Below are 110,362 nucleotides of genomic sequence, written 5' to 3'. Positions count from 1 at the left end.
GATCGGCGAACACCTGTTGTGACATCTTCCGTCGGCTGCGCCAATGTGCCACTCGTCTACCGATCGGCTGCATCTCAGTCGTCACGGCGCCACCTCCGATCCGGCAGTGCACGGGTCGTTTCCTCAGCCGGCACACGGTCTGCCTCGGCCTGCGAGAGCAGTCGTCGCTTGGCCGCCTCCCTCTCGGTTGCCTGGATCTGCTCGCCCCGGCTCGCCTCCGGTAGGTCCTTACGCCGAGGCATCGTCGCCTCCAAGGCTGCTTCCCAATGGACGTTCCATGACTTGCTCCTCAGGCGTTGAGCGAGATGGCCCGTTAGTGGTTCGGGAAGCAGGATGCATCTCTACGTCACGACGACTTCACCACAGGTGATGGACGAGTAGGGACGTCCTTGCTAAGTTCTGTCGTCCCGTAGTCGTCCCGCTCAGCTCTCCAACCAGGGATTCCGATGCCGAACGACCGCCTTCGTAGTGGGCTTCTCAAGAAGGGCTTGACGCCGGCCTTGCTTGCCGGGCAACTGGGCGTCGACCCGAAGACCGTGGAGCGGTGGATCACGCAGGGCAGGAATCCGTACCCGCGCCATCGACACACCATCGCCTCGTTGCTGGACGAGAGCGAGTCCTACCTGTGGCCAGATGCCCTGCCGACGCAGCGCGCGGTGCAGGTCAGCCAGTCCGAGGTGGTTCACATCTATCCGCGCCGTGGAGCCGTCCCGACCGACCTATGGCAACAGCTCCTGGAGAAGGCCACACGGCAGATCGGCGTCCTGGTCTACGGCGGGCTGTTCCTGCCCGAGTTCAACCACCGATGGGTGCCGACGCTCCGCGAGAAGGCGCTCGCGGGCGCCCAGGTGGAGTTGCTGTTCGGTGACCCGGAGGGCAAGCACATCGCCGAACGGGGAGACGACGAGGGCATCGGCGCTGCCATGTCGAGCAAGATCCTGAACGCGCTTGCCTTCTACAGGGAGCTACGAGATCTGGATGCCGTCGGGATCTACTACCACGACACGATCCTCTACAACTCCATCTACCGCTTCGATGACGAGATGCTGGTCAACACCCACCTCTACGGCACACCGGCCGCCTACGCCCCGGTGTTGCATCTCCGGCGCATCGGCGGAGCGGAACTGTTCGACAACTACGTCGCCAGCTTCAAGCAGGCACTCGGGAAGAAGCGGGCCGTCTGGCCTGAGCACTGAGTTGCCGCCGATGAGAGGCTAGGACCATGGCCCGGACCGAGCACTTCAACGACCCGAACGCCCCGAAGCCGAACAGCATCGTTGTCGCGGTCACCGTCTTCGTGCAGGACGAGCTGGGCCGGGTACTCCTCATCCAGCGGACCGACAACGGTCTCTGGGCGCTGCCCGGCGGCGCCCAGGAGTTCGGGGAGTACATCGCCGAGACGGCTGTCCGTGAGACGCGGGAGGAGGCCGGTGTAGAGGTCGAGGTGACCAGCGTGGTCGGGATCTACACCAATCCGAACCATGTGGTCGAGTACAGCGACGGCGAGGTGCGACAGCAGTTCTCGATCTGCTTCCGTGGTCGCTACGTCAGCGGTCAGCCGACGCCGAGCGACGAGTCCTCGGAGGTCCGTTGGGTCGCACGCGACGACCTGGACGATCTCGCCATCCACCCGTCGATGCGGCTTCGGATCGACCACGGCTTCGAAAACCGGCAGCAGCCGTACATCGGCTAGGCTGTCAGCCGTTCTTCCGTTCGACGGACAGCTTCAAGCAGCGGCGCTTCCGCTTTCATCCAGAAGCGCGTCACCACGTCATCCGGGCCGTATCGCTCGCGGATCTCCGCCAACCGTTCATCTACGGTCAGGTCTTGACCGTCAGGCCCGGTAGTCATGTCGGCGAACCAGAGAGCGTCGGACGTCGGTGACTGTTCAAGGGGAAACTCCGCCATGAGAGCAGGCTTCAGCCCTCGTTCCTCAGCTTCGTAAGAGGCGCATGAGTGATGGGCGACCAGGCTTGCCAGACGTGGTTGGAAACCCTGCCGGAGCAACCACCTAGCACCATCCAGAGCGTGGAAGCCGGTGTCAACGATGTTCGGGGCGTAGCCGATGTCATGAAGCCAGGAAGCAGCCACAAGAATCTCGGCATCACCGGGAACTAATCGGGTAAGGCTGTCAGCCTTCGCTGCAACGCCTTGGACGTGACGCCAGCGTCTAGGCAGGGCAACTGCCAGTTCTTCTTGAGCAGCGACGGCAGCCCTCTTGCTTAGCTGATCCACCGATCCATCGTAGGCTCAAGGAGGGGCGAAAGCACGCAACTGCTGTCAACTAGGCAACAAACCCGTGACGTGAGTTCAGCGGCTGTCGACATCGGCAGAAAGCTGACGCCATGATTCGCGTCGATTCGCCCTATAGGCAACTAAGGAAGTGGTTTGTTTGAGATAGCCTTTCGACTCGCGCGAGTTGCGTCGACTGCCGGACGAATATCAACCCACCACCGCTCGCAGCTAATACTCATGCCAGCAATCCTCTCGTATCTGAAAGACGTAAGAACTACTTCGGGGCCGGTAGCGATCCGCGCCGAGAGCTGGCAAGGCGTTGATCAATCGCCTGACGTGCTGTCCAGAATTCGACACTGGCCCCGTTACGGTCAGGAGCGACCTTCACGTTCGGCGTTCGGGTCAGTACTCTTCGCGTCCATGGCGTCTCGCGACAAGTCGAAGCTGTGGCGGTTCTGAGGCTACGGCGTGTTGGCCGTGCTTCTCCTGTCCCTCGGCAGCAACGCGTTCGGCCCAGGCATCTACGCGGCTCTCGTCGGCCTGTTGCTCTTCTTCGTCCTCTTCCAAGCCCCGGTCTACTGCGGGGCGATCAACCGGAAGCGAGGCGGCGTCGTTGAATTCTGCCGCAACAACTGGGCAGGGCTCATCCTGGGCTGCCACCTTCGACAGCACAAGTGGCAGAAGTTCGGGCGCGAGTGGTGGTCGCTGGGGTGGCGGGAGAAGAGCAGGGGCATATGGACGGGAGCCCAAGCGAAGCTGGCGACTCTGAGTTTCATCATCGGCACGGTGACCGGCGTTATCGGCGTCTTCAAGTAGGCCACCTTCGGCGTGCGGAGAAGTGCATCAGCGAGGTACGGCAGCCGACGACGCCCCTGCGGTGCCGCTGCAACCATCGCTATGTGTCGGGGTGAGCACCGTTATGGGGGAGCCGAAGGTGGTTGTTCCGGGACCGTGCCCGATTCCGACCAGGACCCGGTTGCCGAGCGGAGCGGCCAGGCGCACCACCACCTCGCGCTCCTCGGCGTAGGCCAGCCGAAGGCCGTTCCCGTCGCGGGCGACCTCCACCGGGTCGACGAGCACCGCCGCGTCCGTCTCGTACACCTCGGCGTCGGGGTAGTCGGCATACGGCGCGGACGTTCCGATGAACCGGAACGTCAGAGTGCGCCCATCGTGCGCGAGCACGGCCTCCTCGTGATGAGCGGCTCCTACCCCGGGTGGCCGCCACGTCATGCGACGTTCGAAGTCCGGGTCGATGCCGATGAACGGCCATCGGCGGTCGTCGGGGTACATCATCCACGCCGGGAGTTCGCGAGTGCCTCGGTCGGTGGCGAACGGTCCGTTCGCCCGGATGATGTTCGCCAACGGTCTCTGCGCCCCGGTCTGCACGTCGCGGCAGTAGTCGATGGCGGCCGGCGCGATCTCCGGCGGCAACTCGGACTCCGGAACGCCGTGGGCGTCGAACAACGTCCGCCACTGCGTGTCCGCCATCAGTCGGTTGAGCGCCCTGGCGCCCATCGCTGTCAGCACGATCGGGCGCGGCTCGCGGCGAACGGGGAAACCGTCCCACATCGCCAGCGCCTGCCGCACATGCTCCACATCGGTCGGCACACCGTCAGCCTAGCCCGCCTCTCTCTAGCTTGATCCACTCCAGTTCGCCGAAGTGGCGGTATCCGCACGCCGGGATACCGCCACTTGGGTGAGGTGGTGTCGATCGAGCGGCGGTCAGAGCGGGTACGTGCGCGCCACCGCCAGCATCTCCGAGCTGTGCGAGCCGACCACTCCCACACCTGCCGGCCGCGCCCGGAACCCGGGCACCCCGGACAGCCCGTCGCTGGCGTCCATCGCCCGCACCGAAACGGCACCGCCCCGGGGCACGAGCGTCAGCGTCACCTCGACGCCCTCCGGCGGCGGGGCGTGGAACACGACCCCGAATCCCCACCTGCCGGCGCGCCGCACGACGGGCACGTCCCGCCCGGCAACCGAGGCCGACCGCACGGTGGCGGTGGTGGTGTCGACGTGCAGCGTGAGCAGGCGTACCTGCCGCTGCGGCACCACCCGCACCCGCAGCACGCGCTGGTCGCCGTTGCGGGTGTCGGAGAGCGTCTCCACCTTCGGGGCGGGCAGCGGCGCGGCGGTGGCCGGTCCGCCGCGCAACTCGGTGGCGCCCAGCCCGGGGAAGTCGTCGGCGACCGAGACCGTGCCGTCGACGTAGCCGTCCGTCCAGGGCTGCGGCTTCTCCTCGCGACTGAGCCAGGCCGCCTTCCCGGTGCCCGCGTCCAGCGCGTACATCAGATGGGTCGGCACGGGATGCGCGGCGTCGAAACGGTCCACTGCGAGGCCGACCCCGGCGAGCACCAGCGCCGCCAGCGCGGCGGCCGCCGCGGGCAGCGCGCCGAGCCGGCGTGCGCGCAGCGCGAGCAGGCCGCGCTGGCCGCCGGCCCGGGGGTGCAGCAGGTCCACCACCGGGAGTACGGCGAGGCCGAGCAGCACCGCGACGAGCGCGGCTACCGCGCCCATGTCCATGCCGAGCGCCGGGAACAGCAGCACCACCGGAGGCAGCAGGATCACGACTGCCACCGCGGCGGAGAGCGTCACCGCTACGACCGGCCACGGTCCGTCGCGCCGGGTGGCGAGTGCCGCGAAACCGGCGAGCGCGCCGGCCAGCGCCGGCACTGCCGTCAGGTACGCCCCGCCGGGCACCGCCACGGCGAGCAGCACACCGAAGACTGCCAGCCAGGCCAGCCCGCCGAACGCCAGCGCGGCCGGACCGACCCGGCGGCGCAGCAGCGCGTACCAGCAGAACAGCACCGCGGCGGAGAGCGCCACGACGGCGAGCCGGTACCAGACCGGACGGTACGGGTCGAGCAGCTCGGCGTACCCGGGACGGATCGTGGTGATCGCGGCCCAGAGCAGCCACGCGCCCAGCGGGGCCACGACGACGGGCACCAGGGTCAGGCCGAAGCCGGCGGCGAGCGTGCCGGCGGTGGCCCGGCCCCGGCGGCGCAGGAGCCAGCCGAGCGCGCCGATGGCGAGCAGCGCGGCGGCGGCGAGCGGCAGCGTCAGCCAGCCGGGGTAGCGGGCCAGGCCGCCGAGCACCGGGAAGTAGGTGTCGTCGTGGCCGGCGCGCAGGTCGCCCAGGTCGGTACGGCCGAACTCGCGGGCCATGCCGAGCGCGTTGTCGCCGTGCATCTGGAGGCTGCCCCGGTCCATCCGGGCCGGCACGTCCAACGGGGTGTGGTAGATCGCGCCGCCGTCGATGTAGGCGGAGTTGAGCCCGACGAACCCGCGGTCGAGGAACGCGGTGAAGTCGGTGTCGTTCGGCAGCGCCCGGTAGATCTCCACAGCGAACGACGTGCCCACCGGGTGCGGCGCGGCCTTGCCGAACACCTCGACCAGCTTCGCGTTGTTCCGGGACGTCTCGAACATGATCACCGGGCCGGTGGAGCCGCGCGCCTCCAGGTTGAGCACCACCCCGCCGTCACGGGCGAGCGGGTGGTCCGCGGCGAACCCGGCGGCCCCGCACAGGCACGCCTCCTCCGCGTCGGTGAGCACGAAGACGATGTCGTTGCGGGGGCGCGGCCCGGTGGTCAGCGCCCGGGCCACCTCCAGGATCGCGGCGGTGCCGGCCGCGTCGTCGTTGCCGCCCGGCCCGGTCTGCACCGAGTCGTAGTGCGAGACCAGGAACACCTTCCCGGTCGGGTCGGTGCCGGGCAGCCGGGCCACCACGTTGCGGACCCGGGCCAGCGTCGCCCCGCCCGCCGCGCCACTGAGCTGCCCGGCCTCGGGCGCCACCGCGTCCTGCACCTCGGTCTCCAGGCCCAGCCCGCGCAGCACCCGCACCAGGTGCTCGCGTACCCGGTCGTTCGCGGCACTGCCGGCCACGTGCGGCTCGGCCGCGATCACCTCGACGTTCCGGTACGCCCGGCCGGCGCTGAACTCCCCGGCCGGCGCGTCGGCCGGGCGCGGCGCCGGGGTGGCGAGGCCGGCCAGGACGCCCGCCCCGACGGCGAGCAGCGCGACGAGCGCGGCGACGGCGCTGACCAGCCGGCGGCGGGGCTTGGCGAACACGCGGTCGGCGGGGCGGGTGGGGGGTGCGCCCACTGGGACTCCTCGGGCCGGATCTACGGGGTGGGCATCATCCTGCACCCCCGGGCGGCCCCGGCGGCACTCCCCCGTCGGTGCGCTGCCGGTACGACAACAGTTGCCGCGTAACATCGTCTGTCGACCGTGCCGCTGTGAAGGTGGTCGGTTCACACGCTCCGCCGCACCGGTGACGGTCGCGTTGTGTGCGACTGTTGTCTGAGTCAGGATCAGCAGGGCATTCGGAAGGAGCCCGACATCACCAGCGAACTCCCGCGACTCGCGGCGGTGACCCGACCGCTCCGGGGTTCCGGCGCGTCGGGCGCCGTCTTCGTGCCGTCGGCCGGGGCGGGGCTGCACGGCGGCGTACCGCCGGGCGAGCGGCTGCGGGTGCTGCTGGTGGAGGACGACGAGGGCGACGCCTTCCTGGTCGGTGAGCTGCTCGCCGAGACCAACTCGATGATCGACCTGCTGGTCGCCACCAGCCTCAGCGAGGCCCGGCAGCGGGTGATGGGCGTCGACTGCGTCCTGCTCGACCTGGGCCTGCCCGACGCGCAGGGCCTGGACGGGCTGCGCCGCGTGCTGGACATGGCCAGCGGCGCCGCGGTCTGCGTGCTGACCGGCCGCTCGGACGAGCACCTGGGCATCGTCGCGGTCGCCGAGGGGGCGCAGGACTACCTGGTCAAGGGCCAGGTCGACGGTGTCCTGCTGACCCGGGCGCTGCGGTACGCCGTCGAGCGCAAGCGGGCCGACGAGAACGCCCGCCGGCTGCGCGAGGTCGAGCTGCGCCAGGCCGAGTCCGCCCGCCTGGAGCGCGGCCTGCTGCCGCAGCCGCTGATGACCACCGACGAGGTGTCGGTGCACACGTTCTACCGGCCCGGCCGGCACGCCGCGCTGATCGGTGGCGACTTCTACGACGTGGTGCAGACCCAGCCGGACCGGATCGACCTGATCGTCGGCGACGTCTGCGGGCACGGCGTGGACGAGGCCGCGCTCGGCGTCGAACTGCGCGTCGCCTGGCGGGCCCTGGTGCTGGCCGGGGTGCCGGACGACGAGGTGCTGCCTGCGCTGGAGCAGGTGCTGATGAGCGAGCGCCGCCTCCAGGAGATCTTCGCGACTGTGGCCACCACCCGGCTCGACCTGGCGTCGGCGCGGGCCACCGTACGCCTCGCCGGTCATCCGCCGCCGCTGCTGCTCAGTGGCGGCAAGGTCGGGCCGGTGCCGGCCAGGGGCGGGCTGCTGCTGGGCGTACGCCCGCGCCGCCCGGTCGCCTTCGACCTGGAGTTCGACACCGACGACTGGTCCCTGCTGATGTACACCGACGGCCTGATCGAGGGCCGGGTGGACGGCGGTGACGAACGGCTCGACGTGCCGGGCCTGACCGGTCTGCTCGCCGAGCCGGCGAACCGGGCGGTGCCGCTGGCCGAGCTGCCCGCCTGGCTGGTCGGGCGGGCCGAGCAGATCAACGGCGGCCCGCTGGCCGACGACGTGGCGATGTTGCTGGTGACGCGCGGTAGCGGTCGGTGATTCTGTGGTAGTGGGCAACGGGGAGGAACCGGTGAAGGCGTACCAGCAGGGGTGGACCCTGCGGCGGCGGGTGGCTGCGCTCCTCGGCGTGGTGCTGGTGCTGCTGCTCGGGCTGGCCGCCGCGGAGGCGGCGGTCGCGGCGAAGAACCGGCAGAACATCGACGCGGTGCTGCTCAAGTCCGGTCCGCTGCGGGTCCAGGCGCAGGAGCTGATGGGCGCGCTGCTCGACCAGGAGACCGCGGTGCGCGGGTACGCGGTGAACGGCGACCGCAGCGACCTGGAGCCCTATCAGGAGGGCGTGAAGCGGGAGCGGAGCCTGGCCGCCTCGATCCGCGACCTCTCGGCCGACTACCCGGACGTGCGCCGGTCGCTGGAGGTGGTGGAGCAGCAGGCCGCGCAGTGGCGGGCCCAGGTGGCCGAGCCGGTGATCACCACCGTCGAACGCGACGGCCCGGCGGCCGGCCAGGCGCTGATCACGGACGCGACGCGGCAGCAGTTCGACGGCATCCGGGCGTCGGTGAACACGCTCCAGGGCGAGATCCTCATCGTCCGGGAGGAGACCGCCGAGCGGGTCAACTCGACGAGCAACGTGCTGGTCGTCCTGCTGATCATCGCCGGGCTGGTGGTGACGGTGGCCGGCGTGGTCATGCTGATCTCGCTGGACCGGATCCTGATCCGCCCGCTGGCGGCGCTGGTCAGCCAGGTGCGCGAGGTGGCCGACGGCGACTACCGGCACCACATCGAGGGCTCCGGCCCGCCGGAGTTCCGGCGGCTCGCCGAGGACATCGACCAGATGCGGATGAAGATCGCCCAGGAGCTGGACGAGGTACGCCAGGCCCGGGAACGGATCGAGTGGGTCAACAGCCAGCTGCAGAAGCAGGCCGAGGAGCTGACCCGGTCCAACCGTGACCTGGAGCAGTTCGCGTACGTCGCGTCGCACGACCTCCAGGAGCCGCTGCGCAAGGTGGCCAGCTTCTGCCAGCTCCTCCAGCGGCGCTACGCCGGGCAGCTCGACGAGCGGGCCGACCAGTACATCGCGTTCGCGGTGGACGGCGCGCAACGTATGCAGCGGCTGATCAACGACCTGCTGGCGTTCTCCCGGATCGGCCGGTTGACCACCGGCTTCACCGAGGTCGACCTGAACAAGGTGATGGGCGACGTGGCGGGGCAGACCGAGGCGGCGCTGCAGTACGCCGACGCGGAGCTGACCTGGGGCGAGATGCCGACCATCCGCGGCGAGGAGCCGCTGCTGACCAACCTGCTGGTCAACCTGGTCAGCAACTCGGTGAAGTTCCGCCGCCCGGACGTGCCGCCGAAGGTGCACGTGTCGTCGCGGCTGGTCGACGGCGAATGGGAGATCAGCTGCCGGGACAACGGCATCGGTATCGAACCGGAGTTCGCCGACAAGATCTTCGTGATCTTCCAGCGGCTGCACTCGAAGGACGCGTACCCGGGCACCGGCATCGGGCTGGCCATCGTCAAGAAGATCGTGGAGTATCACGGCGGCCGGGTCTGGGTGGACACCGACGCCGACGAGGGCACCACCATCCGGTTCACGCTGCCCGCGCTGGAGGCCGACATCGAGGCTGCCAAGGCGGCGGACGGGGACGCCGCGGACGGTGCGGAGCCGGCCGCCGAGCGCGCCGAGGGTGACCCGGCGGACGTCGGGCGGCAGCCGGACGGCGCGGCACGCGAAGAGCCGCCCGCGGAGGCGGACCGACACGGTACAAACGGTGGCATGAAGGAGACGGTGGGATGACCGCGCCCGCGGACGGCAAGAGCCCGATCGAGGTCCTGCTCGTCGAGGACGACCCCGGCGACGTGCTGATGACCCAGGAGGCGTTCGAGGAGCACAAGCTCCGCAACCGCCTCACCGTCGTCTCCGACGGCGCCGAGGCGCTCGCCTACCTGCGCCGCGAGGGCCAGTACGCGGACGCGGTGACGCCCGACCTGGTCCTGCTCGACCTGAACCTGCCCCGGCGCGACGGCCGGGAGGTGCTCAAGGAGATCAAGAAGGACCCGCAGCTCTGCCGGATCCCGGTCGTGGTGCTCACCACCTCGCAGGCCGACGAGGACATCCTGCGCAGCTACCAGCTGCACGCCAACGCCTACGTGACCAAGCCGGTGGACTTCGAGCGCTTCATCTCGGTGGTCCGCCAGATCGACGAGTTCTTCGTCAGCGTGGTGAAGCTGCCGCCGCGTGGCTGACCCGCTGCTGGACGACGTCGGCGCGCTGCTGAAGGAGGCGGCGGCCAAGGTCGTCGTACCGTTGTTCCGCCGGCTCGACGAGGCCGACATCTCCGAGAAGGCACCGGGCGAGGTGGTCACGGTCGCCGACCGCGAGGCCGAGGCGCTGATCTCCGAAGGGCTGCGGCGGCTGCGTCCCGGCTCGGTGGTGGTCGGCGAGGAGGCCGTCGCCGAGGACCCGGACCTGCTGCGGCACCTGCGCGGCAGCGGCGACGTGTGGCTCGTCGACCCGGTCGACGGCACCTCCAACTTCGCCGCCGGCCGCCGGCCGTTCGCGCTGATGGCGGCGCTGCTCACCGACGGCGTACCGGTGGCCTCCTGGGTGTACGACCCGCTCGACGGCACGATGGCGGCGTGCCGGCTCGGCGCCGGCACCGAGCTGGACGGGGCGTCGCTGGGCGCGCCGCAGGCCGAGCCGCGGGTGGGCGCGCTGCGCGGCACCGCGGCGACGAAGTTCCTGCCGCCGGACTTCCGCCGCCGGGTGGAGGAGGGTGGCCGCCGCATCGGTGAGCTGCTGCCCGGCCAGCACTGCGCCGGCCGGGAATACCTGGACGTGCTCACCGGCGCGCAGCAGTTCGTGCTGTTCTGGCGCACCCTGCCGTGGGACCACACACCCGGCGCGTTGCTGGTGCGCGAGGCCGGTGGCGTGGCCCGCCGGTTCGACGGCGCCGACTACCATCCGGCCGACGACGGCCGGGGACTGCTGGTGGCGTCGAGCCCGGAGATCTGGGACGAGGTGAGCGCCGCCCTGCTGGGCGGTTGAGCGGCGCTGCGCGACGGGCACGGCACGCTGCGTCGACGTCGGACGCCGTACGCCGTCGCCGGCCTGGCGCGTCGCGCGTGGTCCGGTATCGTGACCGGCGGTCTCCGCCAGCAGGCCGCCGTCCGGCGCCGGCGGAGACGCCGCTCGGTGTACGGGGGCCGGCGGTCGACGGAAGGACCAACACGTGCCCAGGACCAGCCCTACCGGCCGGCGCGTCCGGCGGTCGCTGCTCGCCGCGCTCGCCGCGGTGGCCGTGCTGCTCGGCTCCGGCGTGGCCGCCGGCCCGGCCGCCGCCGTACCCAGCCCGAACGCCCCGAACGAGGGCGGCAGCAAGCAGTTGCGGGCGGCGTTGGAGGCGGCGGCGAAGGGCCACATCGAGGCCCAGAACAAGCTGGAGAACTCCAAGCGCCGGCAGAAGGCGCTCGCCGCCCAGCTCACCGGCATCGAGGGACGCCTCGTCGGGCTCAGCGCGCAGGCCGGTGAGGTCGCCGCGCAGTCGTACCGGATGGGCCGGCTGACCGCGACCTCGATGCTGCTGGCCAGCGCCGACCCGAACGACTTCCTCAAGCGCGCGGCCGAGCTGGACGTGATGGCCCAGCGGGACAGCAAGCGGCTGCGGGAGCTGGCCGACGCGAAGGCGCAGGCGGCCGAGGCGAAGCTCGCCATCGACGCCGAGGTGCGCGAACAGGCCAAGCAGGTCGCGGTGCAGGCCCGCAAGAAGAAGGACGCCGAGGTGGCGCTGGCGAAGGTCAGCTCCGGCGCCGGCTCCGGCTTCAACGGCACCTCCTCGTCGGCGAAGCCCGCGCCGCGCAGCTCGGACGGCTCGTGGCCGTCGGAGTCCTGCTCGGTGGACGACCCGACGCCCGCGTCCGGCTGCATCACCCCGCGTACGCTGCACATGCTCCAGCAGGCCAAGTCGGCCGGTTACAAGCGCTACGCCTCGTGTCACCGCAGCGGTGGCGGCGGCGAGCACCCCAAGGGCCGGGCCTGCGACTTCTCCGCCGCCAGCGGCGGGTTCGAGGACAAGACCGCCACCGGCGGCGACAAGGCGTACGGCGACAGCCTCGCCGCCTGGGCGAAGAACAACGCCAACCGGCTCGGCATCATGTACGTCATCTGGTATCGGCAGATCTGGATGCCGAACACCGGCTGGCGCGCGTACAGCGGCGGCGGCAGCCCGGCGGCGGACCACACAAACCATGTTCACATCTCGATGTATTGACCCGGCCCGCCGCGGGCGCTGCGTAGCATCGCCACGGTGAGCAGCACATCGTCCGACGTCATCGCGGGACCGGCGGCCGACGCCCCGGTCCCGCCCCGGGCCCTGCCCAACGGGCTCGCCGCGTTCCTCGTCTTCCTCTCCAGCGGGGCCGTGCTGGTGCTGGAGACCGTGTCGTTGCGCCTGGTCGGCCCGTACGTCGGGGTGACCCTCCAGGTGACCAGCTCGGTGATCGGCATGGCGCTGGCCGCCATCGCGTACGGGGCGTGGTTCGGTGGGTGGCTCGCCGACCGGCGTGACCCGCGCACCCTGCTCGCCCCGGCGCTGGTGCTGGCCGGCATCGCCACCGCCGTCACGCTGCCGATCGTCAGGTACGCCGGTGAGGCGCTGCGCGGCGGCGCGGCGAGCGCGGTGCTCCTGCTGACCGCGCTGACCGTGCTGCTGCCCGCCGCGCTGCTGGCCGGGATCACCCCGCTCGTGGTGAAGCTCCAGCTCGCCGACCTGCGCCGGACCGGGCAGGTGGTGGGCAAGCTGTCCGGCATCGGCACGCTCGGCGGCATCACCGCCACGCTCGGCACCGGCTTCGTGCTGGTGGCGGCGCTGTCCAGCACCGTCATCGTGCTGGGACTGGCCGCCGTGCTCGGCGTGACCGGGCTGGCGCTCGGCTTCTGGCTGCGACGGCAGGCCGGACCGAGCGGGCTGTCCGCGCCGGGCCGGGTCAAGGCCGCGCTGGCGCTGCTCGGGCTCGCCGCCGCCGGGCTCACCGCCGCGGCGCCGAACCCGTGCGACGTGGAGACCGCGTACCACTGCGCCCGCGTCGAGGTGGACCCGTCCTGGCCGCAGGGGCGCACGCTCTTCCTCAACTCGGCCGAGCACTCGTACGTCGACCTGGACGAACCGAACCACCTCAAGTACGCGTACACGCAGTGGATCGGCCTGGTCGCGGACGTGGCGCGGCCGGCGAAGCAGCCGATGGACGCGCTGCACCTGGGCGGCGGCGGCTTCACGGTGCCGCACTACCTGGCCGCGACCAGGCCCGGCACCGACAACCTGGTGTTCGAACTCGACGGCGGCCTGGTCGAGCTGGACCGGCGGGAGCTGGGCCTGCGTACCGGCCCGCAGATGCGCGCCGAGGTGGGTGACGCGCGGGTGCTGCTGCGCGGCGAGCCGGCCGACAGCCGCGACTTCATCGTCGGCGACGCGTTCGGCCACCTGGTGGTGCCGTGGCACCTGGCGACCCGGGAGATGGCCGCCGACATCCGCCGGGTGCTGCGCCCGGACGGGGTCTACGTGCAGAACGTCATCGACTACCCGCCGGGCCGGTTCATCCGGGCCGAGCTGGCCACCGTGAAGGCCGAGTTCGCGCACGTCGCGCTGATCGCCCCGCCCGGCGCGATCGACGGGAGGCAGGGCGCCAACTTCGTGATCGTCGCCTCGGCCGCGCCGCTGCCGCTCGCCCCGATCCCGCCCGGCCTCAAGCTGCTGCCGGAACCGGCCGAGCTGATGGACGAGGCGGCGGTGACCGCATGGGTGGGCGACGCGATGGTGCTCACCGACGACTACGCGCCGGTGGACCAACTGCTCGCGACCGCCTGAACGGGTGACTTTCCGGACCGATTCCGACCGCTGAGGTGTACCGGGGTCGACTTCGGGCAACAGGACCGACCATGGGTGGACCGGTCAGGAACGGCGTGCAACTGCTCGGCGAGCGATACCGGCTGGTCGAGCAGTTGGGTGCGGGCGGCATGTCGGTCGTCTGGCGCGGCTACGACGAGGTGCTGGGCCGGCAGGTGGCGGTCAAGGTGCTGGCCTCGCGGCTGGCCAGCGACAAGGCGTTCCGGCACCGGATCCGGGTGGAGGCGCAGGCCGCCGCGCGGCTCTGCCACCCCAACATCACCAACGTGTACGACTACGGCGAGTCCGTGCAGGTCGGCCTGACCGTGCCGTACGTGGTCATGGAGCTGGTCGACGGCGGTCCGCTCAGCGGGCGGCTCGGCCGCGACGGGCAGCTTCCCTGGCGGGAGGCCATGACGATCGGCGCGGAGGTCGCCTCGGCGCTGGCCGCCGCGCACGCCCGCGGCGTGGTGCACCGGGACGTCACACCGGGCAACGTGATGCTGACCCCGACCGGGGTGAAGGTCGTCGACTTCGGCATCTCGGCGCTGGTGGGGGAGAGCGACAAGGGGCCGGACGGCGCGCTGCTCGGCACGCCCGCGTACCTGGCCCCGGAGCGGCTGGACAACGGCCACGTCTCGCCCGCCACCGACGTGTACGCGGTCGGGCTGCTGCTCTACCGGATGCTGACCGGCCGCCTGCCGTGGCAGGCCAGCACCACCACCGAGATGCTGCGCGCCCACATGTACCGCGACCCGGACCCGATGCCCGCGGTCCCGGGGCTGCCCGAGCCGGTCGCCTCGCTCGTGCAGCGGTGCCTGGCCAAGCGCCCCGAGGACCGCCCGGCCACAGCCGAGGTGGCCCGTACGCTCGCCGAGGCAGCGGGTATCGCGGCGATCGTGCCGGTGTCACCGGCGTTCGGCCGGATGGACCCGGCGCTCGCCGAGAACGCCGGCACCACGATCCTGCCGTGGTCGGCGGAGACCGACGCGCTGCCGTTCTCGGCGGTGCGTACCCGCACCAGGCGTGCGGTGGCGCGGCGGCGCAAGGTGGAGGCCGGTGTGGCCGCCGTCGGCCTGATCGCGGTGACCGCCACGATGTGGGGGCTGACGTCGCGGAGCCCGGCCAGCGGCGGGGTCGAGCCGACCGAGGCGAAGATGGGGCTGGCTAAGCCGACGCCCTGCGCTGTCGACTACTCGTTGCGCCGGGACACCGGCAAGGACTTCTCCGCCGAGCTGACACTGACCAACACCGGCACCCACGAGCTACGCGGCTGGACCATGAGCTTCACGTTCCCCGGCAAGCAGGCGATCACCACGGCCCAGCCTCCGGCAAGCCAGGTGGGGCGGACCGTGTCGGTCACCGCCCCGGCGGCGACCCCGGCGCTGGCGCCGGGCGCGTCGACGAAGCTCACGCTGGCCGGACGCTACACCGGGAGCAACACGCTGCCGGTGGAGTTCACGGTCGGGGGTCGCACGTGCGGGGTGCAGGTGTCGGGGATCGCCGGCTCGGTGCCGGTCACCGTCGCGCCGGCCACCAAGGCACCCGCCAAGCCGCCCGCCAAGACCACCACGAAGCCGGCCACGAAGCCGGCCACCAAGGCCACCAAGGGTGGTCCGACAAAGGCGAAGCCGGCGCCCAAGGCCAAGCCGCCGAAGCCCGCCAAGGGCAAGGCCGGGAAGAGTGACGATGACGATGACGACGAGCGCGAGGACGACGACTGAGCGGCGGTGGTGCCTGCTCAACCCAGCGCGGAGAAGCGCTGCACCTGGGAGATGCCGCCCTCCACGATGAGCACGCTGTCCTGCGTCAGCACCGTGTCCGGCCCGGCGTAGCGGAACGGCTCGCCCGGCTGCTTCGCGCCCACCACCATCACGCCGTACCGGTCCTGCGGGGCCACGTCGCGTAGCGACCGCCCGACCAGTGGCGCGGGCACCCGGATCTTGGCGATGGCGAAGTCGTCGTCGAACTCGATGAAGTCGAGCATCCGGCTGACGATCAGATGCGCCACCCGCTCGCCGGTCTCCGCCTCCGGGAAGACGACGTGGTGCGCGCCCACCGAGTGCAGGATCTTCGCGTGCTTCTCCGAGGTGGCCCGCGCCCAGATCTGCGCGATGCCCAGCTCGGCCAGCGCCAGCACGGTGAGCACGCTCGCCTCCAGCGACGCGCCGATGGCGACCACGACCCGCTGGAAGTCCGCCAGCCCGAGCTGGCGCAACACCGCCTCCTCGGTGCTGTCCGCCTGCACCGCCCGGTCCAGGTCCGCCGACCAGTGCTGGACCCGGCCGGGATCGCGGTCGATCGCCAGCACCTCGTAACCGAGCCGGGACAGCGACTCGGCCAGGCGCGCGCCGAACCGGCCCAGGCCGATCACCGCGATGCCTGTCTCCTCCGGATGTCTAGCCGACAATGGGTTGCTCCTCCGGGTAGCGGTACAGCCGTCGACGGGTGTTCAACGCGATGGCCGAGCCGAGGGTGAGCGGCCCGACCCGGCCGATGTACATGAGCGCGGTGAGCACGTACTGACCCGGCGGGGAGAGCTGCCCGGACACCCCGACGGTCAGGCCGGTGGTGCTGAACGCGGAGGTCACCTCGAACAGCGCCGCGTAGAAGGGCACCTGCGCGGTCAGCGCGATCAGGACGACGGTGCCGGCGGCCACCAGCGCCACGCTGAGCAGCGCCACCGTCAGCGCCTGCCGCTGGCTGGCCGGGGACACCCGGCGGCGCCCGACAGTGGTGTCCGGCTCGCCGCGCAACTCGGCCCAGATGGCGAAGCCGAGCAGGAAGAACGTGGAGACCTTGATGCCGCCCGCGGTGCTGGCGCTGCCGCCGCCGACGAACATCAGGCCGATCAGCATCGGATAGCTCTCGTCGGTGAGCCGCCCGACGTGGATCACGTCGAAACCGCCGGTGCGGCTCAACGCGATCTGGGTGAACGACGCCAGCAGCTTGCCCCGCACGTCGTAGGTGCCGATCGTGTACGGGTTGGTCCACTCGGCCATGAGCAGGTAGGCGACGCCGAAGACGGTCAGCACCACGCTGCCCCAGACGGTCAGCTTGGTGGCCACCGCCCAGCGCGCCGGCCGGCGCCACTCGCGTACCGCCTCGAACAGCGCCGGGAAGCCCAGGCCGCCGATGATCGCGCCGACGCTGAGCGGCAGCGCCACCCAGACGTCGCGGGAGAACGCGATCAGGCCGTCGGTGTAGAGCGCGAAGCCGCCGTTGTTGAACGCCTGGACCGAGTGGAACACCGCGGACCAGAGCGCCCGGCCCGGCGTGTAGTCGTAGGCCAGGAACAGGCGCGCGGCGACCACAGCGGTCATCAGCGCCTCGGTGACGAAGACGGTGGCCGCGATGCGCAGCAGCAGCCGCCGTACGTCGCCGAGGCCGAACTCGGCGGTCTCCGCCTGCACGAGCAGCCGGTTGCGCAGGCCGAGCTGACGCGAGACCGCCAGGATCACCAGCGACGCGCCGGTCAGGATGCCGAGACCGCCGAGCTGCGTGAGCACGGTGATCATCACGAGCCCGAAGCTGTTCCAGTAGTTCGGGGTGTCGGTGACCGCCATCCCGGTCACCGACACCGCCGAGGTGGACGTGAACAGCGCTGTGACGAACGGGGTGTACCGCTGCTCGCTGGTGGCCCAGGGCAGCATGAGCAGGCCGGTGCCGACCAGGATCACCGCCAGGAACCCGAACGGCACCAGCCGTACGGGCTTCCGGAGCAGGCGGCGCACCCCGTCATCTTCCGTCCGGAGATTCACCCGCAGGTCAGGAACCGACCAACTGGCGGTCAACCACGACCGGTCTGCTGTGCGTACCCATCGACGACAGGAGACGGCGTTGCGACGTACCCTTTCCACCCTCGGCGTGGCCGGCGCGCTGCTCGCGGCGGCGGCAGTGGTGGTGCCGGCCGTGGCCGCCCAGGCCGGCCCGGACGCCCGCACCGAGCGTGCCCACGCGAACCAGCGGCCGATCGTGATCGGCCACCGGGGCGCGAGCGGCTACCGCCCGGAGCACACGCTGGAGGCCTACCGGCTCGCCATCCGCCAGGGCGCCGACTTCATCGAGCCGGACCTGGTCTCGACCAGGGACGGCATCCTGGTCGCGCGGCACGAGAACGAGATCTCCGGTACGACGGACGTGGCCGCCCGCCCCGAGTTCGCCGCCCGCAAGGCGACGAAGACCATCGACGGGGTCACAGTCACCGGCTGGTTCACCGAGGACTTCACGCTGGCCGAGCTGAAGACGCTGCGGGCGAAGGAGCGGCTGCCGCAGGTGCGGGTCGCCAACACCGCGTTCGACGGCAAGTTCGAGATCCCGACGTTCCAGGAGGTCATTGACCTGGCGCGGGTCGAGTCGAAGGCCCGGGGCCGGACCGTCGGCGTCTATCCGGAGACCAAGCACCCGAGCTACTTCGCCTCCATCGGGCGCGCGCTGGAGGAGCCGCTGGTGGCGGTGCTGCGCCGCAACCGGCTCACCCACCGGAACGACCCGGTGTTCGTCCAGAGCTTCGAGACCGCCAACCTGCGCAAGCTCGACAAGATGATCGACGTACGGCTGGTGCAGCTCATGGACGCCTCCGGCGCGCCCTACGACCTCGTCGCGGGCGGCGACAAGCGGACCTACGCCGACCTGGTCACGCCCGCGGGCCTGGCCTGGATCTCCCGGTACGCCGACGGCGTCGGCCTGAACAAGAACCTGATCGTGCCCCGGGACTCCGCCGGACGGCTGCTCGCGCCGACCTCGGTGATCCGCGACGCGCACCGGCGGAAGCTGGTGGTGCACGCGTGGACGTTCCGGGCCGAGAACCAGTTCCTGCCTGTGGACTTCCGCATCGGCACCGACCCGAACGCGCGTGGTGACATCACGTCCGAGTACGAGCTGTTCCTCGACCTGGGCCTGGACGGCGTGTTCAGCGACCACCCCGACACGGCGGTGGCCGCCCGAGCCGGCCGCTGACGCTGGTCGTCTTCCGGGGTGCTCGCCGTTCCGGCGGGCACCCCGTTCGCGTGCCCGGGTCCGTCGAACTCGGCCGCCCTTGCGATCTTGGTACGAAACGGCCCCTCCGAGGGCCATTCCGTACCAAGATCGGCGGTGGCGGGCGGGGTGGGCGCCGCGTCGGGGAAGTGGCTGCTTCCGGGCGTGATGAGGCCGCCACTTCGGCGTAGTGGAGTTGATCAGCTCGGGGGTTCGGCTACGTAGGTGCCTCGGCCGGGCTGGCCGGTGATCAACTCGCGATCGTGCAGCAACGACAGAGCACGGGACGCCGTGTTCATGTGGACCCCGTAAGCCTCGGCGAGTTCACGGGTCGAGGGCAGCTTGTCGCCGGGCTTCAACTCACCACTCTTGATCTTTGCGGCGAGTTCGTTGGCGATCTGACGGTATGGCGCTTCAGCTGTGGGCATGGTGAGAACTCCGGTCGGTTCGGCGCCTCCGATCATGCCGGGCCTACACCAGTAACTGCAACAAGCAGAAAGCCCGATGTGGGCTCGACCTACACAGGTATTTTGGGTAGGCAGGCGCTCAAGAGTTGGCAGTCCCGGTTCACGCCGGGCGCGCAGCGGTGAACCGGGAGCGGTTCGTCGTACACCTGCCGGTTCTCGCGGCCGACCTCGACGGCGCGCGAGGGTTCGCGCGGGCCATCTGCCGGGCGCTCGGGTTCCTGGCCGACGTGGAGCGCGCCGGTACGACCGTGTCGCGGGAGGACGAGCAGTCAGTACGCCACTGGGTCTGGTGTGACCGCCCGCGCGACGGTGGCCGGCGGTGCGCACGGTCGGCCGACCACGACGGGGACTGCGGCGGGCGGTGACCGGCGCGCGATGGCGTGGGACGACATTGCCGGCGAGGTGCGCGTGGTGGCGACGGCCATCCGGGGTCGGTGCGGTTACGTGGCGATGTCCGGCGTTGTAACGTGCGGCCATCCCGTCACGGGTACTTGTGTGCGTCGGCCACATAGCCCGTGGGTGACGTCACTTCTAGCGTGAGCCGACAACTGACATTCCCCCTGTCCTCACCTGGAGTCGCAATGACGATCCGGCACACGCGACGGGTGTTCCTTACCGCCGCCACCTCGGTGGCGGTCGCTCTGGCCGCCACGGCCTGTGGCAGCCCGCAGGACACCGCATCCGGCGGCGGCGACGCCGCCCCGGTCAAGGTCGGTCTGGTCTACTCCCAGTCCGGGCCGCTCGCCAGCTACGGCAAGCAGTACATCGAGGGTTTCAAGGCCGGCCTCGACTTCGCCACCAAGGGCACCGGCAAGGTCGGTGACCGCACGATCGAGGTCACCGAGGCCGACGACGCGGGCGACCCGGCCAAGGCCGTGTCCGCCGCGAAGGACCTGATCGGCAAGGGTACGAAGATCATCGCCGGGTCCACCTCCTCCGGTGTGGCGCTCCAGGTCGCGCCGATCGCCGCGCAGAACAAGGTGCTGTTCATCTCCGGCCCGGCCGCCACGGACGCGGTGACCGGCGCGAACAAGTACACGTTCCGTTCCGGCCGCCAGTCGTGGCAGGACGTGGTCACAGCCCGGTCGTTCATCGGCGACGCGGGCGGCAAGAAGGTCGTCGTGTTCGCGCAGGACGGCGCGTTCGGCGACGCCAACGAGGCCGCCGTGAAGGCCGTCATCGGCGGCGCGGGCGCGAACGTGAGCAGCGTCCGGGCCCCGGCCAGCGCCACCGAGTTCACGCCGTTCGCCAGCCAGATCAAGGCCGCCAAGCCGGACCTGCTCTTCGTCGCCTGGGCGGGCACCACCGCCGGCGCCATGTGGCAGACGCTCGACCAGCAGGGCGTCCTCGCCTCGACCACAGTCGTCACCGGCCTGGACATCCGTGCCTCGTGGCCGACGTTCGGCGCCGCCGGTAGCAAGATCTCGTTCCTGTCGCACTACTTCGACGGGGCGAGCGACACCGAGGCCGCCAAGGCCGCGAAGGCGAAGGTGCCGGGCGGCACGCTCGACCTGTTCCACCCGGACGGCTTCGCCGCCGCGCAGATGGTCGTCCGGGCCGTGCAGGAGGGCGGCGACGACGTGGAGAAGATGATCAAGGCGCTTGAGGGCTGGGAGTTCGAGGGCGTCAAGGGCACCATGAAGATCCGCGCCGAGGACCACGCCCTGCTCCAGCCGATGTACCAGGCCAAGCTCTCCGGCAGCGGCACCGCCTTCACGGCGACCGCGCAGAAGTCGCTCACCGGTGACGAGAGCGCGCCGCCAGTCGCGCAGATGAAGGGCTGAACCGTGCTCGCCACCCGCGGTCTGACCTGGCGGATCGGTGAGGTCGCCATCGTCGACTCCGTCTACCTCGATCTGGCGCCGGGGGAGTTCCTCGGCGTGATCGGGCCCAACGGCGCCGGCAAGACCTCCCTGTTCAACCTGATCACCGGCCTGCGCCGGCCCACCGAGGGCACGGTCCTGCTGGACGGCGCGGACATCACCGCGCTTCCGCCGCACCGGCGTGCCCGGCTCGGACTGGGGCGTACCTTCCAGGCGTCCTCGGTCTTCGGCTCGCTGAGCGTGCGGGAGAACGTCCGGCTCGCCGTACAGGCACACCGGGGTGGCTCGATGAAGCTGTGGCGGCGGGCGGCGGCCGACCGGGAGGTGGCCGCCGCCGCCGACGCGGCGCTCGACCGGGTCGGTCTGCACCACAGGGGTACGGCGCTCGCCGGCACCCTGGCCCACGGCGAGAAGCGCAAGCTGGAGATCGCGCTGCTACTCGCCGGTGAGCCCCGCGTGATGCTGCTGGACGAGCCGATGGCCGGGGTGAGCGCCGAGGACGTGCCCGAGCTGGTCAGCGTGATCAAGTCGTTGACCGGCGACAGCGGCCGGGCGGTGCTCATGGTGGAACACCACATGGACGTGATCCTGGAGCTGGCCGACCGGATCGCCGTGATGCACCACGGCGCGCTGCTGGCGTGCGACACCCCGGACACGGTGATGGCGAACGCCACGGTGCAGGAGGCGTACCTGGGGGAGGCGCTCTAATGACCGAACCTGTCCTGTCCGTGATTGACCTGTCCGTGCGGATCGCCGGGCTGCACATCCTCCAGGGGGTGTCGTTCGAGGTCGCGCCGACCGGGGTCACGGTGCTGCTCGGGCGCAACGGCGTCGGCAAGACCACCACGTTGCGCGCGATAGTCGGGCTGACGCCGCGCGGCGGTGAGGTGCGCGGCAGCGTACGCATGGGGGCGCGCAGCCTGCTCGCACGCCCCACCCACCGGCTGGTCCGCGACGGCCTCGGCTACGTGCCGGAGGACCGCTGCGTCTTCGCCGCGCTCACCGTCGCGGAGAACCTGCGGCTGGCCGAACGGCGGGGCGTCACGCCCGCGTACGACAAGGTCTTCTCGCTCTTCCCGGAGCTGGAGCGGCGCGGACGGCAACGGGCCGGCTCGCTGTCCGGCGGGCAGCAGCAGATGCTCGCGATCGGCCGGGTGCTGCTGAACGACAACCGGCTGCTGCTGGTCGACGAGCCGACGAAGGGGCTGGCGCCGAAGGTGGTGACCGAGGTGGCCGAGGTGCTGGAACGGGTGGCGGAATCCGTGCCGGTACTGCTGGTCGAGCAGAACCTGGCGGTGGTACGGCGGCTGGCGACCGACGCGGTGGTGCTCTCCGCCGGGAAGGTCGCCTGGACCGGCGACGCCCAGGAGTTGCTGCTGGAGACGGCGCTGACGAAGTCGTTGCTCGGTGTGGGTTCGGCGGAGGTGCATCGGTGAGCGCGAGGAGTGAGCCGGGTTTGCGAGCCCCGCAGTCGCGAACGGAAGGTGGCGCGGCATGAACACAGTGGTCCTGCTGACGCTGACCGGGCTGGGCCTGGCGGCGCTCTACTTCCTCGTGGCCTCCGGTCTGTCCCTGGTGTTCGGCCTCGCCGACGTGCTCAACTTCGCGCACGGGCTGTTCCTCGGCGTGGGCGCGTACGCGACGTGGTGGGCTTCGGGAAACCTGCCCGGCGCCGGGCCGGACGGGTTCGGCTTCGTGCTGGCTGTCGTCTTCGGCGTGCTGGCCGGTTCGCTCGTCGCGGTACTCGTCGAGCTGGTCCTGATCCGGCCGCTCTACTCCCGCACGATCGAGCAGGTGCTCGTCACCGTCGGCCTGTCGCTGGCCGGGGTGGCGCTGCTCCAGGCCACCTGGGGCGCCGACCCGCGGCCGTTCCCGCGCCCGGACTGGAGCCGGGGCGTCACATCGGTGCTCGGCGCCCAGGTGCCGAACGCCGGGCTGCTGCTGATCGTCGCCGCCGCGGTGGTGCTCGGGGCGCTGCTGGCGTTCCTGCGCTGGACCCGGTACGGCCTGATCATCCGGGCCGGCGTGGAGAACCGGGAGATGGTCACCGCGCTCGGCATCGACGTGCGCAAGGCGTTCACGCTCGTCTTCGCGATCGGCGGGGCCGCCGCCGCGCTGGCGGGAGCGCTCGGCGGCGTCTACTTCGGCACCGTCTCGCCGGGGCAGGGCGGCTCGCTGCTGATCTTCGCGTTCATCGTGGTGGTGATCGGCGGGATGGGCTCGGTGGTCGGGTCCGCGTACGCGGCGGTCGCGGTGGGACTGCTGCAACAGTTCGTCAACTACTACGGCACGTCCGGGCTGGGCGACCTGTGCGTGGTCGGTCTGCTCGCCGTGGTGCTGCTGCTGCGTCCGCAGGGCCTGGCCGGAAAGGTGGCTCACGCATGACCGAGGTCAAGAGCGCCGAGGCGCCGGCACCCCCGGCTGCGGTACCGGACGAACTGAGCCCGGGCCGCGCCCGCTGGCACGGGCTGCGCCCGTACCTGCCGCTGGTCGCGCTGGTGGTGGCGGCGATCCTGCCGTACTCCACGCTGCACCTGCCGGGGATCTTCGAGGGGCCGCTGAACTCGCCGGGCACGCTGCAACTGCTCGCCATCTGCCTGGTCTTCGGCGGGCTCGCGGCCGGCTACGACCTGCTGTTCGGGCGTACCGGGATGCTCTCCTTCGGCCACGCCCTCTACTTCGCCGCCGGGGTGTACGGCACCGACATCCTGGTCACCAAGGCCGGGCTGCCGCTGTGGCAGGCCGCAGTGCTCACGGTACTCGGCGGGACCACGCTCGCCGCGCTGCTCGGCGCGGTCGCCCTGCGTACTGTGGGCATCGCGTTCGCCATGGTGACGCTGGCGTTCGCGCAGGTCGGGGCGATCCTGGTAGCCCGCGACTTCGGCGGCCTCACCGGCGGCGAGGAGGGCCTGCCGCTGGACGTGTCGGGGCTGCCGTCGGCGCTCGTGGGCGTCACCAACACGGTGAACCTGTACTGGCTGGCGCTGGCGTACCTGGCCATAGTGGTCCTCGTGGTGCACCGGGTCAGCGCCTCGCCGACCGGGCGGGTGCTCGCCGGGCTGCGCGACGACGAGCGGCGGATCGGGGTGCTCGGGCTCGACCCGTACCGGTTCAAGCTGGTGGCGTTCACGCTGGCCGGCGGCCTCGCATCGGCCGGCGGGGTGGTCTACGTCCTGATCGTCGGCGGCGCCAGCCCGCACATCACCTCGTCGGAGCTGACGCTGTCGCTGCTGGTCATGGTGGTGCTCGGCGGCCCCGGTACGCGGTGGGGGCCGGTGCTGGGCGGCGTCCTCTACATGTACCTGGACCACCGGCTCACCGCGTTCGGCAGCAGCGACGCGGTGAACAGCCTGCCCGCGTTCCTCAGCCACCCGCTGAGCCAGCCGTTGTTCGTCCTGGGCACCGTGTTCATCCTGGCCGTCTACTTCTTCCCCGGCGGCCTGGCCAGTCTGCGCTCCCGCGTGACCCCTCTCCTGGCGGCCCTCCGCCGCCCACGTCGCCGCCCGGTCCGCCGGTGACGTCGGTGGCCCCTGGTAGAAATGCCGGATGAGCCAGGATCGGATGGCCGTCCGGGAGCGAGCCGAGGCGGTGCTGCGGCGGCTGGCGGGTGACCACGCCCGGCTGCGCGAGGACCAGTGGCGGGCCATCGAGGCGCTCGTGGTCGACCGGCGGCGGGTGCTCTGCGTGCAGCGCACCGGCTGGGGCAAGTCGGCCGTCTACTTCGTGGCGACCGCGCTGCTGCGTGAGGGGAACCGGCACGGGCCGACGGTGATCGTCTCGCCGCTGCTGGCGCTGATGCGCAACCAGGTCGAGTCCGCCGCCCGCGCCGGCATCCGGGCGCGCACCATCAACTCGGCGAACCTGGACGAGTGGGACGAGATCACCGCCGAGATCCACGCCGGTGCCGTCGACGTGCTGCTGATCAGCCCGGAGCGGCTGAACAACCCGGACTTCCGCGACGGCGTGCTGCCGAAGCTCGCCGCCACCACCGGGCTGCTCGTGGTGGACGAGGCGCACTGCGTCTCCGACTGGGGGCACGACTTCCGCCCCGACTACCGGCGGCTGCGCACGTTCCTGGCCAACCTGCCCGAGCGCACGCCGGTGCTCGCCACCACCGCCACCGCCAACGCCCGCGTCACCCAGGACGTGGCCGAGCAACTCGGTGACGCCCTGGTGCTGCGGGGCACCCTGGACCGCGAGTCGTTGCGCCTCGGCGTACTCGACCTGCCGAGTCCGGCCCACCGCCTGGCCTGGCTGGCCGACCACCTGGACCGGCTCCCCGGCTCGGGGATCGTCTACACGCTCACCGTCGCGGCGGCCACCGAGACGGCCGACTTCCTGCGCGGCCGGGGCTGGTCGGTCGCCTCCTACACCGGCCAGGCCGAGGACGCCGACCGGCGGGCCGCCGAACAGGACCTGCTCGACAACAAGATCAAGGCGCTGGTCGCCACCAGCGCGCTCGGCATGGGCTTCGACAAGCCCGACCTGGGCTTCGTCGTGCACCTGGGCGCGCCGCCCTCGCCGATCGCCTACTACCAGCAGGTCGGCCGCGCGGGCCGGGCCGTCGAGCACGCCGAGGTGCTGCTGCTGCCCGGCGTGGAGGACGCGGCGATCTGGCGGTACTTCGCCTCGCTCGCCTTCCCGCCCGAGGAGCAGGTCCGCGCCGTGCTCGCCGCGCTGGACACCGACCGGCCGATCTCCACCCAGGCCCTCGAACCGGTGGTCGACCTGCGCCGGGCCCGGCTGGAGCTGATGCTCAAGGTGCTCGACGTGGACGGCGCGGTCCGCCGGGTGCGTGGCGGCTGGCTCGCCACCGGCGAGCCCTGGGTCTACGACGAGGCCCGGTTGCGGCGCGTCGCCGACGCGCGCGCCGCCGAGCAGCGGGCCATGCGGGAGTACGCCTCGACGTCCGGCTGCCGGATGCGCTACCTGCGGGAAGGGCTGGACGACACCGGGGCGCAGGACTGCGGGCGGTGTGACAACTGCGCCGGCCCGCTGTTCGCCGCCGCCGTCTCCGACCAGGCGCTGACCGCCGCGCAGACGTTCCTCGGGCGCCCCGGCGTGCCGATCCCGCCGAAGAAGCTCTGGCCGACCGGGTTGGAGGCGGTCGGCGTACCCCTGAAGGGCCGCATTCCCCCGGCGGAGCAGGCGCTGCCCGGCCGGGCCGTGGGGCGCCTGTCCGACCTGGGGTGGGGCGGGCGGCTGCGCGGGCTCGTCGGGCCGGAGGCGCCGGACGGCCCGGTGCCCGACGACGTGGTGGCCGCCGTGGTCGAGGTGCTGAAGGCGTGGGCGCACGGCGACGACCCGTGGCCCCGGCGGCCGGCGGGCGTGGTCGCGGTCGGCTCCCGGACGCGACCGCTGCTGGTCGGCTCGCTGGCCGAGCGGATCGCCGCCGTGGGCCGGCTGCCGCTGCTCGGCCACGTCGCCCCCGCCGGTCCGACCGGCGGTGGCGGGCCGCGCGGCAACAGTGCCCAGCGGGTACGCGCGCTGCACGACGCCTTCCGCCTGCCGGACGAGCTGGCCGGCGCGCTGCCCGGGCTGGACGGCCCGGTGCTGCTGGTGGACGACCTGGTCGACTCGGGCTGGACGATGGGCACCGTGGCGCGGCTGCTGCGCCGGGCCGGCGCGCCGGACGTGCTGCCGCTGGCGCTCGCGGTGGCCGGCTGACCCGTCCCCCGGCCGGCGTGGCGGGATCCCGGCGTGGCGTGCCGCCGGTCGGCGCGGGAGTTCCCGGGCCGGGCGGAAAGTTCCCGGGCCGGGCGGAATGCGAGCGTCACCACCGTCGGCGGACCGTCGTCGGGCCTGGACCCGGGCGGCGGTACCGTGGGGTCATGACCGAGCAGCGACCCGTCGTCCAGACGTACACCGTGACCGGGATGACCTGCGAACACTGCGTCAAGGCGGTGACCGAGGAGCTGTCCGCGCTGCCCGGTGTCGACGAGGTCCGGATCGATCTGACGAGCGGCACCGCCACTGTCACCAGCGTGGCGCCGCTGCCCGTCGAGTCAGTGCGTGCCGCCGTGGACGAGGCGGGTTACGAGCTGGTCGGCGGCGGTGCCTGAGTCGTCGTCGGTGGCCGGGCCCGTCGCTGTGGACCGGGAGACGTTGCGGCTGGCCCTGGTGGTGGGCGGCCTGGTGCTCGCCGTCCTGCTCGGCTTCGGCCTCGGGCGGATGAACGCGCCGGCCGACCCGGCCCGGCCCGCCGGCGCGACGGCCGGCGGGGTAGCCCCGGGCGGTGCCGACGGCGGCGCGCACGCCCACTCACCCGGAACCGGCGCGCACACGCACGACGGCGCCACAGTCACCCAGGGCGGCGGCGACGGCGCGACCGGACTGTCGATCACCTCGGCCGGCTACACGCTGGTGCCGTCGACCGAGCTGGTCGCGGGCCGCGCCGGTGAGCTGCGCTTCCAGATCCGCGACGACCAGCGCCGGGCGGTCACCCGGTTCGCCGTCGTGCACGACAAGCCGATGCACGTGATCATGGTCCGGCGTGACCTCGGCGGTTACCGGCATCTGCACCCGACGATGGCCGCCGACGGCACCTGGTCGGTGCCGATCAGGGCGCCGGAGGCGGGCCCCTGGCGGATGTACGCGGACTTCACCGCGGTGGCCGACGACGGCCGCCAGGTCGCCGTGGTGCTCGGCGCCGACCTGACCGCGTCCGGCGCGTACCGGCCCCGGCCGCTGCCCGCCGCCGCGACGTCGGCCACCGTCGACGGGTTCACCGTCGCGTACGCCGGCACTCCGGAGGTGGGGAAGTCGGTGCCGCTGCGGTTCCGGGTCACCGGCACGGACGGCGCGGCGGCGGCGCTGGAACCGTACCTCGGTGCGTACGGACACCTGGTGGCGTTGCGCGAGGGCGACCTCGGCTACCTGCACGTGCACCCGGAGCCGGTGCGCGACGGCGACGACGTGACGTTCTGGCTGACCGCGCCGGGGCCGGGCAACTACCGGATGTTCCTGGACTTCCAGGTCGGCGGTGTGGTGCGGACCGCCGAGTTCACGCTGACAGTGGCCTGAGCCCGCCGCCGGGCGGTCAGCCGGCCCGGCGGACCGGTCGGCGGGCCAGGTAGCGGAGCAGATCGCGGATGTGGTGCTTCTCCTCGGCGGGCACGTTCGGGTCGGCGAGCCGATCCAGGATGACCCGCACGTCGGCCTCCACCGGGCCGTCCTCCGCGCCCCGGCGGCGGGGCACCGGCCCGGCGTCGGGCAGGCCCAACGCGCGGAACGCGGCAGCCACGGGCAGGTCGAGGGCGGCGCAGAAGCCGCGGACCTTCGCGAGTTCGGGGTAGTCCTGCCAGTCTCCGGCCAGCCAGCGGAACACTGTGGAACGGCCGACACCGGTGTGGGTGGCGAGGTCGGTCACCGTCCAGCCGCGCTCCTCGCGCGCGGCGTCGATGGCCCGTCGTACGAAACGCGCGAAGGCCATCTGTGGTGAAACGTCTGCGGAACCCATCCCTGGTGGATCTGTCCCCTTCCTCCGGTGGCCCGGCTCGCGCACCGAGCCTAGTACGCCGGACCGGAGAAGTAACTGACTGACCGGTCCGTAGGTCCCGTCGGCGAGACCCGGCAACTACGGAAGTCTGCTTCGGGCAATGCGCTTCGGGTAATAGGCTGGGGAAGCCCTGAAAGTCGATGGAGGAGCAGCATGGCCGAGCCGGACCGTCCCGTACCGCATCACCCCGGCGCGGTGAGCCTCTTCTTCGTGGCCAAGGCCGCGGTGTTCGCACTCGGCTTCTGGATCTGGCTGCTGGTGCTGGCGGTACGCGGTGACGACGCGACCGGCGTACACCTGATCGCCGCGACCGGAGCGATCTGCACCACGCTGGCCTCGGTGGTGCTGGGAGCGCGGATGGCGTTGCAGCGCAACGCCGCCGTGCGGCACGCCGAGCTGAAGCGGCTGCTCGTCGACATCTCGTGGAACGCCTTCGCCGCCGCCGGCAACGCCGAGCAGCCCGGGAAGGTGGTGCCGTTCCCGAGCGCGTCACACGACGGCGAGCGAGGTCCGAACCGGGGTGCCGGCGAGCGGGTGTCGGTGCTGGACCGGGGCGACCGGGGGCGGTAGGACCGGCCCGCCGCCGCGGCTCAGCGCGCCTCGGCCAGCAGCGTTTCCAGCCGGGGCGTGACACCCCACTGGCCGACCAGCTCGCGATACTCCGCGCGCTGCGCGTCGGTCGGCGCACCGGCCGTCCGCCGCGCCCGGATCAGCAGGTTGCGCGGCGTGTGCTGGGAGTCGACGAACTCCACCACTTCGGCGCGGTAGCCGTGCAGCCGCAGCAGCGCGGCCCGCAGCGAGTCGGTGAGCACGTCGGCGAACCGTTCCCGCAGGATGCCCTGCCGGGTCAGCAGCTCGTACGGCGCGGGCGCCTGACCGGTCCGGAGCTGGGCGGCCAGGTCGTGGTGGCAGCAGGGCGCGGCCAGCACCCAGCGGGCGCCCCAGCGCACCGCCCGGGCCAGCGCCTCGTCGGTCGCGGTGTCGCAGGCGTGCAGCGCCAGCACCAGGTCGGGGGCCGGTTCGACGGGCGCGTCGGCGATGGTGCCCGCCACGAACCCGACCCGGTCGGCCCAGCCCAGCCGCTCGGCCAGCTCGGTGTTGCGGCGGCGCTGGTCCTCGCGCACGTCCACCCCGACGAGCGTCACGTCCAGGCCGCGCCGGACCAGGTAACTGTAGGCGGCGAAGGTCAGGTACGCGTTGCCGCAGCCCAGGTCCACCACCCGCAGCGGGCCGGTGAGGTCGTCGGGCAGCGTGGCCGCGAGCGCGCGCAGGAACGCGTCGACCTGGCGACGCTTGGCCGCCGAGCCGCCGATCTCCCGGAACAGGGGATCACCGGGGTCGAGCAGCCACTCCTTCGCCCGGTCGTGCCCGCCCGGCTCGGCGGCCGGACGGCTGGCCGCCGCGCGGTGCACCTGCGCCTCGCCGGACTTGGTGACCCGGAGTTGGAGCGTGGCGTCGGCGGTCTCGACGTGCCAGTTGCCGAACGGCTCGGCGAGCAGTTCGTCGACAGCCGCGCCGGCCTCCGTACCCGGTGCCACGTTGCGCGTGTGCGGACGTGATCCGTCGGAGAGGGCGATCTGCAACCGGGGACCGGCCTTCAGCGTGACCGGGCGCAGCTCCGCGCGTACCACCGAGGGACGCTGCCCACGACGGCGCCCGGCGGCGACCGCGCGGGTCAGCCCCGGCGCGAGCAGCAGCGCCCGCACCTCGGCCAGCGCCGAGTCCAGCGCTTCCGGCATCAGTACCTACCTTCCTGCTTCCCGCCCTCGCCCCGGCGATCATGAAGTTGGCGGCGGTGAGCACGGCGCGTCGCGCCGTCAACTTCATGATCGTCGCAGTCGGCGAGTGAGCGAGAGGGCCGGGGATGGGGACGGCCTCCGGGACCGGGGTCCGGGAGGCCGTATCCGCTGGTGTTCGTCAGTCGGCGTTGGTGGCCTCGGCGGGCGCGCCGGTGCTGCCGCTGCGGCGACGGCGGCGGCGACGGGGCTTGGTGCTCGCGGTCTCGCCCTCCGTGGGCTGCGGTGCGGCGGCTGTCTCGGCCGCGCCCTCGCTGCCGATCACCGCGGTCGGCTCACCGGCCACCGTCTCGCCGGCCCGGCGGCGACGCCGACGACGCGGCGTACGCGGGGTCTCGTCGTCCCCGGCGTCGGCCTGCGCGGCGGGGGAACCGGCGGACGAACCGCCCTCGCCGCCCCGGCCACGACCGCGGTCACGGTCACGGTCGCGGTCGCCGCGCTCGCGGCCCCGGCTGTCGCCGCGCCGTGCACCCCGACGCGACCGGTCGCCACCGCCCAGGTCTTCCTCGACCTCGGCGGACAGGCCGGCGCGGGTGCGCTCGGCGGTCGGCAGCGTACCGCTGACGTCCGTCGGGATGGCCAGGTCCGTGTACAGGTGCGCGGAGGTGTGGTACGTCTCCGGCGGCTCGGGCATGTCCAGCCCGAGCGTCTTGTCGATGATCCGCCAGCGGGGCATGTCGTCCCAGTCGACGAACGTCACAGCGACACCCGTGGCCCCGGCCCGGCCGGTACGGCCGATGCGGTGGGTGTAGGTGTCCTGGTCCTCCGGGCAGTCGTAGTTGATCACGTGCGTGACGCCCGTGACGTCGATGCCCCGGGCCGCCACGTCGGTGGCGACCAAGGTGTCGATCTTGCCGGCCCGGAACGCCCGTAGCGCCCGCTCACGCGCGCCCTGGCCGAGGTCACCGTGCACGGCGGCGACGGCGAAGCCGCGGAAGTCGAGATCCTCGGCGACCCGGTCGGCGGCCCGCTTGGTGCGGGTGAAGATCATGGTCAGCCCGCGGCCCTCGGCCTGGAGGATGCGCGCCACGATCTCGACCTTGTTCAGCGAGTGCGTGCGGTACGCGAGCTGCGTGGTCTGCGGCGACGGACCGGTCTCGGCGGTGTGCCCGGCGTGGATGGTCACCGGGCGGCGCAGGAAGCGCCGGGACAGCGCGACGATCGGGTCCGGCATGGTGGCCGAGAACAGCATGGTCTGCCGGTCCTCCGGCAGCATCGCCAGGATCTTCTCGACGTCGTCCAGGAAGCCCAGGTCGAGCATGCGGTCCGCCTCGTCGAGGACGAGCGCGCGGACCCGGTCGAGCCGCAGGTGCTTCTGCTTCTGCAGGTCCAGCAGGCGGCCGGGGGTGCCGACCAGGATCTCGACACCCTTGCGGAGCGCCTCGATCTGCGGCTCGTACGCCACGCCGCCGTAGATCGGCAGCACCCGGACGCCCCGGGTACGGCCGGCGGCGTCGAGGTCCTTGGCGACCTGGATGCCCAGCTCACGGGTGGGTACGACGACGAGCGCCTGCGGGACGCCGTCGCTGCCCTCGGATGGGGCGAACACGCGCTCCAGCAGCGGGATGCCGAAGCCGAGCGTCTTGCCGGTGCCGGTCGGCGCCTGCCCGATCAGGTCGACGCCGCGCAGCGCGATCGGCAGCGCGTACTCCTGGATGGCGAAGGCGCGGGTGATGCCGGCGGCGGCCAGCGCCTCGACGGTTTCCTGCCGCGCGCCGAGCGCGGCGAACGTGGGTGCCTCCGGGGGGACCGGAGCGGTGGGGGCCAGTGGCTGGCCGGAAATCTGCTCGCTCATATGGATTTGGGGGTGCCCTCTCGTGGTGCGCCCCTCAGGTCCTCAGGGCGCGATCGGTGTGGCGCGGGCCACGCGGTCAGGGGCGATTTCGCCGAGCCGGACCGGGCCGCACGCGCGTCGGGGACCGGCGTTGATCAGCAAGTGACCGATTCGGTGCCCACGGCAACTGACTCATCGTACCTGAACGGTCCCTGAGTCGTCCCGATTCCCAGGTGGTGGCCGTGCACGCGGGGCGGCTCGCTGTGACTTGAGTCACAGCCGCAACGTCGGTAGCCTGCGCTCGTGTCCGCCCCCGACCGCACCGCCCCCGACCCCGCCGCGACCGGCCCTGCCGCGCCCGACCCCGCCGCGACCGACCTGTTCGGGCTCGTCGCCTACGGCGAACTGCTCGCGTTCGACCGCCTCGCCGCCGACGCGCGCCTCGCACCCGACCTGCCCCGCCGTGCCGCGCTCAGCGAGATGGCCGCCGCCGAGATCGCGCACTACAGGTGGCTCACCGACCGGCTCGCCGCGTGTGGTGTCACGCCGGAGGAGGCGATGGCCCCCTACGTCGAGGCGCTGCGGGCGTACCACGACTCGACCGAGCCGCGGGACTGGGCGGAGGCGGTGACGAAGGCGTACGTGGGCGACACGATCACCGACGACTTCCTGCGGGGGATCGCCGACGGCCTGGACGGGCCGGACCGGACGCTGCTGCTGGACGTGCTGCACGACTCCCGGTACGCCGAGTTCGCCGCGGCCGAGATTCGGGCCGCGATCGAGGCCGATCCCCGGGCGGCCGGGCGGCTGTCGATGTGGGCGCGGCGGCTGCTCGGTGAGGCGCTCTCCCAGGCGGGCCGGGTGGCCGCCGCCGACCGGGGCGCGCTCGTCGCGTTGATCGGACGGACCGGCGGGGACGCGGCGGGGCTGCTGCGCCGGCTGACCGAGGCGCACACCGCGCGGATGACGTCGGTCGGGTTGAACAACTGAGCCGCCGTGGCGGGAGGCCCGCCACGGCGGCCGATGCCGCGGGAATCAGCGAACGGTGAACCCGACCGCGCGGGGCGACGCCTCGGCGATCTCGACGTAGGCGACCTTGCCGACCGGCACGATCACGCGCCGGCCCTTCTCGTCGGTCAGGGAGAGGGTGCCCTCGCTCTTGGCGAAGGCGTCGGTCACGATCTGCTCGATCTCGGCCGGCGACTGCGCGCTCTCCAGGACCAGCTCCCGCGGCGCGTACTGCACGCCGATCTTGACCTCCACTGTGCCTCCTCAACTGGGGCGAAAAAGCCACCGTGGGAAGGCTATCCGATCCGGCGGCCCGATGTTCAGGCTGACTCACCTTGCAGGGGGAAGCTGGCGATGCCGCGCCAGGACAGGGCCGCGACCAGCGCCTCGGCCTCCGCCTTGGGCACCTGACGGCCGCCGGCGAGCCAGAACTGGGCGGCCGTCTCGGCGGCGCCGACCAGGCCCGAGGCGAGCAGTTCGGCGTGCGAGCGGCTGACCCCGGTGTCCGAGATGATCGTGTCGGTGATGGCCGCGATGCAGCCCTGCTCGACCCGCTCCACCCGCTGCCGCACCGCCGGGTCGTTGCGCAGGTCCGACTCGAAGACCAGCCGGAACGCCTCGCTCTCGTGGTCGACGAAGTCGAAGTACGCGCGCACCGCGGCGCCGACGCGCTCCTTGTTGTCGTTGGTGCCGCTCATCGCGTCATGCACGTTGGCCAGTATCGCGTCACAGTGCGTGTCCAGCAGCGCGAGGTAGAGCTCCATCTTCCCGGGGAAGTGCTGGTAGAGCACCGGCTTGGAGACACCGGCCCGCTCGGCGATGTCGTCCATCGCGGCGGCGTGGTAGCCATGCGCGACGAACACCTCCTGAGCGGCGGCGAGCAGCTGCTTCCGGCGCGCCGAGCGGGGCAGGCGGGTGGGCCGACCGGCGGTCTGTGCACCGTTCCCCACTGCGGTCATCGGATCCTCCGAGTATCTGCGTACGAGCCGGCACGTATCACCCGAACCGGTCCGGGTTCGTGAACCCGTCGCGGAATTGGCCCGCCGCTGTAACTTATCGCCACTGTCACCACACGTTATCGGGGAGACGCTGAACGGCCCACCCCGGAGCCGACCGTACGGACCGCCCCGACCCGCGCACCTCAGCCGAAAAGGCGGCCCAAGGCCGTAACCTCCCCCGCTGGGGGGACACCGAAACCCGACACCCGCCGTCCCGCCGTCCTTCCCCGCCTGGTCAGGGCATAGGCGATGACCACGACTTCGGGCACCGTCGAGTACGTGGCTACCCCAGAGCAGATGATCGAGTCGCATCTCACCTGGATGCGCGCCGGCGGCTACGCCGAGAAGAGCGTCCGAGCGTCCCGACGGGTCCTCCGCAAGGCCCACGCCGAGCTCCCCGAGGGCCTACACGCCGCGATCGGCACCGAGCTGGCCGGCTGGCTCGACAACCCCGACTGGGTCCGCGCGACGAAGTGCGCCTACCACAAGCACCTCGTCCGGTTCTACCGCTGGGCGTGCAACCCCAAGGACCCGTGGCTGTCCTTCGACCCGTCCGCCGATCTGCGCGCGCCGAAGGTCAACCCGGGCGTGCCGCGCCCGGCCGGCGCCGAACTGGTCCGCGCCGCGATCTACGACACCGCCGACCCGTGGCGCATCTACTGCCGCCTCGCCGCCCTCGGCGGGCTGCGCGCCTGCGAGATCGCCGCCCTGCGCCGAGAGGACGTCACCGCCGAAGTGATGCACCTGTGGGGCAAGGGCGACAAGGCCCGGGTCGTGCCGACCCACCCGCTGATCTGGGAGCTGATCGCCCCGCTTTCGCCCGGTCACATCGTGCGCCGCCCCTCGGGCCGGGCGCCGACCGGCGACTGGGTGTCGACCCAGACCGCGCACTACCTCGCCGCCGCCGGCGTGCCCACCAAGCTGTACCCGCTGCGGCACTGGTTCGCGAGCGAGATCAACCAGCGGTACGGGGACATCCGCGTGGTCCAGGAGCTACTCGGCCACGCCTCCGTGATGACCACCCAGCGGTACACGGCAGTGACCGCCTCCCGGTTGAAGGAGGCGGTCACCGTGCTGCCCTTCAGCGCACCATCCGCGGCCGGCACGCCGACCGCTGCCCCGGGATCTGCCGGCGCCGTTGCTCCGCCACCACATCGATCCGAGGCGTCCGATCCTCCGGCAGCTCGTCGCGGTCGGCGACCACGACGACCTGCACGGCACCGTCCATGAGTAGCTGCACCACCTCCGGCCACCGGCCGCCGTCCAGCTCATCCACGACGACGGCCGCTAGACGCAGACCCAGCCTGTTGCAGTACTCTGCACATCGATCGGTGTAACGGTTTACGTTCGCTGCTTTCACGTAGATCAACGCATTGGTCATCTCAAGGTCCTCCCTGGTCAATGGCTGTGCAGGCCGCATTGATCAGGGAGGACTCTTGGTGGGGGCGGGCCGCGTTCCACCGGTCGGCCGGCGGGCCGGTTATCCAAGGCCCGGATCACGACACCCAGGCGAGGCGGCGGCACCTGCGGCGCGCTGAGCACCGCGCCCGGCCCGACGTCGGAGCCCCCGCCCGCGGCGCCCGGAGTCGCCCGCATCGTGGCCAGCGCCAGGTCCCACCGGTCGGCGGGCGCGGCCGGCGCTAGGGGGCGACCCGCGGTCTCAGGGCGCGCCGGCGCCGCGGCCGGCGCTGGAGGATCATCCTGCCGCCATCGTGGCGCCGTTTCGCTCGGCCGCGACAGCCGGCGAGGGGCAGCGCGATCCGCCTGGACCGGTGGGCGGATGGTCGGGCTCGTCGAGGCGGCAGGGCGCGGCGCCCGAGGCGCGGCCGGCGAGGGTCGAGGCGCCGGAGGCGGCATCGGTGGTGCGGTGGTCGACCCGTCGCCGTCCCCGTCGATGTCGGGCAGGCCCGGCACGTCGGGCAGCAGCGACGGCACCGGCTCCGGCAAGGGCAGCGGCGGCACCGGCAGGCTCGGCAATGGCAGCGGCGGCAGCGGCAGGGAGGGCAGCGGGACGGGCGGTAAGGGCAGCTCAGGGTCGGCGGACGCCGGGTCCTGCGACGCCCCGCACAGCGCAGCCGTCGCACCCAGCGCCAGCAGGATCCCCCCCATGCCACGACGCATCACAGTGATCTATCCCGCTGACGGGACTCGGGCAACCTGCATCCGCCTGATCTTGCGCCATGTGAAGGTAGTTCGTTACAGGCGTGACAGGCGGTGTTAACCCACGGTTACCATCTTCCGCTGCAACTTGCAGCTCAGGGGACGTCGACCTGCGCCCGGTCACCCGGGTAGGCGTCGGCGATCCCGTCGGGCCCCGTGACGATCAGCATCGGCACGCCGTCGGGAACGTCGAAGGTGGCTCGCTCGGTCGGAGTCGGCATCCGCGTGGTCACCACCGATCCAGGCTCGGCGACGATCCGCTCCACCTCGCGAGCCTGCGGCACGCGGGTGCCCCAGCCGTGCTGGACCTCCACCACGCCCTGAGCGCGCAGCGCGGCGATCGCGCGGCGAACCGTCGTCCGGCCCAGGCCCGTCTCCTGCATCAGCCGCGACTCCGACGGCAACCGCGCGCCGGGTAGCCACTCACCCGCGGCGACCCGGCGGCGCAGGTCGTCGGCAAGCTGCCGCCAGGCGGGCACACCCGAGGCAGGGTCGATCATGGACGGAGACGCTATGGCGCGGCTGCTTCACGTCGACACGTGGGCACGTGGGCATGAGTCTGATCGCCGAAGGAGCGTACGGTGGGGTACACGATGTAACCCATGCGCGGAGGTGCCCCGATGGTCGACCAGCCAGCCCTCACCCCCGGCCAACGCGTCGAACGCCTCCGCCGCGGCGCGGGCCTGTCCCGGGAACGACTCGCCGGACTCACCGGCCTCGGCGCCTCCACGATCAAGTTCGTCGAGAACGGCCGCCGTTCCTTGACCCTCAACGTCGCCCAGCGCATCGCCCCGCACCTCGGCGTCCACGACCTCGGCGACCTCTACGGCCCCTCGGTCACCCTCTCCCTCGACGGCCGAGCCAGCCACCCCGCCGTCGACGACGTCCGCCGCGCGCTGACCGCCTGGCACATCACCATCGACGGCCAGCCCGAGAGCACCGACTACCTCCGCGGCGCCGTCGACTCCGCCTGGCAAACCTGGCACACCAGCCGCAACCAGCGCACCGAAGCCGGCCTCGTCCTGCCCGGCCTCCTCGACGCCACCCAGCGCGCCGCGCGGCTGCACACCGGCGCCGACCGGCGCACCGCCCTCGCGCTGCTCGCCCAGGCGTACCACCTCGCCCAGGCGTACCTCGCCTGGCACGGCGACCGCGAGCTGTGCTGGCTCACCGTCGACCGGGGCATGGCCGCCGCCCTTGACGCAGACGACCCCCTCGCGATCGCGAGCAGCATCTGGTACGCCGCGCACATCCTGCGTGCTGTCGGCCGCGGCGACGAAGCCCTCGACCGCCTGCGCGAGGCCCGCGCCCTCATCGAGCCGCGGGTGGCCGACGGGGGCGTGGAGTACGCGGAGATGCTCGCCGACCTGCACCTGTGCACCGCGCTGACCCGGGCGCGTACCGGCGACCAGGGGGCGTGGTCGGACTGGGGCATCGCCCGGCAGGTCGTCGACCGGGCGTTGCCGGACGGGTACGTGGGGCTGCGTACCCGGGTGTCGAAGCCGCTCGTAGAGGTGTACGCGGTGATGTGCGCCGTCGACCTGGGCGACCCCGACGAAGCGCAACGCCGGGCGCACTCTCTCGATCCGCAGTCGATCCCGTCGACCGAGCGGCGCGGCCGGCACTACGTCGAGCTGGCGCGCTCCGCCGACATGGAGGGCGCGCCGGAGGCGACGCTGCACCTGCTCACCCGGGCCGAGGCGACGTCGCCGGAGACGGTGCGGTTCTCACCGCCAGCGCAGGACATGGCCGGCCGGCTGGCCCGGGAGGCGCCGGCGGCGATCCGCGCCGAGGCGGCCGAGCTGGCCCACCGGATCTCGACGCCTCCCCTGTAGAGGTACACCCGGTCACCGGGTACGCCACGTACCCATAGCGACGCCCGTATCTACCTACCGTCATCACTGCTGGTGGCGGTGGGAGTCGCACGGCGTACGACGTTAGCTGTTCGCCCGCCGCCCTGAGCCGGACGCGGGTACGTGCTCTGCCCCCGTGGAGCACGCGCCCGCGCCCCCGGACTGACGGAGGCGATCAGCGTGGCGTCCATCCGATCCCTGCTCCGCCGGCTGACCGGCCGGCCCGAACCGGCGACCCCGGGAACCGGGCAGCGGATCCAAGCCCGTGAGCAGGCCGCCGCCCGGCTCCGGCTGCTCCAGTCCAACCAGGCCCGCGAGTCCCGGTGGAGCGGACGGTGACCGCCCGCCCGGCCCGAGCCGCCCGGGCACTCGACGCCCTCGACGAGCGGATGAGCGGCATCGACCACCAGCCGCACCGGCCCACCTGGGAATGCCGCCACTGCTACGAGCCGTGGCCGTGCGCCGCCGGGCAGGTGCAGCTCGCCGAGGCGTACCGCGGTGACCGATCCGGACTGCGGATCTACATGGGCGAGCTGTACGCCGCCGCCGTCGAGGATCTGCCCACCTTCCCGCCGAGGCTGCTGTACACGCAGTTCGTGGCGTGGACCCGTCCCCTCGCCCGGCGGTGAGGACGCCCGGCGCGGTCTGCATGGGCTGCACCGAGGGGATCACCGTCAAGACCCACCGCTGCGCGGGCGCGGCCGAGCTGGTGCCGTACGGCGGCACCTGCGCGTGTCGGCTGCCCGGCTGCGGACCGAACCCCACACCTGTTGGGCGGCCCCGGACGCGGCGATCGCAGCGCCGGCCGGGGCCTGACCAGACCACCAAGGAGGTCTGACCATGTTGCAGTCTCACCGATCCCGCCGAATCCTCGGCGGCGCCGCGCTGGCCCTGGCCATCGTCGGCGGACTCGCCTGCGAGGGCGAGGGCACGAAGAGCGACCGCGACCCGGCCGATCGGCAGGTCGACCCGATTCAGAAGCAGACGGCGGTCATCAACGCCAGCGGCGACGGCCCGTACTCCGTCGTGGTGCGGGCGGCGAAGGTCGGCGACGAGCGAGGCGACTACACCCGCAAGTCCGTGGCGGGCGGCGCGTACCGGCAGACCCTCGACTACACCTCCGGGCTGCGGATCACCATCACGATCACGGCCACCGGGCACCGGACCGACCCGCTGTCCTGCGAGATCACCGACGGCACCACCCGGGTCCGGGACCGGGCGGCCGGGACGGTGCAGTGCAAGCTCACGACCTCGCGGTGAGGGCGCGGGCGATCCGGGCCAGGGCGAGCCGGATCCGCTGCCGCACAGTGGCGCGGCGGTAGGGCTCGGGCGGGTTCAGTCGCCAACCAGCAGCAGTCACGCCCCACAGTATGCGCCACCCAACGTACGGTGACGAGACCCGACGGCAGCAGTAGAGCGCCCCGCCCGGCCGGCAGCCAGGGCGGGGCGCTTCGCGTGCGCGCGCTACTCGGCCGCCTTCCCCGGGCGCCCCGGGCGGCGAGGCGGGCCCGTGCGCTTGCGGTGCGCGGTGACCCGCCGGCGTACCTCGTGGATCGTCACGCCGGCGCGGTCGGCGACCTGGTCTTCGGGCTGCGCGTCGCGGGCGTCGGCGATAGCCGCGTCCATCTCGGCGGCGAGCGCAGCCTTCAGCGCCGGGGCGAGAGCGTGAAGAGCCTGGTAGCGGTCCAGAGGGTCGGTGGTCGCCGACGCGGCGGCGAGTTGGTCGGCCAGGGCGCGAAGCGTGTCCATGCGAGAAATTCTACACCACCCTATTGCATGGAATGCTAGGGCACTGTAGAATTTAGGTATGGAGAGCGGGAGGGGCACCGAGATGGCGAGCATCACCTGGCACAGCAGCAAGAAGTTCTGCGACGCCGAGACCCACAAGACGCAGGCCAGCTGCCCCGACTGCGAGACCGCCAGCCAGTGCACCGGCTGCCTGGGCCGGATCGCCCCCGGCGAGGTCCACGCGATCTGCGCCGAGACCGGCGAGGTCGCCCACCCCGGCTGCAAGGCGGCGGCGGTGCGCAACTGGGGCCACCTGTACTGAGCAATCGGCGGACCGGCGGCGAGCGGAGGCGCAGGCCGCCCCTCCCCCTCAAGGAAATTCTAGGTCACCCTATTGCGCGTAATGCTAGGGCAGTGTAGAATTTAGGTACAGGCAAGCGAGAGGGAGACCGAGATGCAGACCACGATCCAGGCCACCGCCACCGCCACCGACGCCGACGCCCGCGACATCCGCACCGCCCGCCAGCTGGCAGCCCAGCTCAAGACGATGAACCCGGACGGGATGGGCTACCGGATCACGGTCCGCCGGTACGAAGAAATCGTGGACCGCCTCGGCTACGACCCGATCAGCTGACCCGACAGGGGCCCGGGAGACCGGGCCCCAGCCCATCCGCAAGGTCAACTTCTCCGGGAGGATCCCGAACAGCCTGACCCCAGACACGACGAAGCGCCCCCACCCGGCCGGAGCCGAGCGGGGGCGCACCATTCGCAGCGGCAGACCGCAGCTTACCGGTCGAGCGGATCCTTGGCGTTGGGCACGACGTAGACCCCGAGCGCGCCGAGCACCGCCAGGGCGACGGTGATCCCCTCGGTGGCGGTCAGCACGTCGTCGCCCATCGCGACGGTCAGGGCGACGCCGCCGGCGACGACGCCGGCGACGATGGTCTTGGCGAAGCGGCCAATCCGCATGATGTCCTCCTGGGTACGGTCGGGTGGTGCAGCGGTACAAACGGACGCCAGCCGGTGAGCTGGCGGAGATCCCCGAGCCCTGCCCGGACGGGCACACCGACACCGTCCCGGCGTGGGGCGCCTGCCCGGCGGAGAGCTGCTGGGAGATGGGCCGACAGTGGCGCTGCCGGCGCCTGGGCTGCGGTCGGGTGACGCAGCACCAGCACAAACACCGAGGCCGGTAGCTCAGCGCTGGGACGGGGGCACCGGATCCGCCGGCGTCGGGTCCACACCGGCCCGGGTGAGTTGGTAGGCGTACCCGCCGGCGATCCGCCGCCAGTAGTCCCGGTCGGCCTCGGCCGACGCGGCCCGCTTGTCGGCATCGTCGCGGGCCCGGGCGAGATCCTGCACGGACTCCCGCTCGTGCGCCCGAGCGCCCTGCTTGAGTGAGCTGACGCCGGAGAACACGGCCTGGATGAACGCGAGGCCACCGCCGCCGAGCAGCGCGGCGATCACGGCGGTGACCACCTCGGAGGTCTTCACGGTGCTCCTTAGTGGTGGTGGGCGGCGCGAGTCGCCTCACGGCGTACCGCGCCGACGTCCCGCCACCGGCCGTACAGCAGCAGCCCGAACGCGCCGATCACCATCGACGCCACCACCGAGGCGGGCGCGAGCAGCGACGCGAGGATCAGGGAGTACACGCCGAACGCAGCCCAGAGCAGCGGAAGGCCGAGGTGCTCGCCGATCCACCGGTCCGTAGCGGCGCCGTACGCCGACAGCAGACCGCCGACGGCCAGGAACCCGGCCCAGAGGTATACCAGCGGGCCGGTGGCGTCGACGACGCTCGGCGTGGGCACCAGCGCGGCGCCGACACCGGCGGCGGCCATCATGGCGTACCCGGCGAAGCGGGACCAGCGCCGCGGCTGCGAGGGCACGGCGTCACCCCTGGGTGGCGGTGCCGGCCGTGAGGACCTCGCCCATGCGGCGCAGGACCTCGTCGGCGGCGAGCTGCCCGGACTGGCCGGCGCGCACCAGCTCGGCCAGCTCGCCGAGCTTGGCGGTGTGGTCGGCGTCGCGCTGGGCGTCGGCCTCGCCGGCGGCCGCCACCGCCGCCTCGATCCGGGCGAAGTCGTCGGCGAGCTGCGCGCCCACCTTGCCGTCGACCTGCGCGAGCCCGTCACGGATGGCCATCACAGCCTGGACCAGCCACACCGCCTGGCCGCCGCCGCGCAAATCCTTGCGGACGGTGGTTCGGCCGTTGGCCATCGCCTCCATCCGGCCGTCGGTGTACGCAGTCTGCGCGGCCAGGTCGGGCAGCAGCGCCGCCAACTGGTCGAGCACCGCCGCGTGCTTGTCGGTGAAGTTGGCCATGTCGTCGTCCTTCCCGGCCAGGATCGCAGCGACCCTGGCGCGAAACGTGGTCATGTCGATGCCGGACGGGTCACTCTTCGCGCCCGGCTGGTGCTCGCGGTGCGCGGCCACCCGCCCGGCCGACCACCCCATGTGCTTGCAGATCGCCGCGACGCCTCGCTGGTAGGCGTCGAGCTGCACGGCCGGCCAGGGCTGGCCGCGGTTGTCGTTCTGCGCCTCGATGCCGATCAGGTTGGTGTTGCCGTACCCCTTGAGCGGGCCGCCCCAGCCCTGCAAGGCGTGGTTGCAGCGGCCCGACGCGACCACGTGGAACGCGCCGCTGCGGGACAAGTACAGCTGCGCGATCGGCGGCGGCGCCGACGTCGAGCCCTCCAGCAACACCCGGATCTCCCCGGCGTCCGTGGACGTCGAGCTGCCGGCGGTCGCGTGGCAGATCACACCGCGCGGGTCGTACGTCGACGAGCCGCGGGTACGCCACCCGGACACCTCGTGAACGGTGAGGCCGGCGGCGCGCAGCACCTGAGGCAGCCACAGCAGTCGGGACACAGTGTCCTCCTGGATGATCAGGTCGCGTAGCGCCCGCTGCTCGGGCAGCCGCTCGGTCAGGTCGCCGTGGCGGGCGTGGTAGTGGCACCACAGCTGGCAGCCGGCCGCCCGGGCCGCGGCGTACATCCGCCGGTACCAGTCGGCGCACAGCTCACCCGACGGGTCCAGGTCGACCGGGCAGCCGTTCGCCTCGGTGACGCGCAGGTGGTCGACCTCGGCGATGCCCCACGGTTTGCCGACCTCGGCGGCGATCGCCGTCATCGGCGCGATCGCGGCCGCCGGGTCCTCGTAGGCGTGCGGTCGGTACGGGTTCCGCGCGGACGGCAGGTACTGGTACCAGTCGAGCATCACCAGGTCGACGGCGTCGGCTTCGTGCTCCGGCCACCAGGTGCGCCAGTTCCCGCCGGCGCGGATCCACTGCAGCGTGTAGCAGACCGCCAGCCGTAGGCGGCCCTCGGCGCGCGCCGGGTGCGCCCCGACCTGCTCACGCTGCCGAGTCCAGCTGGCACGGAACTGCGCCGGCGTCGGGTCGCCGCCCTTGCCCTGCTCCGGCTCGTGGTGGGCGATGAGGATCAGGTCGACGTCGGGCCGGTGCGTCAGCCACGCCGTCACGAACGCCAGCGCGTCCACCCCGAGGTCCTTGTGGCTGACCACCACGGTGGCGCCCTGAGGCAGCTGCGCCAGCGGCGAGCGCGGATCCGACCACGCCGACGAGGGAAGGCCCTTCCCGGGCTCGAAGAACACTCGGACCGCCTGCGACTGCGGGTACAGGCCGAGCATGGCGGCGAGGGTCCGGCCGCCGAGGCTCCAGCCGATCGGCATCATCAGACATCCACTCCCAGCCCGAGGTACTCCGACGCCGGGCCGATCGGTTCGATGGACAGGTATCGGGGCGAGGCCGCCGACGCGTGCACGTTGACCGTGCCGGTGGACGCCGCCACCGTCAGCGCCACATCGGTCGTCAGGTCGGAGGCCGCGGAGCGGGTCAGCACGACCGTGCCGGACACCATCACCGAGGTACCGACCGTTGACCCCTTCGCCTCGACCCGGCCGTACTCGCCGTAGTCGGCGCCGCCCAACCCGGTCTGCCGCAGCCGGAAGTGGGCCAGCACGCCGGCGGCGGACGCGTAGAGCAGGCCCCGCAGGTACGCCCGGTACGCCCACCCGGCCTTGAAGACCATGTTCGTGACGGTCAGGGACACCGCCTCCGCCGCGACACCCGTCTGCGGCGCCGACGAGAACGCCTGGCCTCGGGCAGGGTCGTTGAGCCGGGCCGGGGTCAGCCGCATGCCCGACCGCACGGTGATAGGCATGTCAGGTCACCTCTCTCACAGCGACAGCACCGCGGGCTGCCACACGTCGACGTCCGTGCCGGCGGGCCAGGTCCGGGTCACACCGTTCACCCCGCGGGCGGAGAGGGTCACCAGCTGCGGGCTGATCAGCCGGACGTTGTCCACCGACACCACGACCGGCAACGTGCTCGTGTTGCCGGACTCCAGGCGGGTCGCCACGCCGCCGAGGGTGCCCGACGTCAGATCGCCGTCGGTGGCCTCGACCTGCCAGCCGGGTTCCGGGACAGCCGTTCGCCACGCCTTCGCGCGCAGCAGCGAGCCGCGGGCGAACACGGCCACCCGCCAGGTCGCGCCGGCGGCGTGGGTGCCGATGCCGGCCGCCGACGCGAGGCTGCCGGACAGGGCGCCGCCGACCCGCTTCAGCAGGACCAGGTCGACGCCGCCGCCGACCTTGATGTCCAGCCGGGCGCAGTAGTAGTTGTTGGTGTCTGCCGCCCGGAACAGCACCCAGTGCGTCACCGGCGCGCCGGTCGGCGCGGCGAGCGGGTTCGTGATCTCCAGCAGCAGCGTCGGGTCGGTGGTGGCGAGGTCGGCCAGGGCGTACCGGAGCACGTTGACGGTGCCGTTGGAGATCCGGCCGGCGGTGCCGCTGGTGCTGTAGTCCGACGTCGCGCCGCCGGACACGGTCCACGGTTGCCCGGTGCCGGCCGTGCCCCACCCGTTCGACACGGTGCGGGTGAACGTGTCCGCCAGAGCCGGGCCGATCGCCGAGGCGGCCACCTGTTCGGCGCCGACCCGCAGGCTCAGCGGGAAGTCGGCGGCGTCTTCCGTCCACGGCCCGTTCTCGTCGGTGGACGCGAGCAGCATCGACAGGTTCCCGGCCGCCAGGCCGAGAGTGGTGCTGCCGTCGGCCGGGACGCGGGCCGCGCCGTCGACCACCGCCACGTCCCACGGCGAGCCGGGAGACGCGTTGTAGGTGATCGTCCAGTCGTAGACGTCGAGGTGCTCGGCGTACCCCTGCACCATCACCTTGACCGGTCCCGGCGGCAGCCACGGCGGAAGGTTCGCCGGCGACAGGGCATCCCCGGCGTCGACCCGCGCCACCGCCTGCGTCAGCGCCGGATCGGAGGCCAGCGCCCGCGCGGCGAGGTCGACCCGGATGCGCGGATAGCGTGCCTCGTCCACGGTGCCGAGCCACAGCCGCCAGCCCGCCTGATCGGGGAGCTGGTCGTCGGTGGCGACGTTGACGGTGTCCGACGTGTCGTAGGTGCCGACCCCGGCGGGCGGGTTCGCGGTCGACAGCGGCCCGGTGGTCTGCACGGCCCGCGCGGACCCGCCATCGGGCCGGCTGACCGTGATGTCGTTGCGGGTCGCGTCGTCGTCGTCGACCGGGTCGAACGGCGGGCTGATGTGCCCGGCAGCGTAGTCGAGCGGCACCGCCGGCCGGTTGTAGAGGCTCGCCCGGGTCCGGTAGGTGAGGCCCAGGTGGCTGCGGGCGTCGGTGAGGATGCCGCCGTCGGCCTTGGCCGCGTCCCTGAGCACGTCGAGCAGCGGCGCGATGGGCTGCGGCCCCATGACCTCCGTGTCGTGCGGGTAGCCCCACACGGTCACGGGGACGCCTTCCTCCGCGGCGAGGCGGATGATCCGGTTGCCGGCGGTCTCGCCCGCGTAGCCGGTGGACACCTGGGCGAGGTTGTCGGCGAGGAACAGCCGCTGGTCGGCGACGGCCAGGTGGGAGACGAGGCCGTCCTGGAGGTAGGCCGAGCCGACGACCTCGACCTTGGTCGGGTAGCCGAAGGCGCCGGCGTAGGTGAACGCCGAGCCGGGTGTCGCGTAGAAGCTGTTGCCGGCGTTCGTCCAGTACGGCCGCCAGGAGACGTTGCCGCCGACCTGGGAGAACTCGACGTACATCAGCATCCAGCTCGTCAGCAGCACCCCGCCGTTGAGGATGCCCTCGTCGTCGACGACCGCGCCGGTGCGGCTGTACCCGACGAACCGGAAGCCGCCCGAGGACGCCTGCAGCTCCCACCGGGCGACGGTGCCGCCGCTGGTGTATAGCCGCAGGTAGGTGACGTCGCCGCCGCTGGGCTGCGCCGGCAGCTTCAGGAACAGCATCAGCGACCAGGCCGACGACCCGGGCCGGGCGACGACGGGCGTACTGATGAACGACGTGAAGTCGGTCATCTGGGCCGCAGCGACGGTGCCGCCCAGCCGACCGCTCGTGACTCCGAAGGTCACCTTGTTGGAGCTGCCCGCGCCGATGCCGGCGGCGGCGCTGGTCGGCCGGGTCGCGTTCTCGCCGTCCTCCAGCGGCAGGTACGCGGCCGGATTGGCTGCGGTCAGCGTCCGCCGCAGCGGCGAGATGACCGGGGAGTTGCCCTGCGACATGCGGCGGGTCACTCCGGCCGCCTCGACGGGCACCCAGCGGTCCTTGCCGGAGATGTCCCAGCGGGGCGGCCACGCGCTCACCTCCCCGTGGAAGCGGGCGCCGCGGTCGATGGGGATGGCCCCGCCGGACCAGGTCCACGTGCGGCCCTGAGCGTCAACGAGCTGGGTGTCCCCGGCCCGCAAGGCGGTGAAGTCCGGGGAGGCCACCAGGATGCCGCTGTGGCGCAGCTCGAAGCCGTACAGCTCGCCGTTCATGCCCCACGCGCCGAACGACGACACCCGGCCGACCTCAACGCCGTACGGCCCGGCCTTGACGCTGGTGGCGCCGAACGTGCCCTGGCTCAGCTGCGTCCAGGGCCCGGCGATCGTGGGTGCGGTGTAGAACGTCCGAACGCCGGTCGCCACGGTCAGGGTCACCCGCAACGCCAGCGACCCGTCCGGCAGCGGCGCCGGCCGGAACTGCCCGGAGTTGCTGCCGGTCAGCACGCTGGACCCGTTGACCCAGTAGAACTCCAGGTTCCCGGCGTCACCGATCGCGAATGCCCAGGCGTCGTCCTTCCCGGCGATGAACGCCCGGGTGTGGTCGGTCCACTGCGGCAGCCGCAGCCACACCCGCACGTCCAGGTCACCGGTGCCGTTGAGCGAGGCGTGCGGGCCGGTGACGGCGGCGCCCTGAGCGGCAGCGCCGGCGCCGCGCCGCCCGTCGACAGCCAGCGCCCCGCCCGGGCCGGCTTCGGCGACCCGCACCCGGATCGGGGTGTTGCGGCCCAGCAGCCCGTAGTACGGGCTGGCCGGGTTCCGGCCCGAATACTTGCCGCCGCGGTGATTCAGGACCAGGCCGCAGCGGGCCACCTCGACCTCGCTGCCCTCGTTCGGGCGGCCCCGGCTGATCGACACCCCGCCGCCGGAGCTGGCGGAGCCCACACGCACGTCGGGAGTGACGTCGACCCAGCCGAGAGCCGGGCCAAGGTGCAGCTCGGTGGTGAGACCGAGAGGAGTCGCCGGGAACGCCATCAGCCGCTCCTTCCGAGCACGACCTGCACGTTGCCGCCGCGCACCTTCACCGCGGCGCGCAGCATCTCCACGAGGAAGTCGGCCATCGGGGTGCCGTCAGACTCCAACCGCAGCGTGGTCACACCCCCGCCGCCGGCCTGCGACAGCGGGGTGACCCGGGCGCCGGTGGGCAGATCCACGATCTCCGGCTCTCCGCCGTCACCGACGATCGCCGCGCCGCCGCGGGTGATGTTGCCGCCGCGGGCCAGCAGCGGCAGGGTCGGCATGCTCCAGCCCATCCCACCGATGCCCCCCGGGATCCACGACGGAGCCCGGAACGACAGCCGGCCGACGGTACGGTTCCAGAACGAGGCGATCTGGTTGAAGCCCCACCGGAACGGGCTCAGGATGATCCGGCCGACGTTGGCCAGGCCGCGCCCAAGCCGCCCCGGCAGGGACAGGTACCAGTTCAGGAACCGGGCGCCGCCGGAGACGATCCCGTTGTACGCGCCGAGGATCCACTTCTTCCACAGGGTGTTGACGAACCAGTCGCCGACCGCCGCGGCGGCCGTCTTGATCGCGCCCCAGGCGACCTTCCACGCGGTCTGGAACCACGTCGTCTTGGTGGCGATCAGCACGATGATCCCGATCAGCGCGATCACCGCGAGGATGATCAGACCCACCGGGTTGGCGGTCATCGCCGCGTTGAGCACCCACTGCGCGGCCGCCCACGTCAGCGTCGCCGCCCGGGTCGCCACCATCGCCACCCGCTGCGCGGCCATGCCCACCACGGCGCGGGCCCGGGCGAGGATCCCGCCGTTGGTCGCCGCCGTCTCCGCCGCGGCCGCCGCCGTGGCACCGCGGTGCACCGCGGTGTTCGCGATCAGCGCCTGCGTCTGCGCCTGGAGAGCAGCGCGCATGCCCCAGTTCGCGGCCACCTCAGCCACCCGGATGGGCAGGGCCACCACCGTGGCGATGTTCGCCGCGGTCTGCGCCGTCTTCGAGATCACGTAGCCGGCGGCGATGACCGGCAACAACTTGGCCAGGGTGTCCAGGTGCCCGGCAGCGAAGGACACGACCTGGCCGGTGAGGTTCAGGCCGTCGTTGAACTCGTCGCCGTGCGCGGCGACCACCGGGATGACCTGCCCGAGGCCGGTCAGGATCGACCGCAGCGTGGACAGGACCTGCCCGACGCGTTCCTGCCCCTCGGCGGACTCCAGCCACTGCCGCATCGCCGCCGACCCGGCCACCAGCGCGTCCAGGGTGCCGCCGCCGTTGTCGCCGGCGCCGAGCACCGCCTTGACCGACATCACCACGTTCCACGCCAGCGCACCGAACTGCCGCAGCGCCGTCAGCCCGGTGGAAATCCACCGCTGGGCATCGCCGGAGCGGCGCGCGTTGATCGACCACTGCTCGAAGCGAGTCGCGATCGTGCCGACGTTCCCGGCGAGCCCGGGCAGGAAATTGGAGCCGACGGCCACCCACTGGAGCAGCCCGTTGACCACCGGCCGCACCGCCCGGGCCAGCCGGTCGGTGGTCTTCGCGGTGTTGTCGAGCAGCCGCTCGACGTCGCGCACGCCGGCGCTGGTGCGCAGCAGCCCCGCCGACTGGCGGATGGCCACGTTGAAGCTGCCGCCCATCCGCCCCAGCCACGTCGTCACCCGCGGCAGGTAGATGCCGGAGAGGTCCCGCAGGTCACCGGCCACGTTGCGGAAGGTCGCCTGCTGGCCGGCCCGCGCCGCGCCAGCCCACGCCGGCGCGAGCGCCCGCAGCGTGAGGATCACTTCCCGGCCCGCCGGCGACAGCCGCGCGAGCGCCTCCGCCGCCGGGTCGATGCCACCCGAGGCGGCGCCGGCGCTGGACTCCCGCACCGCCTCCTGCGCATCGGCGAGGCGCTGCGCGGCCTGCTCCACCTGCCGCTGGGCGTCACGCTGGCGCTCCAGCGCGGCCTGCACCGCGTCGCTGCCCTCGATGCCCTTGCGAGCGCCGTCTTCTTGCTCGGCGGCCAGGTCCTCGACCCGGTCTGTGACCTGCTCCACGGTCAGCTTCGCCCGCTCGTAGGCGCGTTCGGCCTTCGCGATGTCCTCCGGCACCCCGCCCTGCCGGGCCCGGATCAGATCCCGCTCCGCTTCGGCGACCGCATCGATCGCGTCGCCCTCGTCCAGGCGGGCCTCCCGGACGCTGCGCGACAGGTCGTCCAGGCGCTCCGCTTCCTCCTTGCGAGCCCGGGTCACGGCTGCCTGAACGGCCAGTTCGGCCCGCTCGGCGTCTGCCAGGGCGTCGGTGGCGGTCTTCACCTCCCGTTGGGCCTGCGCCACGCGGCGGCCCGCCCCGGCGGCCGACCCGCCGCCACCCGTCGCGGCCTGTCCGGTCGCCTTCCACGCGTCCGCCAGGCCGAAGGTGACGGTGCGGGCCGCTGCGACAGCGGCGACGGTGCCGGCGATCGCCGCCGGCATCAGCCAGATCGCGCCGGCCGCGCCGGCCGCCGACGAGGCAAGCGCGATGGCGTGCGCGCCGGCCGACGCCATCGCCCCGCCGAGCGCGACCGTGGACGCCGCCGAGGCGAGGTTCGCCGCCCGCACCTGCCCCGCCGTGCGGGTCAGCAGCTGGGACACGCCGCGGTCGCGGCCGACGGTGTTGAACACCAGGCTGGTATCCGACACGGGCAGGTCACCTCCCTACTTCTGCTTGGCCAGCTCGGCTTGCGCCTGGTCGACCTGCTCGCACGCGGCGAGGAACTGGTCGACGGTCAGCCGGTCCTGCTCGGACAGGGGGATGTGCAGCAGCGACGCGATGCTCAGGGCGTAGGCGTGGCGTCGCTCGGCGAGAGGGCTTTTCCCGGGTCGTCCGGGGCGTCGGCCAGCTGCTGGCGCAGCACCGCCAGGGTAAGCATCCGATCCTCGGGCGACAGGTCACCGTCGGGCAGCCGCTCCACCTCCGCGATCTCGGCCTCGATCTCGCTCTTGGTGCGCTCCAGCAGCAACTCGTCGTCGTAGAAGTCGACGTCGGCGTACTTCAGCGTCGGGTGCTGGCGGCGCAGCATCGTCCACAACAGCGCCCGCCTGGCGCTGGTCTGCCCCTTGAGCAGCTGCGCTTTGAAGTCCGTCGCGTACGCCAGGCCGGTGTGCTGCTCGATGGCCTCCATCTCCATCACGCGCAGCCGGCCGGGCCGGTACTCCCACCGCTGCTCCTCGCCGCCCTCCGGCCGGTACACCAGGAACATTCAGCCTCTCCTCGCGATTCGTCGTGCACGGTTGTCCAGGGCCCGGGCGGCCGCAGAGTGCAGCCGGGCGTGCAGTCGGCGAAGTGGGTCGTCGAACCAGCCCGGCGCGCCGATCTGCGTCACCCACGTCTCGGTGTCGCCGTGCACCGGGTGCCGCCAGCCCCGCCGGCTGTTCAGCCGCTTCGGGGCGTTGACGAAGTTCCGCAGGGTGATCTTCCGGGCGCGGATCCGCGCGCCGGCGCCGCGGCCGCTCATGCGCACCTGCGACTCGACGCTGGCGGACACCGCCTGGCGCAGCGGCTCGTGCCCGTCGTCCAGGCCTCCGGTCGCCATGCCCATCAGCGACCCGCGTACCGTCGCGACACCCAGCTCCAGCGCCGCATGTAGATCGGTGGCCAGCTCGGCGCGCCACTGCTCGCCGCTGGCCTCGTCGTCGAGTGCCCGAGCCACCCGGGAGAACGAGCTGCTGTCCGGCTCGACGACGACGTGGTCCATCGGTCAGGCCGTCGCCCGGGCGACCACGCCGCTGGTGGGGAAGGTGTACGACGCCTCGTTGACGTCACCCGGCGAGCCGGAGATCGGCGTCCAGTTCTTGATCAGGATGTTGCCGGTGTACTTCGGGTTCGAGGTGCCCACCACCGCGTTGGTGGCGCGGACCTCGAACGTGGTCACCTGGCCGAACAGCGCCCACATCGCGCTGTCGAGCGCCGACGCGGCCACGTCGTTCTTGAAGGTCACGGCCAGGCCACCGGAGGACAGGCCACCGAGGACCTCCTTCCAGCCCTGGCTGGCGAAGGTCGTCACGTCCTTCTCCTCGACCTCCACGGCCAGCTCGGCCTTGGAGGTGTTGGCGGAGCGGTCGACGCCGTTGATGGCCACGTACGAGGCCTTGAGCACCATGATCGGCATGGCGGTGGTCCCTTCAGGTGGTGTGGTTGCTCAGGCCGGGGAGACGCCGAGCGAGACGACGAACAGGAAGCTGGGCGTGGTGCCGGTGATGGTCCAGCTCGCCCGGTAGTAGGTGTCGGTGACCGGTCCGGCCAGCCGCTTGGCCTCGCCGCCCCGCGCGGTCGCCGCGGTGAAGGTGATCAGGTCGGTGGGCGAGGAGAACCCGGCCGCGTCGTCCGACTGGATCTTCACGGTGATGGTCGGAGTGGCCGTGCCGGCGACCGACAGGACGTGCAGCGCGGCGATCAGCTCACCGCCGGCGGGCACCGCCAGGTGCTGCACGGCGGTGCCGACCCCGGTAGCGGTCCGGGCGGTGCCCGGCGGGTGCGCGATCAGCCCGCGCACGATCGGGTACGACCCGGACCAGCCCGCCGACCACGGCGCAATCTCACCCTGCGTACCGCCGAGCTGGTAGCTGCCGCGCATCGCCTGAGTCACGTAGGCGACGTCGCCGACGGCCGCGCCGCGCGGGCAGACCGTCCACGCGCCCACGCCGCCCAGCGACGACCAGGACGCGTCATCGACCATGCCCGGGTCGCCGGCCTGCCAGAACCCAGACGCCGACGCCTTGCCGGTCTTCGTACCGGCGATGACCTCTTTCCAGATCCGGTCCGTGGCCGCGTCGTAGGACCCGAACGTGGTGACGTCGCGTTCCTCGGCCTCGCCGCCGACCTCGACCTTGTTGGACGCGCTGGTCAGGTCGGCCCCGCCGTTGAAGATCCTGACGTTCTTCAGGATTTCCGCCACGGCTACCCCTCCTCGCTGTCGATGCCGATCACGCGCACCGGCCACTCGCCGCCGTAGTAGCGCTTCTCGCCGACCTGGTACTGGCGGTGCCCACGGAACTGCCGCACATGCAGGTCCTGGCACGCGCCACCGAGCGTCGGATCCGCCTCGAACCGCGCCTTGACCGACGTCGGACCCGTGCGGCGCATGAAATCCTTCAGCCGCTCCTGACCCGCCATGTCGTCGGCCCTTGAGGTGAGCACCCGCACGATCACCTCGGCGTCCACCAGACCGCCGTACGTCTGGTCGTAGTTGATCGTCCACTCGCCGACGTACAGGTGAGGCTCGGAGATCGAGTCCGGCACCATCGGGTCCGCGCGCACGATGCCCGCCACCTCGGCGCCGGCGAGCGCCAGGCGCTGGCTGACCAGGACGAAGTCCACCGGCTCAGTGCGCCTTGCTGCTCTTCGCCGCGCCGCCCGGGAGCGGCGGGGTGTCCTCTTCCTCGTCGGGCGGGGCGGCCAACGGAGCACGGCGGCGGGCGTCAGTCCCGCCCTGCTCGCCGGCGGCTGCGGCCTCCAGCTCGGCCAGGTCGACCTGCCGGACCCAGAACTGCGCCTGGGCGTCCACGGCGGCGACCGCGTCCCGGTCGTCGGCCTGCTCGGCCGCGGCGCGCTCCTCGGCCAGCCGGGCCAGGGTCCGTACCGCGATCAGCTGCTGATCGACACGGCGGGCCTCTACCAGGCGACCGGCGTCCTCGTGCTCGGCGCGCAGCTGCTCCAGGTGGGCCAGGATCGGGTCGGTGGTCGTCACGGGTGCCTCCTTCAGGCGATTCCGGGTAGGACGTACGGGGCGATCAGCGCTTCGGCGTCCGGATCCCACCGAGACAGCCGGACCGCACCCCACTCCGAGCTGCCGGCCACGCCCTCCGGAGAGTCCTTGCGCATGTAGAGGCGGTTCGCCAGCAGCACCGCCGCCATCGAGATCTCGTCCGGCACGGTCGGCCACCCCCAGCGGGCGGTGACCCGGACACTGCGGCTGGACCAGTAGCCGAGAGGGCTCGCCAGCTCGGTGATGGGCCAGCCGATCTCGATGCTGTTGAACGGGCTTGGCTCCCATGCCGTCGTCGACGTCCAGGTCTCGCCCGACCCCGTCTCGACGAGCAGGCCGGTGGTCGACGCGATGTCGTCGACGAGCAGCACACCCGCCGGTGTGACCCGGCCAGCCACACCGAACACCCGAGGCGCGGGTGCGGCGGCGAGGGTGAAGGTGCGACCGCACCGGCGGTCGATCATCCGGCACGCCGCGGCGAGCGCGCGGGTCAGCGCGGCGTCGTCGTCGGCGGCTGTGATCCGGCGGGCGGCCTTGAGCTGCGGCAGCGTGGCGTAGAGGGCGCTCGCGGCAGGCTGCTCGATGACAGTGAGGATGTCGGTGGCCTGGACCTGATCGCCGTCGCCGTCGGTGCCCCGCCAGATGACCAGGTAGTCGCCGGCTGCCTGCGCCGCCGGCACCTGCCAGGTGTAGACGTTGACGCCCGTCGCCGGGTTGGTCACGCCGCTGCCGGTCGGGCCGACGACCGCCGTGCCACCGGCGGACGGGGAGATCTCCAGCGTCACCGCCGTGACCGGGCTCGCCGGGCCGCCTGGGTACTGGAGCCACTCCACCGGCAGGGCGATCGAGCGGCCCTGCGCCACCGTGTACGCGGTCATCTTCTCGCCCTCACGCCTGCGGGTAGGTAATGCCGTCGAGTGCCACGAATCCGGCCTGGCCGGCGTTGAGCGCGTTCAGGCCGGTGATCGCACCGTCCGGGGCGACGGTCAGGTTCGTCGAGATGTTGCCGCCGGTGGTCCGTACGCAGAACGTCACCGTCTCCGCCGGCCGCAGCCCCACGGGAACCTGCGCGATGGTCGCGCCGGCGGAGATGGTGACGGCGCCCCACGTCAGCCGTCCCTTGAGCCGCACGATCCGGCCCGGGTCGAGCCGGGCCTGGGGCGACGGGAAGCCGGCACCTGGCGCGGCGATGTTCGTCCCGAGCGTCAGGTCCTGCCACGCGCCTGCCACGTTGGCCTTGGTCGGGTCACCGCCGGTGTATCCGGTGGCCACGTACGCCTCCCCTCGGGTGCTCGGCCGGCGACTGTGGCGCCGCCCCACCGGTCATCCCGGTGGGGCGACGCCGACCGTCAGCGCGCGTTCTTCTTGGGCTGCTCGGCCGTACGCTGCGCCGCCGCCGCGGCCGGCCGGGCGTCGGCCACCTCTTCGGCCTTGGCCTCGGCCGCCTCGCGGATGTGCGCGGTCAGGTCAGCCCGCGCCTCCTGGACGGTCTTGCCGGAGTACGCCTCGGCCCGCCGCGCCGCGGCCGCCGCCTCGCCCTGCGGGTCCGGGCCCGGGGTGGCCATCGGCGCGCCGTGGATGATGCTGCCGGCCGCGGCGCGGTCGGCAGCCGCCCGGCGGTTGGCCGCCAGCTGCCGCTGCGACTGCTCGGTGCCGTCGGGGTGGACGTAGCCCTCCTCGCCCGGCTTCGGCCAGTCACTGGCGCTCTGCTGCTGCTCGGCGACCTGCGGACTTGCGGGCTGCTCGCCCGGCACCGCGGGGTTCTCCGCCATCTCCTGCTCCCTTCGGTGGTGTGGTCGGGCCCGCCGGCGGCGCCGGGTCGACGCCGAGCCGGGACAGCTCGGCGTCGACCGCGGCGACCCGGTCGGGCAGGTTGCGCTGGACGTAGCCGGCGCGTTCGCGCCGCAGCGCGGCGATCAGCGTTTCCTCGGCGGTGGGAACCTCGATGTGGTCGACGCCGCCGTTGCGCACGGCGCGGACCTCGACGCGGTCAGGCACCGGCTCAGAAGGTCGGCGCGGCCAGGCCGGTGCCGGAGATGACGCTGATCGCCTTCGGATACCGGGAGGCGTGCAGCGCGGCGTAGCGGTAGAAGCGCAGCACCACGGACAGCTGCCGGGCCAGCGTCTCCCGGAACGTCTCCGCGTTCGCCGCGCCCTCGTAGAAGATCACGTCGGAGGACCGGGCGATGATGATCCGGTCCTCGTTGGTGCCCGCGCCGAGGTTCGTCGGGATGTTCGGGTCGACGAACACCGGCAGGCCCTGGAGCACGCCGACGCGGCCCTGCGAGACCACGCCGCCCGCCTGAGCGATCGAGTTCGTGGCGTCCGGGGTGATCAGCGGACGGCCCTGCCCGTCGAGCGCGCCGAGGAACCACGCCCACCGGCGCGGGTGCATGAAGATCTTGTCGCCCGGCATCAGCCGGCCCGTGTGGATCTGCTGGATGGCGTCGGCCACCTTCGCGTACAGCTCTCCCGGCGTCGGGCTGGCGTCGGTGTAGGTCACCCCGTTGACGCCGGAGACGTTGAGCAGACCCACCTTGTTGGTGGCGTTGTTGTTGATCACGAAGACGTCGGCCTTGATGGCGTAGTCCGCGGCGAGGTCGCCGAGCAGGACCTCGTCCATGTTCACCGGCGACTGGTCCAGCAGCTGCTGCGCCACCACCTGCTCGCCGGCGATCGTGGTCACCGCCGCCGACACCGAGTTGGTGGTGGCGTCGGTCGACTGCACGTTGGTGTTCTGCGTGGCCTGTTCCGCCACGGCGGTGCCGGTGGCCAGCCGCGGCAGGCTGATCGTGTCCGTGCCGCCCGGCAGCGGCTGCGAGCGGACCTGGTCGGCGACGACCCGGCCGGCGCGGGCCAGCTCGATGAAGTCCTGCACCATCCACAGCGGCGGCACGAAGTCGCCGCCCGCGCCGTCGGTGGTCGTCAGGGCCCGGTACTCCGTGCTGTCGGCCATCGCCCGGTCGTTGCGGGCCAGCCGCTCGATCGCGTCCGGCTTCCCGGACAGCTGCGCGCGGGCCAGGTCACGGAAGTAGGAGGTCTGGCCGCCCTTGCGGTACACCTCCGGCTCGGAGGTGACGCGGGCGCCGCCGGTCGGACGGGGCGCCGCCGGCGAGGTGCGGGAGGTCAGGTCGGCGACCTCGGCCTCGCGGGCCTGCTCCGCCTCCAGGCGCTCCAGGTCGGCGCGGGCGGTGTCGATCGCGGCGTCGGCCTCGTCGCGGACGCGGGTCCGCTCGGTGACCATCTCCTCGGTCAGGTTCGGGTCGTTGCGCAGCGCCATCAGCTGCTCCTGCGCGGTGGCCCGGGTGGCGATCGCGGCCCGCAGCGCCTCCCGCGCGGCGGCGATCATCTCTTCGAGCGTCATGGCTCGGTCGTCCTTTCGTGGTGGGGAACAGGGTTGACGCCCGTGGTCCAGGTCAGACGGCCACCCGAGGCGTGGAGCGCCGGTGTGGGCTCGTGCGCGCAGAGCACGGCAGGACGCCCGCGCCGGTCAGGCCGGGCGGGACGGACAGGGAGCGGCCTCAGCGGGCCAGAGACAGCGCCAGCAGCGCGCGGGCCCGGGCGTTGCCGGGCTCCCCAGCGCGCAGGCCACTGTCGGTGTACGGGTTCGCGCCGTAGCCGACGATCGCGACGTCGCCGCGGTGGATGTCGACCCGGTCGATGCGGTACTCCGTGTAGTCCGGCGACCAGGTACCGGCCTCGATCCGGAACGCGAACGACATCTCGTCGATCAGCTTCGCGCGCAGCTTCGGCGCGATGTAGGCCACGTCGGCGTCGTCCGGGTCCAGCCGCGCGGCCACGACCAGCCCTTGGTCGTCGACCGACAGGTCCAGGGTGCCGTTAGTGGTGCGGGCGATGCGGCGCAGCTGGTCGTGACCGAGCACCAGCGGCACGTCCAGGTCGGCGCGGGCCAGGGTGGTGTCGAACGCGCCGGCGCTGACCACCTCCATGTACGGCCCGTACCAGTCCCACATCTCGTACGCCTGCTCGGTCACCGAGGCGTGGCCGGTGAACTCGAGCACGCCGCCGTCGCCGGCGGCGCGGACCTGCGGGTCGATCAGCGCGGCCCGGGCCACCGCACGGGCGCCGGCGTGCTCGGCACTGCGCCGCTGCGACGGGCGGTCGGCACGCTGGCGGACACCCTGGGATCGGGCGCGGGCAGCGTCGGCGCGGCGGGCGCGCGGGTCGGTGCCGATCATGCTTTCGCCTCCGTGGGTGTGGTGCGTGCGGCCCCGTACAGCCGATCGAACAGCGCCATGTCCTCATCCGTCAGCGGCGGAGCGTCGTACAGCGCCCGGGCCTCCGGGTTGGTCAGCGTCTTGTCCGCCAGGCGCTGATGGATGGTGGTCGCCTGGGTGGCCGGGTCCATCGCCAGCAGCGCCGCCCGGTTCAGCTTCACGTACCGGTTGCCGGGCACGAGCCGGGTCAGGGCTTTCTCCCGCCGCATGATCGGCGGCCCCAGGTGCATGATGAGCAGCTGGAGGTTGCGCTGGCTGATGTTGGCGTAGGTGACCGCCTGGCCGGATACCGCGCCGTCGATCAGGTCGGCCGGGCAGTCGAAGAACCGGGCGATGTCGGGGATGCCGTACTGCATGGTCTCCAGGAACTGGGTCTGGGAGTCGACGGCCTGCATCGGCTTCAGTTCCCAGTCCTTGCCGTGGACGAACAGCCCGCCCGAGCGGACGGCCGCCTCGTAGCCGGTCTTCGCGACCTGCGCCTCACGCTGGTTGAGCGTCTTCTCGGTGTTGACCAGCTCGGCGGCCGGGATCGCCGCGTTGCCGAACCACCCGAGCGCGAAGTCCTGCGCGGACAGGTACGAGCCGATCGACCAGGCGGCGAATGCCACCGGCGACAGGCCGACGTCCAGGCCGGCGATCGTGTACTGCTTCTCGTGCCACACGTCCTCGGGCTTGTACGTGGTGCCACCGAATCGGTAGGACAACTCACCGTTGACGCTGCTCACCGATACCTCGCCGAGCTGCACCAGGTCGATGCGCGCCGGCAGCCCGAGCGCGTTCTTCTCGGTGATCACCCCGAAGCAGTTCCCGCTGCGGTCCAGGTCGACCTGCGTCGAGTACAGCCACTCCTGAATGTCCACCCGGTCGCCGCCCGGCGAGCGCAGCACCGGCGGCGTCGCCACCGACACCCGCACGCCGTTGATGGGCCGGTAGACGTCGACCGGCATGGTGCTGATCAGGTTGGCGCGCAGTCGCAGGGCCGCCCAAACTGCCGAGTGCCGCATAGCGGTCTCGTTCGTCACCCGCACCGACCCGGTCAGCGGCCGCGCGCCAGGCGGCGGGATCGGGTTCGATCCGGAGAGCGGCTGCGCCCGGCGGAACAGGCTCACGGCCGGACCGCCCCGCGGTCGCGCCACCACTGCGCCAGCTCGGCCCCGCCGATCAGCACCACCCCGCCGACCACACCGCCGAGGCCTGCGCCGACCAGCTCGGCGGCGGCCACGCCGGCGCCGGCCGCTACGGCGAGCAGCCCGAGCACGCCCATCAGGAGAGTCGCTACCTCATGCATCAGGTCTCCCCTCCGGCCACAGGAACGAATCCGCCACGTCGTAGTCGTCGTCCACGGCGAGGTGCTTGCGGGTCTCCAGCGCGAACAGCGCGGCGATCGCCGCCTGGAGGCAGATCACGTTGCCGCTGGTCTTGCGGTCCAGCAGCCACACGTCGCCGGACGGCTTGGTCCGAGCCACCTTGTACGAATCGGTGAGCGCGTCCTGGCCCTCATGGCGCACCGTGCCCTCGCGGACCTCGGTGAGCAGCGTCGCGGTGTACGCGGCGGTGTCGCTGACCAGCGGAGAAGCGATGTCGCCGCGCACCGGGTCACCGGTGGGCAACTCGATCCCCTCGTCCTTCAGCGGCTGCTTCAGCTGCTTCGTCGGGCCGCCGCCGAGGTCCACGCCCCACGCGACCGGATCCCACCGCTCGTCCAGCTGGGCACACCGCCCGGCCAACCAGTCGATGCCCGGCTTGTACTCGATTACCCGCAGGTGGTGCTTCACCGGCGGGCCACCGTTCACAGGCTTGCCGTCGCCCGGCCAGGCCGCGACGATCGCCGCCTGCGTACCCTGCCAGTCGCAGGCGATCCCGAACGCCACCACGCTGCCCGGGGCCTGGTGGACGTCGACCAGCTCGTTCCACCGCTGCACGGGCGGCACGTTCGGGTCGGGCGGCGGTTTCGAGCCGCGCCGCCGGTTGAGGTACGCCCGCTCGAAGTCGGCCACGGTGGTGGCCTTCTCCTTCTCCGCCTGGATGGTGTCCAGCCGCACGGTGTGCCGCCACCGCTGCCGGCCCTGCTCGTCGACGCCGCACGTGCACGGGCCGCTCTCCAGCGGGCACAGCGCCGGCATGCACCGCAGCCACGTCGCCGGGTCGTCGTAGGGGCCGGTCAGCTCCGACCATTCCAGGTAGCAGATCGTGGATCGCTGCCCGGACTCGGCGATCTCCCGCCCCAGGTCGACCTTGGCCGCCAGGTACGTGCTCTTCTCGGTGCCCTCGGTCGACGTCCGCCAGTGCTGCGGCGACCACCGGGTCAGCATCGCCGGCGAGAACGCCTGCTCCAGCCGGGCGTCCTCAGCGTGGAAGAACTCGTCCTCGAACCCCAGATCCAAGGTCTTGCCGTGCGCGGCGTCCTCGGTGTTCGCCGTGATCCCGTCAATCGCGCCGGTGTCCCAGATCAGCGCTTCCGACCCGCCCCGCAACCGGGCCCGGAACCGCGCCGCCAGCGGCGACTTCAGCAGCACCGGCAGGTGATCGTCGATCAGCTTGTCCCGCGCATCCTGGCGTTTCTGCGCCGCGTACAGGATCCGCTGCCGGCCGACCTGCTGCGGCGCGTGCCGGCGGGCCTCGCGCGGGAACGCCAGCGCCCGGTGCGTCTTCACGCCGAGCGTGATCGAGGTCTTGCCGGACTGGCGCGGCACCAGCAACGTCACGTCCCGGTAGGCCAGCGCCTGCGTGTCCGGGTCGACCTCCAGGGCGACGTCGACGCTGTAGCGCTGCCACGGCATCATCGGCATGCCCAGCTGCGCCGAGATCCGCGCCACCGCCGTGCCGTACGTCTTCCGAGACGGATCGCGGACGGTACCGACCCGGGGCGGGCAGGTCAGCCCGTACGCCGCCCAGATCTCCTCCCGCGACATCCCCGGTCGCAGCAGCACCGGGTAGGGCTCGAAGCGGTCAGGACGGGCCGAGGTCTTCGTCTTCGTCGTCGTCCGCAACCCGGCCCTCCCAGATGTCCGCGAGCGCCGCCCGCAGCTCCTTGGAGACCGCGGCGGTGGCCATGCCTGCGTCCTCGTCCAGCTTGCGCGCCAGGGCATAGGACGCCTCGGCGAGAGGGTGTTCCCGGCCGTCCAGGTCGCCGAGCTGGCGCACCGCCTCCCGGGTGGCCGACTCGACCGGGCCGCACGACGGCGGCGTGGCCACGTCCGCTCCGAACAGGCCGCGGTGCTCGCCGAGCAGCTGCCGGACCGGCACCTCGAGAGCCGCCGCCAGCCAGACCAACTCGTCGACGCTCGGCGCCCGCTTCCCGGTCTCGACGTTGCGGTACGCCGGCGCGGTGAACGACGCCGGTGCTCCGGCGGCCCGGGCCGCGGCCGCGACCTCCTCGCGGGTGGTGCCCTGGACCCGCCGAGCAGCAACGATTTCGGCGGTGATCCCGGCGCTGATCGGCTCGCTCACCGGTGGTTCCTGGTGCTCCATTCGGGCGTCCCCCCAATCCCGGGAGAGATAAAAAGGTCGCCTGGGCGCGGGGTCGACAGGCACCCGCCACCTAAAAAACCCGGACCGCAACGCTCTGACCTGCGCAAACGCCATGCGTGGCCGATCACTGCTCACCAGTCAGGCGAGGTGACCCATGCGCTCGGCTCGATGTCCTTGGTGCCACGCACCTGGTTGCAGCACTGGCCACAGACCGGGCAACCAGGCGGGCCGTGCGACGGCCGCCAGTTCCACGTCTCCAACCGACCACGCCGCTTCGAGCGTGGGATCTTGTGGTCGATCTGGTTGGCCCCACCGTGCCGGCAGATCCAGCACACCGGGTGGTTCTCCAGGAACTGCTCCCGCAGCCTGCGGTACGCCCGGCTGTCCTCGCTGTGCTGGCTCACCCCGGGCCTTCCCGGACGCAACCGAGCGCCCCGCATGGGCGAGGCGCTCGGGCAAGTCCGTGACGCAGGCAGAATCCTGCACCGCGATCATGCACCGGAATCGGACATTTGCGCAAGCGGCTCGCGGAGCCAGGCCGGGCGGGTCATCGCCGCTCGGGATGGTGGAGCGTCCAGTGCGGGTCGAAGTCGAGCGCCCAGCCGGGCCAGCGGTCGCGGCGCTCGCAGGGCATGTTGACGGTGCTCGGGTCGCAGCAGCCGTGGCTGCGCTCGACGCCGTAGCTGTTGATCTCGACGCCGCCGCAGATGCAGCACAGCCAGGCGGGGATGACCGTGCCGGGCGGCGTGAAGTCAGCGAGGTAGCGCGGCAGAGTGATCCAGCCGCGCTGGTGCTGCCCCGGACTGAGGGTGTGGCGTACGCCGAGGATGCGCGCGGCGGCGAAGACGTCGAGCGCGAGCTGCTGGGTGGTCATTCGCCCTCCCGCACCGACCACGCGCCGCCTCGGCCGGCGCGCCCGGACCGGACCCGTTCGGCCTGGACGGCCCGGCTGTTGGTCTGCGCCTCGATGTGCTGCGCGAGGACGCGGATGCTGCCGTCGCTGTCGTCCCAGATCGACAGGCAGCCGGCGCAGTACGCCGCCCGGCGGGCGACGTTGACGCGCAGGGTGTCCCGCCGGCCGCACGTCAGCACCGGGCACGTCGCCCGCGGCCGGTACGGCTCGGTGATCCACCCGATGAGGGCCTGCGCCCGGACGTGCCACCGTCGCATCGCCCCGGCGAGCGCGGCCGCCACGGTGTCGTCCAGGACGCGAGGCTCGGCGGCCGCCGCGGCGAGCTGCCGGACGGTCGCCTGGACGGTGTCGCGGTGGCCCAGCTCCAGGTTGGCCGTCCACCGGCCCGCGTCGGTGCTGATCGTGGCGTGCAGGGCCAGGGCCTCCCAGGTGCCGGGCGGCCGGGACTGCGGGACCGGGCGGGCGCCGTGGACGTCGTCGGGTGAGGTGACGCCGTACGCGGCCGCCTCGGCGAGCTGGACGAGCAGGCCGTCCTGCTCGGTGGAGTGCACGCCGGTGAGCTTGATCCGGCCGCCCCGGGTGCGGGTGTAGGCGGGCGTCTGGGTGCGGTAGGTGTCGGCCAGCTCGTGGGCGTAGCCGGCGATCTCGGCGACGACCAGGTGGCGGGTCACAGCATCCCGCCGTGCATCGAGACGACGCGATCGGCCCACGCGGCGTGCAGCATGTGCACGACGCCCGTCTCCGGGCACACCACGCGGCGGCGAGCGCCCACCATCGCCTGTCCCCTCGGGCGTGGTGTGGTCTGGTCCTGGTGGGTGGGTTTAGCCATGCTGGTCCTTGGGTGCTGGTGGCCGGCCTCTGCGTCCTCTGCGTCGCCTGTTGCGGTGGGGAGTGGCAGGGCTAGGAGCGTGGGCTCCCGTCCCGTGCCCTTCCCGTCCCGGGGATCCAGATCCCGCAGTCAGGCGATTGGACGGATTGGCCAATCCGTGTTGATCATCATTTTTGATCTTGCTGCGCGTGGTCCCGCCGGCGGCGGGGTCGCGGGGTGCGGTATCCGGCCGGCGGCCGGGTCGCGGGGTGCGGGATCCCGCTGGCGGCGGGGTCGCGGGGCGCGGGGTCCGGCGGGGTGCCGGGTCGCGGTCGGTGCTCGGTGGTGCGGGGCGCGGGGTTCGGCTGGGTGCCGGGTCGCGGGGCGCGGGGTCCGCCTGGCGGGCGGGTCGCGGGGTAGTGGGCGCGGGGTCCGTCTGGGTGGCGGGTCGCGGGGTCCGGCCGCGGCGGACCTGGTGGCCGTGTTCGGCCAGCCAGGTGACGGTGCGGGCGGAGTAGTAGGGCTCGGCCGGGGCCGGGCGGGGTGGACACCAGTCGTCGGCGTCCGGGTGGTCCTTGCGCCGGGCGTTGCAGGCGCGGCAAGCCACTCGGAGGTCGTCCGGGCTGGTTGCCTGCTTGCCGGGGTTGCGGTGGTCGTAGGTGGCGCCGCGGCCGCCTTTCTGGTCGCCCCAGTTGATGACCACGCCGCAGTACCGGCACGCGTCGCCGTCGCGCAGCCGTACGGGGACGGTGAGCACGGGGTTGCCGTTGTCGGCGCGACGCTGCCGCTCCCAGTCCAGTTCGTCCTTGAGTCGGATGTGAGCGAGGTGGGTGGAGTCGTCGATCAGGCGCCAGGCGGCCTGGCCGTCGATCGGGGGGATGGGGGTGAGGTAGCCGACCTGCACGGCGAGGGTCACCCAGTGCTGCCAGTTGTCGCCGCCGGCGCTGGCGACGGTGCCGGCCTTGACGATGTAGTCCGTGGTGTAGCCGGCCGACTGGACGGCCAGGCGGCCGAAGAACCCGAAGAGCAGGTTGACCAGGTCCGTCTGGGTCAGCCGGGCCGGCTGCCAGTCGGTGAGCGCCGCCGGCGCGAGCACCACGGGGTGACTCGCGCTGGTGTCGGAGAACTTCGCCCAGGGCATCAGCCCACCCGGCCAGTGATCTTGGTCAATTGATCTCCCGATGTGCCTCGGCGCGGGCCACCGAGCCGGTGGACCGCGCCGAGGGTTGAGCAGGGGCAGCAGCGGCAGAGTCGCGCCGCTACACAGGCGGATCCGGTGGGTCCGGAGGCTCCGCAGCCATGTCCAGCGGCTCCGGAGGTTCGGGGCGCTCGGTCCATTGCGCCGTCAGGCGCACCAGATGGCCGCCGCTGGTCTGGTGCTCGATCCGCGCGGTACCGGGAGCGCCAGCGACGTCGAGGGCCCTCGCGAAGTCGCGGATGACGCTGGCGTCGCAGCCGTGGATGCTGCGCACCACGACCGTCGTCTCATCCACGACGTCCGGCTCGCTGTCTCCCCGCGCCTGCGAGCAGGTCCGGGTAACCCTGCGCTGCTCGAATACGACAATCTCAGCCACGCCTGGCCTCCGGGTCGACACAGCGGACGTCGTGCTGGTGGCCGATGACCCCGTCGCCCGGGCACGACTGGCTGCGATGGCCTTCGTGCTGGCGGCCGGAGCCGGTGCGCAGCCGCACCCAGTCCCGGCCGTCGTTTTGGCCATGCGCGGCACCGGCAGCGCGGGCGAACCGGCCGGACACGGCGATTGTGCTGGAGACCGGGCGAAGCAGGCGCACCAGCTGGGCTGCCAGCGGGAAGCTCGGGCTCGTCACCGCGCTGTCCGGCCAGGCCGCGTACCAGCCGTCCAGGAGCATCTCGATCGCCTCGGCTCGTTCGGCGTCGTCGACGGCGGTGGCGAGACTGCGGCTGACGTTGGCGAGCAGGCCGTCGAGGCTGGCACCGTTGACACTCGTGCCCCACACGGCTCCGTCGTCGTCGCGGTGCCAGCCGGCGTGCCCGGCCGGCAGCGCGCAGTGCGTGGGCGGGGCGGGACGGATCAGCGCCGGCGACACGTGGCCGCACCGGCCGACCTGGCCGGGTGTGAAGGGCGGCTGCCAGCCGAGGGCGACCAGCGCGGCGTGCCCGGCCGGGGATACGCCCACCACGCTGCCCTCCGCGTCGACCACGTACGCCCGCGGCGACAGCTCCAGCACCAGCCGAGGCGGCTCGCCCACCTCCGCCGTCAGCAGCAGTCGGTGGACCAGCATCGACAGGTTCAGGTCGCCGACCACCACGGCGTCTTCGCCGGTGCCCGTGGCCGACAGGTTCAGGTGCGAGTTGACGTCAACCACGCTGGCCACCACCGACCGCGCTCAGGTGGACGCCGGCGCCGTCGCGCAGGTCCAGGCCCGGGATCGGGTCCGGCTTCGTCGGCGGCGGGATCCGCTTGTCGGTCAGCCGCTTTGCGTGCGCGAGCAGCCGGGCGGCCTCGTCGGGGTCGGTCTCCGGCTCGATGCGCAGCAGCCGCACCGTGGGGGTGGCCTCCAGGTCGCCGTCGACCACGTCGTGCTTGATGCTCACGCAGTCGAGCACCACGATGGCGACGTGCTGGCCCTCCGGGAACTCCAGCAGCTGGTCGCGGATCAGGGCCAGGCCCGACTGCTCCCACTTCGGCAGGGACGCCTTCAGCTTGATGCCCATCTACTGCTCCTTGGCGGGTTCGGTGGTCGGGTGGGCGGCCAGGTAGGCGTCCATCACGGTGCGGGGGATCCGGCCGAGGGCCGGCACCTCCACGCCGTTCTTGCGCGCCCACTCGCGGACCGTCTTCGGCGTCACCTCGGTGGCCGGGCCCTGGGCGACGGCCGTCGGTGTGGCCGGGCGGGCCGGTCGGCCGGTCGCCGTGCGCAGCGCCTCGCGGGCCTCCTCCAGCTGCGCGGCCAGCTCATCGACGCGGCGCTGCGCCTCGGCGGCCTGCCGCTCCCGCTCCAGGGCGTCGCGCACTTCCCCGGCGAGCGCGCGGAGCTTCTCGCCGAGGGCCTGGACGCGGCGGGACGGGGACGCGGCGGCGGCGTGCAGCAGCTGCGCGAGTGTGTCCACCGGCGGCGACGCCGGCGCGGCCGGGCCCGGCGAGGGCCGGGCGGCCGGGCCGGGCGGCGGAGCTGGTGGCGGCGTGCCTCGGGCGGCGGCCACGGCCGACGCGCGGTGCTCGTACGCGGCCACCGCGGTGGTGGCCAGCTCCCGGTCCCCGGCGGCCATCTCGTTGATCGTCCGGCGGACCGCGCTGAGGTTCAGCGTGGTGTAGTCGGCGATCGCCTGCTCGGTCTTGCCCTGGGCGAACAGCCGCAGGACCTCGTACTGGGTACGGCTGGTGATGGTCGGCGCGGTGGGGGCCATTAGGCGCCGGCCTCGGCGCGGGCGGTGGCCTCCATGTCGCGGACCTGGGTCAGGACCTGCTGGCCACGCTCGGTCAGCTTGTAGAGGCGCACGCCGTACCGGTCTGCCTCGGTTTCGTCGACCAGCTCGACCAGGTGCATGCGCTTGAGCGGCTGGAGGCGCTGCGTGGCCCGCTTCAGGGCGACGGGCGGGCCGGGGTCACGCTCGAAGTCCGGCCGGGTGTAGCGGGGGTCCATGTGGACGCGGCGCTGCTCGACGGCCACGAGCAGCTGCACCTGGTCGGTGTCCAGGGCGATCTCCATCAGGATGTCTCCGTTCATGGTGAGTCAGGCGGCGGCGATGGTGATGCCGCCATCGAGCACCACCAGGTGCCCGCGACGGCGCGGCGGGGACGGCGGGGTGGCCAGGTCGACGCCGGGCCGGACGAGCGGCTCCGGGACGACCGGCGGCAGCGGACGCGGCCCGTACCGCTCCACCACCAGCTCGGCGAGCAGCTCATCGCGGGTCACGTCCGGCCGCCCGTCGAGGCGGTCTGCGGGCACGCCGGGCAGTCGCGCTTGGCGTAGCGGTACGGCTGGCCCGACGCGGTCTCCCACACCGTGGTCCCGCAGATGTGCGGATTCTCGCCGGCGGCGACCGGCCGGCCCAGCGCGGCGCTGGCCACCAGCCACACACCGGGCCGGGCGAGCAGCGGCGCCGTCATCGCTCATCGACCAGTTCGCCGTCGATCGCCGCGCCGCGGCGCAGGCCGGCCTGGACGCCGGCGGCGTACTGCTGGGAGAAGCGGGCCGGCAGCACCCCCCAGGCGCACAACAGGTCGACGCCCTGAGCGACGGTGGCCGGGCAGAACTCCAGGCTGTCCAGCTCGTAGCGGTCCGAGCGGTAGACGACGTCGATCAGGCCGGCCTTCCAGCAGACCTCCACGTGCGCCACCTGGCCGCGCCGTGCCGCGTACGGGTGCACGGGCGGGGTCAGTTCGCCCGGCGCGTACTCCATGCCGAGCGTTGCTGGCTTGCCCCGACCGGCAGCGTTGCGCGGATGCCGTGCCAGCCCAGCCCGCGCCCATTCGAAGACGGCCCGCAGCCTCGCGACGTCGGCCAGAGTCAGGCCGTGCTCGTCGGGGGTTACCCCCGCCCCGCCGTCGAGGGAAGTCGACGACGGGGCGGGAGCTGGAGCGGACTCGGTGACGGCGACGCTCCTGTTATCGCCGTCGGTCTCAGCCGCTCCATCCGCCGGCGGATGTCCGTCGCCGGCGGCCGTCTTGGTGGCGCTTGCCGGGGCGGAGTCGCGACGCTCCGCCCCGGCTTCCCGCGAGGCCCGGGGGTCGTGGGCCTCGTCGGCCGGCCCCGCGTGGACCGGTTCACCCGCCGCGAAACGGGTGGTCTCCTCGGCCGGCCAGCAGGCGCGGCACCAGGTCGCTTCCCACCGCTCGACGGCCTGACGCGCGGTCATGGTCAGCCCGGTCCGGGTCGCCCGGCTGCACCGGGTGAGCATCGACGACTGGAGCGCGTGCGCCGCGATGCCCTTGCGGGCGGTCGCGACCCACACCCGGTCTCCCGGCTCCGGCCCGCCCGCCGGCCACGGCGCGGCAGGTGCCGGCCGGGTCGGCGCGTACGCCTTGCCGTCCGCGCCGCGCACCACGGCAGGTGATGCAGATGCATCACCTCGGGCCAGGTCCCGCTGCACGGTCGACTGGTCGACGCCGAGCACCGCGCCGATCGCCCGCTGGGCCATGCCCGCCAGGCGCAGCTCGGCGACGGCGCGCTGCCGGTGCTCGACCGGTAGCCGCAGCCGCTCGGCGCCGAACTCGCCGTCGACGTACGCCTGCCAGTCGGCGTACCCGAGGACCTGCCAGTCCCGGCGCTCCCACGCGAGGGCGATCTCCGCGAGGGTCTCCAGGTAGTTGTGGATCCCGCCGCGGATCCGCTCCGCGCGCTCGCGGGCGGCAGGCTCGGTGGACCGCTCGGTCAGCTCGTCGACGGTCACCGCGCTGCCCTCCGGGCGGTACGGCGGCGGGCGCCGGCCTCGGTCCACGCGTAGCCGTGGTGCACGCCGTTGTCCGCGGCGATGACGCACCAGTGCCAGCGGGGCTGCCACCACCGGCGGTGGGCGAGCCGGTGCGGCTGGAAGTCGAACACCCGGGTGGGCGGCAGCGCGGCCAGGGTCGCCGGCGGCGGCTCGGTGTCCACCGTCGGCGGCCTGGCGTCGAGCGCCCCGCCGGAGGGCTGGACCTGGGGCAGGGCGACCGGCGCGGGGTGCTCCGCGGTGGGCTCGGTGATGGTGCTGCGCCAGGGCCTCGGGTTGCGGCACTGCACGCCGTCCGGGTGCACCGTCGCGCCGCCGCGGCTGACGTGCGTCACGTAGCCGTGCGAGCACGCCGGCGGGGGCGGCAGCAGCGACGGCAGCTCGCCGAGGCGCTCCGGCTTGCCCGGCCGGTAGTCGGGATAGGTGGCGTAGCCGGGCCGGCTCGCCGCCGCCGCGCGCCACTCGTCGTCGCTCAGGCGGTGGGTCATCGGACGTCACCGCCCGGCAGCAGCGCAGGCACCCGGCCGCCCGCGTACGCCGCGGCGATGGCCGGGGCGGTGTGCTCGCCGACGGTCCGGCCGCCGGGCAGCACGATGTGCGCCAGGAACTCCTGCTCGATCGTCGTGATGCCGACCGCGGTGGCTTCGAGCTTGGCCTTGATGACCAGCGCCAGCGCGCGCCAGCGCTGCCGGACGGCCTGCTCGTAGAGGTTCTCGGCGGCCGACTCCGTGCGGGCGACGCCGGGCCGCTTGGTCATGGTGAACTCGGCCGCGTTGCGGTCGGGCAGCGGCAGGCGGAACAGCACGCACCGCTCGGCGATCTCGAACATGATCGTCGCGTTGTTGCGGTCCCAGCCGTACGCGAACTGCGTCGCGCCGTACCGGCGCAGCGTGCGTTCGATCTCGGCGCGGGACCGGTCGCTGGGGACCTCGGTCCGCTCGGCGTATCGGCTCACCGGGCATCCTCCTGGTCGACGCGGTCGCCGAGCAGGAACCGGTCGCCGAGGTCGTTGACGAAGCACTCGTATCGGCCGGGCGGCGCCGGCGGGCACTTGAGCGAGGCCATCTCGGCCTCGCCCGCGCGGTTCACCGGGCAGTCGAACAGGTTCGGCCGGCACGACAGCGGGTGCTGGATGGTCCAGCCGTCGGGCCGGATCTCGATGATGTGCTTCTCCGAGCTGGCCGCGTCGGCCGCCCGGATGATCTCCTCGGCCAGCTCCCAGTAGAAGCGCGGCCCCGGGAAGGCTTCGCGCCGCTGCTTGCTGTCGTCGGGCCAGGCCATCACGGCGAGGACCGCGTGGACGCGGGCCGGGTCGACCGGGGTCTTGGTTTCGTCGGTCACCGGTACTCCTCCGGGTCGTGCTCGCCGAGGATCGCGGCGTCGCGGGCCTGCGCGGCCGCGGCGAGCGCGGGCGAGATCCGGGTCTGCGGGACGGGCGGGGGCGGCGGCGGGCGGTGTGCCGCGTCGTCCGCCGTGCCCGGGCGGTGGCAGGTACGGCAGGTCTCCTTGCCGTACCAGTCGGTTCCCAGCTCCGGGTCCGGATCCCACGTCGGGCAGGGCCGAGGTGCGGGCGTGCGCTTCCCGGTCACCGTGCGCCGTCCTGGTCGTCGCCGGTGTCGAGCAGGTCCGGGCCGTCCTGGCCGGCCGGGCCGCGCTGCCCGGACAAGCCGGGCAGCGTGGCCGGCGCGGGCTGCGCCGGGCGGACCTTCACCTCGCACACCGGGCCGATACCGCGGACGCGGCTGGCCGCCGTGCGGAGCCGGCGCCCGCACTCGGAGCAGTTCTTGGACTCACCCATCGCTGGTCCTCGGCCTGGCCGCCCGGGTGGTGCCGGCGGGCTGAGGGATCCGGGCGGTGGCCTCGCTGGCGCCGGCGACGATCGCCCGGACGCGGCCCTGGATGTCCGGGGGCACCCAGCAGCCCGAGAAGTCGATCGGGTCGCCGGTGGCGTACGCGTCGAGCAGCCGGTGCGCGTACGCCGGGGTGAGCGGCGGTGGGGCCGTCACCTCCAGGGCGATGCCGTCGGGGAGCAGGTTGTCCCAGATGTCGGCGGCACCGCGCATCAGCCGGGCCCGGTGGACCGGGTCGACGGTCGCCTCGGCCAGGGCGAGCAGCGCCCGGAACGCGCGGGCGTGCCGGTCGCTGTCGTCGAGCTGGCGGCTACGGGCGGCGAGGCCGGCCAGGACCGCGCCGAAGGTCAGGCCGGCGGCCAGGACGGCGACGATGGTCACGGCGGCGGTGGTCGGGTCGGTGGTCACGAGGTCTCCCGGATGCTGGGGGGCAGCAGCCGCGCGAGGGTGCGGCAGGCCCGGTACTGGATGGCCTTGACGGCGCCCTCGTTCTTGTTGACCGCGGCGGCGGTCTCGATGACGGAGAGGCCGTGGATGAACCGCGCGATGATCACGTCCTGCTGCTCGGGGGTCAGCTGCTTGACGGCGGTGAGCAGCTCGACGCTGACCAGGTAGTCGACGGTGGCGCCGGCCGGATCACCGGCCGGGGTGCGGTCGGTGCGGTCCATGCCGGACTGCGGGTCGTGCACGTCGGCGGTGGTGTACTCCAGCCGGTAGCGGCCGGACTTGAAGTGGTCCGCGACCAGGTTCCGGGCGATCGTGATGAACCAGGCGCCGATGTCACGGCCCTGCCAGGTCACGGTCTCGATCCGGCGCAGCGCACGGATGAACGTCTCGGACGTGAGGTCCTCGGCGAGCTGCCGGTTGCCGCTGGTGCGGAAGTACACGAACCGGTAGACCACGTCGCGGTATCGGGCGTAGAGCTGCCCGTACGCGTCCCGGTCGCCGGCCTGCGCCGCCGTGACCAGGTGCCACGTGCCGTCGGGGGTCTGCTCCGCCGCCGGCGGGCCCGGCTGCCCGGGCACCCGCGGCGGCGCGGTCACCGCGGCGGTCACCACACACCCGCCGGCAGCAGCACGTCCCACCGGTCGAGCCGGGCCACCTCGTTGTCGTCGTCGGCGTCCGGCCACGGGTCCACCGCGTCGGGCAGCTCGGCCGGGTCCAGCGCCGGCGGCCGACGGCGGGCCTCCGCCCGGGCGCGGCGCTCGTCGAGACGCCGGACCTCCTGCCGCCGGCCGTACCACGCGAGCGCGGCGACCACGGCGACGACCAGGGCCAGGCCGGCGACCTCGCCGGCCGCCTCGCGGATGCCCGTGGCGATGCCCGCCAGGATCTCGGCGGCCATCACTCGTCGCCGTCCGAGTCGTCGGGCCGCGGCTCCCGGTGGACCAGGCCCAGCGGGCCGTAGAAGGCCAGCAGGTCCTCCGGGCTGCTGGACTGCTCGCGGTAGATCTGCCGCGTCTCCCGCGCGGGCGACATCACCAGGCGGGCGCTCTGGACGATGCCGCCGTTGTCGCCGTACCGGGCGGCCTTCACCACGCCGAACCACAGACCACCGTCGCGGTCACGCCACAGGTCGCCGGCCTCCGGCGGCCACTCCGCCGGCGCCAGCCGGTTGACCGCCACCGGCTGGTCACCAGCCGGGTAGGGCAGGGCGTGCACGATGTCGCCGACCCGGACCTGCATCCACCCGGCCGCCGGCGCAGCGGTGACCACCGCCCGGCGGATCGTCACCTCGACCACGTCGCCGACGCGGAACGTCGGACGCTCCTGCGCCGTCATGCCGCCACCGCCGAGGTGCGCTCGACGGCGGCCAGCGTCACGTTGAAACCGCGCCACACGATCCGGGCCTCGGTGAAGTGCCACCGGCGGCCCTCCGGGTCGACCTGGTGCGTCTCCCGGACGTCGCCGGCGTTGCCGTGCCGCTCCGCCCACGCGATCACCTCGGCGGCCGCGTCGAACAGCAGCGACACCCGATTCCCGCCGTGGACCGTCACCGTCTCCGGCGCGGGCAACGCGGCCTGGTCCACGGCGTAGCGCTCGCGGGACACGGCCCGCAGGATCCCGGCGCGGGCGATCCGGACCACGGCGTCCTGCCCGGCGGCATCGGCCAGAGCACGCTCGACGTGCGGCAGCTGCGCCACCGTCGGCGTCTCGATGGCCAGGGCCTCGGTGTGCGCCTGGCCGATGTCGTGCACCCGGCCGTAGTCCGGGTACGCGGCGCGGCACCGCGCGGCGAGCGGCTCCGGCCGGTCGCCGGTGAAGTCCACGCCACTGCCGCACGGCCGCCCGCTGACGTCGTCGTTCAGCGGGAAGATCAGGAAGCCGTCACCGAGAGCCGGGGCGACGGCGTCGGCGTCGACGGGGCACACGTTGATCGCGCCGGCCAGCTTGGCGAAGGTGCGGCCGTGACCGGACCGGTAGATCTCGAAACGCTTCGCCGCGGCGGCGCCGCAGCCCGGCAGGTCCGGCAGACGCGCCGGGAGCTGCGCCACCTCGGGCGCGGGCTGTACGTTGGTCATCTCGACCAGTTCCTTCCTCTGCGGGTTGGTGCGGGTACGGGATTCCGGGGTCACGACCGTTGGCGCGGCGTGGCCCTTTCCTTGTGCGCGCTGGCGGAGCCGCAGCACGTGCAGCGGCCGCCCTCGCACCAGAAGTGCTTGCCGCACACGCAGGGCCAGCAGACGTGGCCGGCAGCGGGCAGCTTCGGGGCTGGCGGGTTGGTGGGTCGCGCCGGCGGACGGTTGTCGGCGGGACCGGACGGGCCCGGAACGGCGGCCAGCAGAGCGGTCACGCGGCGTTTCCCGAGTCACCGAGCAGGAGCGCTTCCTTGCCCTGCTCGCCGAGCAGGAGCCAGAGGTAGTCGCAGCGGGTGCGGTCGGCGATCTGGCGGGCGACCGCAACGATGTCGCGCGGGCTGGTGCCGTCCAGCTCCCAGGTCCGCCAGGACTGGGCGGGGAAGCCGCAGACCAGCGCGGCCTCCTTCATGTTGAAGTTAAGTTGCCAGCGCAGCAGGGCCAGCCGCGCGCCGAAGGCGGATGTGTCGGGCTTCCAGTTGTCGGGCAGCTCGACCCCGTTGAGGCTCGTGCTTGCCGCCGGGGCTTGTGTCATACACAAGACCGTAGGGACCGGCAGAGGTTGTGTCAAGCACGAGTTAATGAGATTGACACTGGCCTACGTGTGTTAATCCCCGTAGCCTGTGCCTATGACGGGAACGCCGGAGAAGCACGATGAGCGCGGGTGGGTGCCTGACGACGGCACCTTCGGAGCCCGCCTCGCCCTGGTGCGGCAGCGCATGGGGTGGGGCAACGTGAAGGAAGCAGCTATCGCCTGCGGTCTGCCGGTCGAGTCGTGGCGGTCCTGGGAGCGGGACGGCCGGACGCCGCAGCGGATCGTCGAGACGGCGGCGCTGATCGCCGAGCGGACCGGTTGCGACTACGGGTGGCTGCTTGCTGGCGGTCGGTTGAGGAACCGGCCAAACGGGGGCTCGGTGACCGAGGCCACCACACGGTAGCCTCAGCGGGGGCGACCAAGGAGCGCGCGGTGAGTGAAACAGGGCAACCCGGAGCCGCCACCCCGGGAGAGCACGGCGACGGGACGGGCCAGCAGGACGACCCGGCCCGTACCGGCGGCGGTTGGGCGCCCCCGCCGAACGGCTGGTCCCGCGGCGCTCCGGCGCCCGGCGGCTGGCCCTACGGCGACCTCGGCGGCTGGGCCGCCTCCTCGCCCCGGCACGGCGACCTGCCGGCCCCGCTGCCCGGCCACTCCGCGCCGGAACCGGGCCGCGTCAACGGCCGCCATGTCAACGGCGTGCACCACGCCGGGGAGGAGTCGCCAGTGACCCGCCAGGCGCCGGTCAGTGCCCCGCCCACGGACGAGCCGCCCCGGCCCACCGACGGCGAACGGCTGGCCGTACCGGCCCCGCGCCCGGCGCCGACGATCGAGCAGCCGACCGACCCGGGGGAGCCCGCCGGTTCCCGGCACGCCGCCGACGACCCGGCCGCCCGGCCCCCGCGCTGGGCCGAGAGCGGGCCGACCTCCGCGCCGCCGGCGCTCCAGGTCCCGCCGGTCGGCGCCGCCGCCTCCGGGTTCGAGGTGCCGCCGGGCTTCCACGCGCCGAACACCGAATCCACCCCGTCGCTGTCCCGCGGCTGGGCCGACCGCCCGGTCACTCCGCCCCCGGCCGCGAGCCGGCCGGAGCACGCACCGGGCGAGGTCCACCCGCCCGAGGGCCGGGCGGCCGGCGCCGAGCCGCGGGCCGTGGCCGAGACTCCGGCGGCCGACGACCCGAGGGCCGCCGAACCGGACTGGTCCGGGCCGTCCTGGAACCGCCCGAGCTGGGGTGACGGCTGGGCCCCGCCGTGGGCCCGGCCCGACGAGACACCGCCCCGCCGGGCCGAGGAGCCGCCGGTCCGAGGCACTGACGAGCCGCCGGCCCGCCTGGCCGAGGAGCCCGCCGCCGAGCGCCGGGAGTGGGAGGACGACAACGCCGCCCACCGCACCGTCCGCGAGGACCGCGCGGCCGAGTGGGCGCCCGAGCCGGTGCGGCCGTACGAGCCCACCCGCGTCGAGCCGCCCGCCGCCTACGAGCCACCCCGGCCCGAGCCGGTACGGCCGTACGAGCCGCTGCGCGCCGAACCGGCCCCGGGACCGGAGGCGGCGCGGCAGTACCCGCCGCCCGCCGAGTCCGAGGTGTCCCGGCCGTACGAGCCGGGTGCCGGGCCCGAGCCGGCGCGCCGGTACGAGCCGCCGGCCGCGCCGGAGCCGACGCCCGAGGCGAACCGGCCGTTCCGGCTGGCCCGGGGCGAGGCCGAACCACCGCACGGCTACGACCGGCCCTCCTGGGCCGGGCCGCCGATGCCGGTCGCGCCGCTGATCACGCCCCCGGGCCCGCCGCCGACGAGTGCCCCGCCCGCGCCCGGTGCGCCGCCGGTGGCCGGCGCCCCGGCCGGTGGATTCGCCCCGGCGCCGCCCGCCCTGGCGACTGCCGCCGCCCCGCCGACCTCAGGCGTTCCCGCCACGAGCGGCACGCCACGATTCGACCCCACACCCGCGCCCCACCCGACGAGCGCCCCTCCCTACGCGGCCCGCCGGTCCGCACCGGAACCGGTGCCGGCCGCCGACGCGGTCGCCGAGCCCCGACCGGAGGAACCGCCCCCCGTGCTGCCGCAGCGCGTCCCCTCGGAACCGGACGTGCCCGTCGTGCCGGAGCCACCGGCAGTGGAACCGTCCGCCGAGACCCCCGAACTCGCCCGCATCGCCACCCACCTGCGCCGCGACGACGAACCCGCGCCACTGCGGGAGCGGCCGGAGGGCTTCGACGTCAACGCGATCCTCGACGCGGTCCGGGAGGTGGCGGGCGTACGCGACGCCGCGCTGCGCCGTACCCCGGCCGGCGCGCACAGCCTCCGCCTCGACCTGGCCGACGGCGCGGATCCGGCCGAGGTCAGCCGCATGGTGGCCCGGCTGCTCCAGGAGCGGATGGGTCTGGCCGCCGCCCCGCAGAACCTGCCCGGCGCGCCCGCCGTACCGCCCCCGGCCCCGCTGCGCCGCCGGTCGGCCCGGCTGGACCGCTCCGGTGAGACGCGCGCGGGCGAGACACGAGCACCCGGGACGCAGCCGGCACCGGTCGACGCCCGTGCCCCGCAGTCCGAGCCGGGCGAGGCCCGTAACGGTGAGGAGACGGGCGGCGACGAGATGCCGGCGCGTACCGGCGTGGCACGTCCGGCCGCGAACCGCTCCGGCGACGCGCGGTTCGGTGCGGACCGCGCCACGCGCCCGGCCGAGGCACCCGGCGACGGCGACGAGCCGCCGCGCCGCCGCCGGCAGGCCACCCACCGGGGCCGGGCCGCTGTGGACGAGACGTCGCTGGCCGCCGCGCCGACCGGCATGTCCACCGGCAGCCCGGTCACGCTCGGTACGTCGTACTCCGGTGGGCAGATGACCACGACGGAGACCGCGCCGTCGCGACCGCTGGACACCGGCGGCGTGCCGGGACCGCGGGTGGTGATCGAGCACGTCCTGGTGAGCACGTTCGGCCTGGACGCCACCACCGAGGTGCGCCTGGTCGCCGGCGACCGGACGGCCGAGGGGCACGCGACCGGCCCGGCCGTCGACGGGTACGTGCTGCGGCTCTGCGCGGTGGCCGCGGCCGCCGCGGTGGACGAGCTGCTCGGCCGGGTCGTCCCGGCCGGCGAGCGGGGCCGGTGCTTCGTGGAGCACGCCGCAGTGGTGCCGTTCGGCAACTGCGAGGTCGCCACAGTGGTGGTGCTGCTGGTCTGCGACGGCTGGGTGGAGCAGTTGGCCGGTTCGGCGCTGGTGGCCGGGGATCCCCGGCAGGCGGTCGTGCGGGCCACGCTCGCGGCGGTGAACCGGCGGCTGGAGGCGCTGCTCTCCTGAGCCGGTGCGGTACGGCCAGTGCGGGGGAGACTGGAGGCATGAAGCGCGCCGCACTGTGGCCGGAGCACAGCCTTCCCGCACACCACGTCCCGCCGCCCTGGCCCGGCCGGCACGTACGCCTCGACGGCACGCTCGTGCACGTCCGCGACACCCCGGCCACCGGTCCCGGCGCGGAGCCCGCGCTGTACGTGCACGGTCTCGGCGGGTCGGCGCAGAACTGGACCGACCTGGCCGGGCTGCTCGCGGACCGGCTCGACGGCCAGGCGATCGACCTGCCCGGATTCGGGCGCAGCGAGCCGGGGCCGCGCTACACCATCCCGTCCTTCGCCGAGCGGGTGATCCGCTGGATCGAGCACAGCGACAGGGGTCCGGTGCACCTGTTCGGCAACTCGCTCGGTGGCGCGATCTCGGTGCGGGTGGCGGCACTGCGCCCGGACCTGGTCCGCACACTCACACTGGTCTCGCCCGCGCTGCCGTTCCTGGACTTCCGCCGCTCGTTGCAGGGGCGGATGCTCCCGCTGCTGGCGATCCCCCGGGGCGAACGGCTGGCCGCCTGGCGGCTGGCCCAGTTCAGTCCGGAGGTGACGGCGCAGCAGGTGATGGAGGCGTGCGTGGCGGACCTGACCCGGATCAGCGATCAGCGCCGGCAGGAGGCGATCGACGAGATCCGGGTCCGGTACGAGGCGGCCCACCACGCCGCCGCGTACGTGCGGACGTTCCGGGGGCTGGTCGGCAGCTTCCTGCGGTCGTACCTGCCGGGGGAGGGCGCGCTCTGGCGGCAGGCTTCGGCGGTCCGGGCGCCCACGCTCGTGGTGGGCGGGCGGCAGGACCGGCTGGTCGACGTGCGGGTGGCGCCGCAGGCGGCCCGGGTCATCCCGGACAGCCGGCTGCTGATGCTCGACGGCGTCGGGCACGTGGCCCAGTTGGAGGTGCCCCGGACCGTGGCGCGGGCGGTGCTCGGCCTGCTCGCCGAGGCGACACAGTCACTCACCACCGGCATGGAGGAGAGCGGAACGGAGCGTGACATGGCAGGCTGAGCCGGATGCCCAGCTCCCGCCGTCCTCGCGCCGCCCGGTCCCGTTCCTCGCTTCGTCACTGGCGTACCGCGCTCGTGGTCTGCGCCTTCGTCGCCGCCGCCGCGGTCGGTGTCGGCGTGGTGGTGCAGCTACCGTCGGCGGGCGCGGGGACGCGGATCACCGACGGGTTCGTCGCTCAGCCGCCGGCCCCCACGCGGGCGCCGTCCACGCCGAGCGCCGCGCCGCCGTCGGCGGTGACGCCCAGCCCGCCGGTCGCGCCGGTGCTGACGCTGGCGGACCCGGGACCGGCGAAGGGCCGGGGCAGCTTCGCGTACGACGACCGGACCAGTGGCGTGCTCGGCCGCTCGGGGACGCTGCGCCGCTACCGGGTGGCGGTGGAGAACGGCTCCGGCGAGGAGGTCCGCGCCTTCGGCGAGGCGGTGCAGCGGGCCCTGGCCGGGCCGGGTAGCTGGGTCGACGGCGGCAGGCTGCGGTTGCAGCGGGTCGGCGCGGACGACCGGTACGACTTCACGATCTACCTGGCCACCCGGGACACGGCCGGGTGGCTGTGCGGTGCGGGCGGGATCGACATCCGGGTGGGCGGGGTGCCGTACACGTCGTGCCGGGTGCCGGGCAAGGTGGTGATCAACCTGGACCGGTGGCGGACCTCGGCGCCGCACCTGGTCGACGCCGGGATGCCGCTGGACACGTACCGGCTCTACGTGGTCAACCACGAGGTGGGCCACCAGCTCGGGCACCGGCACGAGGGGTGCCCGGGTGCGGGCCGGGCGGCACCGGTGATGCAGCAGCAGACGCTCTTCCTCAAGGGCTGCCGGCCGAACCCGTGGCCCTACGTGGGCGGGAAGCGGTACACCGGGCCGGCCCTCTGACCTGGTCCGGTTCGTGAAGAACATTCGCGGCATGGGCGGCAAAAGCAGCTAAATGCCCGAATTGCATGGCACGCTGAGGTCATGACGTCGTCGTCCCCTTACGACAACCCTGCCGCGCCGTCACCCGAGCGTCCCACCCTGCGCCGGATGCGACGTCGCCGCCGCCGCTCGGTGCTGCTGCTGGCGATGCTGCTCGCGGCCGTCAGCGGTGCGGTCGGCATCACCCGGCTGAACGCGCCGTCGCCCGGGCACGGTGGGACGTCGCTCGCCGCCGAGCCGTCGCTGGCGCGCGGCGCCGAGGCCGACGTCCCGGCCCCGGCGCCGACCGGCTACCCCACCGCCGGCCCCGGCACGTTCGCGGTGGCCCAGGGCCGGTCTCCGGTACGCGGACAGGAGGGCCCGCTGCGCCGCTACCGGGTCGAGGTCGAGCAGGGTACGGGGCAGGATGCCGACGAGTTCGCCGCCACCGTGGACGCGGTACTGGGCGACCCGCGTAGCTGGATCGCCTCCGGGGACCTGCGGGTGCAGCGGGTGCCCGAGGCGGCCGCCGCCGACTTCACCGTCTACCTCGCCACCCCTGTCACCTCCGAGCGGATGTGCGCCGAGGGCGGCCTGCGCACCGACCGGTACACCTCCTGCCGGCTTCCCGGCCGGGTCGTGCTCAACCTGGCCCGGTGGATGACGGCGGTGCCCGACTACGGCGCCCCGCTGGAGGTCTACCGCACGTACGTGATCAACCACGAGGTCGGGCACGAGTTCGGCGAGCTGCACCAGGCGTGCCCCGAGCCCGGCGCGCCCGCCCCGGTGATGCAGCAGCAGACGTACGGGCTGGACGGCTGCCTGCCCAACGCCTGGCCGTACCCCGGCGGGGTGCGGTACGAGGGCGAGCCCACCGACGGCGTCTGAGTTATTCCCGGTCCCGCAGTTCGGGCCGGGTGTCCCTCATCATGGCCGATCCCCGTCCGGGCGAGCGACAATGGCGCGGTCACACCGCCGATCCCGGGGAGTCCACCGTGTCGTTGCCCCCACTCGTCGAACCCGCCGCCGAGCTGACCGTAGACGAGATCCGCCGCTACTCGCGCCATCTGATCATCCCGGACGTCGGGGTGGAGGGGCAGAAGCGGCTGAAGAACGCCCGGGTGCTCTGTGTCGGCGCCGGTGGCCTCGGCTCGCCGGCCCTGCTCTACCTGGCCGCGGCCGGTGTCGGCACGCTCGGCATCATCGACTTCGACACCGTCGACGAGTCGAACCTCCAGCGCCAGGTCATCCACAGCGTCTCCGACGTGGGCCGGTCCAAGGCCGAGTCCGCCGCGGCGTCGATCCGCGAGATCAACCCGCTGGTCAACGTGGAGATCCACAACACCGCGCTGGACCGGGAGAACGTCCGGGACATCTTCTCCCGGTACGACCTGATCGTCGACGGCACCGACAACTTCGCCACCCGTTACATGGTCAACGACGCGGCCGTGCTGCTCGGCAAGCCGTACGTCTGGGGTTCGATCTACCGCTTCGACGGCCAGGCGTCGGTGTTCTGGGCCGAGCACGGCCCCTGCTACCGCTGCCTCTACCCGGAGCCCCCGCCGCCCGGCATGGTCCCCTCCTGCGCCGAAGGCGGCGTGCTCGGTGTGCTCTGCGCGTCGATCGGGTCGATCCAGGTCAACGAGGCGATCAAGCTGCTCGCCGGCATCGGTGAGCCGCTCGTCGGCCGGCTGATGGTCTACGACGCCCTGGAGATGAGCTACCGCAAGATCAAGGTCCGTAAGGATCCGAACTGCGTGCTCTGCGGTGAGAACCCGACCCTCACCGACCTGATGGAGGACTACGAGGACTTCTGCGGCGCCGTCTCCGACGAGGCGCAGGAGGCGGTGGTCGACTCGACCATCACCGCGCTGGAGCTGAAGGACGGGCAGGACTCCGGCAAGGACATCTTCCTGGTCGACGTGCGTGAGCCCGCCGAGTACGAGATCGTCCGCATCCCCGGCGCGACGCTCATCCCCAAGGGCGAGATCCTGTCCGGCGAGGCACTGGCGAAGTTCCCGCAGGACCGGCAGATCGTGCTGCACTGCAAGTCCGGCGTCCGCTCCGCCGAGGCGCTGGCCGCGCTGAAGGCGGCCGGGTTCGCCGACGCGGTGCACCTCCAGGGCGGTGTGCTCTCCTGGGTCAAGCAGGTCGACCCGTCGCTGCCCGCGTACTGAGTCGTGTCGATGGGCCCGCCCGGCGCTCCGGGCGGGCCCATCGCTGTCTCCGCGCCCCCTGGCGTGGGCAAACGCGTCGTCGCGCAACCCACCGGCGGATGCTCTCAAGGTCCGGTGGGCGGTACCGGCCCTGACCGAGCTACCGAGGCGCGACCCCGGCCGCGCCAGTACCGTCAGTGCCGTGGTGGACTTGGATGCGGCGATCGGATTCGTCGTCGCTCACGGTGACGCGGTGGACCGCGCCCGCCTCTCCCGGCTGCGTACCGGCGCCCCGGTGCCGCCGGAGCTGCTCGATGCCGCCGAGACCGGGCAGGTGCCGGGCGGTGGCTGGCCCGCCGTCCTCGACGGCGAGGTCGCCTCGATCGACGCGACCTGCTTCCGCCTGGCCGAGCTGGACGACCTCGGCGCGCTGGGCCGCCCGGCCGCCCGGCACGCGCTGGACTGGCTGGCCGCCCGGCAACTGCCCGACGGCGGCTGGGACGAGGACCCGTCGCTGGCCGGGCTCGCCCCGGAATGGGCCACGCCCGGCGATCCGGAGGCCCGGTTCTACCAGACCGCCAACGCCGGGTTCTGGCTGACAGTGGCCGGTCTTGACGCCCGGGCCGCCGGTCCGCTCGACCACCGGGTCGGCGGCGCGTACGCCGGTGTGGTGCAGGCTGCGGCCCAGGCGCTCACCGCCCAGCTCGCCACGGACGGCAGCTGGCCGTCCTTCCTGCCCGCCGGCTGGCTCGCCGCCGCGGTGCTGCACCGCCAGCAGATGTACTACGAGTCCGCCCGCATCCAGGCGGTGCTGGCCGACCGGATCCCCCGGATGTCCCCGGCCGACGTGGCCTGGCTCGCCGCGACACTGCGCCGGGTCGACGTGGGCGAGGAGCAGTGGCTGCTGGTCTCCGCGCGCAGGCGGCTCGCCGAGACCCAGCGCAGCGACGGCGGCTGGGACAGCGACGACGGCCACCAGTTCGACGTGCACACCACGCTGCGGGCGATCCGCGCGTGCCGCCCGCACACGCCCGAGGCACCGGTCTCCGGGGCGCCGTTCGTGGTGCCGCAGACCGCCGAGCTGCCCGCACCACCCGCCGTGCCGGCCCCGCGCCCGCGCCGCCTCCCCACATCGCCGCCTGCGCCTGCGCCGCCGGCCCCGCCGGCAACCGCGTCCGCGCCTGCGCCGCCCGCCCCGCCGGCAACCGCGTCCACGCCTGCGCCTGCGCCGCCCGCCCCGCCGGCAACCGCGTCCGCGCCGCCCGCCCCGGCTCCCGATCCCGGGCCGCCGCCGCACCGCCTCGGCTCCGACCCTTCGCCGGGGCCGGGCGGCGTGTCGTCGACCGGGCCGGGGAGTGCGCCCGCTTCGTCGGCCGGGCCGGATGGCGGGCAGGGGCCGTGGTCCGCCTGGGTCCTCGCGCCCGGCCTGCTCCCCGACGGGAGCACCGTGCCGGCTGCGCCGTCAGTGCCGGACCCGCAGTCCGGCCCGGTGCCGCCCGCTGCTCCGGTGTCCCCGGGGTTGCCTCCGCTCGGCACACCGCCATCGGCGTATGGTGATCCACTCCAGATCGCCTAGCCCGGCCAGTTGATCAACACCAGTTCGGCGAGATGGTGGCATCGGAGGCACCATGATGCCCCCACCACCCCGTACTGGTGGCGGCCCGGGCACCGGACCGATCAGCGCAGGTGGCCGTCGCCGGTGACCACGTACTTGGTGCTGGTCAGCTCCGGCAGGCCCATCGGGCCGCGCGCGTGCAGCTTCTGCGTCGAGATGCCGATCTCCGCGCCGAAGCCGAACTCGCCGCCGTCGGTGAAGCGGGTGGACGCGTTCACCATGACCGCTGCCGAGTCCACCCGGGCCACGAACTCCCGGGCCGCCCGTTGCGAGTCGGTGACGATCGCCTCGGTGTGGCCGGTGCCGTAGCGGCGGATGTGCGCGACCGCCGCGTCGAGCGAGTCGACCACTGCGACGGAGATGTCGGCGGAGAGGTACTCGGTGCCGAAGTCCTCCTCGGTGGCCGCGACCACGGCGTCGGAGTGGGCGGCGACAGCGGGCGTGCCGTGCACAGTCACCCCGGCGTCGGCGAACGCGGCGAGCACCGCCGGCAGGAACTCGTCCGCGACGTCGCGGTGCACCAGCAGCGACTCGGCGGTGTTGCAGGTGGACAGGCGCTGCGTCTTGGCGTTCAGCGTGATCGCCAGGGCCTTGCCGAGGTCGGCGGCGGCGTCCACGTACACGTGGCAGTTGCCCACCCCGGTCTCGATCACCGGAACCGTCGACTCCTCGACCACGGCGCGGATCAGCGACGCGCCGCCGCGCGGGATCAGCACGTCGACCAGGCCGCGGGCGCGCATCAGCTCCTTCACCGAGTCGCGCGTGCTGGAGTCGAGCAGTTGCACCGCGTCCGCCGGCAGCCCGGCGCCGGAGACCGCGTCGCGCAGCACCGCGACCAGCGCCGCGTTGGAGTGCGCGGCCGACGAGGAGCCGCGCAGCAGCGCCGCGTTGCCGGACTTCAGGCAGATCCCGGCGGCGTCGACTGTCACGTTGGGCCGGCCCTCGTAGACGATGCCGACCACCCCGAACGGCACCCGCACCTGCCGCAGCTCCAGGCCGTTCGGCAGGGTCGAGCCGCGTACCACCTCACCCACCGGGTCGGGCAACGCGGCCATCTGGCGCAGTGCGTCGGCGATCGCGGCCACCCGGCCCTCGTCGAGCGCGAGCCGGTCCAGCACGGCCGCCGACAGCCCGGCCGCGCGCCCTGCCGCCAGGTCCGCCGCGTTCGCCGTCAGGACCTCCGGGGTACGTGCCACGAGTGCGTCGGCCATCGCGTGCAGCGCGGCGTCCTTGACGGTACGGGTGGCCGTGGCCAGGGCTTCCGCCGCGTCCCGGGCTCGCCGGGCCTGCTCGACGACGCTCATCGTGCGTACTCCTTCGGACGGGGTTCAAGGAGGGGCCCCTTCTTAACAGACGTCTGTTAAGAAGGGGCCCCTGCTTACAGCAGGACCAGGTCGTCGCGGTGGACGACCTCGCGTTCGTACGCCGGGCCGAGCGCCGCGGCGAGTTCGGAGGTGGACCGGCCGAGCAGGCCGGGCAGTTCCACCGCGTCGTAGTTGACCAGCCCTCGGGCCACCGGCGCCCCTGCGGTGTCGACCAGGTCCACCGGGTCGCCGGCGGTGAACGCGCCGTCGACGGCGGTGATGCCGGCGGGCAGCAGCGACTTGCGGCGGCCCACCACCGCCTGCACCGCGCCCGGGTCGAGGTGCAGCCGGCCGCGGGGGGCGGTGGCGTGCGCCAGCCAGAACAGGCGGGCGGCGGGACGGCGGCTGCTCGGGTGGAAGTACGTGCCGACCGGCTCCCCGGCCAGTGCCGGCGCGGCCAGCGGCGCGGCGGTCAGCACCACCGGGATGCCGAAGCCGGTGGCGATCCGGGCCGCCTCGACCTTCGTCACCATGCCACCGGTGCCCACCCCGGCGCGTCCGGCCCCGCCGACGTCCACGCCCGCGAGGTCGCCCTCGCCGTGCACCTCGGTGATCCGGGTGCTGCCCGGACGGGCGGGGTCGCCGGTCCAGAGCGCGTCGACGTCGGAGAGCAGCACCAGCAGGTCGGCATCGACGAGCGCGGCGACGAGCGCGCCCAGGCGGTCGTTGTCACCGAACCGGATCTCCTCGGTGGCCACCGTGTCGTTCTCGTTGACGATCGGCACGGCGCGCAGGTCGAGCAGCTTGCGCAGCGTCCGGTACGCGTTGCGGTAGTGCGCGCGCCGGGTCACGTCGTCCACCGTGAGCAGGACCTGCCCGACGGTGTGGCCGTGCCGGGCGAACGCGGCCGCGTACCGGCCGATCAGCAGCCCTTGGCCGACGCTGGCGGCGGCCTGCTGGGTGGCCAGGTCGCGCGGGCGCCGGGGCAGCCGCAGCGGGGCGAGCCCGGCGGCGATCGCGCCGGAGGAGACCAGCACCACCTCGCGGCCGGAGGCGGCGAGCCCGCCGAGCGTGTCGACGAGCGCGTCGACCCGGGCGTCGTCGAGGCCGCCCGTCGCGGTGGTCAGCGAGGACGAACCGATCTTGACCACGATCCGCCGGGCCGAGGTGACTGCTTCGCGCACCCGACCATTCTGCGCGCTGCGGTCTGCCGCGCCGCGGCGCGTTCCCATATCGTGGCAGCTCGTGACACCTGACGAATACGTCGAGGCGGTGCTGGCACTGGTCGAGCGGATCCCGCCGGGGCGGGTGATGTCGTACGGGGCGGTGGCCGACGCGCTCGCCGACCGCTCGGGACGGGCCTCGCCGCGGCTGGTCGGCTCGATCATGGCGCGGCACGGGGGCGGGGTGCCGTGGCACCGGGTGGTGAACGCGGCCGGCCGGATGCCGCCGGGGCACGAGCGCAAGGCCCGGGAACGGCTGCTCGCCGAGGGGTGCCCGTTGCGTGGCGACCGGGTGGACCTGGCGGCGGCGTCCTGGTCACCGGAGGAGGGGATGTGACCCGGGACATAACGTGAGTAGCATTCGGCTCCATGACAGCTTCGGGCCTGCCCCGCCGGGTGCACCTCGGGTACGCGTTGGGTTCCCTGGTCACCGGCGCGTTCGGCACCGTGCCCGGGCTGCTCCTGCTGCCGTACCTCACCGACACGCTCGGCGTCGCCGCCGGGCTGGCCGCGCTGCTGGTGCTGCTGCCGAAGGCGTGGGACGTGCTGGTCAACCCGGTCGCCGGGCGGATCTCCGACCGGACCCGCTCCCGATGGGGCGCGCGCCGGCCGTACCTGCTCGGTGGCGGGCTGGCGCTCGCCGTGCTGTTCGCCTCGATCTTCGCCGCGCCGTTCGCCGACGGTCCGGCCGCCGCCGCGTACGTGGCGCTGGCGTTCCTGGCGACAGCCACCGCGTTCGCGTTCTTCCAGGTGCCCTACGTGGCCATGCCGGCCGAGCTGACCGCCGACCCGGCGGAGCGTACCCGGTTGATGACCTGGCGGATCGCGGTGCTGGCGCTGGCCATCCTGGTCTCCGGCGCGGTGGCCCCGGCGGTGGTGAGCGCGGGCGGCGACGGCGTTCCCGGCCACCGGTGGATGGGCCTGTTCGTGGCCGTGCTGATCGTCGCCGGTACCGTCGGCGTGTTCCTCGGCACCCGATCCGCGCCGACCGGGACGGTGGGCGAGAGCGAACCGAGTCTGCGCGCGCAGCTCGCTGTCGCCACCGGCAACCGGCCGTTCCGGGTGCTGCTGATCTGCTTCGTGATCCAGTCCGCCGGGGTGGCCACCGTGCTGGCCGGGGTGAAGTACTTCGCCGGCCAGGTGCTGCGCGAGCCGGACAGCGGCCCGACGCTGCTGTTCGCCTGCTTCGTGGCACCCGCGCTGCTGGTCATGCCGCTGTGGTCCCGGGCCGGCGCCCGGCTGGGCAAGCGGGCCTCGCTCGCCGCCGCGTCGCTGATCTTCGCCGCGGGCGCGCTGGCCCTGGTCGCCGCGCCCGCTCTGCCCGCCACCGCGGCCTACGCCGTGGTCGCGGTGATCGGCGTCGGGTACGCCGGCCAGCAGGTCTTCGCGCTGGCCATGCTGCCGGACTGCATCGCGTACGACACCGCGCGCACCGGGCGGCGGCAGGCCGGGGTGTTCACCGGGCTGTGGACGGCTGGGGAGACGTTCGGGCTGGCGCTGGGGCCGGGCATCTACGGCCTGGTGCTCCAGCTCTCCGGCTACGTCTCCTCGTCCACCGGCACCGCCGCCGTCCAGTCGGACACGGCTCGGCTCGGCGTGCTGCTCGGCTTCACAGTGCTGCCCGCCCTGCTGGTGGCGATCCCGCTGGTGCTGCTGCGCGGCTACACCCTGACCCCGGCCCAACTGACCACCGCGCCCGGGGCCGCCACACCGGGGCCCACCGCGTCCGGAGCCACCGAGTCCGGGGCGGGCGCCCCGGTCACGCGGGCGTGAGCACCGCATCGGCCGGCCCGTCCACGAGAGGAACCACCCGATGACCGACACGGCAGGCGGAGGCGCGCTGCCCGCGCGGGGGATGCCCGCGGCGGACGTGCTCGGCGAGATCCGCGCGCTGCGGGCCGCCGACCGTCCGACTCACGGCGGGCGGCTGTTCGCGTACGTCTACGACCCCGGCGTGGCCGGACTGGACGAGCTGGCGCAGGCCGCGTATGCGGAGAGCGCACACGTCAACGGCCTCGACCCGACCGCGTTCCCGTCGCTGCTGGCGATGGAGAACGCGCTCGTCGGCGCCGCCGCCCGGCTGCTCGGCGGCGGCCCCGGCACCGGCGCGCCGGACGTGGTCGGCAGCGTCACCAGCGGCGGCACCGAGTCGCTGCTGCTCGCCGTCAAGGCGGCCCGGGACGCCCGCCCCGACCTGACCGAGCCGCGGATCGTGGCGCCGGCCAGCGCGCACGCCGCGTTCGCCAAGGCGGCGCACTACCTGCGGGTCACGCTGGACACCGTGCCCGTCGACCCGGTGACGCTGCGGCCGGACCCGGCCGTGGTGGCCGCCGCGATCCGCCCGGAGACCGTGCTGGTGGTGGCGTCCGCGCCGTCGTACGCCCACGGGGTGGTCGACCCGGTGACCGAGATCGCCGCCGTCGCGCAGGCCGCTGGTGTGCGCTGCCACGTGGACGCCTGCTTCGGCGGCTGGACGCTGCCCTGGCTGCGCCGGCTCGGGGCGCCGGTGCCGCCGTTCGACTTCGCCGTACCCGGGGTCACCTCGATCTCGGTGGACCTGCACAAGTACGCCTACGCGCCGAAGGGCGTCTCGGTGCTGCTGCACCGCGATCCGGCGCTGCGCGCCCCGCAGTTCTTCGCGTACGCCGACTGGCCCGGGTACACGATGGTCAACCCGGTGATCGCCTCCACCCGGTCCGGCGGGCCGATCGCCGCCGCGTACGCCACACTTCGCCACCTCGGCGAGGACGGCTACCTGCGGCTGGCCGCCGCCACCAGGGCCGCGGTCGCCGGGCTGGCCGACGCGGTACGGGCCACCGGCGGCCTGCGGCTGACGGCCGAACCGGAGACCACAGTGGTCTGCTTCACCAGCGACGATCCGGGGCTCGACCTGTTCGTGCTCGTCGACGAGTTGACCGCGCGTGGCTGGCACACCCAGCCCCAGCTCACGTACGCCGATCTGCCGGCCAGCGTCCACCTCACTGTGACAGCGGCGGTGGCGCCCCGGATGGCGGAGTTCGGCCCGGCGCTGGCCGAGGCGGTCGCGGCGGCCCGCGTCGCCGGGCCGGTCGTGCTGCCGCCGGAGCTGCTGGCGCTGGCCGGCAGCCTCACGCCGGAGGCGCTCACCCCCGAGCTGGTGGCCGGGCTGGCCGGCGGACTCGGCCTGGCCGGCGGCGCCGGTGTGCCGGACCGGATGGCTGTGGTGAACACGCTGCTCGACACCGCCCCGCCGCGGCTGCGGGAACGGCTGCTCGCGGAGTTCGTCGGGTTGCTCCAGCGCCCGGCCTGGTGACGGGGGCGCTCGTCCGTTCGGCGGCAAAGTCGGGCGTTTCGGCGCCCGAAGCCCGTGTCCGTCCCTGCCTAGCATCAGGGCACATCGATGACACGGGGAGTGTTGCCATGATCACCGCTAAGTCACCACCTGTTCGCCGGTTCGTAGCAGTGATCGCGGCCGGCGCGATGGTCGGCCTGGCGCCGGCCGGTACCGCCCCAGCCGCGCCACCCGGCCCGGACCGCAGCGCCGACGTGTCCGGCGCGGACCCCGGGTGGGCGCCCGACCCGCTGGCCGACGGCGTGCCGCAGCTGCCCTCGCGGGACGTGGCGAAGACCAAGGAGCAGCAGCGGCGGGAGCGGGCGAGCGGGGCGACCGCCGCTGCCACGTACGCCCGCGACGGGCACCTGCCGAAGCCGCTGCCGCTCGCCGCCCAGCCCACGAACAGCAACCCGGCGCCGCTCGTCGACCGGGGACTGCACGACGCGCAGGGCGTTCGCATGTTCAGCTTCGCCGGGAAGACCTGGAACCATCCGGTCGGCCAGGCGCAGTGGGGCCTGGGCAACCTGGCCGCCTACCGGATCAGCGGCGACAAGCGGTTCCTCGACCGGGCCGTCGCCAACGCCCAGCGCAACATCGACCGCCGGGTCGAGTCCCGGGGCGCCTGGTGGTACCCGTACGACTTCGACCTGAGCCGCTGCGCGGGCCGTCCGCTGCTGCGCGCGCCCTGGTACAGCGGGATGGCGCAGGGCGAGATGCTCAGCCTCTTCGTCGGCCTGGCCGAGATCACCGGCGCGGCGAAGTGGCGGACGGCGGCGGACAACACGTTCCTGAGCCTGACGCTGCCGGTCGCCGCCAACGCGCCCTGGGCGAGCTGGGTCGACCCCAACGGGTTCCTCTGGCTGGAGGAGTACCCGGTGACCTTCGGCACCACGGGGGAACGGGTTCTCAACGGGCACACCTTCGCCCTGTACGGCGTGTACGACTACTGGCGGCTCACCGGCGACGAGCGGGCGGTCGCCGTCTTCGACGGCGCTGCGAGCACCGTCCGGCGGTACGTGCCGACCCACTTCCGGGTCAACCGGTGGGCCAGCAACTACTCGATGGGCTGCGCGCAGCCGCACGTGAAGTACCACCAGGTCCACACCGCGCAGAACCTCAAGCTCTACGAGATGACCACGTCGGCCACCTTCGCCACGTACGCGTACCTGCTGCGCTCGGACTACCCGGCGCCCGCCGTCAACGGTGCCGTGTCGTTCTCCGCCGGCACCCACGTCGGCTACACCTTCTCCAGCACCGGGGCCGTCCGGAGCCAGAAGACCATCAAGCTCACCCGGGCCTCCGGCGCCCAGACGAGCCAGCGGGTCCGCGTGTACGGGCGGGGCATCTACTACCAGATCACCAACGGCGCGCTCGCCGGTCATCTCGTCCCCGAGGCGTACGGGCAGCGCGTCCTGCTCGGCAAGGCGGTCGAGCACCGCTACGACCCGGCCCGGACGCTCTCCTTCCAGCCGGGCACCTACACCGGGTACGCGTATGACGCGGCGGGCAACGTGACCGGCTCCAAGCGGCTCACGTTCCCGGCCGCCTCGGTCGCGCCGCTGGGCGCCACCGCCTGGGTGAACGGGCGGCTCAGCTACCAGGTCACCGCCGGGGCGTACGCCGGTTACTGGCTGCCCCACACCACCGGGCTGGCGTTCACCTGAGATCGCACGCGCGGCCCGCCCGGATGCCGGGCGGGCCGCGCTGTGCGGTGGCTCAGCCGGTCACGCGGACGCTGAACGTCGTGGTGTTGTCCGCCGGGTCGACGTCCGCGACCGGCTCGCTCTCGTAGGCGGCCTCCACGGTGACGTGCCGCTGCCCACCTCGCCGGCCGGTGCCCGGAGGACGACGTCGAACGTGCACTGCGCGGGTGCCCCGTGGGGGTACGACACCGGAACGCGACCGCGGGCGCTGTGGTTGACTGGCGTCTCGGGGTTCTGCGAGGGAGGCCAGATATGCAGGTGCCGGCCGTGCTCGGCGAGCCGATCCGGTTCGTGCTGAACTGGGGCCGCCGCTACTCGCTCTGGGTCTTCAACTTCGGCCTGGCCTGCTGCGCCATCGAGTTCATCGCCACCAGCATGGGCCGGCACGACTTCATGCGGCTCGGCGTGATCCCGTTCGCCCACGGGCCCCGGCAGGCCGACCTCATGGTGGTCAGCGGCACCGTCACCGACAAGATGGCCCCGGCGGTCAAGCGGCTCTACGACCAGATGCCCGAACCGAAGTACGTGATCTCGTTCGGCGCCTGCTCCAACTGCGGCGGCCCGTACTGGGACTCCTACTCGGTGACCAAGGGCGTCGACCAGCTCATCCCGGTCGACGTGTACGTGCCCGGCTGCCCGCCCCGCCCGGAGGCGTTGCTCCACGGCATCCTCCGCCTCCAGGAGAAGATCGCCGCCGAGCAGTCCGGCGTGGGCGGCGTGCCCCGGCCCGACGCGCTCACCTCCCCGGCGGACGCCGTGGCGCGGCCGGTCGAGGCGCTCACCGCACCACCGGTACGTCCGCCGGTCGGCTGAACCGCCAGGTGGCGGCGCGGGGCTAGCCTGCGGCTCATGACCGACCTCGCGGAGAAGCGCTCCGCATTCATCATCGACGTGCTGACCGAGGAGTTCGGCGCGTCCATGGCGATCGACCCGGCGGCGTTCCGTCGCAAGTTCCGCAAGATGGCGGCGTCACCGTTCGCCTTCTATCGGGGCAGCGCCGCGCTGTTCTACGCCGACCAGCGCGGCGACTTCGGCAGCGACCGGTTCCTCGACGGGCGGACCAGCCGGGTGTGGATCCACGGTGACCTGCACGCCGAGAACTTCGGCACCTACATGAACGCCTCCGGGCAGCTCGTGTTCAACGTCAACGACTTCGACGAGGCGTACGTCGGGCCGTTCACCTGGGACCTGAAGCGCTTCGCCGCGAGCGTGGCGCTGCTCGGCTACGCCAAGGCGCTCTCCGACCGGGTGATCGGCGAGCTGGTGACCGGCTTCGCCCGGTCGTACCTGGCCGAACTGCGGGCCATCGCCGCGGGCGGGGACGACGCGATCGGCTCGATCACGCTCGACAACGCCGACGGTGTGCTGCGCCGGGTGCTCCAGCAGGCGCGGCTGAACACCCGGGTGGACCTGCTGGCCGCGCAGACCACTATCGACAACTACGAGCGCCGGTTCTCGGTCGGCGACGGCGTGCACGAGATCGACGACGCCACCCGGGAGAAGGTGTGCGCGGCGTTCGCCGACTACCTGCACACGCTGCCGGACTCGACCACCCGGATGCGCCCGGTCGCCGCGGGCATCAAGGACGTGGTGCTGCGCAAGGGCGTCGGCATCGGGTCGGCCGGGCTGCCGTCGTACAACCTGCTGCTGGAGGGGCACACCCAGGCGCTGGAGAACGACGTCGTCATCTACATGAAGCAGGCGCAGGTGCCGGCCGTGGCGCGGTACGTCGACGACGAGCGGGTCCGGTCGTACTTCCGGCACCAGGGGCACCGCACGGCCGAGTCGCAGCGCGCGTTGCAGGCGCACGCCGATCCGTGGCTGGGCTTCACCGAGCTGGACGGCGTCGGGCAACTCGTCGCCGAGGTGTCCCCGTACGCGGCGGACCTGGACTGGGCCGACGTGAACGAGCCGGAGGAACTCGCCGGCGTGCTCGCCGACCTGGGCCGGGCGGTGGCCCGGATGCACTCGGTCGCGGACGACGAGTCCAGCCACGACCTGGTCGACTACTCCACCGAGGAGGCGATCGTCGCGGTCGTCGACGCCGACCCGGAGGCGTTCGTCGGCTACCTGGTCGACTTCGGCCACCGGTACGGGATCCGGGCGCGCGAGGACCACCAGCTCTTCGTGGACCTGTTCCGCAACGGCCGGCTACCAGGCATCTGAGAGGGCCGGGGCGCCGGATCCGGCGCCCCGCCTCACTGCGTGAAGTCCAGCACCGCCTTGATGTCCTCACCGACCGAGGCGTACGCCTCGCGGTAGTTCGACAGCGGCACCCGGCGGGTGATCAGCGACGTCAGCCACGACTGTTCGGCCTGGGCGAGCGCCTCGGCGGCCATCTCCCAGTGCCGCCGGCCGGCGTTCACCGAGCCGAATACCACGTTGTTCTCCAGCACCAGCTCCCGGTTGAGCGCCCCGGCGTCGAAGTCGATGGTCCGCCCGCCGCTTGACACACCGGTCAGGCAGACGATGCCGGTCGGCGCGGCCTTGCACATGGCGTCCAGCACCACTGTGGGCGCGCCTGTGCACTCGATCACCACGTCCGGCTTCACGTCCAGCTCGGGCACGGTCGTCGTGTGGTACGTCGCCCCGAGCGCGCGGACCAGCTCCGGCTTCGGCCCGGTGGTGTTGCGGTCCAGCACGTGCACCGACAGCCCACGCTGGCTGCCCAGCAGCGCGGCCAGCAGCCCGATCGGCCCGGCACCGGTGACCAGCACGGTCATCGGTTTCCACTCGGCCCGGCGGCCGATCCGCTCGATGTGGTCCCACGCCTTCGCCACCACGCTCGTCGGCTCCAGCAGCACGCCCACCGATGCGAGCGCCGGGTCCAGGCCGACGGCGAACTTGGGCTGCAACCGCCAGCGCTCCCGGGCGAAACCGGGCAGTGCCTTGATGCCGTGCTCGGTGTACCGACCGTTGCGGCACATGTCCCACTCGTCCACCGCGCAGTTCGCGCAGGGCACCGGATCGGGGTGGCGGACCACGCCGGCGACCAGGTCGCCGGTCTGCAACGTGCCTGTGGGATCCTCCAGCACGCGGCCCAGCGACTCGTGCCCGAGCACCAGCCGCTCCTGTCCCGGCGGCGCCTCGCCGTACTCGCCGGCCACGATCTCGTGGTCGGTGCCGCAGACACCCACCGCCAGCGCCTCGACCAGGATCGCGCCCTCCTCGGGCGGTGGCTCGGGCCAGTCCTCGGCGAGCCGCAGCGAATCCGGGACACCGGGGGTCACAGTCACAGCGCGCACGGACCTCATCTTTCCGCGCGCTACCGCCGCCCGTCCGGCAAAGCGGCGATCCCGGCACGGGCGGCCCGACCCGGTCCGCAGCCGTCGGCCATAGGATCAGCGCATGACTCCGGAAGAGGTCGGCCGGCGGGTGGTCGCGCTGCTCGCGCCCGTCGAGGCCACCGCATCGGTCTCCGGCGGTCAGGGGTACGCCCGCGCCACCGTCGACGTACCCCCGGCGAGCTGGGCGGACGCGGTGCGTGCGGCGCGCGACGACGCCGACCTGGATCTCGACTTCCTGGACTGGCTGTCGGCGGTGGACGAGCTGGCCGACGGCTTCGACGTGGTGCTGCACCTCTGGTCGGTCCGCCACCGGCACGGGCTGCTGCTACGCACGCGGGTGCTGCGGGACACGCCTGTCGTCGCGTCGGTGGTCGACCTGTTCCCCGGCGCCGCGTGGCACGAGCGCGAGACGCACGAGATGTTCGGCATCGGCTTCGCCGGCCACGGTGAGCTGCGTCCGCTGCTGCTGCCACCGGAGTTCGAGGGGCATCCGCTGCGCAAGGAGTTCGTCCTCGCCTCCCGGGTCGCCAAGCCGTGGCCCGGCGCGAAGGAGCCGGGCGAGTCGGAGGCGGGCGGCGGCCGTCGGCCGGTCCGGCCGCCGGGCGTGCCCGCGCCGGGGCAGTGGGGCACGACGCCCACGCCGGCGGGTGCGGCGGGCGCGGGTGAGGGCCCCCGCGGGGGTACGCCGGCGCGCCCGGCCCGCGAACGCCCGGCGCGGCCCGCTCCGGGCGGGCGTCCGGCGCGGCGTCCTTCCGGGGAGGCTTCGGCGCGGCCCGCTGCCGGGGATGGCCCGGCGCGGTCTGCTCCTGGTGAGCGTCCGGCTCGGCCTGCTGCTCCCGGTGAGTGGTCAGCGCGGCCGACCGCCGGGGAGGGTGAGGCGCGGCCCGCTGCCGGGGATCCTCCGGAGCGGCCTGTTTCCGGGGAGCCCGGGGTGGGATCCGGTGCTGCTGCTCCGGCGGCCGACGAGGCGGGTCCGCTCGGGCGGCCGCTGCCAGGGGAACGGCCGACCGGGCCGCCCCGCCAGGAGCCGGAGCCCGACGCGGCGGGGGAGAGCTGATGCCGGACTGGTTGGAGCTGGTCCTGCGCGTGGCAGGCGTGCTCGTCGCGTTCCTCACGCTGCCGCTGATCGTGGGCCAGGCCGAGCACAAGGTGATGGCGCACATGCAGGGCCGGCTGGGCCCGATGTACGCGGGCGGCTTCCACGGCTGGGCCCAACTGGTCGCCGACGGCATCAAGTTCGTGCAGAAGGAGGACGTCACGCCGCGCGACGCGGACCGGCCGGTGTTCCGGCTGGCGCCCGCTGTGGCGCTGGTGCCGTACCTGCTGGTGCTGCTCGTCATCCCGCTCGGGCCGGGTGACCTGGTCGCCCAGCCGCTGGACATCGGCCTGTTCTTCGTGCTCGCCGTGGTGGGCGTCGGCGTGCTGGCGGTGCTCATGTCCGCGTGGGCGTCGGCGAACAAGTACAGCCTGCTCGGCGGGCTGCGCGGCGCCGCCCAGCTGCTCGGGTACGAGCTGCCGCTGGTGCTGGCCGCCGCCTCGGTGGCGATGGCGGCGGGCACGCTCAGTCTGCCGGGCATCGTGGAGGCGTGGCAGCCGTGGTGGCTGCTGTGGCAGGCGCCGGCCATGGTGATCTTCTTCGTGGCGGGGCTGGCGGAGATCCGCCGTCCGCCGTTCGACATGCCGGTGGCCGACTCCGAGCTGGTCTTCGGCTACATGACCGAGTACACCGGCCTGCGGTTCGCGTTCTTCCTGCTCGCCGAGTACGTGGGCATCGTGGTGATCGCGGCGCTGACCACGGTGCTGTTCCTCGGTGGCTGGCAGGGCCCGTTCGCCGACGCGCAGCTCGGCTGGCTGTGGACGCTGCTCAAGGTCTTCGCCGTCGCCTTCGTGATCATCTGGCTGCGGGTGAGCTACCCGAGGCTGCGCGAGGACCAGCTCCAGCGCCTCTGCTGGCTGGTCCTGGTCCCCCTGGCCCTGGCCCAGCTCGTCCTGACCGCAGCAGTCCGCCTGGCCCTGTAGCCCGCCCTCCCCTCGCCCCACCTTCCCGGCGATCTTGCACTTTCTGCCCCGGCGAAACGGGCAGAGCGCCCAGGCGCAGGGCCCAAAGTGCAAGATCGGTGGGGCGGGCGAGGCAGGGCGGGGCGAGGAGGGAGGGCGGGGCGAGGGAAGGGGGAGGGGGCGGGGTCAGCGCAACGGGGTGTGGGACGGGTCCACCCGCTCGGACGGGGGTGGGGGCGGGGGTGGGGTGCCGTCGCCGAAGGGACGACCGCCCAGCTCCTCCCGCCCGTGCGGGATCAGCCAGTTGCTCAGGTCGGGGCCGAGCGGCACGATCCCGGTCGGGTTGATGTCCCGGTGGACCTCGTAGTAGTGCCGCTTGATGTGGACGAAGTCGATCGTGTCGCCGAAGCCGGGCGTGGTGAACAGGTCACGGGCGTACGCCCACAGCACCGGCATCTCGCTGAGCTTCTGCCTGTTGCACTTGAAGTGCCCGTGGTAGACCGGGTCGAAGCGGACGAGCGTGGTGAACAGCCGCACGTCCGCCTCGGTGATCGTGTCGCCGACCAGATACCGCTGACCGGTCAGCCGCTCGCTCAGCCAGTCCAGCCGGTCGAACAGCGGGTGGTACGCCTTGTCGTACGCCTCCTGGCCACCGGCGAAGCCGCACCGGTAGACGCCGTTGTTGACGTCGGCGAAGACGACCTCGTTCACCTCGTCGATCTCGCCGCGCAGCGGTTCCGGGTAGAGGTCCGGCGCGCCCGGCCGGTGGTGCGCCGTCCACTCGGTTGTGAGGTCCAGGCTCATCTGCGCGTAGTCGTTCGTCACGACCTGCCCGGTGGGCACGTCGACGAGCGCCGGCACGGTGATGCCGCGCTCGTAGCCGGGGAAACGGGCGAAGTACGCGTCGGCCAGCCGCTCGATGCCGAGCACCGGGTCCTTGCCGTCCGGGTCGAGGTCGAACGTCCAGCTCCGCTTGTCGTGGGTGGGCCCGGCCACGGCCATCGAGATGGCGTCCTCCAGCCCGAGCAGGCGCCTGACGATGATCAGCCGGTTGGCCCAGGGGCAGGCCCGGCTGACCGCCAGCCGGTAGCGCCCCGGCTCCACCGGCCACCCGTCCCGCTCGTCCGCGGTGATCCGGGTGGCGATGTAACGCTGGTCGCGGGTGAACTCGCCGCCCGGCTCCACGTACTTGCCGCCGGTCCGGTCCAGAACCTCGTCGTCGCTGCCCACACCCACCTCCGAGTTCGCTTTCGCTCCCATCATGGTCGCTCCGGCGGCTCCCGGCAGGGCGAGTGCCCCGGAGAGGGGCATAGGCTGCCCGCCGTGACCGATGTGGAGGCGGTAGCCCGGCGTTTCGTCGCCGACGTGTGGAACGCGGGGCGCGAGGAGAGCGCGTACGAGCTGGTGGCGGCGGACTGCCCGGGCCTGGGCGGCACCGGCCCGGCGGCGGTGCTGGCGTGGCACCGGGACCGGCGGGCGTCGTTCCCCGACCTGCGCTACAAGATCGTCGAGGTGGTGGCGACCGGTACGCGGGTGGCGGTGCGCTGGCGGGCCGCCGGCACCCAGGCCGGGCAGTTCGGGCCGGTGCCGCCGACCGGCCGCGTGGTCAGCTACTCCGGGGCCACGTTCCTGCGCTTCGACGGCGACGGGCGGATCGTGGACGTGTGGAGCGTCAACGAGCTGTTCCAGGTGCTCCTGCAGCTCGGCGTGGAGATGCTGCCGCCGCTCACACCCGGCGAGGCGTGATCCGGCTGACCGGAAGGTTCACCGGGAAGGCGTGAGGTCCTTCCCGGCGCGTCGTTCTCCCCGCGCTCACGATCCCGCCGCCAAAGGCCGGGTGGTGGTCGCGCGCGCCGGGGCCACAGGGCAGGATGGGCGGCATGAGCGAGCACGGTGGAGTGCCCGGCGGGGGCCTGGTGAAGGGCCTGGCGGTCACGTTGAAGACGATGACCCGCCGCTCGACCACCCAGCAGTACCCGGACGTCGAGCCTGAGCTGCCGCCCCGCTCCCGTGGCGTGATCGCGCTGCTGGAGGAGAACTGCACGGTCTGCATGCTCTGCGCCCGCGAGTGCCCGGACTGGTGCATCTACATCGACTCGCACAAGGAGGAGGTGGCGGTGCCCGGCGCCGCCCGCCCCCGCCAGCGCAACGTGCTCGACAAGTTCGACATCGACTTCTCGCTCTGCATGTACTGCGGCATCTGTGTCGAGGTCTGCCCGTTCGACGCGCTCTACTGGTCGCCCGAGTTCGAGTACGCCGAGTACGACATCAAGGACCTGCTGCACGACAAGGACCACCTGGGCGAGTGGATGGCCACAGTGCCGCCGCCGCCGGCTCACGACCCGCTCGGCGACCCGGCCAAGGAGGAGACCACCGCCGCCCGGAAGGCGGCGGGTCCGTCGGCCCGTCCGGCTCCTTCCCGGGTACGCCCCGACGCCGCCACCGATCCGGGCGGAGGCACCGCCTCATGACCGGTGCGGACGTCCTGCTGCTCGCGCTGGGCGCGGTGGCGGTGGGCGCGGGTGCGCTGGTGGTCGCCACCCGCCACCTGGTCCGGGCCGGGTTGTGGCTGGTGGTGTGCCTGGGCGCGCTGGCCGGTGACTACCTGGTGCTGACCGCCGAGCTGGTGGCCTGGGTGCAGGTGCTCATCTACGTGGGCGCGGTGGTGGTGCTGCTGCTGTTCGCGGTGATGCTGACCCGCGCGCCGATCGGCCCGTCGGACGACCTGGACCGGCCGGGATGGGCCGCCGCGCTCGTCGGCGCCGGCAGCGGCCTGGGCCTGGCGGTGCTGCTGATCGACGCGTTCCGCTGGTCCCGGGTGGACCTGCCCGCCGCTGGTACCGCCGAGGGCCTCGGCGAGCAACTGTTCCGTTCCTGGGTGCTGCCGTTCGAGGTGCTGTCGGTGCTGCTGCTGGCCGCGCTGGTCGGCGCGATAGTGCTGTCCCGCCCGGACATCGGCCGCCCGGCCGCGCCCAGCCCGGCCGCCGGTCCCGCCGACGGCGACCGGACCGGCGGGGACGGCCCGGCCCGCGCCGCGCGGGCCGCCGACGAGGGCGGGCGCCCGTGAGGCCGGTCATCCCGTACGTCACCGCCGCGCTGCTGTTCGGCCTCGGCGTGTACGGCGTGCTGCGCCGCCGCAACGCCGTCCTGGTGCTGATGGCGGTGGAGCTGATGCTGAACGCGGTGAACCTGGTGCTGGTCACCGCCGACACCACCGTCAAGGCCGTGCTGCCGCACTCCGGTCAGGTGTTCGCGCTGTTCGTGATCGTGCTCGCCGCCGCCGAGATCGGTGTCGGGCTGGCCATCGTGCTCCAGCTCTACCGGCTGCGCGCCGGCGTCGCAGTCGACGACGTGCCGCTCGACGAACCGGCGCCGGCGGTCGCGGTGGCGCCGGGCGGGCTGCCGACGACGGCCGTGCCCGGCACGGAAGGAGCGGTCCGGTGAGCACGCCGACGCTGTGGCTCGCGGCGGTGCTGCCGGCGGCGCCGCTCGTCGCCGGGCTGCTCGGCCTGCTGCTGCCGCCCGCCCCGCGACAGGACCGGGCGGCGGCCCGCCGGTCGGCTGTCGCGCTGGGCGTGGCCGGGGCGGCCGTGTCGCTGCTGGCCGCGCTGGCGCTGCTGCTCCGCGTGGACGCCCCGGTCGAGGCGTCCACCACCTGGGTCGACCTGGGCGGGCTGCGGGTCACGCTGGGCCTGCGCGTGGACGGCGTCGCGGTGCTCGTCGCCACCGCCGTCGCGGCTGTGGCGCTGGCCGTGCAGGTCTACTCGATCGGCTACCTGCGCCGGGGTCCGCACGACGACGTGGACGTCGACCACCGTTACCCGCCGTACGCGGCGCAGTTGAGCCTCTTCACCGCAGCCATGCTCACGGTGGTGGTGTCCGGCGACCTGATCATGTTGCTGGTCGGCTGGGAGGTGATGGGCGTCTGCTCGTACCTGCTCATCGCCCACGACCGGCGGCTGCCCGAGGCGCCGGGCGCGGCGGTGAAGGCGTTCCTGGTCACCCGCGTGGGTGACGTCGGCTTCCTGCTCGGTATCGCGCTGCTCGGCGTGGGTGCGGGCAGCTTCCGGATCGCCGACGTGCTGGCCCACGACTACGGCACCGGCACGCTCACCGCCGCCTGCCTGCTGCTGCTCGCCGGGGTGGCGGGCAAGAGCGCCCAGTTCCCGCTGCACACCTGGCTGCCGGACGCGATGGCCGGTCCCACGCCGGTGTCCGCGCTGATCCACGCCGCGACGATGGTCGCCGCCGGGGTGTACGCGGTGGCCCGGCTGTTCCCGCTGTTCCAGCGCGCACCGGCCGCGCTCGCCGTGCTGGGCGTGCTGGCCGCGATCACCATGCTGCTCGGTGCGTTCGCCGCCACCGCGCAGGACGACATCAAGCGCGTGCTCGCCTGGTCGACGGTGTCCCAGATCGGTTACATGACCGGCGCGCTCGCCGTCGGCGCGCCCGCTGCCGCGCTGTTCCACCTGCTCACCCACGCCGCGTTCAAGGCGCTGCTGTTCCTCGCCGCCGGTGCGGTGATCCACGCCGTCGGCACCACGCTGATGTCCCGGATGGGCGGCCTGCGTACCGCCATGCCCGTGACGTTCTGGTGCATGGTGGTCGGCCTCGGCGCGCTGGCCGGCGTACCCCCGCTCTCGGGTTTCTGGAGCAAGGACGGCGTGCTCGCCGCCGCCGAGGCGGCCGCGTTCGACGGCGCCGGGCCGACAGCGGCCTGGGTCGGCTGGCTGGTCTGGCTGGCCGGGCTGGTCGGCGTGGCGGTGACCGCCTGGTACGCGACCCGGCTGCTGCTGCGCACGTTCCTCGGCTCGACCCGCACGCCGCTGCTGCGGCCGCACGACCCGCCCGCGCTGCTGCGCCTGCCGGTGCTGCTGCTCGCGGTCCCGGCCGCGCTGCTCGGCCTGGCCGCGTTCGCGCCCTGGTTCGCCGACCGGCTGCGCGTGCCCGGCGACGACACCGGCGAGGCGGTCGAGCTGGTGCACCTCGCGCCGAACCTGATCCTGCCGTTCCTGCTGCTGCTCGCCGGTGCAGGCGTCGCCTGGGCGGGCTGGCGCCGCGATCCGGCCGCCGACCCGGCCCGCCTCCTGGGTCCGCTGCGGCCGGTCTTCGCCCGGGCGTTCCGGCTCGACGACGTCCAGCACACCCTCGTCGTACGCCCGGCGGGCGCGCTCGCGCGGGTCGTGCGTACCGGTGACGAACTGGGCGTGGACGGCCTGGTCGAGGGCAGCGGCCGGGCGGCGGTCGAGGTGGGCGGCGGCCTGGCCGCACTGCACCGGGCGGCGCTGCCGCGCGCGGCGGCCGGGGTGCTCGCGGGCGCGCTGCTGATCGGCCTCGCGGTCGCGCTGATCGGAGTGACCTCATGACGTTCGGGCAGGTCCTGCTGGTCGCCGTGGTCGCGGTCCCGGCGCTCGGCGCGCTGGCCACAGCCGTCGTGCCCGGTGACCGGGCCGGCCGGGTGGCCGGCACCGCTGCGGCCGCGCTGACCCTGCTGGCGACGCTGCCGCTGGTCGGCGGCGACCACGGCTGGTTCGGGTACGGGCCACGCCCGGCGGTGCAGCCGTGGCACCAGCTCGACCTGCAGTGGGTGCCCGGGCTCGACCTGCGCTTCCACCTGGGCGTGGACGGCATCTCCTGGCCGCTCGTGGTGCTGACCGCGCTGCTCACGCTGCTGTGCTGCGCGTACACGCTGTGGCGGGTGCCGCCCGGCGGCGGCAGCGGGCGCACGCTCGTGGCGTTGCTGCTCGTGGTCGAGGTCGGCATCGTCGGCACGTTCCTCGCGCTCGACCTGGTGTTGTTCTTCCTGTTCTTCGAGGTCGTCCTGCTGCCGATGTACGCGGTGATCGCCGGCTGGGGCGGCGCGGACCGTCGTCGGGCGGCCCGCAAGTTCGCGCTCTACACGCTGTTCGGCTCGGTGCTGCTGCTCGTCGGCGTCTACGTCGTGGTGGCCGCCGCGGGCACCGCCGACCTGGTCACGCTCACCGGCGGCGCCGGGCTGTCCCGGGGCACCCAGCTCGCCGCGTTCACGCTGCTGGCGCTGGCGTTCGCGGTGAAGAGCCCGCTCTGGCCGCTGCACTCGTGGCTGCCCGACGCGCACACCCAGGCGCCCACCGTCGGCAGCGTGATCCTCGCCGGGGTGCTGCTCAAGATGGGCACGTACGGGCTGATCCGGGTCGCCGTCGGGGTGGCCCCGGAGGGCGCCCGCTGGGCCGCGCCGGTGCTCGGCGTGCTCGCCGTCGCCGCGATCATGATCGGTGGCCTGGTCTGCCTGGCGCAGGACGACCTGAAGCGGCTGATCGCGTACTCCAGCGTGGGGCACATGGGCTTCGTGCTGCTCGGGGTCGCCACGCTCACCGCCACCGGGCTCCAGGCCGCGCTGATCGGCAACATCGCCCACGGCGTCATCACCGGCCTGCTGTTCTTCCTGGCCGGGGCGGTCAAGGACCGCGCGCACACCGGCTCGCTGGCCGAGCTGTCCGGGCTGCGGGAGACCGCGCCCCGGCTGGCCGGGCTGCTCGGGTTCGCGGCTGTCGCCTCGCTGGGGCTGCCCGGCCTGGCCGGGTTCTGGGGTGAGGCGTTCGCCGTGGTCGCCGCCGTGCAGCGGGGCGGCCCGCTCTGGCTGACCCTCGCCGTGCTGGCCGCGCTGGGCGGGGCGCTCACCGCCGCGTACTTCCTGCGGCTGCTGCGCCGGGTCACCCACGGGCGGCCCAGCCCGGCGGTGGCCGGGCTCGCACCCGGGCTGGCCGGGGCGGAACTGACCGCCTGGGCGCCGCTGGTGCTGCTCGCGCTCGCGGTCGGCCTGGCCCCGGCGCTCGTGTTGTCGTACGCCTCCGGTCCGGTGGAGGCGCTGCTGGGGGTCGTCCCATGAGCCTGGTGCAGCCTGTCGACAACCTGGCGATGCTGCCCGCGTACCTGGCCGCCGGTACGGCCGTACTGGTGCTCCTGTTCGACCTGCTGGTGGCCCGGCCCGCCGTCACGGTGGCGGTGGCGGCGCTCGGCGCGGCCGGCACCGCGGCCGGCGCGGCACTGGTCGGGGCGGCCGGTGAGCGGCGCACGTTCTGCGTGGGCGCGGACTGCTCCTGGGTGTGGGGTGGCCGGGCCGCTCTGGTCGGGGCCGTGATCGCCCTGCTCACGCTCGGCGTGCTGGCGCTGTCCGGCCCGCTGCTGCGTGCCGGGCGCACACCGGTCGGCGAGTACTGCTTCCTGCTCGCCTGCGCGATGACAGGCGGCGTGGTGCTCGGCGCCGCCGGCGACCTGATCACGCTGATCGTGGCGCTGGAGACGCTGACGCTGCCGCTGTACGTGCTGGTCGGCCTGCGCCGGGGCAGCCTCGCGGGAGCCGAGGCGGCGGTGACGTTCTTCGTGGTGAGCGTGGTCGCCACCACTGTGACGCTGCTCGGCGCGGCGCTGCTCTACGCGGTCACCGGCACGCTGCACCTGGACCGGCTCGGCGCCACACTGGCCGCCCGTGACGACCTGACCGATCTGCCGCTGACCACGGTCGCTGTGGCGCTCGTGGTGGCCGGGCTGGCGTTCAAGGTCGCCGCCGTGCCGTTCCACGCCTGGGCCCCTGCCACGTACGACGGCGCGCCGCTGCCGGTGGCCGCGTACCTGTCGACCGCCTCGAAGCTCGGTGGCGTGGTGGCGCTGCTGGCTGTGGTGCAGCGGGCGCTGCCGGGTGACGTGACCGGCCCGGTGCTGGCGGCGCTGGCGGTGCTGACCATGACCGTCGGGAACCTGGTGGCGCTGCGTCAGCGGCGTACCGTGCGGCTGCTCGCCTGGTCGTCGGTGGCCCAGGCTGGGTACATCCTGGCGCCGCTGGGCGCGCTGGCGCTGACCGCGGGCCGCACCGGCGACGCGCGGGCTGCCGCGTACGCAGCAGCCGTCGCGTACGCGATCTTCTTCGTGCTGCTGGAGCTGGCCGCGTTCGCCGCTGTGGTGGCGTTGCGTCCGGCGGACGGTGACGGCGGCACGCTCGCCGACCTGCGTGGCGCGGCGCGGCGGCACCCGTGGGTGGGCGGCGCGTTGGCGCTGGCGCTGATCGGGCTGGCCGGGCTGCCGCCGGGCCTGGCCGGGCTGTTCGCCAAGGTGACAGTGGTACGCGCGCTGCTGGCCGGGCACGCGGGCTGGCTGGCGCTCGTGGTGGCGCTGAACGCGGTGATCGGCCTGGCCTACTACCTGCGGGTCACCGCCTCCCTCTACGCGACGCCGACCGGCGCGCCGACGGTCCGGCCCGCGCGGACAGTGGTGCTGGCGCTCGGCGTGGCCACCGCCGCGGCGGTGGTGATCGGTTTCGCACCGCAGCTCGTGCTGGACGTGGCGGCGCGCTGACCGGTTCCTACCCGGATGGGCGACCGCTTCAGCCTGCGCACAGCAACATCCAGCCAACTTTCAGCCATGAGCCGGATGGTTGACGGGTACCGGTGTGTTGAACCGGTCAGCGGGTCTCCCGCAAGGGCCCGTGCACCGAAGGAGAGATCGTGCATCACAACCGTCTCAAGACCGCAGCGCTGCTCGGCCTGTTGACCTCGCTGATCCTCGCGGTCGGCTACTGGTTCGGCGGTAGCGGCGGTCTCGTCATCGCCGTCGTCGTCTCGTTGCTGATGAACGGCGTCACCTACTTCTACTCCGACAAGCTCGCACTGCGCTCGATGAAGGCGCAACCGGTCAGCGAGGCACAGTTCCCCGAGCTGTACCGGATGGTGCGGGAGCTCTCCACGCAGGCCGGCAAGCCGATGCCCCGGCTGTACGTGAGCCCGACGTCGCAGCCCAACGCGTTCGCCACCGGTCGTAACCCGGAGAACGCGGCGGTGTGCGTCACGCAGGGCATCGTGGAGATCCTCGACTACCGGGAGCTGCGTGGTGTGATCGGCCACGAGCTGTCCCACGTCTACAACCGGGACATCCTGATCTCCAGCGTGGCGGCCGGCCTGGCCGGCATCATCACCATGCTGGCGAACCTGGCCTGGTTCATCCCGCTGGGCTCCTCGGACGACGAGGACGGCCCGAACCCGGCCGTGCTGCTGCTCACGCTGATCCTCGGCCCGATCGCCGCCACGGTGATCCAGCTCGCGATCAGCCGGAGCCGGGAGTTCCAGGCCGACCAGTCCGGCGCCGAGCTGAGCCGCGACCCGCTGGCCCTGGCCAGCGCCCTCCGCAAGATCCACATGGGTACGCAGGCGCGTCCGCTGGCGCCGCAGGGCCAGCTCGCCAGCACCGCGCACCTGATGATCGACAACCCGTTCAAGCGGGGCGGCGGCATCGCCGCGATGTTCGCCACCCACCCGCCGATGGAGCAGCGGGTGGCCCGCCTGGAGCAGATGGCCCGTAACTCCGGGCCGGTGCAGTTCCAGCGCTGACCCGCGTGTCACGAACGCCGCCCGCGTCCACCCGGACGCGGGCGGCGTCGTGTCTGCGCCCTTCCTTCAGGGTTCGGCCGGCCCGGTCCGGCCGGGCGTCAGGAGGCGGCCGGCTCGGGCAGCCGGTCCGGCCGGACGGCCAGCACCACGGCGAGCAGCACCACCCCCGCCGCCAGGTACGCGGCGGCCGGGCCGAGCAGCACGGCCACACCGCCGAGCAGGAAGATCCCGACCCCGGAGAGCACGATGTTGCCGGCCACGATCGTCGCCTCCACCTGCCCCATCCGCTCCCGTGGCGCGAGCCGCGCGAACGTGGCCTGGGCCCCGATCAGCCACCCGCCGCCCGCGCCGACGAGCGCGTTCGCCGTGGCGAGCGCCCACGCCGGGGCGTCGAGCGCCACCAGCAGGCCGGCCAGCAGCAGCGCGGCGCCCAGCGCGCTCGCCGCCACCACCTGACCGGTGACCCGGGCCAGCCAGCCGCGCCGCCCGACCACGAGCACGAACACCGCGCCGCCGAACGACGACGCCGCCAGCACGACCGGCCGCCACGCCCCGGCGGCCAGATCCGGGGCGAGCGTCTCCGGTAGCCCGCCGGACAGGACGGTGGCCAGGGTCAGCAGCGCCACACCGCGCAGCACCGGATGGGCGGCGATGATCCGGACACCGGCGGTCGCGGGCGGCCGTGGACCTCGGCGCTCCTGCCGGCGCACCGGCAGGCCGGCGAGCACCACCGCCGCGAGCAGGAACGAGACCAGGTCGATCACGAGCGCCACTCGGGGGCCGAGCGCCACCGTCACACCGGCCCCGGCGAGCAGGCCGACGACCTGGCCGCTCTGGTTGGCGAACGCGGAGAGCCCGAACAGCGGCAGCCGCAGCGGCGTCTCCACCGCCTCGGCCGTGATCGCCACGTGCACGCTCGCGTACGCGGCCCGGACCGCGCCGAGCAGCCCGGCCGCCACGATCGCCGGCACCGGCTCGGGCACCGCAGCCGGTACGGCGATGAGCACCGCACCCGCGAGCGAGAGCCCGACCAGCATGGTGCGCCGGGCCGGCACGTCCAGCCAGCCGCTGAACACGGTCGCGACGAGGAGGGCGGGCACCGTACGGGCGGCGTACACGGCGGCCGGGCCGAGGACCGACTCGGTCTGGTCGTACGCGAGCAGCAGCAGGGCCGCCAGCCCGACGAAGTCGCCCAGCTCGGAGACGCCCCGGGCGACTAGCAACCGGGCCGCGACCGGATGCCGGAACAGGGCCCGGTAGCCGGGCGCGGGCGTCGCGGTCTCGGTCATCGATCCGACGGGTCCGTTTCCTCGACGCCGACCGGCTCGTAGTCGGCCCGCTCACGGAGACGGCGGGCCTGCTCCCGCCGGTAGCTGCTGCGGATCTGCGGATCCTGCCGGCGGCGGCGCAGCGCCACCAGTTCCTCCCACAGGTCGTCCGGCCATTCCGCGACACCCTGCCCGGTGACCAGCTCGGCCTGCCGCGACGCCGCGAGCGTCGACCGGTGCACCGGCTGGAGGCACATCAGGGGGATGTTCCGGTAGAGCCGCACCACGTGACCCGGCTCGGTCAGGCGCAGGATGGTCGGCAGGAACGATGTGTACCAGTCGGTCTCCACCACGCCCTCGTAGAGCTGAAGGCCGCGCTGTGCCGGCCAGTTCGGCACCCCGCGCGCCAGCAGGCACCAGCCGGGGGAGGTGCGGGCCACCACCCCTGTCACCATCTCGATCGTGTGCGGGGCGCGCGGGTCGGCGTCGATGAAGGGCATGGTGCCGCCGTAGCGGTCGAAGATGTCCAGGCCGTCCCGGAACCGCTCCGGCAGGTCCGTGAGCTGCGCCGGCGCCTGCGGCAACGTGCCGTCGTACCCGCCGGCCAGCGACCGCCAGCCGGCCGGCTCGTTCTCCTGGAGCAGACTCCACTCGGTGTCGTGGCCGTCCCAGCGCAGCGCCACGTCGGCGGGCGGGTAGACGTACCACCCGAGACCGGAACCGGCGGCCACCGGTGGGCACTGCTGGACCGCGCGGACCGGCAGTGAACCCCGGAGGGTGGCGGACGCGGGCTCGGCGGGCCGGGCGTCGCCGTACAGCGAGTAGATCTCGACCCGTAGCGGCGCGACAGCCATGCCGCTCATCCGACCTCCGATCACGGCGGCGGCCGACCCGCCGTAGGCATGGACTCCGTTCGATCACCGAACCTACTCGTTAACGGCGGGTAAGGCAGCCCCGCGCCGGCAGCGCGATGTGACCGACTCGACCACCGCCCCGCCCAGCAGGAGCGTTAGGGTCGAAAGCTGACTCACTCGTTACTTCCCGGAGGTGCACACAGTGGCCGCACTGCGCCAGTACCAGGGCGTCTGGCGGATCCCCGGCGCGCCGATGCTGCTGATCCTCGGCATCATCGGCCGGCTCGGGATCGGCATGACCCCGCTGGCGCTGCTGCTCGTCGTCGAGCAGGTCACCGGCCGGTACTCCCTGGCCGCCGTCGCCGGCGGCATCTACGCGCTCTCCGGCGCCGCGCTCAGCCCGGTCGCCGGCCGGATCGCCGACCGGGTCGGACCCGCCCCCGTCCTGCTGGTCACCGCGATCACCCACCCGCTCGCCCTGATCGGGCTGCTCGTCGCCACCCGCTCCGACAGCGGCAGCCTCGGGCTGATCTACCTGGCCGCGGGCGTCGCCGGAGCCACGTACCCGCCGCTCACCGCCGCGATCCGGGGCGCCTGGAACGACCTCACCGCCCCCGCCACCGGCCGGGCGCACCTGCGCAACACCGCGCTCGCCGCCGAGACCACCCTCTTCGAGGTCGTGTTCGTGATCGGGCCGCTGCTGGTGGCCGGCTTCGTGCTGCTCGCCGACGCCTCCGCCGCGCTCGTCGGCGCCGCGGTGGTCACACTGGTCGGCACCGCCACCGTCGCGCTCGGCCGGGTCATGCGCGGCTGGCGCCCGCACCCGCGCGAGCACCACGCCCGGGGCCTCGGCCCGCTGCGGCTCGGCGGCTTCCCCGCGCTGCTGCTCTGCGTGGCGAGCCTCGGCATCGCGTTCGGCGCCTCCGGCGTCATCGTCCCGGCCTTCGCCGGGAACTCCGGCGCCGACGACCCGGAGAGCCTGGCCGGCGTGCTGCTCGCCGTCTGGGGCATCGGCAGCGCCGTCGGCGGTCTCTGGTTCGGCGTACGCAAGCCCGCCGCCAACATGACCCGCCAGTTCGCCTGGCTGCTCGGCACCGTCGCGGCCAGCTTCGCCGTCTTCGCGGTGATGCCCGGCCCGGCCGCGCTCGGCGTCGCGCTGGTGCTCGGCGGCGCGGCCATCGCCCCCGCGCTCACCCTGGAGAACACGCTCGTCGGACGGATCACCCCGGCCGGCATGCTGAACGAGGCGTACACCTGGGTGGTGACCATGTCGGTCGCGGCGAGCGCCGCCGGCGGCTCGATCGCGGGCCTGATCATCGACCACGCCGGCGGCGTCTCCTGGGCGTTCGTCTTCGCCGGGGTGGCGGTCGCCGTCGGAGCCGCGGTCGCCGCGCTGCCCGGCGGCCCGATCGCCCGGGCCGAGGCCACAGCGGTACGCGCCGAGCAGACGCTCGCCGCCTGACCGCTCACCCGCCGGCTGTCACCACTTGCTCCACCCCGGGCAGCTTCTCCACCGCGGCCCGGATCGGCGCCGGGTCCTCACCCTGCGCCAGCAGCACCGACAGGACGGCCCGGCCGTCGCCGTCCGGCCGGGCCGCGACCGTCCTGCCACCGCAGCGCAGCCCGGTGTCCCCGCGCGCCTGCCCGATCCGGTAGTCGACCTCCTCGATCTGCGGCGCGCCGGCGCCCGGCCGGAAGACGACGTCCAGCCGTACCGGAGGGTCGGCCTGACACACGGCCGACGCCGCGGCGGACGGGGTGGCCGCGCCGCCCGCGGCCGGCATCGGCGTCGCCGGTCCGGACAGCGCCGCCATCGTCGCGGCACCGCCGGAGACCGTCACAGCGGCCACCCCTGCCAGGACGGCGGCCCGTCGCCGGCTCCTGGCGCGCCCCCGTGCGCGCACCTCGGCCGCCGGGCTGAGCCGCAGCCCGGTCATGTCCTGCTCCAACTCCCGCAGAGCCTCACCAATGCGTGCCGACATCGACTTCCTCCTTGTCGTCGGTCAGTAGAACGGCGAGCGCGGCACGGCCCCGGGACAGGTAGGACTTGACAGTCCCCTCCGGCATGCCGGAGGTCCGGGCGATCTCCGCCACCGGCAGGTCGTGGAGGTGGTGCAGGACGACGACCAGCCGTTGCGCGTCGGGCAGTCGCCGTAACGCCGCCAGCAGCGCCACCCGGTCCGGGTTGGGCCCGGGCGCCGGAGTCTCCCGGCCCAGCCGGGCCCGCGCGGCGAACCAGCGCCGCAGGCCGCGCCACCGGTTGGCCGTCAGGCGCCAGGCCACCGTCCGGACCCAGCCCTCCGGATCCTCGTACGCCCCGACTGTCGACCAGCGCTGCCAGGCCCGCGCGTACGCCTCCTGCGTCACGTCCTGGGCCTCCGCCAGGTCACCGCAGAGGGCGTAGACGTGGTGCACGACCCGCCGCGCGGTCGCCGTGTAAAAGGCGTCGAAGTCCTCGGGGCCGTCCATGCCCACCTCCCGTGTCCGCTCTCACCACTCGACACCCCGATGCGGCTCCGGCGGTTGCACCCGGATCGGGACGCTCCGGGTCGTAACCGATCCGGCGCCTTCACCGGCCGGGCCGGTCGTGCGGGCCGGGCCGGTCGTGCGGGCCCGCCGGTCCGGTCCGCTGTGTGTTCTGCGCTCCGGGGCCGGGGCGCGCGGCGGACGCGGCGGCGACCAGACCCAGCGCGAGGATCGCCACCGCGCACGCCAGGAGCGTGGGGCGTGCCCCAACACGGCGGTCGCCGGACCGCCGAGCATCGTGCCCAGCGGCACCGCCACCACGGTGACCGCCCCGTCGGCCGCCAAGTGGTCCCGCTGCGGCAGCAGCTCGGCCGCAAGTGTGAAGCGACCGGCCGACCCCCACGGGTGCAGCAGCGGGGACACCGCGAGCAAGGCGACGTAGAGACCGACGTCCCGCACCCAGCGAGGTGGGCGACCGGGATCGCCCCCAACGCGGCGGCCCGCACTGTCGCGTCCCAGCCGGCGAGTTGAGCCCCGCTCCGTCCACCCAGCCACCGCCCGCGCAGCAGCGTGCCGGCCGCCCTCGGCAACGTGTACGCGGCCACCGCGAACGCGGTCCACGTGCCGCGCTGCCCGGCGGGGGCGAGTTGCAGAGCCAGCCACGTCACCGCGACCAGGGCCAGCCCGTCACCGAGAGCGGAGGTCGCGAGCCCGGGCAGGAGCCGGCGCAGTACCGGTTGACCGAGCACCGGGCGATAGGGGAGGAGCATCGCGGGGATCATGGCTCCCCAGCCGACCTCCTGCCCGGCCGGAAGTCGCCTGACGGCAGAAGACGGCCCGAAGTGACGGCGGCGTTTCGTCCTGCCGGTCGTCGCGCTGTACCGGCTGGACCGGCCAGGCACTCCGCCAGTAAAGGCTCCGGTCGCGTCCACGGCGTTCCCCAGCGACATCTGGCGGCGCGGCGCAGCCGGGTCGGGGTGGTCTATGCCGACGTCGCGTACGTCGACGAGGCCGGCAGGGGCGGGCACTTCGCCACGCGGGAGAAGCCGGAGCTGCTCGCGGCCGAGATGAGGGCTCGTTACGGCCCCTGTCGGATGCCTGGTCCCGCGCCGTGGCAGGTGACCGTGCCGGTCACCTGCCACGACTCGATGGTGTGCCTACCGGTAGTTGGTGAACTGGAGCGCCAGCCCGAAGTCCTCGCCCTTGAGCAGGGCGATGACGGCCTGGAGGTCGTCCTTCTTCTTGCCGGTGACGCGGAGCTGGTCGCCCTGGATCTGCGCCTGCACGCCCTTCGGGCCCTCGTCGCGGATCTTCTTGCTGATCGCCTTGGCCTTGTCCGAGTCGATGCCCTGCACCACCTTGGCGTCGATCTTGAAGATCTTGCCCGACTGACGGGGCTCGCCGGCGTCGAGCGACTTCAGCGAGATGTTCCGCTTGACCAGCTTCTCCTTGAAGACGTCCAGCGCGGCCCGGACCCGCTCCTCGGTCTCCGCCTGGAGGCTGATCGCCTCCTCGCCCGACCAGGTGATCTCCGCACCGGTGCCGCGGAAGTCGAACCGCGTCGAGAGCTCCTTCTCCGACTGGCGGAGGGCGTTGTCGACCTCCTGCCGGTCGACCTTGCTCACGATGTCGAACGACGGGTTCGATGCCATGGTCATGCTCCTGCTGTCCGGCGGTCTGTCCTGGTCCGTCCCGCGCTGACCAGCGTGGGACCTCCTGACGGTACCCGGTTGCGGCAGTGCCGGGGGCAACCGCTATCCTTGCTTC

123 protein-coding genes and 1 pseudogene (1 of these 124 only partly in view) are annotated in these 110,362 nt (G+C 73.3%); 53 read left to right on the top strand and 71 right to left on the bottom strand.

Going from position 1 to position 110,362, the window contains the following annotated elements; all coding sequences use genetic code 11:
- Nucleotides 1-85, bottom strand: the 5' end (the start) of a protein-coding gene (locus O7622_RS01500) for a helix-turn-helix domain-containing protein (protein ID WP_282311513.1). Its footprint begins 1,112 nt before the window's first position; only the first 85 of its 1,197 coding nucleotides appear in the window; it begins with the start codon at nt 83-85; the stop codon falls past the left edge of the window.
- A 361-nt stretch (nt 86-446) separates the two neighbouring features.
- Here O7622_RS01500 and O7622_RS01495 point away from each other — a divergent pair, with 361 nt between their 5' ends.
- Nucleotides 447-1,196 carry a helix-turn-helix transcriptional regulator gene (locus tag O7622_RS01495; RefSeq protein ID WP_282311512.1) on the top strand — a complete coding sequence of 250 codons (750 nt, stop codon included), beginning with the start codon at nt 447-449 and terminating at the stop codon, nt 1,194-1,196.
- 26 nt (nt 1,197-1,222) lie between these two features.
- Nucleotides 1,223-1,693: an NUDIX domain-containing protein gene (locus O7622_RS01490; protein ID WP_282311511.1), complete on the top strand. Its 471-nt coding sequence runs from the start codon at nt 1,223-1,225 to the stop codon at nt 1,691-1,693.
- Here O7622_RS01490 and O7622_RS01485 read toward each other — a convergent pair.
- Nucleotides 1,690-2,235 (bottom strand): HD domain-containing protein, encoded by a 546-nt coding sequence (locus O7622_RS01485; RefSeq protein WP_282311510.1) that lies wholly within the window; start codon nt 2,233-2,235, stop codon nt 1,690-1,692. The genes O7622_RS01490 and O7622_RS01485 overlap by 4 nt on opposite strands.
- Nucleotides 2,236-2,703: 468 nt before the next feature.
- On the opposite strand from O7622_RS01485, the gene O7622_RS01480 reads away from it, so the two are divergent.
- Nucleotides 2,704-3,051, top strand: coding sequence for a hypothetical protein (locus O7622_RS01480; RefSeq protein ID WP_282311509.1), 348 nt, complete (start codon nt 2,704-2,706; stop codon nt 3,049-3,051).
- Nucleotides 3,052-3,078: 27 nt separating this feature from the next.
- On the opposite strand, the gene O7622_RS01475 is transcribed toward O7622_RS01480, so the two are convergent.
- Together O7622_RS01475 and O7622_RS01470 are read right to left on the bottom strand one after the other, a co-directional pair.
- On the bottom strand, nt 3,079-3,822 hold the full coding sequence (locus tag O7622_RS01475) for a hypothetical protein (protein WP_282311508.1): 744 nt from the start codon (nt 3,820-3,822) through the stop codon (nt 3,079-3,081).
- Between the two features lie 135 nt (nt 3,823-3,957).
- Nucleotides 3,958-6,336 carry a M28 family peptidase gene (locus O7622_RS01470; RefSeq protein ID WP_282311507.1) on the bottom strand — a complete coding sequence of 793 codons (2,379 nt, stop codon included), beginning with the start codon at nt 6,334-6,336 and terminating at the stop codon, nt 3,958-3,960.
- Nucleotides 6,337-6,603: 267 nt separating this feature from the next.
- On the opposite strand from O7622_RS01470, the gene O7622_RS01465 reads away from it, so the two are divergent.
- The 7 genes from O7622_RS01465 (at nt 6,604) to O7622_RS01435 (ending at nt 15,409) form a co-directional block, all read left to right on the top strand.
- The gene (locus O7622_RS01465) at nt 6,604-7,842 is read left to right on the top strand and encodes a fused response regulator/phosphatase (RefSeq protein WP_282311506.1); all 1,239 of its coding nucleotides are present in this window, start codon (nt 6,604-6,606) and stop codon (nt 7,840-7,842) included.
- A 31-nt stretch (nt 7,843-7,873) separates the two neighbouring features.
- Nucleotides 7,874-9,601: a sensor histidine kinase gene (locus O7622_RS01460; RefSeq protein WP_282314000.1), complete on the top strand. Its 1,728-nt coding sequence runs from the start codon at nt 7,874-7,876 to the stop codon at nt 9,599-9,601.
- Nucleotides 9,598-10,050, top strand: coding sequence for a response regulator (locus O7622_RS01455; protein WP_282311505.1), 453 nt, complete (start codon nt 9,598-9,600; stop codon nt 10,048-10,050). The genes O7622_RS01460 and O7622_RS01455 overlap by 4 nt, the downstream gene beginning before the upstream one ends.
- Nucleotides 10,043-10,852 (top strand): inositol monophosphatase family protein, encoded by an 810-nt coding sequence (locus tag O7622_RS01450; protein WP_282311504.1) that lies wholly within the window; start codon nt 10,043-10,045, stop codon nt 10,850-10,852. The genes O7622_RS01455 and O7622_RS01450 overlap by 8 nt, the downstream gene beginning before the upstream one ends.
- A gap of 184 nt (nt 10,853-11,036) precedes the next feature.
- Nucleotides 11,037-12,074: a hypothetical protein gene (locus tag O7622_RS01445; protein ID WP_282311503.1), complete on the top strand. Its 1,038-nt coding sequence runs from the start codon at nt 11,037-11,039 to the stop codon at nt 12,072-12,074.
- A gap of 36 nt (nt 12,075-12,110) precedes the next feature.
- The gene (locus tag O7622_RS01440) at nt 12,111-13,667 is read left to right on the top strand and encodes a fused MFS/spermidine synthase (protein WP_282311502.1); all 1,557 of its coding nucleotides are present in this window, start codon (nt 12,111-12,113) and stop codon (nt 13,665-13,667) included.
- 71 nt (nt 13,668-13,738) lie between these two features.
- Nucleotides 13,739-15,409 (top strand): serine/threonine-protein kinase, encoded by a 1,671-nt coding sequence (locus O7622_RS01435; RefSeq protein WP_282311501.1) that lies wholly within the window; start codon nt 13,739-13,741, stop codon nt 15,407-15,409.
- A gap of 17 nt (nt 15,410-15,426) precedes the next feature.
- Here the strand turns inward: O7622_RS01435 and O7622_RS01430 are convergent, their stop codons facing one another.
- Together O7622_RS01430 and O7622_RS01425 are read right to left on the bottom strand one after the other, a co-directional pair.
- A complete protein-coding gene (locus tag O7622_RS01430; RefSeq protein ID WP_282311499.1) occupies nt 15,427-16,095 on the bottom strand; it encodes a TrkA family potassium uptake protein in 669 nt (222 codons plus the stop codon).
- Nucleotides 16,085-17,419: a potassium transporter TrkG gene (locus O7622_RS01425; RefSeq protein ID WP_282311498.1), complete on the bottom strand. Its 1,335-nt coding sequence runs from the start codon at nt 17,417-17,419 to the stop codon at nt 16,085-16,087. Before O7622_RS01425 ends, O7622_RS01430 begins: the two co-directional genes overlap by 11 nt.
- A gap of 106 nt (nt 17,420-17,525) precedes the next feature.
- Here O7622_RS01425 and O7622_RS01420 point away from each other — a divergent pair, with 106 nt between their 5' ends.
- Entirely contained in the window at nt 17,526-18,644 is a 1,119-nt protein-coding gene (locus O7622_RS01420; protein ID WP_282311497.1) for a glycerophosphodiester phosphodiesterase, read from the top strand.
- Nucleotides 18,645-18,862: 218 nt separating this feature from the next.
- On the opposite strand, the gene O7622_RS01415 is transcribed toward O7622_RS01420, so the two are convergent.
- Nucleotides 18,863-19,090, bottom strand: a complete 228-nt coding sequence (locus O7622_RS01415; RefSeq protein WP_013475183.1) for a winged helix-turn-helix domain-containing protein — start codon at nt 19,088-19,090, stop codon at nt 18,863-18,865.
- Nucleotides 19,091-19,248: 158 nt separating this feature from the next.
- Here O7622_RS01415 and O7622_RS01410 point away from each other — a divergent pair, with 158 nt between their 5' ends.
- The 9 genes from O7622_RS01410 to O7622_RS01370 all read left to right on the top strand — a co-directional run bounded on the left by O7622_RS01410 (nt 19,249) and on the right by O7622_RS01370 (nt 27,975).
- On the top strand, nt 19,249-19,494 hold the full coding sequence (locus O7622_RS01410; RefSeq protein ID WP_282313999.1) for a hypothetical protein: 246 nt from the start codon (nt 19,249-19,251) through the stop codon (nt 19,492-19,494).
- Nucleotides 19,495-19,710: 216 nt separating this feature from the next.
- The gene (locus O7622_RS01405) at nt 19,711-20,913 is read left to right on the top strand and encodes a substrate-binding domain-containing protein (RefSeq protein WP_013288707.1); all 1,203 of its coding nucleotides are present in this window, start codon (nt 19,711-19,713) and stop codon (nt 20,911-20,913) included.
- Between the two features lie 3 nt (nt 20,914-20,916).
- Complete coding sequence (locus O7622_RS01400) at nt 20,917-21,660, top strand: ABC transporter ATP-binding protein (protein WP_013288706.1); 744 nt, start codon at nt 20,917-20,919, stop codon at nt 21,658-21,660.
- Nucleotides 21,660-22,388: an ABC transporter ATP-binding protein gene (locus O7622_RS01395; RefSeq protein WP_282311496.1), complete on the top strand. Its 729-nt coding sequence runs from the start codon at nt 21,660-21,662 to the stop codon at nt 22,386-22,388. Before O7622_RS01400 ends, O7622_RS01395 begins: the two co-directional genes overlap by 1 nt.
- A 58-nt stretch (nt 22,389-22,446) precedes the next feature.
- Complete coding sequence (locus tag O7622_RS01390; RefSeq protein WP_091426567.1) at nt 22,447-23,337, top strand: branched-chain amino acid ABC transporter permease; 891 nt, start codon at nt 22,447-22,449, stop codon at nt 23,335-23,337.
- Nucleotides 23,334-24,470, top strand: a complete 1,137-nt coding sequence (locus tag O7622_RS01385; RefSeq protein WP_282311495.1) for a branched-chain amino acid ABC transporter permease — start codon at nt 23,334-23,336, stop codon at nt 24,468-24,470. Before O7622_RS01390 ends, O7622_RS01385 begins: the two co-directional genes overlap by 4 nt.
- Before the next feature lie 28 nt (nt 24,471-24,498).
- Nucleotides 24,499-26,619 carry a DEAD/DEAH box helicase gene (locus O7622_RS01380; protein WP_282311494.1) on the top strand — a complete coding sequence of 707 codons (2,121 nt, stop codon included), beginning with the start codon at nt 24,499-24,501 and terminating at the stop codon, nt 26,617-26,619.
- Between the two features lie 164 nt (nt 26,620-26,783).
- Entirely contained in the window at nt 26,784-27,014 is a 231-nt protein-coding gene (locus O7622_RS01375; protein WP_282311493.1) for a heavy metal-associated domain-containing protein, read from the top strand.
- Nucleotides 27,007-27,975 carry a hypothetical protein gene (locus O7622_RS01370; RefSeq protein WP_282311492.1) on the top strand — a complete coding sequence of 323 codons (969 nt, stop codon included), beginning with the start codon at nt 27,007-27,009 and terminating at the stop codon, nt 27,973-27,975. The genes O7622_RS01375 and O7622_RS01370 overlap by 8 nt, the downstream gene beginning before the upstream one ends.
- 16 nt (nt 27,976-27,991) lie before the next feature.
- Here O7622_RS01370 and O7622_RS01365 read toward each other — a convergent pair whose 3' ends face one another.
- Nucleotides 27,992-28,411, bottom strand: a complete 420-nt coding sequence (locus O7622_RS01365; RefSeq protein ID WP_026268433.1) for a helix-turn-helix transcriptional regulator — start codon at nt 28,409-28,411, stop codon at nt 27,992-27,994.
- Between the two features lie 192 nt (nt 28,412-28,603).
- On the opposite strand from O7622_RS01365, the gene O7622_RS01360 reads away from it, so the two are divergent.
- Nucleotides 28,604-29,020, top strand: a complete 417-nt coding sequence (locus tag O7622_RS01360; protein WP_282311490.1) for a hypothetical protein — start codon at nt 28,604-28,606, stop codon at nt 29,018-29,020.
- Nucleotides 29,021-29,040: 20 nt separating this feature from the next.
- On the opposite strand, the gene O7622_RS01355 is transcribed toward O7622_RS01360, so the two are convergent.
- Complete coding sequence (locus O7622_RS01355) at nt 29,041-30,189, bottom strand: SAM-dependent methyltransferase (protein ID WP_282311488.1); 1,149 nt, start codon at nt 30,187-30,189, stop codon at nt 29,041-29,043.
- 178 nt (nt 30,190-30,367) lie between these two features.
- Entirely contained in the window at nt 30,368-32,041 is a 1,674-nt protein-coding gene (locus O7622_RS01350) for a DEAD/DEAH box helicase (protein ID WP_282311481.1), read from the bottom strand.
- 282 nt (nt 32,042-32,323) lie between these two features.
- On the opposite strand from O7622_RS01350, the gene O7622_RS01345 reads away from it, so the two are divergent.
- The gene (locus O7622_RS01345; RefSeq protein WP_282311479.1) at nt 32,324-33,010 is read left to right on the top strand and encodes a ferritin-like fold-containing protein; all 687 of its coding nucleotides are present in this window, start codon (nt 32,324-32,326) and stop codon (nt 33,008-33,010) included.
- 45 nt (nt 33,011-33,055) lie between these two features.
- On the opposite strand, the gene O7622_RS01340 is transcribed toward O7622_RS01345, so the two are convergent.
- A complete protein-coding gene (locus O7622_RS01340) occupies nt 33,056-33,283 on the bottom strand; it encodes a DUF3107 domain-containing protein (protein ID WP_013288692.1) in 228 nt (75 codons plus the stop codon).
- 65 nt (nt 33,284-33,348) lie between these two features.
- On the bottom strand, nt 33,349-33,987 hold the full coding sequence (locus O7622_RS01335; protein WP_282311478.1) for a TetR/AcrR family transcriptional regulator: 639 nt from the start codon (nt 33,985-33,987) through the stop codon (nt 33,349-33,351).
- A gap of 288 nt (nt 33,988-34,275) precedes the next feature.
- Between O7622_RS01335 and O7622_RS01330 the strand changes: the two genes are divergently transcribed.
- A complete protein-coding gene (locus O7622_RS01330; protein ID WP_282311476.1) occupies nt 34,276-35,256 on the top strand; it encodes a tyrosine-type recombinase/integrase in 981 nt (326 codons plus the stop codon).
- Nucleotides 35,257-36,281: 1,025 nt separating this feature from the next.
- Here O7622_RS01330 and O7622_RS01325 read toward each other — a convergent pair.
- Complete coding sequence (locus O7622_RS01325) at nt 36,282-36,686, bottom strand: winged helix-turn-helix domain-containing protein (protein ID WP_282311474.1); 405 nt, start codon at nt 36,684-36,686, stop codon at nt 36,282-36,284.
- 120 nt (nt 36,687-36,806) lie between these two features.
- Between O7622_RS01325 and O7622_RS01320 the strand changes: the two genes are divergently transcribed.
- The 4 genes from O7622_RS01320 (at nt 36,807) to O7622_RS01305 (ending at nt 39,299) form a co-directional block, all read left to right on the top strand.
- Complete coding sequence (locus O7622_RS01320) at nt 36,807-38,021, top strand: helix-turn-helix transcriptional regulator (RefSeq protein WP_282311473.1); 1,215 nt, start codon at nt 36,807-36,809, stop codon at nt 38,019-38,021.
- 198 nt (nt 38,022-38,219) lie between these two features.
- Nucleotides 38,220-38,378 (top strand): hypothetical protein, encoded by a 159-nt coding sequence (locus O7622_RS01315; protein WP_282311472.1) that lies wholly within the window; start codon nt 38,220-38,222, stop codon nt 38,376-38,378.
- Nucleotides 38,375-38,668 (top strand): hypothetical protein, encoded by a 294-nt coding sequence (locus O7622_RS01310; RefSeq protein WP_282311471.1) that lies wholly within the window; start codon nt 38,375-38,377, stop codon nt 38,666-38,668. The genes O7622_RS01315 and O7622_RS01310 overlap by 4 nt, the downstream gene beginning before the upstream one ends.
- A gap of 211 nt (nt 38,669-38,879) precedes the next feature.
- Complete coding sequence (locus O7622_RS01305; protein WP_282311469.1) at nt 38,880-39,299, top strand: hypothetical protein; 420 nt, start codon at nt 38,880-38,882, stop codon at nt 39,297-39,299.
- A 204-nt stretch (nt 39,300-39,503) separates the two neighbouring features.
- Here the strand turns inward: O7622_RS01305 and O7622_RS01300 are convergent, their stop codons facing one another.
- Complete coding sequence (locus tag O7622_RS01300; protein WP_282311468.1) at nt 39,504-39,788, bottom strand: hypothetical protein; 285 nt, start codon at nt 39,786-39,788, stop codon at nt 39,504-39,506.
- A 58-nt stretch (nt 39,789-39,846) separates the two neighbouring features.
- Here O7622_RS01300 and O7622_RS01295 point away from each other — a divergent pair, with 58 nt between their 5' ends.
- Both O7622_RS01295 and O7622_RS01290 read left to right on the top strand, forming a co-directional pair.
- Nucleotides 39,847-40,089: a hypothetical protein gene (locus tag O7622_RS01295; protein ID WP_282311467.1), complete on the top strand. Its 243-nt coding sequence runs from the start codon at nt 39,847-39,849 to the stop codon at nt 40,087-40,089.
- 132 nt (nt 40,090-40,221) lie between these two features.
- A complete protein-coding gene (locus O7622_RS01290) occupies nt 40,222-40,401 on the top strand; it encodes a hypothetical protein (RefSeq protein ID WP_282311466.1) in 180 nt (59 codons plus the stop codon).
- 152 nt (nt 40,402-40,553) lie between these two features.
- On the opposite strand, the gene O7622_RS01285 is transcribed toward O7622_RS01290, so the two are convergent.
- The 46 genes from O7622_RS01285 to O7622_RS01060 form a co-directional block, all read right to left on the bottom strand.
- Nucleotides 40,554-40,736 carry a hypothetical protein gene (locus tag O7622_RS01285; RefSeq protein ID WP_282311465.1) on the bottom strand — a complete coding sequence of 61 codons (183 nt, stop codon included), beginning with the start codon at nt 40,734-40,736 and terminating at the stop codon, nt 40,554-40,556.
- 225 nt (nt 40,737-40,961) lie between these two features.
- A complete protein-coding gene (locus O7622_RS01280; RefSeq protein WP_282311464.1) occupies nt 40,962-41,258 on the bottom strand; it encodes a hypothetical protein in 297 nt (98 codons plus the stop codon).
- A gap of 8 nt (nt 41,259-41,266) precedes the next feature.
- Nucleotides 41,267-41,650 (bottom strand): hypothetical protein, encoded by a 384-nt coding sequence (locus O7622_RS01275; protein ID WP_282311463.1) that lies wholly within the window; start codon nt 41,648-41,650, stop codon nt 41,267-41,269.
- 4 nt (nt 41,651-41,654) lie between these two features.
- A complete protein-coding gene (locus O7622_RS01270; RefSeq protein WP_282311462.1) occupies nt 41,655-43,457 on the bottom strand; it encodes an N-acetylmuramoyl-L-alanine amidase in 1,803 nt (600 codons plus the stop codon).
- On the bottom strand, nt 43,457-43,945 hold the full coding sequence (locus tag O7622_RS01265; protein ID WP_282311461.1) for a hypothetical protein: 489 nt from the start codon (nt 43,943-43,945) through the stop codon (nt 43,457-43,459). Before O7622_RS01265 ends, O7622_RS01270 begins: the two co-directional genes overlap by 1 nt.
- 15 nt (nt 43,946-43,960) lie before the next feature.
- A complete protein-coding gene (locus O7622_RS01260) occupies nt 43,961-47,326 on the bottom strand; it encodes a hypothetical protein (protein WP_282311460.1) in 3,366 nt (1,121 codons plus the stop codon).
- A complete protein-coding gene (locus O7622_RS01255; RefSeq protein ID WP_282311459.1) occupies nt 47,326-49,968 on the bottom strand; it encodes a hypothetical protein in 2,643 nt (880 codons plus the stop codon). Before O7622_RS01255 ends, O7622_RS01260 begins: the two co-directional genes overlap by 1 nt.
- Before the next feature lie 134 nt (nt 49,969-50,102).
- Nucleotides 50,103-50,528: a hypothetical protein gene (locus O7622_RS01250; RefSeq protein WP_282311458.1), complete on the bottom strand. Its 426-nt coding sequence runs from the start codon at nt 50,526-50,528 to the stop codon at nt 50,103-50,105.
- On the bottom strand, nt 50,529-51,023 hold the full coding sequence (locus O7622_RS01245) for a hypothetical protein (protein ID WP_282311457.1): 495 nt from the start codon (nt 51,021-51,023) through the stop codon (nt 50,529-50,531).
- 3 nt (nt 51,024-51,026) lie between these two features.
- Nucleotides 51,027-51,437: a phage tail tube protein gene (locus O7622_RS01240; RefSeq protein ID WP_282311456.1), complete on the bottom strand. Its 411-nt coding sequence runs from the start codon at nt 51,435-51,437 to the stop codon at nt 51,027-51,029.
- Between the two features lie 30 nt (nt 51,438-51,467).
- The gene (locus O7622_RS01235) at nt 51,468-52,223 is read right to left on the bottom strand and encodes a hypothetical protein (RefSeq protein WP_282311455.1); all 756 of its coding nucleotides are present in this window, start codon (nt 52,221-52,223) and stop codon (nt 51,468-51,470) included.
- A gap of 2 nt (nt 52,224-52,225) precedes the next feature.
- Nucleotides 52,226-52,645, bottom strand: a complete 420-nt coding sequence (locus O7622_RS01230) for a hypothetical protein (protein ID WP_282311453.1) — start codon at nt 52,643-52,645, stop codon at nt 52,226-52,228.
- A gap of 4 nt (nt 52,646-52,649) precedes the next feature.
- Complete coding sequence (locus tag O7622_RS01225) at nt 52,650-53,015, bottom strand: hypothetical protein (RefSeq protein ID WP_282311452.1); 366 nt, start codon at nt 53,013-53,015, stop codon at nt 52,650-52,652.
- Between the two features lie 11 nt (nt 53,016-53,026).
- Nucleotides 53,027-53,911, bottom strand: a complete 885-nt coding sequence (locus O7622_RS01220; protein ID WP_282311451.1) for a hypothetical protein — start codon at nt 53,909-53,911, stop codon at nt 53,027-53,029.
- A gap of 10 nt (nt 53,912-53,921) precedes the next feature.
- Complete coding sequence (locus O7622_RS01215) at nt 53,922-54,305, bottom strand: hypothetical protein (protein ID WP_282311450.1); 384 nt, start codon at nt 54,303-54,305, stop codon at nt 53,922-53,924.
- A 77-nt stretch (nt 54,306-54,382) separates the two neighbouring features.
- A complete protein-coding gene (locus O7622_RS01210; protein ID WP_282311449.1) occupies nt 54,383-54,805 on the bottom strand; it encodes a hypothetical protein in 423 nt (140 codons plus the stop codon).
- Nucleotides 54,729-55,031: a hypothetical protein gene (locus O7622_RS01205; protein ID WP_282311448.1), complete on the bottom strand. Its 303-nt coding sequence runs from the start codon at nt 55,029-55,031 to the stop codon at nt 54,729-54,731. The genes O7622_RS01210 and O7622_RS01205 overlap by 77 nt, the downstream gene beginning before the upstream one ends.
- A gap of 4 nt (nt 55,032-55,035) precedes the next feature.
- Entirely contained in the window at nt 55,036-56,397 is a 1,362-nt protein-coding gene (locus tag O7622_RS01200) for a phage major capsid protein (RefSeq protein WP_282311447.1), read from the bottom strand.
- A 157-nt stretch (nt 56,398-56,554) separates the two neighbouring features.
- A complete protein-coding gene (locus O7622_RS01195; protein ID WP_282311446.1) occupies nt 56,555-57,232 on the bottom strand; it encodes an HK97 family phage prohead protease in 678 nt (225 codons plus the stop codon).
- Nucleotides 57,229-58,380 (bottom strand): phage portal protein, encoded by a 1,152-nt coding sequence (locus O7622_RS01190; protein ID WP_282311444.1) that lies wholly within the window; start codon nt 58,378-58,380, stop codon nt 57,229-57,231. The genes O7622_RS01195 and O7622_RS01190 overlap by 4 nt, the downstream gene beginning before the upstream one ends.
- Nucleotides 58,377-58,559, bottom strand: a complete 183-nt coding sequence (locus tag O7622_RS01185; protein ID WP_282311442.1) for a hypothetical protein — start codon at nt 58,557-58,559, stop codon at nt 58,377-58,379. The genes O7622_RS01190 and O7622_RS01185 overlap by 4 nt, the downstream gene beginning before the upstream one ends.
- The gene (locus O7622_RS01180) at nt 58,552-60,261 is read right to left on the bottom strand and encodes a terminase family protein (RefSeq protein WP_282311441.1); all 1,710 of its coding nucleotides are present in this window, start codon (nt 60,259-60,261) and stop codon (nt 58,552-58,554) included. The genes O7622_RS01185 and O7622_RS01180 overlap by 8 nt, the downstream gene beginning before the upstream one ends.
- Nucleotides 60,221-60,721, bottom strand: coding sequence for a helix-turn-helix domain-containing protein (locus tag O7622_RS01175; RefSeq protein ID WP_282311440.1), 501 nt, complete (start codon nt 60,719-60,721; stop codon nt 60,221-60,223). The genes O7622_RS01180 and O7622_RS01175 overlap by 41 nt, the downstream gene beginning before the upstream one ends.
- 152 nt (nt 60,722-60,873) lie before the next feature.
- Nucleotides 60,874-61,146: a hypothetical protein gene (locus O7622_RS01170; RefSeq protein WP_282311439.1), complete on the bottom strand. Its 273-nt coding sequence runs from the start codon at nt 61,144-61,146 to the stop codon at nt 60,874-60,876.
- A 143-nt stretch (nt 61,147-61,289) separates the two neighbouring features.
- Nucleotides 61,290-61,616: a hypothetical protein gene (locus O7622_RS01165; RefSeq protein ID WP_282311438.1), complete on the bottom strand. Its 327-nt coding sequence runs from the start codon at nt 61,614-61,616 to the stop codon at nt 61,290-61,292.
- Nucleotides 61,613-62,326 (bottom strand): hypothetical protein, encoded by a 714-nt coding sequence (locus tag O7622_RS01160; protein WP_282311437.1) that lies wholly within the window; start codon nt 62,324-62,326, stop codon nt 61,613-61,615. The genes O7622_RS01165 and O7622_RS01160 overlap by 4 nt, the downstream gene beginning before the upstream one ends.
- Nucleotides 62,323-62,484, bottom strand: a complete 162-nt coding sequence (locus O7622_RS01155; RefSeq protein ID WP_282311435.1) for a hypothetical protein — start codon at nt 62,482-62,484, stop codon at nt 62,323-62,325. The genes O7622_RS01160 and O7622_RS01155 overlap by 4 nt, the downstream gene beginning before the upstream one ends.
- On the bottom strand, nt 62,477-63,604 hold the full coding sequence (locus tag O7622_RS01150; protein ID WP_282311434.1) for a hypothetical protein: 1,128 nt from the start codon (nt 63,602-63,604) through the stop codon (nt 62,477-62,479). The genes O7622_RS01155 and O7622_RS01150 overlap by 8 nt, the downstream gene beginning before the upstream one ends.
- A 118-nt stretch (nt 63,605-63,722) precedes the next feature.
- Nucleotides 63,723-64,037 (bottom strand): hypothetical protein, encoded by a 315-nt coding sequence (locus tag O7622_RS01145; protein ID WP_282311433.1) that lies wholly within the window; start codon nt 64,035-64,037, stop codon nt 63,723-63,725.
- Nucleotides 64,030-64,809, bottom strand: coding sequence for a hypothetical protein (locus O7622_RS01140; RefSeq protein ID WP_282311431.1), 780 nt, complete (start codon nt 64,807-64,809; stop codon nt 64,030-64,032). The genes O7622_RS01145 and O7622_RS01140 overlap by 8 nt, the downstream gene beginning before the upstream one ends.
- Nucleotides 64,802-65,158 carry a hypothetical protein gene (locus O7622_RS01135; protein ID WP_282311430.1) on the bottom strand — a complete coding sequence of 119 codons (357 nt, stop codon included), beginning with the start codon at nt 65,156-65,158 and terminating at the stop codon, nt 64,802-64,804. Before O7622_RS01135 ends, O7622_RS01140 begins: the two co-directional genes overlap by 8 nt.
- Nucleotides 65,159-65,851: a histone-like nucleoid-structuring protein Lsr2 gene (locus O7622_RS01130; protein WP_282311429.1), complete on the bottom strand. Its 693-nt coding sequence runs from the start codon at nt 65,849-65,851 to the stop codon at nt 65,159-65,161.
- On the bottom strand, nt 65,851-66,171 hold the full coding sequence (locus tag O7622_RS01125; RefSeq protein WP_282311428.1) for a hypothetical protein: 321 nt from the start codon (nt 66,169-66,171) through the stop codon (nt 65,851-65,853). Before O7622_RS01125 ends, O7622_RS01130 begins: the two co-directional genes overlap by 1 nt.
- 6 nt (nt 66,172-66,177) lie before the next feature.
- On the bottom strand, nt 66,178-66,393 hold the full coding sequence (locus O7622_RS01120; RefSeq protein ID WP_282311426.1) for a hypothetical protein: 216 nt from the start codon (nt 66,391-66,393) through the stop codon (nt 66,178-66,180).
- Nucleotides 66,357-66,554 carry a hypothetical protein gene (locus tag O7622_RS01115; protein ID WP_282311425.1) on the bottom strand — a complete coding sequence of 66 codons (198 nt, stop codon included), beginning with the start codon at nt 66,552-66,554 and terminating at the stop codon, nt 66,357-66,359. Before O7622_RS01115 ends, O7622_RS01120 begins: the two co-directional genes overlap by 37 nt.
- Nucleotides 66,551-67,885, bottom strand: coding sequence for a helix-turn-helix domain-containing protein (locus tag O7622_RS01110; protein WP_282311424.1), 1,335 nt, complete (start codon nt 67,883-67,885; stop codon nt 66,551-66,553). The genes O7622_RS01115 and O7622_RS01110 overlap by 4 nt, the downstream gene beginning before the upstream one ends.
- Entirely contained in the window at nt 67,834-68,364 is a 531-nt protein-coding gene (locus tag O7622_RS01105; protein ID WP_282311422.1) for a hypothetical protein, read from the bottom strand. The genes O7622_RS01110 and O7622_RS01105 overlap by 52 nt, the downstream gene beginning before the upstream one ends.
- Nucleotides 68,361-68,831: a hypothetical protein gene (locus O7622_RS01100; protein WP_282311421.1), complete on the bottom strand. Its 471-nt coding sequence runs from the start codon at nt 68,829-68,831 to the stop codon at nt 68,361-68,363. Before O7622_RS01100 ends, O7622_RS01105 begins: the two co-directional genes overlap by 4 nt.
- Complete coding sequence (locus O7622_RS01095; RefSeq protein WP_282311420.1) at nt 68,828-69,217, bottom strand: DUF6085 family protein; 390 nt, start codon at nt 69,215-69,217, stop codon at nt 68,828-68,830. Before O7622_RS01095 ends, O7622_RS01100 begins: the two co-directional genes overlap by 4 nt.
- Entirely contained in the window at nt 69,214-69,465 is a 252-nt protein-coding gene (locus O7622_RS01090; RefSeq protein WP_282311419.1) for a hypothetical protein, read from the bottom strand. Before O7622_RS01090 ends, O7622_RS01095 begins: the two co-directional genes overlap by 4 nt.
- Nucleotides 69,462-69,674 carry a DUF6011 domain-containing protein gene (locus tag O7622_RS01085; RefSeq protein ID WP_282311418.1) on the bottom strand — a complete coding sequence of 71 codons (213 nt, stop codon included), beginning with the start codon at nt 69,672-69,674 and terminating at the stop codon, nt 69,462-69,464. The genes O7622_RS01090 and O7622_RS01085 overlap by 4 nt, the downstream gene beginning before the upstream one ends.
- The gene (locus O7622_RS01080) at nt 69,667-70,134 is read right to left on the bottom strand and encodes a hypothetical protein (RefSeq protein WP_282311417.1); all 468 of its coding nucleotides are present in this window, start codon (nt 70,132-70,134) and stop codon (nt 69,667-69,669) included. The genes O7622_RS01085 and O7622_RS01080 overlap by 8 nt, the downstream gene beginning before the upstream one ends.
- On the bottom strand, nt 70,131-70,970 hold the full coding sequence (locus O7622_RS01075) for a sigma-70 family RNA polymerase sigma factor (RefSeq protein ID WP_282311416.1): 840 nt from the start codon (nt 70,968-70,970) through the stop codon (nt 70,131-70,133). The genes O7622_RS01080 and O7622_RS01075 overlap by 4 nt, the downstream gene beginning before the upstream one ends.
- A gap of 100 nt (nt 70,971-71,070) precedes the next feature.
- Entirely contained in the window at nt 71,071-71,508 is a 438-nt protein-coding gene (locus O7622_RS01070) for a hypothetical protein (RefSeq protein ID WP_282311415.1), read from the bottom strand.
- Nucleotides 71,505-72,248: a hypothetical protein gene (locus tag O7622_RS01065; protein ID WP_282311413.1), complete on the bottom strand. Its 744-nt coding sequence runs from the start codon at nt 72,246-72,248 to the stop codon at nt 71,505-71,507. Before O7622_RS01065 ends, O7622_RS01070 begins: the two co-directional genes overlap by 4 nt.
- 268 nt (nt 72,249-72,516) lie before the next feature.
- Nucleotides 72,517-72,837, bottom strand: a complete 321-nt coding sequence (locus tag O7622_RS01060; RefSeq protein WP_282311412.1) for a hypothetical protein — start codon at nt 72,835-72,837, stop codon at nt 72,517-72,519.
- A gap of 94 nt (nt 72,838-72,931) precedes the next feature.
- Here O7622_RS01060 and O7622_RS01055 point away from each other — a divergent pair, with 94 nt between their 5' ends.
- The 7 genes from O7622_RS01055 to O7622_RS01025 all read left to right on the top strand — a co-directional run bounded on the left by O7622_RS01055 (nt 72,932) and on the right by O7622_RS01025 (nt 81,781).
- Nucleotides 72,932-73,240, top strand: coding sequence for a helix-turn-helix transcriptional regulator (locus O7622_RS01055; protein WP_282311411.1), 309 nt, complete (start codon nt 72,932-72,934; stop codon nt 73,238-73,240).
- A 29-nt stretch (nt 73,241-73,269) separates the two neighbouring features.
- The gene (locus O7622_RS01050; RefSeq protein ID WP_282311410.1) at nt 73,270-76,125 is read left to right on the top strand and encodes a hypothetical protein; all 2,856 of its coding nucleotides are present in this window, start codon (nt 73,270-73,272) and stop codon (nt 76,123-76,125) included.
- A gap of 38 nt (nt 76,126-76,163) precedes the next feature.
- Nucleotides 76,164-77,162, top strand: coding sequence for an alpha/beta hydrolase (locus O7622_RS01045; protein ID WP_282311409.1), 999 nt, complete (start codon nt 76,164-76,166; stop codon nt 77,160-77,162).
- A 5-nt stretch (nt 77,163-77,167) separates the two neighbouring features.
- Entirely contained in the window at nt 77,168-78,031 is an 864-nt protein-coding gene (locus tag O7622_RS01040; protein WP_282311408.1) for a DUF3152 domain-containing protein, read from the top strand.
- A 147-nt stretch (nt 78,032-78,178) separates the two neighbouring features.
- The gene (locus O7622_RS01035; RefSeq protein ID WP_282311407.1) at nt 78,179-78,937 is read left to right on the top strand and encodes a DUF3152 domain-containing protein; all 759 of its coding nucleotides are present in this window, start codon (nt 78,179-78,181) and stop codon (nt 78,935-78,937) included.
- 41 nt (nt 78,938-78,978) lie between these two features.
- A complete protein-coding gene (moeZ, locus tag O7622_RS01030) occupies nt 78,979-80,226 on the top strand; it encodes an adenylyltransferase/sulfurtransferase MoeZ (protein ID WP_282311406.1) in 1,248 nt (415 codons plus the stop codon).
- A 181-nt stretch (nt 80,227-80,407) separates the two neighbouring features.
- A complete protein-coding gene (locus O7622_RS01025; RefSeq protein WP_282311405.1) occupies nt 80,408-81,781 on the top strand; it encodes a hypothetical protein in 1,374 nt (457 codons plus the stop codon).
- 101 nt (nt 81,782-81,882) lie between these two features.
- On the opposite strand, the gene O7622_RS01020 is transcribed toward O7622_RS01025, so the two are convergent.
- Together O7622_RS01020 and proB are read right to left on the bottom strand one after the other, a co-directional pair.
- Nucleotides 81,883-83,124, bottom strand: coding sequence for a glutamate-5-semialdehyde dehydrogenase (locus O7622_RS01020; RefSeq protein WP_282311404.1), 1,242 nt, complete (start codon nt 83,122-83,124; stop codon nt 81,883-81,885).
- A 74-nt stretch (nt 83,125-83,198) separates the two neighbouring features.
- Nucleotides 83,199-84,356: a glutamate 5-kinase gene (gene proB / locus O7622_RS01015; RefSeq protein ID WP_282311403.1), complete on the bottom strand. Its 1,158-nt coding sequence runs from the start codon at nt 84,354-84,356 to the stop codon at nt 83,199-83,201.
- Nucleotides 84,357-84,369: 13 nt separating this feature from the next.
- Here proB and O7622_RS01010 point away from each other — a divergent pair, with 13 nt between their 5' ends.
- From O7622_RS01010 to O7622_RS00995, 4 genes are all read left to right on the top strand, one after another.
- The gene (locus O7622_RS01010) at nt 84,370-84,684 is read left to right on the top strand and encodes an MGMT family protein (protein ID WP_151501212.1); all 315 of its coding nucleotides are present in this window, start codon (nt 84,370-84,372) and stop codon (nt 84,682-84,684) included.
- Nucleotides 84,685-84,716: 32 nt separating this feature from the next.
- Nucleotides 84,717-86,120, top strand: coding sequence for an MFS transporter (locus O7622_RS01005; RefSeq protein WP_282311402.1), 1,404 nt, complete (start codon nt 84,717-84,719; stop codon nt 86,118-86,120).
- Nucleotides 86,121-86,160: 40 nt separating this feature from the next.
- On the top strand, nt 86,161-87,639 hold the full coding sequence (locus O7622_RS01000; RefSeq protein ID WP_282311401.1) for an aminotransferase class V-fold PLP-dependent enzyme: 1,479 nt from the start codon (nt 86,161-86,163) through the stop codon (nt 87,637-87,639).
- Between the two features lie 107 nt (nt 87,640-87,746).
- Complete coding sequence (locus O7622_RS00995) at nt 87,747-89,324, top strand: D-glucuronyl C5-epimerase family protein (protein ID WP_282311400.1); 1,578 nt, start codon at nt 87,747-87,749, stop codon at nt 89,322-89,324.
- 52 nt (nt 89,325-89,376) lie between these two features.
- Here the strand turns inward: O7622_RS00995 and O7622_RS00990 are convergent, their stop codons facing one another.
- On the bottom strand, nt 89,377-89,523 hold the full coding sequence (locus tag O7622_RS00990) for a hypothetical protein (RefSeq protein ID WP_282311399.1): 147 nt from the start codon (nt 89,521-89,523) through the stop codon (nt 89,377-89,379).
- Between the two features lie 92 nt (nt 89,524-89,615).
- On the opposite strand from O7622_RS00990, the gene O7622_RS00985 reads away from it, so the two are divergent.
- Both O7622_RS00985 and O7622_RS00980 read left to right on the top strand, forming a co-directional pair.
- Complete coding sequence (locus tag O7622_RS00985) at nt 89,616-90,176, top strand: NADH-quinone oxidoreductase subunit B (protein ID WP_216929907.1); 561 nt, start codon at nt 89,616-89,618, stop codon at nt 90,174-90,176.
- A gap of 36 nt (nt 90,177-90,212) precedes the next feature.
- Entirely contained in the window at nt 90,213-91,529 is a 1,317-nt protein-coding gene (locus O7622_RS00980) for a DUF2252 domain-containing protein (RefSeq protein WP_282311398.1), read from the top strand.
- Between the two features lie 32 nt (nt 91,530-91,561).
- On the opposite strand, the gene O7622_RS00975 is transcribed toward O7622_RS00980, so the two are convergent.
- The gene (locus tag O7622_RS00975; RefSeq protein WP_282311397.1) at nt 91,562-92,608 is read right to left on the bottom strand and encodes a glucose 1-dehydrogenase; all 1,047 of its coding nucleotides are present in this window, start codon (nt 92,606-92,608) and stop codon (nt 91,562-91,564) included.
- Between the two features lie 103 nt (nt 92,609-92,711).
- Here O7622_RS00975 and O7622_RS00970 point away from each other — a divergent pair.
- Both O7622_RS00970 and nuoH read left to right on the top strand, forming a co-directional pair.
- Nucleotides 92,712-93,278: pseudogene (locus tag O7622_RS00970) on the top strand (NADH-quinone oxidoreductase subunit C); the annotation flags it as partial.
- A 428-nt stretch (nt 93,279-93,706) separates the two neighbouring features.
- Nucleotides 93,707-94,669, top strand: a complete 963-nt coding sequence (nuoH, locus tag O7622_RS00965) for an NADH-quinone oxidoreductase subunit NuoH (protein WP_013288672.1) — start codon at nt 93,707-93,709, stop codon at nt 94,667-94,669.
- Between the two features lie 165 nt (nt 94,670-94,834).
- On the opposite strand, the gene O7622_RS00960 is transcribed toward nuoH, so the two are convergent.
- Nucleotides 94,835-95,908 carry a glutathione S-transferase C-terminal domain-containing protein gene (locus O7622_RS00960; protein ID WP_282313998.1) on the bottom strand — a complete coding sequence of 358 codons (1,074 nt, stop codon included), beginning with the start codon at nt 95,906-95,908 and terminating at the stop codon, nt 94,835-94,837.
- A gap of 63 nt (nt 95,909-95,971) precedes the next feature.
- On the opposite strand from O7622_RS00960, the gene O7622_RS00955 reads away from it, so the two are divergent.
- From O7622_RS00955 to htpX, 8 genes are all read left to right on the top strand, one after another.
- Nucleotides 95,972-96,394 carry an ester cyclase gene (locus tag O7622_RS00955; RefSeq protein WP_282311396.1) on the top strand — a complete coding sequence of 141 codons (423 nt, stop codon included), beginning with the start codon at nt 95,972-95,974 and terminating at the stop codon, nt 96,392-96,394.
- Nucleotides 96,395-96,528: 134 nt separating this feature from the next.
- Nucleotides 96,529-97,119 (top strand): NADH-quinone oxidoreductase subunit I, encoded by a 591-nt coding sequence (locus O7622_RS00950; RefSeq protein WP_282311395.1) that lies wholly within the window; start codon nt 96,529-96,531, stop codon nt 97,117-97,119.
- Nucleotides 97,116-97,715: an NADH-quinone oxidoreductase subunit J gene (locus O7622_RS00945; protein ID WP_282311394.1), complete on the top strand. Its 600-nt coding sequence runs from the start codon at nt 97,116-97,118 to the stop codon at nt 97,713-97,715. Before O7622_RS00950 ends, O7622_RS00945 begins: the two co-directional genes overlap by 4 nt.
- Nucleotides 97,712-98,092 carry an NADH-quinone oxidoreductase subunit NuoK gene (nuoK, locus tag O7622_RS00940; RefSeq protein WP_282311393.1) on the top strand — a complete coding sequence of 127 codons (381 nt, stop codon included), beginning with the start codon at nt 97,712-97,714 and terminating at the stop codon, nt 98,090-98,092. Before O7622_RS00945 ends, nuoK begins: the two co-directional genes overlap by 4 nt.
- Nucleotides 98,089-100,014: an NADH-quinone oxidoreductase subunit L gene (locus O7622_RS00935; protein ID WP_282311392.1), complete on the top strand. Its 1,926-nt coding sequence runs from the start codon at nt 98,089-98,091 to the stop codon at nt 100,012-100,014. The genes nuoK and O7622_RS00935 overlap by 4 nt, the downstream gene beginning before the upstream one ends.
- Entirely contained in the window at nt 100,011-101,516 is a 1,506-nt protein-coding gene (locus O7622_RS00930; protein ID WP_282311391.1) for an NADH-quinone oxidoreductase subunit M, read from the top strand. Before O7622_RS00935 ends, O7622_RS00930 begins: the two co-directional genes overlap by 4 nt.
- Entirely contained in the window at nt 101,513-102,979 is a 1,467-nt protein-coding gene (locus O7622_RS00925; RefSeq protein ID WP_282311390.1) for a proton-conducting transporter membrane subunit, read from the top strand. The genes O7622_RS00930 and O7622_RS00925 overlap by 4 nt, the downstream gene beginning before the upstream one ends.
- 149 nt (nt 102,980-103,128) lie before the next feature.
- On the top strand, nt 103,129-104,007 hold the full coding sequence (gene htpX / locus O7622_RS00920) for a zinc metalloprotease HtpX (RefSeq protein WP_282311389.1): 879 nt from the start codon (nt 103,129-103,131) through the stop codon (nt 104,005-104,007).
- Nucleotides 104,008-104,105: 98 nt separating this feature from the next.
- Here the strand turns inward: htpX and O7622_RS00915 are convergent, their stop codons facing one another.
- On the bottom strand, nt 104,106-105,296 hold the full coding sequence (locus O7622_RS00915) for an MFS transporter (RefSeq protein ID WP_282311388.1): 1,191 nt from the start codon (nt 105,294-105,296) through the stop codon (nt 104,106-104,108).
- Entirely contained in the window at nt 105,293-106,138 is an 846-nt protein-coding gene (locus tag O7622_RS00910) for a DUF6065 family protein (RefSeq protein WP_282311387.1), read from the bottom strand. Before O7622_RS00910 ends, O7622_RS00915 begins: the two co-directional genes overlap by 4 nt.
- A gap of 193 nt (nt 106,139-106,331) precedes the next feature.
- Between O7622_RS00910 and O7622_RS00905 the strand changes: the two genes are divergently transcribed.
- Nucleotides 106,332-107,591 (top strand): MFS transporter, encoded by a 1,260-nt coding sequence (locus tag O7622_RS00905; protein ID WP_282311386.1) that lies wholly within the window; start codon nt 106,332-106,334, stop codon nt 107,589-107,591.
- A 4-nt stretch (nt 107,592-107,595) separates the two neighbouring features.
- Here O7622_RS00905 and O7622_RS00900 read toward each other — a convergent pair whose 3' ends face one another.
- The 4 genes from O7622_RS00900 to O7622_RS00885 all read right to left on the bottom strand — a co-directional run bounded on the left by O7622_RS00900 (nt 107,596) and on the right by O7622_RS00885 (nt 110,247).
- Complete coding sequence (locus O7622_RS00900; protein WP_282311385.1) at nt 107,596-108,111, bottom strand: hypothetical protein; 516 nt, start codon at nt 108,109-108,111, stop codon at nt 107,596-107,598.
- A complete protein-coding gene (locus O7622_RS00895) occupies nt 108,092-108,598 on the bottom strand; it encodes a SigE family RNA polymerase sigma factor (protein ID WP_282311384.1) in 507 nt (168 codons plus the stop codon). Before O7622_RS00895 ends, O7622_RS00900 begins: the two co-directional genes overlap by 20 nt.
- A gap of 21 nt (nt 108,599-108,619) precedes the next feature.
- Nucleotides 108,620-109,054, bottom strand: coding sequence for a hypothetical protein (locus O7622_RS00890; protein WP_282311383.1), 435 nt, complete (start codon nt 109,052-109,054; stop codon nt 108,620-108,622).
- Between the two features lie 698 nt (nt 109,055-109,752).
- The gene (locus tag O7622_RS00885; RefSeq protein ID WP_282311382.1) at nt 109,753-110,247 is read right to left on the bottom strand and encodes a YajQ family cyclic di-GMP-binding protein; all 495 of its coding nucleotides are present in this window, start codon (nt 110,245-110,247) and stop codon (nt 109,753-109,755) included.
- Between the last annotated feature and the right edge of the window lie 115 nt (nt 110,248-110,362).

The organism is Micromonospora sp. WMMD1076 (genome assembly GCF_029581475.1).
GTDB classification, from domain to species: domain Bacteria; phylum Actinomycetota; class Actinomycetes; order Mycobacteriales; family Micromonosporaceae; genus Micromonospora; species Micromonospora aurantiaca.
Note: the sequence above shows the minus strand (reverse complement) of the source record. Positions and strands in the feature narration are given on the sequence as shown.

Bases quoted from the DNA above. Each gene is read 5' to 3' on its own strand.
- O7622_RS01495 (WP_282311512.1), top strand. From the start codon at position 447: ATGCCGAACGACCGCCTTCGTAGTGGGCTTCTCAAGAAGGGCTTGACG.
- O7622_RS01490 (WP_282311511.1), top strand. From the start codon at position 1,223: ATGGCCCGGACCGAGCACTTCAACGACCCGAACGCCCCGAAGCCGAAC.
- O7622_RS01455 (WP_282311505.1), top strand. From the start codon at position 9,598: ATGACCGCGCCCGCGGACGGCAAGAGCCCGATCGAGGTCCTGCTCGTC.
- O7622_RS01435 (WP_282311501.1), top strand. From the start codon at position 13,739: ATGGGTGGACCGGTCAGGAACGGCGTGCAACTGCTCGGCGAGCGATAC.
- O7622_RS01415 (WP_013475183.1), bottom strand. From the start codon at position 19,090: ATGCCCACAGCTGAAGCGCCATACCGTCAGATCGCCAACGAACTCGCC.
- O7622_RS01405 (WP_013288707.1), top strand. From the start codon at position 19,711: ATGACGATCCGGCACACGCGACGGGTGTTCCTTACCGCCGCCACCTCG.
- O7622_RS01395 (WP_282311496.1), top strand. From the start codon at position 21,660: ATGACCGAACCTGTCCTGTCCGTGATTGACCTGTCCGTGCGGATCGCC.
- O7622_RS01390 (WP_091426567.1), top strand. From the start codon at position 22,447: ATGAACACAGTGGTCCTGCTGACGCTGACCGGGCTGGGCCTGGCGGCG.
- O7622_RS01385 (WP_282311495.1), top strand. From the start codon at position 23,334: ATGACCGAGGTCAAGAGCGCCGAGGCGCCGGCACCCCCGGCTGCGGTA.
- O7622_RS01380 (WP_282311494.1), top strand. From the start codon at position 24,499: ATGAGCCAGGATCGGATGGCCGTCCGGGAGCGAGCCGAGGCGGTGCTG.
- O7622_RS01375 (WP_282311493.1), top strand. From the start codon at position 26,784: ATGACCGAGCAGCGACCCGTCGTCCAGACGTACACCGTGACCGGGATG.
- O7622_RS01365 (WP_026268433.1), bottom strand. From the start codon at position 28,411: ATGGGTTCCGCAGACGTTTCACCACAGATGGCCTTCGCGCGTTTCGTA.
- O7622_RS01360 (WP_282311490.1), top strand. From the start codon at position 28,604: ATGGCCGAGCCGGACCGTCCCGTACCGCATCACCCCGGCGCGGTGAGC.
- O7622_RS01355 (WP_282311488.1), bottom strand. From the start codon at position 30,189: ATGCCGGAAGCGCTGGACTCGGCGCTGGCCGAGGTGCGGGCGCTGCTG.
- O7622_RS01350 (WP_282311481.1), bottom strand. From the start codon at position 32,041: ATGAGCGAGCAGATTTCCGGCCAGCCACTGGCCCCCACCGCTCCGGTC.
- O7622_RS01335 (WP_282311478.1), bottom strand. From the start codon at position 33,987: ATGACCGCAGTGGGGAACGGTGCACAGACCGCCGGTCGGCCCACCCGC.
- O7622_RS01330 (WP_282311476.1), top strand. From the start codon at position 34,276: ATGACCACGACTTCGGGCACCGTCGAGTACGTGGCTACCCCAGAGCAG.
- O7622_RS01325 (WP_282311474.1), bottom strand. From the start codon at position 36,686: ATGATCGACCCTGCCTCGGGTGTGCCCGCCTGGCGGCAGCTTGCCGAC.
- O7622_RS01320 (WP_282311473.1), top strand. From the start codon at position 36,807: ATGGTCGACCAGCCAGCCCTCACCCCCGGCCAACGCGTCGAACGCCTC.
- O7622_RS01305 (WP_282311469.1), top strand. From the start codon at position 38,880: ATGTTGCAGTCTCACCGATCCCGCCGAATCCTCGGCGGCGCCGCGCTG.
- O7622_RS01300 (WP_282311468.1), bottom strand. From the start codon at position 39,788: ATGGACACGCTTCGCGCCCTGGCCGACCAACTCGCCGCCGCGTCGGCG.
- O7622_RS01295 (WP_282311467.1), top strand. From the start codon at position 39,847: ATGGAGAGCGGGAGGGGCACCGAGATGGCGAGCATCACCTGGCACAGC.
- O7622_RS01290 (WP_282311466.1), top strand. From the start codon at position 40,222: ATGCAGACCACGATCCAGGCCACCGCCACCGCCACCGACGCCGACGCC.
- O7622_RS01285 (WP_282311465.1), bottom strand. From the start codon at position 40,736: ATGCGGATTGGCCGCTTCGCCAAGACCATCGTCGCCGGCGTCGTCGCC.
- O7622_RS01270 (WP_282311462.1), bottom strand. From the start codon at position 43,457: ATGATGCCGATCGGCTGGAGCCTCGGCGGCCGGACCCTCGCCGCCATG.
- O7622_RS01265 (WP_282311461.1), bottom strand. From the start codon at position 43,945: ATGCCTATCACCGTGCGGTCGGGCATGCGGCTGACCCCGGCCCGGCTC.
- O7622_RS01260 (WP_282311460.1), bottom strand. From the start codon at position 47,326: ATGGCGTTCCCGGCGACTCCTCTCGGTCTCACCACCGAGCTGCACCTT.
- O7622_RS01250 (WP_282311458.1), bottom strand. From the start codon at position 50,528: ATGTTCCTGGTGTACCGGCCGGAGGGCGGCGAGGAGCAGCGGTGGGAG.
- O7622_RS01245 (WP_282311457.1), bottom strand. From the start codon at position 51,023: ATGGACCACGTCGTCGTCGAGCCGGACAGCAGCTCGTTCTCCCGGGTG.
- O7622_RS01240 (WP_282311456.1), bottom strand. From the start codon at position 51,437: ATGCCGATCATGGTGCTCAAGGCCTCGTACGTGGCCATCAACGGCGTC.
- O7622_RS01220 (WP_282311451.1), bottom strand. From the start codon at position 53,911: ATGACCGCGTACACGGTGGCGCAGGGCCGCTCGATCGCCCTGCCGGTG.
- O7622_RS01210 (WP_282311449.1), bottom strand. From the start codon at position 54,805: ATGGCGGAGAACCCCGCGGTGCCGGGCGAGCAGCCCGCAAGTCCGCAG.
- O7622_RS01200 (WP_282311447.1), bottom strand. From the start codon at position 56,397: ATGACGCTCGAAGAGATGATCGCCGCCGCGCGGGAGGCGCTGCGGGCC.
- O7622_RS01195 (WP_282311446.1), bottom strand. From the start codon at position 57,232: ATGATCGGCACCGACCCGCGCGCCCGCCGCGCCGACGCTGCCCGCGCC.
- O7622_RS01185 (WP_282311442.1), bottom strand. From the start codon at position 58,559: ATGCATGAGGTAGCGACTCTCCTGATGGGCGTGCTCGGGCTGCTCGCC.
- O7622_RS01165 (WP_282311438.1), bottom strand. From the start codon at position 61,616: ATGACCACCCAGCAGCTCGCGCTCGACGTCTTCGCCGCCGCGCGCATC.
- O7622_RS01155 (WP_282311435.1), bottom strand. From the start codon at position 62,484: ATGGCTAAACCCACCCACCAGGACCAGACCACACCACGCCCGAGGGGA.
- O7622_RS01150 (WP_282311434.1), bottom strand. From the start codon at position 63,604: ATGCCCTGGGCGAAGTTCTCCGACACCAGCGCGAGTCACCCCGTGGTG.
- O7622_RS01135 (WP_282311430.1), bottom strand. From the start codon at position 65,158: ATGGGCATCAAGCTGAAGGCGTCCCTGCCGAAGTGGGAGCAGTCGGGC.
- O7622_RS01130 (WP_282311429.1), bottom strand. From the start codon at position 65,851: ATGGCCCCCACCGCGCCGACCATCACCAGCCGTACCCAGTACGAGGTC.
- O7622_RS01125 (WP_282311428.1), bottom strand. From the start codon at position 66,171: ATGAACGGAGACATCCTGATGGAGATCGCCCTGGACACCGACCAGGTG.
- O7622_RS01115 (WP_282311425.1), bottom strand. From the start codon at position 66,554: ATGACGGCGCCGCTGCTCGCCCGGCCCGGTGTGTGGCTGGTGGCCAGC.
- O7622_RS01105 (WP_282311422.1), bottom strand. From the start codon at position 68,364: ATGACCCACCGCCTGAGCGACGACGAGTGGCGCGCGGCGGCGGCGAGC.
- O7622_RS01085 (WP_282311418.1), bottom strand. From the start codon at position 69,674: ATGGGTGAGTCCAAGAACTGCTCCGAGTGCGGGCGCCGGCTCCGCACG.
- O7622_RS01070 (WP_282311415.1), bottom strand. From the start codon at position 71,508: ATGACGGCGCAGGAGCGTCCGACGTTCCGCGTCGGCGACGTGGTCGAG.
- O7622_RS01065 (WP_282311413.1), bottom strand. From the start codon at position 72,248: ATGACCAACGTACAGCCCGCGCCCGAGGTGGCGCAGCTCCCGGCGCGT.
- O7622_RS01060 (WP_282311412.1), bottom strand. From the start codon at position 72,837: ATGACACAAGCCCCGGCGGCAAGCACGAGCCTCAACGGGGTCGAGCTG.
- O7622_RS01055 (WP_282311411.1), top strand. From the start codon at position 72,932: ATGACGGGAACGCCGGAGAAGCACGATGAGCGCGGGTGGGTGCCTGAC.
- O7622_RS01045 (WP_282311409.1), top strand. From the start codon at position 76,164: ATGAAGCGCGCCGCACTGTGGCCGGAGCACAGCCTTCCCGCACACCAC.
- O7622_RS01040 (WP_282311408.1), top strand. From the start codon at position 77,168: ATGCCCAGCTCCCGCCGTCCTCGCGCCGCCCGGTCCCGTTCCTCGCTT.
- O7622_RS01035 (WP_282311407.1), top strand. From the start codon at position 78,179: ATGCGACGTCGCCGCCGCCGCTCGGTGCTGCTGCTGGCGATGCTGCTC.
- moeZ (WP_282311406.1), top strand. From the start codon at position 78,979: ATGGCCGATCCCCGTCCGGGCGAGCGACAATGGCGCGGTCACACCGCC.
- O7622_RS01020 (WP_282311404.1), bottom strand. From the start codon at position 83,124: ATGAGCGTCGTCGAGCAGGCCCGGCGAGCCCGGGACGCGGCGGAAGCC.
- proB (WP_282311403.1), bottom strand. From the start codon at position 84,356: ATGGGAACGCGCCGCGGCGCGGCAGACCGCAGCGCGCAGAATGGTCGG.
- O7622_RS01005 (WP_282311402.1), top strand. From the start codon at position 84,717: ATGACAGCTTCGGGCCTGCCCCGCCGGGTGCACCTCGGGTACGCGTTG.
- O7622_RS01000 (WP_282311401.1), top strand. From the start codon at position 86,161: ATGACCGACACGGCAGGCGGAGGCGCGCTGCCCGCGCGGGGGATGCCC.
- O7622_RS00995 (WP_282311400.1), top strand. From the start codon at position 87,747: ATGATCACCGCTAAGTCACCACCTGTTCGCCGGTTCGTAGCAGTGATC.
- O7622_RS00985 (WP_216929907.1), top strand. From the start codon at position 89,616: ATGCAGGTGCCGGCCGTGCTCGGCGAGCCGATCCGGTTCGTGCTGAAC.
- O7622_RS00980 (WP_282311398.1), top strand. From the start codon at position 90,213: ATGACCGACCTCGCGGAGAAGCGCTCCGCATTCATCATCGACGTGCTG.
- nuoH (WP_013288672.1), top strand. From the start codon at position 93,707: ATGCCGGACTGGTTGGAGCTGGTCCTGCGCGTGGCAGGCGTGCTCGTC.
- O7622_RS00960 (WP_282313998.1), bottom strand. From the start codon at position 95,908: ATGGGAGCGAAAGCGAACTCGGAGGTGGGTGTGGGCAGCGACGACGAG.
- O7622_RS00950 (WP_282311395.1), top strand. From the start codon at position 96,529: ATGAGCGAGCACGGTGGAGTGCCCGGCGGGGGCCTGGTGAAGGGCCTG.
- O7622_RS00945 (WP_282311394.1), top strand. From the start codon at position 97,116: ATGACCGGTGCGGACGTCCTGCTGCTCGCGCTGGGCGCGGTGGCGGTG.
- O7622_RS00930 (WP_282311391.1), top strand. From the start codon at position 100,011: ATGACGTTCGGGCAGGTCCTGCTGGTCGCCGTGGTCGCGGTCCCGGCG.
- O7622_RS00925 (WP_282311390.1), top strand. From the start codon at position 101,513: ATGAGCCTGGTGCAGCCTGTCGACAACCTGGCGATGCTGCCCGCGTAC.
- O7622_RS00915 (WP_282311388.1), bottom strand. From the start codon at position 105,296: ATGACCGAGACCGCGACGCCCGCGCCCGGCTACCGGGCCCTGTTCCGG.
- O7622_RS00910 (WP_282311387.1), bottom strand. From the start codon at position 106,138: ATGAGCGGCATGGCTGTCGCGCCGCTACGGGTCGAGATCTACTCGCTG.
- O7622_RS00900 (WP_282311385.1), bottom strand. From the start codon at position 108,111: ATGTCGGCACGCATTGGTGAGGCTCTGCGGGAGTTGGAGCAGGACATG.
- O7622_RS00895 (WP_282311384.1), bottom strand. From the start codon at position 108,598: ATGGACGGCCCCGAGGACTTCGACGCCTTTTACACGGCGACCGCGCGG.
- O7622_RS00885 (WP_282311382.1), bottom strand. From the start codon at position 110,247: ATGGCATCGAACCCGTCGTTCGACATCGTGAGCAAGGTCGACCGGCAG.